General features: G+C 34.3%; 100 protein-coding genes, 1 rRNA gene, 1 pseudogene, 1 riboswitch and 3 other annotated features (1 of these 106 cut by a window edge). Of the genes and pseudogenes, 26 read left to right on the top strand and 76 right to left on the bottom strand.

Annotation, left to right across the window (positions count from 1 at the left end):
• The 3 genes from ahpC to tyrS form a co-directional block, all read right to left on the bottom strand.
• On the bottom strand, positions 1 to 454 hold the 5' portion of the coding sequence (ahpC, locus tag BN1058_RS11985; protein ID WP_090857912.1) for an alkyl hydroperoxide reductase subunit C. Its footprint begins 113 nt before the window's first position; only the first 454 of its 567 coding nucleotides appear in the window; its start codon is at positions 452 to 454; its stop codon lies off the left edge, out of view.
• Between the two features lie 299 nt (positions 455 to 753).
• Positions 754 to 1,710 carry a 6-phosphofructokinase gene (gene pfkA / locus BN1058_RS11990; RefSeq protein WP_090857914.1) on the bottom strand — a complete coding sequence of 319 codons (957 nt, stop codon included), beginning with the start codon at positions 1,708 to 1,710 and terminating at the stop codon, positions 754 to 756.
• Between the two features lie 115 nt (positions 1,711 to 1,825).
• On the bottom strand, positions 1,826 to 3,094 hold the full coding sequence (gene tyrS / locus BN1058_RS11995) for a tyrosine--tRNA ligase (protein WP_090857917.1): 1,269 nt from the start codon (positions 3,092 to 3,094) through the stop codon (positions 1,826 to 1,828).
• A gap of 56 nt (positions 3,095 to 3,150) precedes the next feature.
• Positions 3,151 to 3,360 (bottom strand) — a binding site (T-box leader).
• Positions 3,361 to 3,492: 132 nt separating this feature from the next.
• Here tyrS and BN1058_RS12000 point away from each other — a divergent pair.
• Entirely contained in the window at positions 3,493 to 6,333 is a 2,841-nt protein-coding gene (locus BN1058_RS12000; RefSeq protein WP_090857919.1) for a transglycosylase domain-containing protein, read from the top strand.
• 120 nt (positions 6,334 to 6,453) lie between these two features.
• On the opposite strand, the gene motS is transcribed toward BN1058_RS12000, so the two are convergent.
• From motS to BN1058_RS12020, 4 genes are all read right to left on the bottom strand, one after another.
• Positions 6,454 to 7,242 carry a flagellar motor protein MotS gene (gene motS / locus BN1058_RS12005; RefSeq protein WP_090857922.1) on the bottom strand — a complete coding sequence of 263 codons (789 nt, stop codon included), beginning with the start codon at positions 7,240 to 7,242 and terminating at the stop codon, positions 6,454 to 6,456.
• Positions 7,229 to 8,053, bottom strand: coding sequence for a flagellar motor protein MotP (gene motP, locus BN1058_RS12010; protein WP_090857925.1), 825 nt, complete (start codon positions 8,051 to 8,053; stop codon positions 7,229 to 7,231). Before motP ends, motS begins: the two co-directional genes overlap by 14 nt.
• Positions 8,054 to 8,134: 81 nt before the next feature.
• Positions 8,135 to 9,136, bottom strand: a complete 1,002-nt coding sequence (ccpA, locus tag BN1058_RS12015) for a catabolite control protein A (protein WP_090857928.1) — start codon at positions 9,134 to 9,136, stop codon at positions 8,135 to 8,137.
• A 327-nt stretch (positions 9,137 to 9,463) separates the two neighbouring features.
• Positions 9,464 to 10,525, bottom strand: a complete 1,062-nt coding sequence (locus BN1058_RS12020) for a bifunctional 3-deoxy-7-phosphoheptulonate synthase/chorismate mutase (protein WP_090857931.1) — start codon at positions 10,523 to 10,525, stop codon at positions 9,464 to 9,466.
• Positions 10,526 to 10,730: 205 nt separating this feature from the next.
• Between BN1058_RS12020 and pilM the strand changes: the two genes are divergently transcribed.
• A complete protein-coding gene (gene pilM, locus BN1058_RS12025) occupies positions 10,731 to 12,860 on the top strand; it encodes a pilus assembly protein PilM (protein WP_090857937.1) in 2,130 nt (709 codons plus the stop codon).
• Between the two features lie 106 nt (positions 12,861 to 12,966).
• Here the strand turns inward: pilM and BN1058_RS12030 are convergent, their stop codons facing one another.
• The 12 genes from BN1058_RS12030 to BN1058_RS12085 form a co-directional block, all read right to left on the bottom strand.
• Positions 12,967 to 13,413 carry a YtxH domain-containing protein gene (locus BN1058_RS12030; protein WP_090857941.1) on the bottom strand — a complete coding sequence of 149 codons (447 nt, stop codon included), beginning with the start codon at positions 13,411 to 13,413 and terminating at the stop codon, positions 12,967 to 12,969.
• 36 nt (positions 13,414 to 13,449) lie between these two features.
• Positions 13,450 to 13,869, bottom strand: a complete 420-nt coding sequence (locus tag BN1058_RS12035) for a DUF948 domain-containing protein (RefSeq protein ID WP_090857944.1) — start codon at positions 13,867 to 13,869, stop codon at positions 13,450 to 13,452.
• Between the two features lie 298 nt (positions 13,870 to 14,167).
• On the bottom strand, positions 14,168 to 15,469 hold the full coding sequence (gene murC, locus BN1058_RS12040; protein ID WP_090857947.1) for a UDP-N-acetylmuramate--L-alanine ligase: 1,302 nt from the start codon (positions 15,467 to 15,469) through the stop codon (positions 14,168 to 14,170).
• A 127-nt stretch (positions 15,470 to 15,596) separates the two neighbouring features.
• Positions 15,597 to 16,706, bottom strand: a complete 1,110-nt coding sequence (locus BN1058_RS12045; protein ID WP_090857950.1) for a nicotinate phosphoribosyltransferase — start codon at positions 16,704 to 16,706, stop codon at positions 15,597 to 15,599.
• A gap of 85 nt (positions 16,707 to 16,791) precedes the next feature.
• Positions 16,792 to 18,999 carry a DNA translocase FtsK gene (locus BN1058_RS12050; protein ID WP_090857953.1) on the bottom strand — a complete coding sequence of 736 codons (2,208 nt, stop codon included), beginning with the start codon at positions 18,997 to 18,999 and terminating at the stop codon, positions 16,792 to 16,794.
• 146 nt (positions 19,000 to 19,145) lie between these two features.
• Positions 19,146 to 19,751, bottom strand: a complete 606-nt coding sequence (gene ytpR, locus BN1058_RS12055; RefSeq protein WP_090857955.1) for a YtpR family tRNA-binding protein — start codon at positions 19,749 to 19,751, stop codon at positions 19,146 to 19,148.
• A 1-nt stretch (position 19,752) separates the two neighbouring features.
• Positions 19,753 to 20,580, bottom strand: a complete 828-nt coding sequence (locus tag BN1058_RS12060) for a DUF1444 domain-containing protein (RefSeq protein ID WP_090857958.1) — start codon at positions 20,578 to 20,580, stop codon at positions 19,753 to 19,755.
• An 84-nt stretch (positions 20,581 to 20,664) separates the two neighbouring features.
• Positions 20,665 to 20,976, bottom strand: coding sequence for a thioredoxin family protein (locus BN1058_RS12065; protein ID WP_090857961.1), 312 nt, complete (start codon positions 20,974 to 20,976; stop codon positions 20,665 to 20,667).
• Positions 20,977 to 20,994: 18 nt separating this feature from the next.
• Positions 20,995 to 22,035 carry a PTS sugar transporter subunit IIC gene (locus tag BN1058_RS12070; RefSeq protein ID WP_090857964.1) on the bottom strand — a complete coding sequence of 347 codons (1,041 nt, stop codon included), beginning with the start codon at positions 22,033 to 22,035 and terminating at the stop codon, positions 20,995 to 20,997.
• Between the two features lie 103 nt (positions 22,036 to 22,138).
• Positions 22,139 to 22,648, bottom strand: a complete 510-nt coding sequence (locus BN1058_RS12075; RefSeq protein ID WP_090857967.1) for a hypothetical protein — start codon at positions 22,646 to 22,648, stop codon at positions 22,139 to 22,141.
• 133 nt (positions 22,649 to 22,781) lie between these two features.
• Positions 22,782 to 23,285: a DUF84 family protein gene (locus BN1058_RS12080; RefSeq protein ID WP_090857970.1), complete on the bottom strand. Its 504-nt coding sequence runs from the start codon at positions 23,283 to 23,285 to the stop codon at positions 22,782 to 22,784.
• A 72-nt stretch (positions 23,286 to 23,357) separates the two neighbouring features.
• Positions 23,358 to 24,425: a M42 family metallopeptidase gene (locus BN1058_RS12085; RefSeq protein WP_090857972.1), complete on the bottom strand. Its 1,068-nt coding sequence runs from the start codon at positions 24,423 to 24,425 to the stop codon at positions 23,358 to 23,360.
• A gap of 225 nt (positions 24,426 to 24,650) precedes the next feature.
• On the opposite strand from BN1058_RS12085, the gene BN1058_RS12090 reads away from it, so the two are divergent.
• A complete protein-coding gene (locus tag BN1058_RS12090; RefSeq protein ID WP_090857976.1) occupies positions 24,651 to 24,962 on the top strand; it encodes a PepSY domain-containing protein in 312 nt (103 codons plus the stop codon).
• A gap of 74 nt (positions 24,963 to 25,036) precedes the next feature.
• Here BN1058_RS12090 and trmB read toward each other — a convergent pair whose 3' ends face one another.
• On the bottom strand, positions 25,037 to 25,675 hold the full coding sequence (trmB, locus tag BN1058_RS12095; RefSeq protein ID WP_090857978.1) for a tRNA (guanosine(46)-N7)-methyltransferase TrmB: 639 nt from the start codon (positions 25,673 to 25,675) through the stop codon (positions 25,037 to 25,039).
• Between the two features lie 95 nt (positions 25,676 to 25,770).
• Between trmB and BN1058_RS12100 the strand changes: the two genes are divergently transcribed.
• Positions 25,771 to 26,055 carry a YtzH-like family protein gene (locus BN1058_RS12100; protein ID WP_090857981.1) on the top strand — a complete coding sequence of 95 codons (285 nt, stop codon included), beginning with the start codon at positions 25,771 to 25,773 and terminating at the stop codon, positions 26,053 to 26,055.
• On the opposite strand, the gene BN1058_RS12105 is transcribed toward BN1058_RS12100, so the two are convergent.
• The 4 genes from BN1058_RS12105 to BN1058_RS12120 form a co-directional block, all read right to left on the bottom strand.
• Positions 26,039 to 26,851: a phosphotransferase family protein gene (locus BN1058_RS12105; RefSeq protein WP_369688259.1), complete on the bottom strand. Its 813-nt coding sequence runs from the start codon at positions 26,849 to 26,851 to the stop codon at positions 26,039 to 26,041. The two genes, BN1058_RS12100 and BN1058_RS12105, sit on opposite strands and share 17 nt — an antisense overlap.
• Positions 26,852 to 26,950: 99 nt before the next feature.
• Positions 26,951 to 27,868 carry a hypothetical protein gene (locus BN1058_RS12110; RefSeq protein WP_090857984.1) on the bottom strand — a complete coding sequence of 306 codons (918 nt, stop codon included), beginning with the start codon at positions 27,866 to 27,868 and terminating at the stop codon, positions 26,951 to 26,953.
• A gap of 48 nt (positions 27,869 to 27,916) precedes the next feature.
• On the bottom strand, positions 27,917 to 28,480 hold the full coding sequence (gene thpR / locus BN1058_RS12115; protein ID WP_090857987.1) for an RNA 2',3'-cyclic phosphodiesterase: 564 nt from the start codon (positions 28,478 to 28,480) through the stop codon (positions 27,917 to 27,919).
• 11 nt (positions 28,481 to 28,491) lie between these two features.
• The gene (locus tag BN1058_RS12120; protein WP_090857991.1) at positions 28,492 to 29,514 is read right to left on the bottom strand and encodes a potassium channel family protein; all 1,023 of its coding nucleotides are present in this window, start codon (positions 29,512 to 29,514) and stop codon (positions 28,492 to 28,494) included.
• Between the two features lie 144 nt (positions 29,515 to 29,658).
• Here BN1058_RS12120 and BN1058_RS12125 point away from each other — a divergent pair, with 144 nt between their 5' ends.
• A complete protein-coding gene (locus tag BN1058_RS12125; RefSeq protein ID WP_090857995.1) occupies positions 29,659 to 29,877 on the top strand; it encodes an HTH domain-containing protein in 219 nt (72 codons plus the stop codon).
• A gap of 46 nt (positions 29,878 to 29,923) precedes the next feature.
• Here BN1058_RS12125 and BN1058_RS12130 read toward each other — a convergent pair whose 3' ends face one another.
• Entirely contained in the window at positions 29,924 to 30,646 is a 723-nt protein-coding gene (locus BN1058_RS12130) for a pseudouridine synthase (RefSeq protein ID WP_090857998.1), read from the bottom strand.
• Between the two features lie 17 nt (positions 30,647 to 30,663).
• Positions 30,664 to 32,307 (bottom strand): putative polysaccharide biosynthesis protein, encoded by a 1,644-nt coding sequence (locus tag BN1058_RS12135; protein ID WP_090858001.1) that lies wholly within the window; start codon positions 32,305 to 32,307, stop codon positions 30,664 to 30,666.
• A 185-nt stretch (positions 32,308 to 32,492) separates the two neighbouring features.
• Here BN1058_RS12135 and BN1058_RS12140 point away from each other — a divergent pair, with 185 nt between their 5' ends.
• The 4 genes and pseudogenes from BN1058_RS12140 to BN1058_RS12150 all read left to right on the top strand — a co-directional run bounded on the left by BN1058_RS12140 (position 32,493) and on the right by BN1058_RS12150 (position 35,031).
• Positions 32,493 to 33,752, top strand: a complete 1,260-nt coding sequence (locus BN1058_RS12140; protein WP_090858004.1) for a BaiN/RdsA family NAD(P)/FAD-dependent oxidoreductase — start codon at positions 32,493 to 32,495, stop codon at positions 33,750 to 33,752.
• A 326-nt stretch (positions 33,753 to 34,078) separates the two neighbouring features.
• Positions 34,079 to 34,331: pseudogene (locus BN1058_RS14545) on the top strand (IS1595 family transposase); the annotation flags it as partial.
• A 176-nt stretch (positions 34,332 to 34,507) separates the two neighbouring features.
• Positions 34,508 to 34,750, top strand: a complete 243-nt coding sequence (locus tag BN1058_RS12145) for a hypothetical protein (protein WP_090858007.1) — start codon at positions 34,508 to 34,510, stop codon at positions 34,748 to 34,750.
• 92 nt (positions 34,751 to 34,842) lie between these two features.
• A complete protein-coding gene (locus BN1058_RS12150) occupies positions 34,843 to 35,031 on the top strand; it encodes a hypothetical protein (RefSeq protein ID WP_090858010.1) in 189 nt (62 codons plus the stop codon).
• Positions 35,032 to 35,350: 319 nt separating this feature from the next.
• Here BN1058_RS12150 and rrf read toward each other — a convergent pair.
• The 3 genes from rrf to BN1058_RS12170 all read right to left on the bottom strand — a co-directional run bounded on the left by rrf (position 35,351) and on the right by BN1058_RS12170 (position 40,179).
• Positions 35,351 to 35,466 (bottom strand): 5S ribosomal RNA (gene rrf, locus BN1058_RS12155).
• Between the two features lie 285 nt (positions 35,467 to 35,751).
• Positions 35,752 to 35,950, bottom strand: a sequence feature (23S ribosomal RNA rRNA prediction is too short).
• A gap of 1,101 nt (positions 35,951 to 37,051) precedes the next feature.
• Positions 37,052 to 39,472 (bottom strand): leucine--tRNA ligase, encoded by a 2,421-nt coding sequence (gene leuS / locus BN1058_RS12165; RefSeq protein ID WP_090858016.1) that lies wholly within the window; start codon positions 39,470 to 39,472, stop codon positions 37,052 to 37,054.
• A gap of 77 nt (positions 39,473 to 39,549) precedes the next feature.
• Positions 39,550 to 39,774 (bottom strand) — a binding site (T-box leader).
• A 129-nt stretch (positions 39,775 to 39,903) separates the two neighbouring features.
• Positions 39,904 to 40,179, bottom strand: a complete 276-nt coding sequence (locus BN1058_RS12170; RefSeq protein ID WP_090858018.1) for a DUF2524 family protein — start codon at positions 40,177 to 40,179, stop codon at positions 39,904 to 39,906.
• Between the two features lie 135 nt (positions 40,180 to 40,314).
• On the opposite strand from BN1058_RS12170, the gene BN1058_RS12175 reads away from it, so the two are divergent.
• Positions 40,315 to 41,277, top strand: coding sequence for a tRNA modification radical SAM protein MnmL/YtqA (locus BN1058_RS12175; protein WP_090858021.1), 963 nt, complete (start codon positions 40,315 to 40,317; stop codon positions 41,275 to 41,277).
• The gene (locus BN1058_RS12180; RefSeq protein WP_090858024.1) at positions 41,271 to 41,849 is read left to right on the top strand and encodes a tRNA 5-(aminomethyl)-2-thiouridylate-methyltransferase MnmM; all 579 of its coding nucleotides are present in this window, start codon (positions 41,271 to 41,273) and stop codon (positions 41,847 to 41,849) included. The genes BN1058_RS12175 and BN1058_RS12180 overlap by 7 nt, the downstream gene beginning before the upstream one ends.
• Here the strand turns inward: BN1058_RS12180 and BN1058_RS12185 are convergent.
• The 4 genes from BN1058_RS12185 to BN1058_RS12205 all read right to left on the bottom strand — a co-directional run bounded on the left by BN1058_RS12185 (position 41,846) and on the right by BN1058_RS12205 (position 46,978).
• The gene (locus BN1058_RS12185; RefSeq protein ID WP_090858295.1) at positions 41,846 to 42,889 is read right to left on the bottom strand and encodes a tetraprenyl-beta-curcumene synthase family protein; all 1,044 of its coding nucleotides are present in this window, start codon (positions 42,887 to 42,889) and stop codon (positions 41,846 to 41,848) included. The genes BN1058_RS12180 and BN1058_RS12185 overlap by 4 nt on opposite strands.
• Positions 42,890 to 43,115: 226 nt before the next feature.
• Positions 43,116 to 45,002, bottom strand: coding sequence for an asparagine synthase (glutamine-hydrolyzing) (gene asnB / locus BN1058_RS12195; protein ID WP_090858028.1), 1,887 nt, complete (start codon positions 45,000 to 45,002; stop codon positions 43,116 to 43,118).
• 174 nt (positions 45,003 to 45,176) lie between these two features.
• Positions 45,177 to 46,373: a methionine adenosyltransferase gene (gene metK, locus BN1058_RS12200; protein ID WP_090858031.1), complete on the bottom strand. Its 1,197-nt coding sequence runs from the start codon at positions 46,371 to 46,373 to the stop codon at positions 45,177 to 45,179.
• Positions 46,374 to 46,600: 227 nt separating this feature from the next.
• Entirely contained in the window at positions 46,601 to 46,978 is a 378-nt protein-coding gene (locus BN1058_RS12205; protein ID WP_090858034.1) for a thiol-disulfide oxidoreductase DCC family protein, read from the bottom strand.
• Between the two features lie 140 nt (positions 46,979 to 47,118).
• On the opposite strand from BN1058_RS12205, the gene BN1058_RS12210 reads away from it, so the two are divergent.
• From BN1058_RS12210 to BN1058_RS12220, 3 genes are read left to right on the top strand one after another with little or no spacing between them, the layout of a single operon-like run.
• Complete coding sequence (locus BN1058_RS12210; RefSeq protein ID WP_090858037.1) at positions 47,119 to 48,108, top strand: ABC transporter substrate-binding protein; 990 nt, start codon at positions 47,119 to 47,121, stop codon at positions 48,106 to 48,108.
• 14 nt (positions 48,109 to 48,122) lie between these two features.
• Positions 48,123 to 48,902: an ABC transporter ATP-binding protein gene (locus BN1058_RS12215; RefSeq protein ID WP_090858039.1), complete on the top strand. Its 780-nt coding sequence runs from the start codon at positions 48,123 to 48,125 to the stop codon at positions 48,900 to 48,902.
• Positions 48,880 to 49,689 (top strand): ABC transporter permease, encoded by an 810-nt coding sequence (locus tag BN1058_RS12220; protein ID WP_255307067.1) that lies wholly within the window; start codon positions 48,880 to 48,882, stop codon positions 49,687 to 49,689. The genes BN1058_RS12215 and BN1058_RS12220 overlap by 23 nt, the downstream gene beginning before the upstream one ends.
• Before the next feature lie 68 nt (positions 49,690 to 49,757).
• On the opposite strand, the gene ytkD is transcribed toward BN1058_RS12220, so the two are convergent.
• The 10 genes from ytkD to BN1058_RS12270 form a co-directional block, all read right to left on the bottom strand.
• Entirely contained in the window at positions 49,758 to 50,240 is a 483-nt protein-coding gene (gene ytkD / locus BN1058_RS12225) for an RNA deprotection pyrophosphohydrolase (RefSeq protein WP_090858042.1), read from the bottom strand.
• A 12-nt stretch (positions 50,241 to 50,252) separates the two neighbouring features.
• Positions 50,253 to 50,870, bottom strand: a complete 618-nt coding sequence (locus BN1058_RS12230) for a hypothetical protein (RefSeq protein WP_090858045.1) — start codon at positions 50,868 to 50,870, stop codon at positions 50,253 to 50,255.
• A gap of 306 nt (positions 50,871 to 51,176) precedes the next feature.
• Positions 51,177 to 52,004, bottom strand: coding sequence for an ABC transporter ATP-binding protein (locus BN1058_RS12235; protein ID WP_090858048.1), 828 nt, complete (start codon positions 52,002 to 52,004; stop codon positions 51,177 to 51,179).
• Positions 52,005 to 52,145: 141 nt separating this feature from the next.
• Positions 52,146 to 52,493 (bottom strand): YolD-like family protein, encoded by a 348-nt coding sequence (locus BN1058_RS12240; protein ID WP_090858050.1) that lies wholly within the window; start codon positions 52,491 to 52,493, stop codon positions 52,146 to 52,148.
• A gap of 11 nt (positions 52,494 to 52,504) precedes the next feature.
• Positions 52,505 to 53,734 carry a DNA polymerase IV gene (locus BN1058_RS12245; protein ID WP_090858053.1) on the bottom strand — a complete coding sequence of 410 codons (1,230 nt, stop codon included), beginning with the start codon at positions 53,732 to 53,734 and terminating at the stop codon, positions 52,505 to 52,507.
• A gap of 90 nt (positions 53,735 to 53,824) precedes the next feature.
• Positions 53,825 to 55,291, bottom strand: a complete 1,467-nt coding sequence (locus tag BN1058_RS12250) for an o-succinylbenzoate--CoA ligase (RefSeq protein ID WP_090858056.1) — start codon at positions 55,289 to 55,291, stop codon at positions 53,825 to 53,827.
• Between the two features lie 104 nt (positions 55,292 to 55,395).
• Positions 55,396 to 56,214, bottom strand: a complete 819-nt coding sequence (gene menB / locus BN1058_RS12255) for a 1,4-dihydroxy-2-naphthoyl-CoA synthase (protein WP_090858058.1) — start codon at positions 56,212 to 56,214, stop codon at positions 55,396 to 55,398.
• Positions 56,211 to 57,029 carry a 2-succinyl-6-hydroxy-2,4-cyclohexadiene-1-carboxylate synthase gene (gene menH, locus BN1058_RS12260; RefSeq protein WP_090858061.1) on the bottom strand — a complete coding sequence of 273 codons (819 nt, stop codon included), beginning with the start codon at positions 57,027 to 57,029 and terminating at the stop codon, positions 56,211 to 56,213. Before menH ends, menB begins: the two co-directional genes overlap by 4 nt.
• Positions 57,010 to 58,761: a 2-succinyl-5-enolpyruvyl-6-hydroxy-3-cyclohexene-1-carboxylic-acid synthase gene (gene menD, locus BN1058_RS12265; RefSeq protein ID WP_090858063.1), complete on the bottom strand. Its 1,752-nt coding sequence runs from the start codon at positions 58,759 to 58,761 to the stop codon at positions 57,010 to 57,012. The genes menH and menD overlap by 20 nt, the downstream gene beginning before the upstream one ends.
• Positions 58,758 to 60,152, bottom strand: a complete 1,395-nt coding sequence (locus BN1058_RS12270) for an isochorismate synthase (protein WP_176694515.1) — start codon at positions 60,150 to 60,152, stop codon at positions 58,758 to 58,760. The genes menD and BN1058_RS12270 overlap by 4 nt, the downstream gene beginning before the upstream one ends.
• Positions 60,153 to 60,569: 417 nt before the next feature.
• On the opposite strand from BN1058_RS12270, the gene BN1058_RS12275 reads away from it, so the two are divergent.
• Positions 60,570 to 61,517, top strand: a complete 948-nt coding sequence (locus BN1058_RS12275; RefSeq protein ID WP_090858068.1) for a 1,4-dihydroxy-2-naphthoate polyprenyltransferase — start codon at positions 60,570 to 60,572, stop codon at positions 61,515 to 61,517.
• A gap of 70 nt (positions 61,518 to 61,587) precedes the next feature.
• Entirely contained in the window at positions 61,588 to 61,974 is a 387-nt protein-coding gene (locus BN1058_RS12280; protein ID WP_090858071.1) for a PaaI family thioesterase, read from the top strand.
• 62 nt (positions 61,975 to 62,036) lie between these two features.
• Here BN1058_RS12280 and BN1058_RS12285 read toward each other — a convergent pair whose 3' ends face one another.
• Entirely contained in the window at positions 62,037 to 62,609 is a 573-nt protein-coding gene (locus BN1058_RS12285) for an ECF transporter S component (protein ID WP_090858074.1), read from the bottom strand.
• Positions 62,610 to 62,769: 160 nt separating this feature from the next.
• Positions 62,770 to 62,905, bottom strand: a riboswitch (FMN riboswitch).
• Positions 62,906 to 63,003: 98 nt separating this feature from the next.
• Positions 63,004 to 64,062 carry a M20/M25/M40 family metallo-hydrolase gene (locus BN1058_RS12290; RefSeq protein WP_090858077.1) on the bottom strand — a complete coding sequence of 353 codons (1,059 nt, stop codon included), beginning with the start codon at positions 64,060 to 64,062 and terminating at the stop codon, positions 63,004 to 63,006.
• A gap of 200 nt (positions 64,063 to 64,262) precedes the next feature.
• Between BN1058_RS12290 and BN1058_RS12295 the strand changes: the two genes are divergently transcribed.
• On the top strand, positions 64,263 to 65,264 hold the full coding sequence (locus tag BN1058_RS12295) for a potassium channel family protein (RefSeq protein WP_090858080.1): 1,002 nt from the start codon (positions 64,263 to 64,265) through the stop codon (positions 65,262 to 65,264).
• Positions 65,265 to 65,310: 46 nt separating this feature from the next.
• Here BN1058_RS12295 and BN1058_RS12300 read toward each other — a convergent pair whose 3' ends face one another.
• Complete coding sequence (locus BN1058_RS12300; protein ID WP_090858083.1) at positions 65,311 to 66,657, bottom strand: glucose-6-phosphate isomerase; 1,347 nt, start codon at positions 66,655 to 66,657, stop codon at positions 65,311 to 65,313.
• Between the two features lie 198 nt (positions 66,658 to 66,855).
• Here BN1058_RS12300 and BN1058_RS12305 point away from each other — a divergent pair, with 198 nt between their 5' ends.
• Positions 66,856 to 67,095 carry a DUF378 domain-containing protein gene (locus tag BN1058_RS12305; RefSeq protein ID WP_090858086.1) on the top strand — a complete coding sequence of 80 codons (240 nt, stop codon included), beginning with the start codon at positions 66,856 to 66,858 and terminating at the stop codon, positions 67,093 to 67,095.
• A 177-nt stretch (positions 67,096 to 67,272) separates the two neighbouring features.
• Here the strand turns inward: BN1058_RS12305 and yugI are convergent, their stop codons facing one another.
• Positions 67,273 to 67,662 carry a S1 domain-containing post-transcriptional regulator GSP13 gene (gene yugI, locus BN1058_RS12310; protein WP_090858089.1) on the bottom strand — a complete coding sequence of 130 codons (390 nt, stop codon included), beginning with the start codon at positions 67,660 to 67,662 and terminating at the stop codon, positions 67,273 to 67,275.
• Positions 67,663 to 68,028: 366 nt separating this feature from the next.
• Here yugI and BN1058_RS12315 point away from each other — a divergent pair, with 366 nt between their 5' ends.
• Positions 68,029 to 69,201, top strand: coding sequence for a MalY/PatB family protein (locus tag BN1058_RS12315; RefSeq protein WP_090858092.1), 1,173 nt, complete (start codon positions 68,029 to 68,031; stop codon positions 69,199 to 69,201).
• 104 nt (positions 69,202 to 69,305) lie between these two features.
• On the opposite strand, the gene BN1058_RS12320 is transcribed toward BN1058_RS12315, so the two are convergent.
• The 4 genes from BN1058_RS12320 to BN1058_RS12335 all read right to left on the bottom strand — a co-directional run bounded on the left by BN1058_RS12320 (position 69,306) and on the right by BN1058_RS12335 (position 72,100).
• The gene (locus BN1058_RS12320; RefSeq protein ID WP_090858094.1) at positions 69,306 to 69,878 is read right to left on the bottom strand and encodes a superoxide dismutase family protein; all 573 of its coding nucleotides are present in this window, start codon (positions 69,876 to 69,878) and stop codon (positions 69,306 to 69,308) included.
• A gap of 141 nt (positions 69,879 to 70,019) precedes the next feature.
• Complete coding sequence (locus BN1058_RS12325; protein WP_090858097.1) at positions 70,020 to 71,225, bottom strand: cation:proton antiporter; 1,206 nt, start codon at positions 71,223 to 71,225, stop codon at positions 70,020 to 70,022.
• Positions 71,226 to 71,228: 3 nt separating this feature from the next.
• Positions 71,229 to 71,720 (bottom strand): cation:proton antiporter regulatory subunit, encoded by a 492-nt coding sequence (locus tag BN1058_RS12330; RefSeq protein WP_090858100.1) that lies wholly within the window; start codon positions 71,718 to 71,720, stop codon positions 71,229 to 71,231.
• Between the two features lie 116 nt (positions 71,721 to 71,836).
• Positions 71,837 to 72,100, bottom strand: a complete 264-nt coding sequence (locus BN1058_RS12335; RefSeq protein ID WP_090858105.1) for a phosphocarrier protein HPr — start codon at positions 72,098 to 72,100, stop codon at positions 71,837 to 71,839.
• A 302-nt stretch (positions 72,101 to 72,402) separates the two neighbouring features.
• Here BN1058_RS12335 and deoD point away from each other — a divergent pair, with 302 nt between their 5' ends.
• The 3 genes from deoD (at position 72,403) to BN1058_RS12350 (ending at position 74,439) form a co-directional block, all read left to right on the top strand.
• A complete protein-coding gene (gene deoD / locus BN1058_RS12340) occupies positions 72,403 to 73,110 on the top strand; it encodes a purine-nucleoside phosphorylase (protein WP_090858108.1) in 708 nt (235 codons plus the stop codon).
• Between the two features lie 117 nt (positions 73,111 to 73,227).
• Positions 73,228 to 73,830, top strand: coding sequence for a biotin transporter BioY (locus BN1058_RS12345; RefSeq protein ID WP_090858111.1), 603 nt, complete (start codon positions 73,228 to 73,230; stop codon positions 73,828 to 73,830).
• 135 nt (positions 73,831 to 73,965) lie between these two features.
• Positions 73,966 to 74,439 carry a divergent PAP2 family protein gene (locus BN1058_RS12350; protein WP_090858114.1) on the top strand — a complete coding sequence of 158 codons (474 nt, stop codon included), beginning with the start codon at positions 73,966 to 73,968 and terminating at the stop codon, positions 74,437 to 74,439.
• Between the two features lie 63 nt (positions 74,440 to 74,502).
• Here BN1058_RS12350 and BN1058_RS12355 read toward each other — a convergent pair whose 3' ends face one another.
• Together BN1058_RS12355 and BN1058_RS12360 are read right to left on the bottom strand one after the other, a co-directional pair.
• On the bottom strand, positions 74,503 to 75,174 hold the full coding sequence (locus BN1058_RS12355) for a 3D domain-containing protein (RefSeq protein WP_090858117.1): 672 nt from the start codon (positions 75,172 to 75,174) through the stop codon (positions 74,503 to 74,505).
• 73 nt (positions 75,175 to 75,247) lie between these two features.
• The gene (locus BN1058_RS12360; RefSeq protein WP_090858119.1) at positions 75,248 to 76,453 is read right to left on the bottom strand and encodes an NAD(P)/FAD-dependent oxidoreductase; all 1,206 of its coding nucleotides are present in this window, start codon (positions 76,451 to 76,453) and stop codon (positions 75,248 to 75,250) included.
• Between the two features lie 211 nt (positions 76,454 to 76,664).
• On the opposite strand from BN1058_RS12360, the gene BN1058_RS12365 reads away from it, so the two are divergent.
• Complete coding sequence (locus tag BN1058_RS12365; RefSeq protein ID WP_090858122.1) at positions 76,665 to 77,654, top strand: NAD(P)/FAD-dependent oxidoreductase; 990 nt, start codon at positions 76,665 to 76,667, stop codon at positions 77,652 to 77,654.
• Positions 77,655 to 78,203: 549 nt separating this feature from the next.
• Here the strand turns inward: BN1058_RS12365 and BN1058_RS12370 are convergent.
• From BN1058_RS12370 to BN1058_RS12460, 19 genes are all read right to left on the bottom strand, one after another.
• Positions 78,204 to 78,740: a hypothetical protein gene (locus BN1058_RS12370; protein WP_090858125.1), complete on the bottom strand. Its 537-nt coding sequence runs from the start codon at positions 78,738 to 78,740 to the stop codon at positions 78,204 to 78,206.
• 275 nt (positions 78,741 to 79,015) lie between these two features.
• Positions 79,016 to 79,255 (bottom strand): hypothetical protein, encoded by a 240-nt coding sequence (locus BN1058_RS12375; protein ID WP_090858128.1) that lies wholly within the window; start codon positions 79,253 to 79,255, stop codon positions 79,016 to 79,018.
• A gap of 227 nt (positions 79,256 to 79,482) precedes the next feature.
• On the bottom strand, positions 79,483 to 81,279 hold the full coding sequence (ltrA, locus tag BN1058_RS12380) for a group II intron reverse transcriptase/maturase (protein WP_090858130.1): 1,797 nt from the start codon (positions 81,277 to 81,279) through the stop codon (positions 79,483 to 79,485).
• Positions 81,280 to 82,010: 731 nt separating this feature from the next.
• Entirely contained in the window at positions 82,011 to 82,169 is a 159-nt protein-coding gene (locus BN1058_RS14370; RefSeq protein WP_176694517.1) for a hypothetical protein, read from the bottom strand.
• Between the two features lie 102 nt (positions 82,170 to 82,271).
• On the bottom strand, positions 82,272 to 82,634 hold the full coding sequence (locus BN1058_RS12385; protein WP_090858133.1) for a hypothetical protein: 363 nt from the start codon (positions 82,632 to 82,634) through the stop codon (positions 82,272 to 82,274).
• Between the two features lie 827 nt (positions 82,635 to 83,461).
• Positions 83,462 to 84,031: a histidine phosphatase family protein gene (locus BN1058_RS12390; protein WP_090858136.1), complete on the bottom strand. Its 570-nt coding sequence runs from the start codon at positions 84,029 to 84,031 to the stop codon at positions 83,462 to 83,464.
• A 144-nt stretch (positions 84,032 to 84,175) separates the two neighbouring features.
• Positions 84,176 to 84,544 (bottom strand): hypothetical protein, encoded by a 369-nt coding sequence (locus BN1058_RS12395; protein ID WP_090858139.1) that lies wholly within the window; start codon positions 84,542 to 84,544, stop codon positions 84,176 to 84,178.
• 102 nt (positions 84,545 to 84,646) lie between these two features.
• Positions 84,647 to 85,198, bottom strand: a complete 552-nt coding sequence (locus tag BN1058_RS12400) for a hypothetical protein (protein ID WP_090858142.1) — start codon at positions 85,196 to 85,198, stop codon at positions 84,647 to 84,649.
• A gap of 310 nt (positions 85,199 to 85,508) precedes the next feature.
• The gene (locus tag BN1058_RS12405; protein ID WP_090858145.1) at positions 85,509 to 85,751 is read right to left on the bottom strand and encodes a hypothetical protein; all 243 of its coding nucleotides are present in this window, start codon (positions 85,749 to 85,751) and stop codon (positions 85,509 to 85,511) included.
• Between the two features lie 541 nt (positions 85,752 to 86,292).
• A complete protein-coding gene (locus tag BN1058_RS12410; RefSeq protein WP_090858148.1) occupies positions 86,293 to 87,141 on the bottom strand; it encodes a VanW family protein in 849 nt (282 codons plus the stop codon).
• A gap of 153 nt (positions 87,142 to 87,294) precedes the next feature.
• A protein-coding gene (locus BN1058_RS12415) for an IS3 family transposase (RefSeq protein ID WP_090858151.1) occupies positions 87,295 to 88,406 on the bottom strand; the annotation gives its coding sequence in 2 pieces (ribosomal slippage) (positions 87,295 to 88,157 and positions 88,157 to 88,406; 1,113 coding nt in all).
• Positions 88,407 to 88,713: 307 nt separating this feature from the next.
• The gene (locus tag BN1058_RS12420; RefSeq protein WP_090858154.1) at positions 88,714 to 89,247 is read right to left on the bottom strand and encodes a hypothetical protein; all 534 of its coding nucleotides are present in this window, start codon (positions 89,245 to 89,247) and stop codon (positions 88,714 to 88,716) included.
• Between the two features lie 773 nt (positions 89,248 to 90,020).
• Positions 90,021 to 90,623 (bottom strand): DedA family protein, encoded by a 603-nt coding sequence (locus BN1058_RS12430; RefSeq protein ID WP_090858160.1) that lies wholly within the window; start codon positions 90,621 to 90,623, stop codon positions 90,021 to 90,023.
• Between the two features lie 123 nt (positions 90,624 to 90,746).
• Complete coding sequence (locus BN1058_RS12435) at positions 90,747 to 91,022, bottom strand: hypothetical protein (RefSeq protein ID WP_090858163.1); 276 nt, start codon at positions 91,020 to 91,022, stop codon at positions 90,747 to 90,749.
• Positions 91,023 to 91,354: 332 nt separating this feature from the next.
• Positions 91,355 to 92,041 (bottom strand): hypothetical protein, encoded by a 687-nt coding sequence (locus BN1058_RS12440; RefSeq protein WP_090858168.1) that lies wholly within the window; start codon positions 92,039 to 92,041, stop codon positions 91,355 to 91,357.
• A 331-nt stretch (positions 92,042 to 92,372) separates the two neighbouring features.
• Positions 92,373 to 92,864, bottom strand: a complete 492-nt coding sequence (locus BN1058_RS12445; protein WP_090858171.1) for a hypothetical protein — start codon at positions 92,862 to 92,864, stop codon at positions 92,373 to 92,375.
• Between the two features lie 169 nt (positions 92,865 to 93,033).
• Positions 93,034 to 93,393, bottom strand: coding sequence for a HesB/IscA family protein (locus BN1058_RS12450; protein WP_090858174.1), 360 nt, complete (start codon positions 93,391 to 93,393; stop codon positions 93,034 to 93,036).
• A 328-nt stretch (positions 93,394 to 93,721) separates the two neighbouring features.
• The gene (gene dapF, locus BN1058_RS12455) at positions 93,722 to 94,585 is read right to left on the bottom strand and encodes a diaminopimelate epimerase (protein ID WP_090858176.1); all 864 of its coding nucleotides are present in this window, start codon (positions 94,583 to 94,585) and stop codon (positions 93,722 to 93,724) included.
• Between the two features lie 58 nt (positions 94,586 to 94,643).
• The gene (locus tag BN1058_RS12460) at positions 94,644 to 94,961 is read right to left on the bottom strand and encodes a YuzD family protein (protein WP_255307068.1); all 318 of its coding nucleotides are present in this window, start codon (positions 94,959 to 94,961) and stop codon (positions 94,644 to 94,646) included.
• Positions 94,962 to 95,128: 167 nt separating this feature from the next.
• Here BN1058_RS12460 and BN1058_RS12465 point away from each other — a divergent pair, with 167 nt between their 5' ends.
• Positions 95,129 to 95,353: a NifU family protein gene (locus BN1058_RS12465; protein WP_246050140.1), complete on the top strand. Its 225-nt coding sequence runs from the start codon at positions 95,129 to 95,131 to the stop codon at positions 95,351 to 95,353.
• A gap of 70 nt (positions 95,354 to 95,423) precedes the next feature.
• Here BN1058_RS12465 and thrB read toward each other — a convergent pair whose 3' ends face one another.
• The 4 genes from thrB to BN1058_RS12485 all read right to left on the bottom strand — a co-directional run bounded on the left by thrB (position 95,424) and on the right by BN1058_RS12485 (position 99,745).
• Positions 95,424 to 96,311: a homoserine kinase gene (thrB, locus tag BN1058_RS12470; protein WP_090858182.1), complete on the bottom strand. Its 888-nt coding sequence runs from the start codon at positions 96,309 to 96,311 to the stop codon at positions 95,424 to 95,426.
• Positions 96,308 to 97,369, bottom strand: a complete 1,062-nt coding sequence (gene thrC, locus BN1058_RS12475; protein WP_090858185.1) for a threonine synthase — start codon at positions 97,367 to 97,369, stop codon at positions 96,308 to 96,310. Before thrC ends, thrB begins: the two co-directional genes overlap by 4 nt.
• A 3-nt stretch (positions 97,370 to 97,372) precedes the next feature.
• Complete coding sequence (locus BN1058_RS12480) at positions 97,373 to 98,665, bottom strand: homoserine dehydrogenase (protein WP_090858189.1); 1,293 nt, start codon at positions 98,663 to 98,665, stop codon at positions 97,373 to 97,375.
• Positions 98,666 to 98,782: 117 nt separating this feature from the next.
• A complete protein-coding gene (locus BN1058_RS12485) occupies positions 98,783 to 99,745 on the bottom strand; it encodes a protein kinase family protein (RefSeq protein ID WP_090858192.1) in 963 nt (320 codons plus the stop codon).
• A gap of 132 nt (positions 99,746 to 99,877) precedes the next feature.
• On the opposite strand from BN1058_RS12485, the gene BN1058_RS12490 reads away from it, so the two are divergent.
• The gene (locus tag BN1058_RS12490) at positions 99,878 to 100,393 is read left to right on the top strand and encodes a phosphatidylglycerophosphatase A family protein (RefSeq protein WP_090858195.1); all 516 of its coding nucleotides are present in this window, start codon (positions 99,878 to 99,880) and stop codon (positions 100,391 to 100,393) included.
• Between the two features lie 210 nt (positions 100,394 to 100,603).
• The gene (locus tag BN1058_RS12495; protein WP_090858198.1) at positions 100,604 to 101,065 is read left to right on the top strand and encodes a hypothetical protein; all 462 of its coding nucleotides are present in this window, start codon (positions 100,604 to 100,606) and stop codon (positions 101,063 to 101,065) included.
• Positions 101,066 to 101,173 lie beyond the last annotated feature (108 nt).

The raw sequence follows: 101,173 nt of genomic DNA on the forward strand, positions 1-101,173 counted from the left end.
TGTTAATTAATGTACTTGCATCACGGCCAATTCCACCAGCGTTAATTTCAACAGCTTGGATTACACCATCTGGATCGATAATAAAAGTACCGCGATCTGCTAATCCAGCTTCTTCATCTAATACATCAAAATTACGAGTAATGGTTTGTGATGGATCACCAATCATTGTATATTTGATTTTCCCAACCGCTTCGGAGTGCTCATGCCATGCTTTATGTACAAAATGTGTATCTGTTGACACAGCATATACCTCAACACCTAAATCCTTCAAGGCAGGATATTGTGTTTGTAGATCTTCTAATTCTGTTGGACAAACAAATGAGAAGTCTGCTGGGTAAAAGCATACAATGCTCCATTTCCCTTTAAAATTATTTTCTGTTACCTCAAAGAAATCTTCACCAGCTTTAAAAGCTGAAGCTTTAAATGGTAATACTTCTGAACCGATTAATGACATACTGTTATTCCTCCTAAAAAATGATTATTTATTATTGTTTCCTAACTATTAAAGAGCACCCTAAACAATAATAATTCTAACTCTATATGAATTATTATAAAGGAATTGTTACGAAAGTCAATTATTTTGTTTATATTATAATTTAAAATGTTAAAAAACCTCATGAATAAATTTCGTTAAAATACAGTTTATTGGCGTATACATAGGAAACTTCACAATAGATAATAAAATACAAACTATTTTTCATCTTATTGTGTGATTCTCATTTGTTTTTTCAGTGTGAGAATAGTAATAGATCTTTATATTAAATCTTGAAAAACCTTATATAATTTTTTATTCACTATATTCTGAGCTTTGAATATTTCATCAAATGTATGATAAGTGATTTCGTTCTTTTCCATTCCGAGTGCTACTCCAGTCACACCGTCATTAATTAATTCAATGACCATATGACCCATACGACTAGTAAATAAACGATCAAATGCGGACGGTGTTCCTCCTCTTTGTATATGCCCTAACACAGTAGGCCTAGTATCAAGATTAGAATGTTCTTCGATGAAACTGGCTACCTCCTTAGCAGTTGCTACGCCTTCAGCCACCATAACAATACTGTGCGTTTTCCCTCTTTCAAACCCTTGAGATAATTGATTTGCTATTGCTTTGATATCATAGTCGAATTCAGGGATTAGAACCGCGTCAACACCACTAGCTATCCCTCCTTGTAATGCAATATCACCACAATTTCTTCCCATCACCTCAATAACACTAACACGCTCGTGACTGCTCATAGTATCACGTAAATTACTAATTGCATCTTGAACGACATTCAATGTAGTATCAAAACCAATCGTATAATCTGTTAAAGGAATATCATTATCAATGGTTCCTGGTAATCCATATGTTTTAATCCCTCGCTTTGCAAGAGATTGTGCTCCACGATAACTACCATCACCACCGATAACAATCAGATAATCTACTCCATGTTTCTTTAAATTATTTATTGCTTTATTTTGTCCTGCTTCCGTTTTAAATTCCTCTGATCGAGCGGATTGTAGGAAAGTACCTCCTCGATATAAAATGTCACTGACATCTTTACTACCTAATGTAATAAAATCATTTTCCATTAATCCCTTATATCCTCTTTTTATACCTATCATTTCATAGCCATGCGCTAAACCAGTACGTACAACAGCTCGTATCGCACTATTCATTCCTTGCGAATCGCCACCGGAGGTCAAAACTGCGATTTTTTCCATTAGAATCACCTTTCTAAGCACTATTATTGAATTTGTTCTAATAGTAAGCGTTTCTTATAATCTAAAAAATAAAAAAGGATACTCTCTACATGAGAATACCCTTTTTACTCAACTATTACACAAATTTAATTAAAAAATATTTCTTTTTTCCACGACGTATAATCGTAAACGTATCATCTATTCGATCTGACGCATCGATTGTGTAGGCTAATTCTTGTTGACGATCTCCATTAATATAAACAGCTCCATTTTTAATATCTTCTCTAGCTTGACGTTTAGATGGAGAAATTTCAGCTTCTACCAACAAGTCAACGATTGATTTTTCTTCTTTTAAAAATTCAACTGTCGGCACATCTTTAAAACCTTGCTCTATCTCACTTCCATTTAATGCTTTGATATCTCCACTAAATAATGCATCAGTGATTTTTTTCGCTTGTGCCAAAGCATCTTCATTGTGAACTAAGACTGTCATTTCTTCCGCTAGTCTTCTATGCGGTACTCGTTTTTCTGGAGCTATTTCTAACTCTTTTTCAAGTCCAGCTATTTCATCCATACTTAAAAATGTGAAATACTTTAAGAATTTAATTACGTCTCGATCATCTGTGTTAATCCAAAACTGATAAAATTCGTAAGGAGTCGTTTTCTCTGGATCTAGCCATACTGCTCCACCAGCTGTTTTACCGAATTTTGTGCCATCTGCTTTTGTAATTAATGGGACGGTTAATCCAAAAACTTTTGCATCTTCTCCTTCATCTTTTGTTCGACGAATTAACTCCATGCCAGCAGTAATATTCCCCCACTGATCACTACCACCAATTTGTAAAGAACAATTTTCTTTTTCATATAAATTTAAGAAATCATAGGACTGCAGAATCATGTAAGTAAATTCAGTAAATGAAATACCATTTTCTAAACGTGATTGAACCGAGTCTTTGGCAAGCATATAGTTAATACCAAAATGTTTACCTGTATCACGAAGAAATTCAATTAAAGTCATGTTACCTAACCATTCTGCATTATTTCTAGCAGCCCCACCATTTTCTTTACTTTCAAAATCCAAAATACGTGCCAGTTGTTCTGCAATTCGATCACTAAAGTATTGTACAGTCTGCTCATCATTGAACTGTCGTTCTGTTGATCGGCCACTTGGATCACCAATCATTCCAGTCCCACCACCAATCAAAGCAATTGGTCGATGGCCTGCACGTTGAAATCTTTTTAACATAAGTGCGGGTACTAAATGGCCGATATGTAAACTATCAGCTGTTGGATCAAAACCACAATACAATGTAACGGTTTGGTTTGATAAGTGATCTTCTAACCCTTGTTCATCCGTCATTTGTTGAATTAATCCACGTTCTTGTAAATCTTTTAAAATATCCATGTAATCACTCCTAAACTTATACTTTAGCTACAAAAAAACGAGTAAAATCCATCCCTGGAAGGGACGAATATTACTCGCGGTACCACCCTCGTTACAACACTACAGTGTTGTCACTTCTTTTTATAACGATGCAAAAAGCACCGTCTTCTATTATAGAAGAAGCTCCAGAGCGTAATTCGTAATTAAATTATGCACTAACTTACACCAACCGTTAGCTCTCTATAGCAGGGAATTTAATTACTACTTCATTCTTTCGTAGCAGTTATTATGATAGTTGTTGATACATTATTATCACACTTTAATTATAAATGCAAATCAAACTATTTTTTTTACTTTAATTCCTTATCATCCTTTATATCTATGCTATAATATAGATTGGAATTTTAGGAGGGTCGATCATGAATATAAAAGAATTTTTTCATAAATGGGTATACACGATAAAGCAATGGTGGAAAACTGGATTAATTCAACGAACATCAAGAATAACCTATGATGTCGTTTGGAATGTAATTCTATTTTTTATCATCATTGGTGTTATTGGATTGTTCTTTGGTGGGGGATTAGGAGCAGGCTATTTCGCATCACTTGTGAAGGATGAAGCCGTTCGTGCTGAAGAAGAAATGAAAGATGCAATTTACAATTATTCAGAAACATCGGAAATTTATTTTGATAATAATGTATATATGGGTGAAGTAAGTTCTGATCTATATCGTGAAGAAATAGCTCTTAAAGAGGTTTCCCCATGGGTTATAGATGCAATTGTGGCTACAGAGGATGCTAGCTTTTACGAGCATAAAGGCGTGGTTCCAAAGGCGGTACTGCGAGCCATGTTTCAAGAGGTCACAAATGCATCTGTCAAAACAGGTGGAAGTACATTAACACAACAAATTATCAAAAACCAGATTCTAACAAATGAAGTGTCCTTTGAGCGAAAGGCAAAAGAAATTTTACTTGCTTTACGCGCAGAACAATTTTTGAAAAAAGAGGATATCTTAGAGGTATACTTAAACGTTGTACCTTTTGGTCGTAACGCTAACGGACAGAATATTGCAGGAATCCATACTGCTGCGCAAGGAATTTTTGGAGTAGATGCAAAAGATTTAAATCTACCTCAATCTGCATTTATAGCAGGATTACCACAAAGCCCTTTTGCTTATACTCCTTTTAAAAATGGGGGACAAGTAAAAGAGGAAGAAGGATTAAAGCCTGGACTAAGCAGAATGCGTACTGTACTTTCTAGAATGTTAGAGGCTGGTTCAATTACACAAGAAGAATTTGACGAAGCAATTAATTATGATATTATCTCGAATTTAGCAAAATCAAGTTCATCCATTTTTGAAAAGTATCCTTACTTAACATTAGAGGTGAAAGACAGAGCAACAGAGTTACTTCGAGATAAGCTAGCCATTGACGATGGTTACAGTATGGAAGACATAGAAAAAAGTAATACTTTAAAAGAAGAATATACGATAAAAGCAGACCGATCGCTTAGCCAAGGTGGATACAAGATTCATACGACAATAAACAAAGAGATTTATGATGTCTTTCAAAAGATAACCAAAGATTATAATAACTATGGAGTTGAAAAGGTTGCTAGAAACCCCAATACTGGTGAGGTTATTAAAGTCGAAAATGATAATGGTGAAAAGGAAACATTAGTACAACCTGTTCAGACTGGTAGTGTATTAATTGATAATGCTACTGGTAAGATTATTAGTTTTGTCGGTGGACGAGACTTTGATATTGCACAGTTAAATCATGCAACAAATAACCCAAGATCTATTGGTAGTACTGCTAAACCATTGTTAGTATATGGCCCAGCAATGGAAGAGGGAAAAGTACAACCAGGGTCTATTATTGCAGATTTAGATATTGGTCCTTATCGTTATATACCTAGTAACTATGTACCTGGTCGATATTATGGCTTAGTAACAGCAAGAGAAGCATTATATAAATCACACAACGTCACTGCTGCAAAAATATATCAGGATATTTTAAACTTGGATCCTGTTGGTAAATATTTTGCTAAGATGGGATTTAGTAATATAACTGATGTTCGTCGCGAGGCTCCATCAATGGCTCTTGGTGTTCACGAGGCTACTGTGGAAGAAAATGTTAATGGTTTTGCAACCTTCGGCAATGGTGGTAATTTCGTTGATGCATATATGATTGAAAGTATCGAAAGTATTGATGGAGAAAAAGTCTATCAACATGAAAGTGAACCTGTTGAGGTATTTACACCTCAAACGAATTATTTAATGTTAGACATGATGCGTGATGTATTAAGACAAGGTACTGCTACTTATGCAAGAGCAAATCTAAGTAATCCTAGTGTAGATTGGGCAGGTAAAACAGGTACTGGTAATGACTACACAGATGCATGGTTTGTTGCCACTAATCCAAACGTTACAATGGGAACATGGATTGGTTATGATTACAGACAAAAACTTGATAAAGGTTATAGTGGACGAAATCAACTACTTTGGGCAAAGCTTGTAAATGCAGCAACTAAAATAGACCCAGATTTAATGGCACCAAGTAATCGATTTGAAAGGCCAAGCAATATCGTTTCGAGATCTTTTTGTAAAACATCTGGGCTATTGCCATCTGATATCTGTCGTGATCTTGGATTAGTTGGTTCAGATATCTATAATGCAAAATATATTCCAGAAAAAGAAGATAATAGTTTAGTTAAAGGACGTTACGCGATAGTTGATGGACAAGCAATTTTGGCAGGTGAAAATACACCTAGCGAATTTGTGCAAGAGGATGGCATTGCATTTAATCCTGAATGGTTAGAAGAAAATGATTATGATGAATTAGACAATATATCTAAACTATTTCCAGGTAATAGTTCAATGTGGTCCGATATTAATGTACCAGCACCACGTGATGAAATAAAGAATGATGGTAAAGCACCTAATGCTCCATCTTCATTAAAAAAAGCTGGTAAGCGTTTAGCTTGGAGTAAATCCTCTAGTAATGATACAGTTGGATATCGCATTTATCGAGCAGCTGACCCTGATAGTGCATTCCGTTTAATCGGTAGAACAACAGACACTGATTACAATATAGCGAATGTAAGTGGTGTTTATACGGTGAAAGCAGTCGATTACTTTGGACAGGAATCTACTATGTCTATAAACTTAGAAGTCGGTGATTTCTCTAGTGATGGTAATATGTCAGATAACAACAGTGATGATAATATGAAACCAACTGAAGAGGAAGACGAACAATAAAAAAATAAGATTAGAAAAGCGAGCGAAAAGATTGTATCTATCCTATTAAGACAGTGTTTAGAATTAATTAAGTTTAAGATCATTAAAAAGACATCTTTCTAAAAAGAAAGATGTCTTTTATTATTGTTGACTTAACTCTAATATAACTATTTCGACACGTCTATTTTTCCGCCAATTTGCTTCAGAATTATTTTTTACAATTGGCCTTGTATCACCATACCCTACGGCTATAAACCTACTCTGGTCTAAGTTACTATTATCAATGATATAACGAATCACACTACTCGCTCTTGCACCTGACAATTCCCAATTAGATGGATACCTGGCAGTGGATATTGGTCGATTGTCTGTATGACCCTCCACACGTATCTCATTTGGAATATTACCCAGTAATAAACTAACTTTTTCTAAGAATGGTTCGCCACTTGACTTAATTTCTGCTTCCGCTGTATCAAACAAAATACGTTCTTGTAATATTAGTACTACGCCTTGATCGGTTCGATTTGCGGTAATGGTATTTTCTAAATTATTCTCTCGTAGAAACGTTTTAATTTCGGCTAAAAGCTTGTCTAAAGACTCCTGATTATCTTCCATCACTTCACTATTCGTTTGTTCATTTTGTTCTTGGTCCTCTGCATCAGATAAGTTATTAAGCGTATCATCCGATCCTTCATTTTGCTCACGATGTTCGGAGTTTTCTGTAGGATGATCCATTTCAAGTGTTGAAGGGTAACTATCAAAAATCATTCGATTACGGAATGATTCCGCAACAGCTTGAAATTTAACCAAATCGATTTGAGACATAGAAAATAATAATACAAAGAAAACTAGAATTAAAGTAACCATATCAGCAAAAGTAACCATCCACTTTGGTGCGCCTTTAACGACTTTTTTTTTACGACGCTTCATTTGCTGGCTCTCCTACAAAGTCTTCATTCTCTTCCATTTGTTTTCTTTTCATATCCTCAGATAAAAAGGCGCTTAATTTTTCTTTAAGGATACGTGGGTTTTGTCCAGATTGTACACCGATAACCCCTTCAATAACAATTTGTTTCATGAAGATCTCTTCTTCGGTCTTTAATTCTAATTTCCCAGCCATAGGAATAAATACAAGATTGGCTAATAACGAACCATAAAAAGTCGTTAATAATGCAACAGCCATATTAGGACCAAGTGTAGCTGGGTCTGACAAATTATTTAACATTAACACAAGGCCGATCAATGTACCAACCATACCCCAAGCAGGAGCGTACTCACCTGCTTTTTCAATAATTGCACGACCTTTTTGATGACGATCGTCCATCGCAGTAATTTCAGCATTCATGATATCGTTGATAACTTCTGGTTCAATACCATCTACTGCTAATAAGACACCCTTCTTAATAAAAGGATCATCGACATTGTCCAATTCATTCTCTAATGCTAATAATCCCTCTCTTCTAGCTCTTTCAGATAATCGTTCAAATAAATGAATTAATTCAGCAATATTGTGCTGATTCTTATTGAACGCTTCCTTTACTACTCGGCCAGTCAACTTCATTTGATCGAGATTAAAATTAATTAATAGAGCAGCTGTTAATCCACCTAATACAATTACTACAGATGATATTTGCATAAAGGAGACAAATCCACTTGCTCCACCACTTGAAACAATTCCAAATGCAATCATAATAAAACCTAGCGTAATGCCAATTGGTGTTAAAATATCTGTTTTTTTCATATGCTCTCTCCCTAACTAGCTACAAACTTGTATGACTTACGCATACGAAGGATTTGCATGTTGATATATTTTATATCGGCATTAGTTAGATTTTGTTGAGTTTCTTTCAATAATTTGGTGTGGCAAAATTACATTTGCTTCTTCCACTTCTTCTTTATTCATATACTTAGTTAATAATCGCATGGCTACAGCTCCAATATCGTACATTGGTTGAACAATGGTTGACAAAGTAGGACGAACCATTGTTGCTAAACGTGTATTATCAAAGCCAAATACTTCAATATCTTCAGGTACTCTCAAGCCTTTGTCTTGAATACCATGAATAACACCTAAAGCCATTTCATCTGAAGCTACAAAAATAGATGAAGGCCTATTAGAAAGATTGATTAATTTTTCAGCAGCATCTTTTCCAGATTCATAAGAATAATCACCTTTAACGATATAAGAAGCATCTACTTCTTGATTCGTTTCTTTTAAGGCACGTTCATAACCTTTGTATTTCAATTCATTTGTAGCTGTTTCTTCAACAGGGCTAACATAAGCAGGGTGAGTGTTTCCATTGTCAATTAAATATTTTGTTGCTTCATATGCAGCTTGCTCATAATCAATGTTGACAGAAGGTACAATGTCCGTAGGATCCACTGTAGCTGCAAGTGCTATAGGAACTGGTGATGTTTTGAATTGTTGTATATGTTCTTCGGTAATTCTACCTCCCATAAACACAATACCATCCACTTGCTTTTCCAGCATCGTATTAATCAACTGTACTTCTTTGTCTACATTCTGGTCAGAGTTACTTAATATAATGTTATACTTATACATGTTAGCAATATCATCAATACCACGAGCTAGTTCAGAAAAGAAAATGCTAGAAATATCTGGTATAATCACACCAACTGTTGTCGTTTTCTTACTTGCTAACCCTCTTGCTACAGCATTTGGTCGATAGCCCAAACGCTCAATTGTATTCAGCACCTTTTTCCTTGTTGCAGGCTTTACATTTGGATTTCCATTTACTACACGAGATACTGTTGCCATTGATACATTTGCTTCTCGTGCCACATCATATATTGTTACGTTCACCTTTCATCTACCTCCAATATTTAATTTGCGACTTAATTTTCATAATCATACGATATTGGCTTTATTTCTGCAATAATCCAAGTATATATACAATTTTCACACTAGACATGTATGATTATAACAAATTTTATCCGATTTTGTTATCCTACTATTGTATGTTAAAACAAGATAATGATCAAACAAAACTATTAATGCTATTAAAGTTATCTATAATAGGATAATCACCTCGATATGGAAAGTTCATGTTTGCTCTTTTTACTATTTTAATTCATTCACACAAAAATAATCCTCTTGCCTTTAAAAAGCAAGAGGATTATTATATATCGTTTATTTTTTCACTTCACGCATGAATTGATTAAACATATCAAAATCCATTTGTTGTGCTGAATCAGAAAGTGCTACTGCAGGATCTGGATGTACTTCTGCCATTACACCATCCGCTCCAATAGCTAATGCTGCTTTAGCAGCTGGAATTAATAAGTCTCTTCTTCCAGTAGAATGTGTTACATCTACCATTACTGGCAAATGTGTTTCTTGTTTTAAAATTGGAACAGCCGTAATATCTAATGTATTACGTGTGGCTTTTTCATATGTTCGAATTCCGCGCTCACATAAAATGATCTCTCCATTACCTCTTGAATTAATGTATTCCGCTGCATTAATGAAATCAGAGACAGTTGCTGACATACCTCTCTTTAAAAGAATAGGCTTGTTTACTTCTCCGGCAGCTTTTAATAATTCAAAGTTTTGCATATTGCGTGCACCAATTTGAATAACATCGATATAATCCAACGCTTTATCAATGTCTGCTGGATTAACAATCTCACTTACCACGGCCAAATCATATTCATCTGCTACACGTTTTAGTATTTCTAATCCTTCAAAACCGAGTCCTTGGAAATCATAAGGAGAAGTTCTAGGTTTAAACGCACCACCACGTAGTAATTTTAAACCTTTTGCTTTCACTTGTTCCGCTACTTGAGCTACTTGTTCATAACTTTCAACAGCACATGGACCAAAAATGAAATGTTCATTACCATCTCCAAATTTCTCACCGTTTATTTCAATGACGGTATCTTCTGGCTTCTTCTTACGAGAGACCAATAAAGCTTTACTATGATCATCTTCTTGTAGTTCTAAGCCTGCTTTAAAAATCTCTTTAAACAGATGAATAATCGTTGCATTCTCAAAAGGTCCATCGTTGTTTTCTTTGATTAAATCCAGCATATCACGTTCTCGAACTGGATCATAACTACGATTTGCACCTTGTTTTTCTTTAGCTTGTGCCGTTTTCTGAACTAATTCCGCTCGCTTATTGATCAATTTTAAAATATCTAAATTAACTTGATCAAGCTCTTCTCTTAATAAATCTAATTGCTCATTACTCAAAGTTACTACCCCCTGTTATGATTTCACGTTATAATGGAATAAGATATTTTTATGATTAGGGATTATTATAGCTAATAATTTCATAGTTGTCACCATTATGTTTAAATATTTAGTATATTCTTTAATTTTTAACGATTTTAACTCATTATTTATACTTAATTATCCATTTAACTATTTTTTCAACATAAGTGAAAGGAAACGATCTATGAGTGAACAAATATTTGCACTAGATATTGGAACACGCTCTGTTATAGGACTTCTGTTACATCAAACAGATACAAGTTACACGATTACAGACTATGTTGTGAGAGAACATACCGAGCGGTCCATGCTTGATGGACAAATTCATGATGTTGTTTCTGTATCAAAGGTAATAAAAGAAGTCAAAGAACAATTAGAACAAAAGCATCAAATAGTACTAAGAGAAGTTTGTGTTGCAGCTGCTGGAAGAGCTTTAAAAACAAAGCGTACAACAATTAAAAAAAATATTTCCTTACAACCATTAATTTCTAAAGAAGATATTCTATTTATGGAGCTTAGCGCTGTTCAGCAAGCACAATATGATCTAGCGATAGAAGAAAGAGAACACTCTCTGACACATTATTATTGTGTCGGTTATTCTGTACTTCAATATAAATTAGATCAGGATATTATTGGATCTCTTATTGATCAACAGGGAGAACAAGCTGAAGTAGAAATTATAGCTACATTTTTACCGAAAGTTGTTGTCGAGTCTTTAATTGCTGCCTTACAACGTGCTGATTTGGAAATGGAAGCTTTAACACTTGAACCAATTGCTGCCATTAATGTGTTGATTCCAACCTCTATGCGAAGATTAAACGTAGCACTCGTAGACATTGGTGCTGGAACAAGTGATATTGCATTAACAGACACAGGTACAATCACCGCATATGGTATGGTACCAAAAGCAGGAGATGAAATTACAGAAGCAATAAGTGATTATTACTTACTAGACTTTAATGAAGCAGAACGTGTGAAAAGAGATATTACAGCACATAATGAAGCAGTACTAACTGATATATTAGGTTTTAAACAAACCATATCAATAGAAGAGCTCGCTACAGCTATTAAACCAGCAATTGACGAACTTGCAAGTGCCATTGCTGAAGAAGTAATTGCTTTGAATGCCAAATCACCCAAAGCGGTAATGTTAGTAGGAGGTGGAAGTTTAACACCACATTTAACAACTCATTTAGCTAACAGATTACAACTACCTGATAATCGCGTGGCTATTCGAGCAACAGATGCGATTTCTTCGTTGAATTTTGATGTAGAAATGCCAAAGGGACCAGCATTCATTACACCAATCGGTATTGCTATTGCCGCAAAACAAAACCCTATTCATTATATTAGTATAACAGTCAATCATCGTGTTGTTCGTTTATTCGATGTAAAACAATTAACTATTGGTGATTGCTTATTAGCAGCAGGGATACATATTGATAAGTTATACGGACTTCCGGGTATGGCATATATGATTCGGTTTAACAATCAAAGAATTACCTTGCCTGGTAGTTATGGAAGACCACCAAAAATCACACTGAATAATGAATTAGTAACTGTTAATGAATCGATTAAGCACGGTGACGTATTAAATGTAGAAAAAGGAGAAAATGGTAAAGAACCAGATGTTACGATTGAAGAAATTGTTGGTGAACTAGAACAATTTAGAATCTATTATAATAATCAACCTCATTTATTACAGGCAGAGTTAGTAGTAAATGATAAAAAGGCGAATAAAAATTATAAGATTCAAGACAATGATGATATTGAATTAAAAGAAATTAACACGGTTCATGACTTTTTACATTCAATTAATCAAATAGAAAATCTAATCAATAATAAGTCGTTTATTTTAGAGGTGGATGGAAAGAAGAAAAACTTCCCACCATTTATGAAACAAATACTCATCAATAAACATCCAGCAACCCCAGACACAATTTTGAAACCGGAAGATCGACTAGAGTTTGTGGAACGTAAAGAACCAACTGTGTATCATTTACTTGAGGAATTAAACGAATCTATTTATCAAACGCTCAAAATAACATTTAACGGAGAACAAGTCACCTTACAAAAGCAGGTAAAAAATGTGCTACGAAATGGAAAAAAAGTAGATATACATGCAATCCTAACAAGAGATGATAAAATTGAATTGAAATTAATTGAGCAACAACATTTTATTTTCCAAGACATTTTTAAATTTGTATCCATTGATCTTACTGAAATTAAACCTGGCGTAGAAATAAAAAGGAATGGACAACCTGCTACTTTTTTAGATCCTATTGAAGAAAATGACGAAATAACCATTAAATAATCACGCAACTCATTTTCATCGAGTGTGCGATATTTACCTTACTAATTTGTCCTATAAAAAAAACGAACTATAATAAAAATTATAGTTCGTTTTTTTTATTCTATTTTTACTGCTTTTTCACATCTTCTACTGCTTCCTCTGCTGCTTCAGCTACTTCTTCAGCTGCTTCCTCTGCAGTTTCTTTTACAACTGTTGCATCTTCTTTGGCAACATTTACTTTATCTTGAATCGTTTTAGATGTTTCTTTGAATTTATCACTTAACTCTTGAGATTTTTCTGATACATTTTTTTGCACTTGAGCAGATGTCTCTTTCGCATAATCTTTCCACTCATTTCCTTTTACATAAGCAATATCTTTCCATTCATTTGCACGATCTTTTAGCGTACTAGCACCTTCATTTAAATCGCCACGTAATTCCTTACCAGATTTAGGAGCTAACAATAATGCTAAAGAAGCACCTACGATCCCTCCGATTAATGAACCAATTAAAAAGTCCTTACTATTAATGTTTTCATCATTCTGTACATTACTTTGTTCTTCATTTTTACTCATTTTTATTCCTCCTTACTAATATAATTATGCTTTATGTTATTTTACATTACTCCTATTTTTTCGTTTTTGAAATACATTCATTGCTACTGTACCCCATTTAATTGCTTGAGCTGTTTCTTCTTTATTCTGCTCTGCTACAGCAGAAACACTATCAGAAACTTTACGAATGGATTGGTTAAAGCTTTTAATGGTTTCACCTATCCCTTTCACACCATCTACTACTGTATTTAAACGTGTTGATTTATCATTGATGTCCTCAGCAAGTTGATTCGTTTTGTTTAATAAAGCTGTTGTTTCTGTTGATATTCCTTCCATTTGCTTTTCTAAACCTTCTAAAGTATCTGCTACATTAGACATGGTGCGTTTTGTTTCTTTTAGCACATTAGCTAAATAAACAACTAATATAGCAAATGCAATAGCAAATATTAGTGCAGCTATATAGAGTAGATTAATCATATTTACTTACAACTCCCTTATATTTATGTAATTGATTTGCAACATAATCTGCTTATATAATGTTATTTACCCAATTAGGGTTATGTTAAACATATTCCTTTAATAAAATTCACTGTTTGACCGAAATTATTCCAAGTTGTAATTAATATATTAGATGTTTTACAACTAAAACACAAAAAATACGTTTAAACATGTTAAGAGATTGTGATTAGAGTAGGCGATTTAGTCATAAAAGGAAAGGAAGAGCAGGTAAATTTCCCTTCTCTTCCTATTATTCAAGAAATATTTTAAAAAACCTTTAGGACAACTTGGTTTTATTTTCATATGCCAATTGAAATTTTTGGATATCACCCGCACCCATGAAAACTAATACAGCATTAGAGTAAGACTGAAGTACTTCTATATCATCAATCGGTAAGAATTGGCTATTGTCTATCAGTGTTTCTAAATCATGAATCGTTAACTTCCCTGATCCTTCTCTTGCAGAACCAAAAATATCACATAAAAATACATGATCAGCCTCTCCTAAACTAGCAGCAAATTCATGCAAGAATGTTTTTGTTCTAGTATAGGTATGCGGCTGGAATATAGCTATTACTTCTTTATCTGAATATTTCTTTCGAACTGCATCAATAGTTGCTTCAATTTCTCTTGGATGATGTGCGTAATCATCAATAAGAATTTGTGTCCCAAATTCTTTTTCAGTAAATCTACGTTTCACCCCTGTAAATGAAGTGATTTTTTTTATTTCATCCGCTTGCATACTTTCATAATGGCAAATAGTAATCACAGCTAATGCATTTAAAATATTATGATTTCCATACATTGGAATGGTAAATGAATCATAATAATTATTTCTTACAAACACATCGAAAGTTGTTCCATTTGGTGTTTCCTTTACATTTTTCGCTTGAAAGTCATTACTTTCTGAAAAGCCATAATATAAAACAGGTACTTTTGCTTGAATTTGTTGTAAATATTCATCATCCCCACAAGCAATAATTCCTTTTCTCACACGATCTGCCATACTTTGAAAAGCTTGGAAAACATCGTCAACACTTGTAAAATAATCTGGATGATCAAAATCAATATTGGTCATGATTGCATAATCAGGTTCATATGCTAAAAAATGACGACGATATTCACAAGCCTCAAATACAAAATATTCGCTTTCTATATGTCCTTGTCCGGTACCATCACCAATAAGGTACGAAATAGGATAATTTTGATTTAGAACATGAGCTAATAAACCAGTAGTTGAAGTCTTACCATGTGCTCCTGTAACCGCTATGCTGGTATATTGTTTTAACCATTGGCCTAAAAAATCATGATAACGATAAAAGGCCAAACCAAGATCTTTACAAGCTTTAATTTCCTCGTGGTCATCGGAAAATGCATTACCTGCAATAATTGTTAATCCTTGTTTTATATTATCTTTTGAGAATGGTAATATTGGAATTTGCTTTTCTTCTAATGCACGTTGTGTAAAAAATTCTTTTTCTACATCGGAACCTTGTACAAGCTCTCCAGAATCATGCAGTATTTGTGCTAACGCACTCATTCCTGTCCCTTTTATACCGATAAAATGGTAAATTGTCATAACTAAGAACCTCCAAAGTAGAGCGTTAAATCTTTTTAAACTAATAGTAATTGTTTTGCCCAAATAATTATTTTAGCACAAACCAATCTGGAAAACACTTGTTTTTTCCTATTTATATTTTTTATGATTATTTTACATAATTTACTTTTTCTAATCTTGAATTTGGCCTATATTGACGCCCATCTTTAGATTGCGGTTTTCCATTAAGTAATACATTATCACCTGTAAAGCCGATATGAATGTGCAATAAATTTCTTCCAATTCCATATACATCAACAGGGACATTTTCTTTTTCAAATGCACGAATTCGTTCTTCATTAAAACCTCCACTAGCAATAATCTTCACGTGATGATATCCTTCAGCATCTAGCGCATTTCTCAAAGCAAAGATTAGTTGTGGATTAACACCTCGTGGATCAAATGTACCCATTAGATGTTGGTTTCGCAAGAAATATTTATCAACCATATGGTTAGACGTATCTAAACGGACCCCTTTTAATGTTTCTCCAAATTCACGAGCCACTTTTAATGCATCGGTAATTACATCATTATTATAATCAACTAGAACCATTAAGTCATCATCTGGATATAACTCATGATATGCCTTTGAGGCTTCGACGACATCACCTTCAAAGATTTGAATCATTGCATGTGGCATGGTCCCCATTCCTGTTTTTCCCCACCATTCATTCATAGCATGGGTGGCTTGTGCAGTGGAGCCACCGATAAATGCAGCGTACCCATCTCCTGCCTGTTGTGTGTAATGGTCATCTCGATCACCCATAAAAATAATCGGTTTCTGTTTACCAGATGACCTAGCCGCTTTTACCACATTATATACATTTGTTGCTACAGATGTTCGACGGGCTAATATACCATCGATAATTCCTTCTAAATAACCAAAAGATTGATATGGTCCAGTTACCGTAAGTACTGTCTCATAAGGGCTTATTTTATCACCATCTTTTAATGCGTGAATTTCAAGCTCCTCAGGATGATCAGCGAACGTATGTATAAGTGCAATAGCTTCATCAGATCCACACAAAACAGCATCACTTTTCTGAAAAAATTGCATGGTTACTATATTATCTGGTTTAAGCTTTTCAGCAATTTCTTTTGTTTTAAGGAAATAAACTGCTGAAAACCATCCTTCTTTGATTCGTTCATCAAATTTAAACGTTTGGTTTGTTAAACGCTCAATCTCGCCGTTTAGTTTTTTTGTGATTTCTTTATTCATCTCACTTACCCCTCGTTACGTTCTTATTATATACCTTTGTCTATCATATAAGATTCATGCCCTATCTACAAGTTTTAAATTTATATCACTTTGTTGGTTTATCTAATTCATTGGCTGATACAAGGATATCTCTTGGTTTACTTCCTTTTTGCGCTGAAATTATACCATTATCCTCTAATGTATCAATTAATCTTGCTGCTCTATTGTACCCAATTTTGAAACGGCGTTGCAGCAAAGATGCGCTAGCACCATTTTGTTCCATAACGAAAGAAAGAGCTTCAGTATAAAGTTCATCCTCTACCTCTTCCGTTTTAACTTGTTGTAATAGGTCTTCTTGTTCAAATAAATAATTCGCAGGTGCTAGTTTTTTTGCATAGGCAGTTACGCGCTCAATTTCCTCATCCGTAACAAAAGCACCTTGGATACGAACAGGATGTCTTGCCCCATTCTCTACAAATAACATATCACCTTTACCTAACAATCGTTCTGCTCCGTTTGTATCAATAATCGTACGTGAATCTACTTGAGACGAAACACTGAAAGCAATACGTGTAGGAATATTTGCTTTAATCAGACCTGTAATCACATCTACAGAAGGGCGTTGTGTTGCTAATAAAAGATGAATACCACAAGCCCTTGCTTTTTGAGCAATTCGACAAATAGCATCTTCTACATCTTGCGGAGAAACCATCATTAAATCAGCTAATTCATCAATAACAATAACAATATAAGCCATCTTATCATCGAATCGTTGTTTTTGTTCCATTTTTTGATTGTATCGATCAATATCTCTAGTTCCCTCTTGAACAAATTTTTCATAGCGCTCTTCCATTTGAGAGACTGCCCATTTCAAAGCATGTGTTGCTGCTTTTACATCAGTAATAACAGGAGCAACTAAATGTGGTATTTCATTGTATGGAGCTAATTCAACCATTTTCGGATCAATTAACATCAGCCTTACGTCTTCGTGACTTGCTTTATATATTAAGCTAATTAAAATAGTATTAATACATACGCTTTTTCCAGAGCCTGTTGCACCTGCAATTAAACCATGAGGCATTTTTTTTATATCTGTAACAATTGGACTACCAGCAATATCTAATCCTAGTGCAATATTCAATGGTGATTGATTTTCTTGAAATTGATTTGTTTGAAAAATCTCCTGCAAGCTAACTGCTTTTGCTTGTTCATTCGGAATTTCTATCCCAATTGCATGCTTTCCAGGTATAGGTGCTTCCATACGAATATCTTTTGCTGCCATATTCAATTTTATATCATCACTTAAATTTTTTATTTTACTTACTTTCACCCCTGCTTCTGGTTGTACTTCAAATCTTGTTACAGCGGGGCCTTGCATGGTTGCAACTACTTTTGCATTCACATGAAACTGCTTTAAGGTTTTCTCTAACAGGTTAGATTGTTCTTCTATCCACACATTGTTATTTGCTTGTTTACCAACCGGTTCATTTAATAAGTGAAATGGTGGTGTTTTATGCTGCGTCCGTTTGACACTTCCTTTGTTTGTTTCCTTCCTTTGGTAATATCTTTTTTTATCACTTGGGCGCATTCTTACATTAAATGGTTGTGCCTGTTTGCCTTTTTCGGTGCTTTTTCTTGGTCGTTGATCTTCAGCTTTTTTTGTGTTTTCTTCCGAATTTAATATTCCTTCAGTGGGAGTTATGGTTTTACTATCGTCAGCAAAATCATTTTGTCGTTTTGTCACTGCTGATTGTCCAATCAATTGATTCTCCTGCTCCAAGGCTTGATTTGACGAATTTTGTTCTGTTTTTTGGTTGTGTTTTTTTCTGTTTTCTCGACCAAATGTTAGTAAGTCATTATTATTATTAACTTCTTTTGTCTTTTTAAGAATCTCTGCAGTGTTTTTATGTATTTCTTCTTTTCTTAAATAAGCAGGTGTGTCCATTCCTTGTTCATTTTCTTCATTCGGGCGTTTTCTAAAACCATACACTGGAGATGGAACAGGAGTAGGAGTAAATGGTTTTCTTTTCTTTTGATTTTCTTCAATATCAACCGTGTGTTTCTTATTGTCATTGCTCTCAGTACCTAAGTCAATGTACCTTTCATTCTGTTGGTTCGAATGTTTCTTAGGTTTACCAGGTATAGCAGGAAAATTAAATTTTTTATTGCTTGGGTATTGATAAACTACTTTTGTCTCTACCTTCTGATCTATATAATTATTTTGTTCTATATCATTACCTACATGATAACTATTGATTTTTTCATCTGGTGAATTAAGCCATTTTTTTATTTTATCTTTCCATTGATCTAGCATACTTCTTCACTCTTCCATTTCATTTGTTTCCTTCTATTTTAACAGGTTTTCTTTTTTAAAAATACTCAAAGCTGAATGATTCCCGACATTCGCTAATATTAGAAAAAGAGTTGCCTTTCAAAAGACAACTCCATTAACTAACATACTTAATTTATCACAAAAGGATCTCCTGGTTTCACTTCATCAGTTAACACATATATCCCTTTTTCTTTTGGTGCGTTTGGTATTCCCAGTTCTTTTTGAGAGCAGATCATTCCATAAGAATCAACACCTCTTAAACTAGCTGCCTTTATTTCCATACCACTCGGCATTACTGCGCCTACTTTTGCTACAACAACATACTGTCCCTTATCAACATTCGGTGCACCACATACAATTTGAACTGTTTCTTCACCAATATCAACTTGACAAACACTTAGCTTATCAGCATTTTCATGGGTACCTTTATCTTGTACATAACCAACAACAAATTTAGGTGACAAATCAACATCTAATGTATCGTTTAAATTATTCTTTTGAAAAATTGTACGTAATTCTTCAAGTAATGCTTCTGTTAATTCTAATTTATTAGTCTCTATCGTTAGATATTTTGATGCTTGAAAAATATTGTATCCTAATACTTCTTTAGTATTTTTATCAACAATTTTAACAATATCTCCAAAGTGGTCTTGTTCTATTTGATAACGATCTCCTCGCTTTAACGAAATAAGTAGGCAATCGCCAATTCCTTTTTTATTATAGAAAATTTGCATCTTATTCATCCTTTTCTGTATCATTTTTCTGTGTTGGGCGATTTTTTGCTAAAATAAAGATTGGTTCTAGCTTCTTATCTTCATAAATAAAAGATAAAGAAGTAATTGGCACCCGACCTTCAGCAAAAAATTTCATTGTCATTTGTGCTAGAATATCATAACCTGTATCGTTTTGAATGTCTACAAGGATAAGTACGTCTTGATGAGGAACTGCAACAGCAAGTTCACCTTTGGCATTTAAACGCATTTCCTCTAAAAAAGATTCATTTAATATGCGACTAGCATCATAGCCATCATTTGTCGAAACAAAATAAAAGTCATTTCCTGCTACCTGTTCTTGTTTAGGTTTTGTAGTTAAAGATCGTAGATTAAAGCTTGCCACTTCTTTTAAACGATCCATTGTCCACCCTTCTTTTTCAAGCAAAGGTTGATCAATTAATTGATACGTTTTCCCTAGGTCAAGCGCATAATAAATACGCGTCTCCGCCGTGTGCTCGGTAAACATTAATGGTACGCCGGATTTTGTTTTTTTTGGAAAAGAGGTAGATCGTATAACTGGAAAAACAGATTTTTCTTTCCCTTCTAAAGTCGGTGTCTGATTCATAATAGCTAACGCCTCAGTGATATGATAAACTAAATCATCTATCGCCACATCACCTTTTTGTTCATACTTAGCAATGACATTTGGCAAAGTAATTGTAATTCCTTTATGTGTATCTCTCCATTCCACCCGGTATGTATCCTTGTCTCTGTTAAACGATGTCCGCCAAGTGTCATAATTTAATTTTTTATCTAATATTCTTTTTAATTGTAAACTTGTTAATTTCATTGTTTTTTCTCTCCTAAGAGAATGTTTTTTGTTACGTTAGTTATTCTAGCATGATTCACCTGTTGTTAAAAGTAATGTTATTTTTTATAACTTATTTAAAAAAGATTGTATCTCTTCTTTTGATTTTTTATCTTTACTAACAAAGCGTCCAATTTCTTTTCCATTCTCAAATGCTAAGAAACTTGGAATTCCAAATATATCATGAGACACACATATATCAATAAATTGATCACGGTCAATATATACAAAGTTAAAACTAGCAAACTCTGCTTCAATTTCTGGCATAAATGGTTCAATCAAACGACAGTCCGGGCACCAATCTGCTGAAAAGAGTAGTACTGTCTTGCCTTCTTCTAGTATCGATGTTAATTCTTGTTCTGTTTGTAATGTTTTCATAAATCATATTCCTCCTATTTAATCATAAAGAATTCGCATATCTCCAGGTTTTATCCAACCTTTTTTTCGCATATATTCAGAAACTAATAGACTTATAATGGCAGGACCAACAAGATGAATCCCTAAAACCATCCAAAAAACGTCTACACTAAAGCCCATCGTATTGAATGCCATAATCTGACCAACAAAACCTGCAGTACCCATCCCTGCTCCTGATGCATTATTTGTCATATCAAACCAAACAGAAGCAAACGGTGCCATAATTGCACCAGCTATAGTTGGTGGAACAATGATGACTGGTTTTCTTAATATGTTAGCAACTTGAAGCATGGACGTCCCAATTCCTTGTGCTAATAGTCCGCCTACACCATTATCACGAAAACTTGATACAGCAAAGCCTACCATTTGTGCTGCACATCCTACTACCGCTGCTCCAGCAGCCAAACCGTCTAAAGATAGCATTAACGAAATAGCTACACTAGAAATTGGTGCTGTTAATGCCCAACCCATTAATACCGCTACAATAATCCCCATTATAAACGGTTGTTGTGATGTTGACCAATTAATCACATTACCAATTCCCGTCATAAAGGAATCAATAGGAGGACCTACAAATTTCCCAACCATATACCCAATCGTAATGGTTAGTAAGGGAGTTAGTAAAATATCGACCTTCGTTTCCTTATAGATTGTTTTACCTATCTCGGTCGCAAACAACGCACTGATGTAGCTACCAACAGGACCAGCTAATTCATATCCAAACGCGCCACTAAATAATGCAGAAAACATTACTAACGGAGCAGCTTTTAATCCATAAGCAATTGCAACACCAATTGCACCACCAACAATCTTATTGTCCATTGCAAATGAACCAATTTCCATTAATGATGACGTTAATGTGGTAGTCCCTAAAACTACTTCTAGTTGTGATCCTAACGTATTAATAATTAGTCCAATGATAAGAGAAGAAAATAACCCTAAAGCCATATAGCTCAATGCAGTAATAAAATATGCATGAACAGATAAATAAACACCTTTTCTCTTTAAAAAGTTTATCATGTTTGGAATTCCCCCTTTTCTTTGCTATCTTACACAAACCTAGTTGTAAACTCAAGATCAAATACAAAAGCCTGAAGTATTACCTTCAGGCTTTTGTATTAAACTATTCCGAATAAGCAATTGAGTTTGCCATTTGCATCATTTCTTGTGTATCTTCTTCTATGTCCGCTAGTGTAGTCTGTGTAGTGACCTTTACACCGCCTATACCTATTTGTAATTCATAGTCTTTTTCAAGTTCGGCAACTTTCACATAACCAAAACGTTGATCATTCTTAAAGGACTGTAACAATTGATATTTTCCATTTGCTTCAGCTGCTTGATAATTTAGCTTACTCGTTGTATCTTCTAACGCATTATAAAACAAAATATATGTTTGACCATCCTTCTCAAGAATGAGATTACTTTGTGAAACTTCTGCTATCTCATACCCATTAGGAACGTACAGAGAAAAATGCTCATATGTTTGATTTGTTTCCATTGATTTGGATTTAAACTGTTTTTTCGCTATATTTTCCACTGATGTAAGCGCCTCTTCTTCTGAAGGAGAGCACCCCACTAAAATCGATAATGCAATGACAAACACCAGAGTTAAAACTTTTATTATTCTTGTCATTTTTATATCCTCCTGATTCATACTTAAGGCCACTTTCTATCATACTATGAATTCAGAATTTGACAAGAAATGATTTATTTTTTCACAAAAAATTCAATATTTCCTTTCAATAAGAAAAAACTTAACAAATAAACTATTTATTTGAAAATTCATATTGCCCTTTTAGCAAATACATAATATGTGTGAACATGTCTGCACGTGAAATGAGATCATTTGTAAAAATACCAATTGCACCTTCTTTTTTTCTTACATCCTGTTTGTGAGCATACTGTTCCATCACATCTCCTAGCTCATACCCTTTTTTTAATTCCACTCCTATCTCTTCAGGTAGAGGGATTCGAGCACCACTAGCAACATACATTTCACCTGTTTGATCAACTAATGCCCCCCAATTGATAAGAAACAATTGACTATTATATGTAGCAACACCACCTTCTAAACCAATTCCAATACTTGCATCTCCAGAAGAAATAGCGTGTTTTGCTCGATTTTTCGCACCCAAAAGTGTTTCTTCTTCAGAGAATGGCTGAGAAGACACATCAGATGATACATTCATACCAATTACTTTTGCATCCTGAAAAACAGTTTTAACTGCTTGTACTTTAGCTGGATTCTGTGAACCAATAATAATATCCATTTAATTAACCCACCTTATTTAAACTTTAAAAAGAATATTAGTTCTTTTATGAAAGAACTAATATTCCACTCTTTAACCATTATTTTTAATTTGCTCAACTGTACTTTCATCCGTTTGCTTCACTAATTCAACAATTAATGCTTTTGCTGCTGCATAGTCATCTACATGAATCATTGATGCATGTGTATGAATGTAACGAGAAGCAATTCCCACAACTGCAGACGGCACACCTTGATTCGACAAGTGTACTCTACCTGCATCCGTTCCACCTTGTGAAATAAAATATTGATAAGGTATATCATTGGATTCTGCTGTATCAAGTACAAAATCACGCATACCACGATGCGTAATCATTGAGCGATCATAAATACGTAACAATGCACCTTTTCCTAATTGTCCAAAGGCTTTTTCTTCACCAGACATATCATTTGCCGGCGAAGCATCTAGTGCATAGAAAATATCTGGTTGAATCATGTTAGCTGCTACTTGTGCACCACGTAGTCCAACCTCTTCTTGAACGGTTGCACCTGAGAATAATTGGTTCGGTAATGTCTCGTTTTGTAGTTCTTTTAACAGTTCGATCGCCAATCCACAGCCATATCGGTTATCCCATGCTTTAGCTAAAATTTTCTTTTCATTTGCCATTGGTGTAAACGGTGTAATGGGTACAATTTGTTGACCTGGTTTTATTCCAATTCTTATCGCATCTTCTTCATTATCAGCACCAATATCTATTAGCATATTTTTTAGTTCCATTGGTTTTTTTCGTTGTTCTTCTGTTAAATTATGAGGAGGGATAGAACCAATGACACCTACGACAGGACCATTGTCAGTCATTATTTGCACACGTTGTGCTAGAAGTACTTGAGACCACCAGCCACCTAGGGTTTGAAAACGCAGCATACCATTTTTGGTGATTTGCGTAACCATGAAGCCAACCTCATCCATATGACCGGCTACCATTACCTTAGGACCATTACCATGCTTCACCCCAAAAATACCGCCTAAATTATCTTGTATTAATTCGTCAGTATATTTAGAAATTTCCTCTTTCATAAATTTTCTAACAAGATGCTCATTTCCTGGTGCACCCTGCAATTCAGTTAATGTTTTAAATAAACGAAGTGTTTCTTTCTCCATATGTAAGACCTCCCAAAGTTTTAAGCACATATTATTATTGTAACTAACAATTGTATTTGATTCCACTTTTTCTATTCTATAAAAATGAAAAACATAATTATATGGTAAAGAAACATACTACATAGACTGGTGCGTATCAGTGATTCGGTATAAACTACAGTTGTATGTTATACTCACTTTAGATATTGTATTCATTAACATAAAAAACACATATGAGGTGACAAAATGGATTGGAAGAAATTTTTATGTGCTGCTGGGGCAGGCGCACTCCTTGGATATGCGATAAGAGATCGATTATCTCACCAACTTATTAAACCAGAAAACGCGTTAAAATTAGCAAAAGAAGCGTTTAAACAGCTTGGACCAGTTAGTGGGTCATGGATTTACATGAAACCTGAAGAAATAACCAAAAATAGTTTGAACTACACCGTTTATCGCGGTGGAATAACGCGTACAATTGACCATACCAATATCCAATTTGAATTTTATGTAGACGCTAATACAGGCTCCATTATTGAGGTAACTGAAACTGCATAATAAAAAGACAGTGCTCATTTTAAAATATCCTAATGATGTGGATACATTTTAATTTTGCACTGTCTTTTTATAAATTAAACAAATACTGCCCTGCAACGATAAATTGGTTGTCCTTTTGCAGAAAATTTTTCTTCATATTCTGTTTTAATATTTGTTGGATCGTTAAATTCATGTAAGTCTAATACAACTTCTTCAAGCTTCATTCCAAATTGGGAGAAACTCACTAATGAATACTCAAATAATTTTTTATTATCTGTTTTTAATATCACTTCACCATTAGGTTTTAAAATTTGTTTATACAATTCAAGGAATGTTTGGTATGTTAAACGTCGCTTAGCATGCTTGTTTTTTGGCCATGGATCAGAAAAATTTAAATATATTTTATCCACTTCATTCTCATCAAATACTTCTAATAACTTCTCGGCATTCTCATTAATTAAACGTACATTATTAGGTTTTTCTTCCAAGCCTTTTTGAACAGCACTTACGAGAATACTTTTCACCACTTCCATACCAATAAAGCTTATATTTGGGAACTGCTTGGCCATTCCAACAATAAATTGCCCTTTTCCAGTTCCTATTTCCAAATGTATTGGTGAATTAGATTGGAAAACAGATTGCCATTGACCTTTATGGGAAGCTGGATCTAATTTTACCAAATGATCATTTTCTTTCAAAAATTCATCTGCCCACGGTTTATGTCTAGCACGCATAGTGTATCTCCTTTATAATCCAAAATTCTTAGTGAAATTTGACAAGTATAATTTGTTTGTTACGACAAAAAATATAGTCAAGGTGGTGATGACCAATGACTTTAAATGCTTATAATCAATTAAATCTTCTCTCTGATCTATTAAGTGAGCAAGCAGAAGATTGCTGTGGTAGTATTTCTGAATACCAACAGATCAAACGCTTAGTTCAATCTTTGATGGTAAATAAATCTGTTGATGATCAATATTTGATGCAAGTATTACCTGAGATTTACAACTATGGTCGTCAAGGTGAAATTGCTCAAAATTTAGAGCAACACATCTCAACTAACCAAGAGAATATCAATACTTGGCTACAACATATCCCTACTTCATATAGTTAATAGCACGATTTAGAAGTCGTTCGAGCTCATCTAATTGCTTGGCGGCTTCTAATACCTTATTGTTCTTCTGATTATCTATATAAGCTTTGAGAAGTTCAATCATCATATACCAATGCATGCGGATAAACAAGTTATTATCATTTGTTATACCATAATTGTCAAGCCATTGATCCCAATCTGATTCTGGAATATACCAATGTAATAACATCCCTAAATCCAAAGCAGGATCTCCAATTTGTGCATTATCCCAATCAATTAAATATAGTTGTCCAACATCTGATACTAACCAATTATTATGATTTAAATCACAATGACAAACCATTTTCTTCACATTGAACAAATGCTCTATATTATCATCTAAGTAGGCTAATGTTTGATGAATAATCATCGGCATCACTTTCTGTGTAACCTTTGACATTTCTCTAGAAAGAGTGTTGTACATCATCGCAGGATCAATTGGCTTTTTCCCCATTCTTGTCAACATATCTAATAATTCTGTTGAATGATGGATGGTGCTTAACAAGTTTGCTACTGTTGGATGCTGCATTTCTTCTGGATTTAATTCTTTTCCTTCTAGCCATTCTTGCGCAGTAATTACATCCCCATTTTCCAAACGTTTTGTCCAAACAAGTTTTGGAACAATGCCTTGTGCAGACAAAACCGCTAAAAACGGTGAAGAATTACGTTTCAGAAAAAGACGCTTATTCTCATTTTGTGCATAATATGCCTCCCCGGTAGATCCACCAGCTGAAGCAATAATCCATTCTTCCCCAAGAATATCTTGCACGTCTTTCACCTTCCATTCTCTTCAATCATTCTTTTTATCACGTTCAAAAAAAAGACGCTGATTTTAGATTAACTCATATTAGGGGAAAAGATCAAGAAAAAAATATAATTATAATGAAGAAAAATCATCCATTTCTTGTCGCTCCCATTCTGGGCGTTTCATCGCAACAGTATCACAATGCCTTAATATTGCTTCAGCAATTTTCAACTGGTTATATTTTAAAGGTGAAATTAAACTTCTTTGATCATTTAGCCATTTTTGGTGCTGTTCTATACCAATAAATTTTGTCAGATATGGTTCATGCTCAAATTCAATTATATTTGTCCTTGATAACACTATTTTCCGAAATGGAACAGTACCAGTAAATGTAGCTAAAATACTCTTGATTACTGTTTCTGTTCTTTTCAGTGAAAGAATAGGACTCAAAATTTTTGATTGAACATTATTTTCTTCTGTGAACCATGTACGATCATCACCAACAATGATTTTTGTTGATGATGGCCGTTCAATTAAAGAAATGATATCTATGCCAATTGGAGTAATTAATATAATTTCACCATCGATTGATACATTCTTTAATTGAAACACTGGATTATATAGTAATAGAAAAGTATCTGGGAAACGTTGTAAAAAGTATCGTAATGTTAAATTATCATAATACGCACGATCCAAAAATGACATTTCATTCATAGTGGTGGATGCCCATTTTAATTGGAATGGAAGTAATGTATCTAAGAAGTAATATTTTAAATCTTCTTTTGTTTTAGGTAAATCAAAGGAAACATTTTCACTTTCTAAAACTTCTTCTTTTCGTTGAAAAAATTTTTTCCATTTAGATAAAGGTGTATGTGTTTCTTCTTTTTCATAAGTTATTTCATCACTTAAACTTTGTTCTTTTTGTAATTCCCAAGTTTCAATAAGTTTTTTCCAATTCTCTTGCTTTAAACGTATAAATTGTCCAGGATAGTGAAATGGATCTTTTTCATATCTAGAAATATAATTTTCCAATTTTATCAACTGCGCCATATATACACCTCCTCTATCATACTTTCAAAAATATTAATTTTTTCATTTTTATAACTTAACTTCATGTACGGTTTTGTACATTGGTTTTCCTTTTGGTACGACACGATATAAAACAAACCGATCAACGGTGAATGACTTTTCCTCATTCAGTTGCTTTTGTATTTGATCCCATCTTTCATGAATTAAATTACCAGTAGCCCATTTTTTAACCAATGTGATATGAGGTTGATAAGTTCTCTTCTCTTCAGAAAAACCTATTGTTTTTGAGATCGACTCAATTTTATTGTATAAATACAATAAAGGTTCATTTTTCTCTACATCTAACCAACAAACTCTTGGCCTTGTCTGCAAACCAAAATAACCAAATTTACCAATAGACAAGTTGAATGAACCGCTATTAGATAATTGTTCTAATTCATTTATTAATATTTTTTGCTTTTCTAAAGAAACAGCCCCTAAAAATTTTAAAGTAATATGAAAATCAGCATAGTCAACATAATGTTTATATGTAAGGTGGCTAAGCTGTAAAAACTGTTCTTGTTGCGTTTTCATCCATTCTTTTAAATCATCTGGTATAGGTATAGCCAAAAAGTAATGTGAATCGTTCGCCATAGCAAGCACTCCTAATTATATATGGTATCCTTAATTGTCTTTATTGTATTCTTATCACATATTACATATAACTGTGCATGCGCAGGTAATGGTTTATCTAATTTACGATTAATGCCTAAATCATCACCATCAGCTACCAATGTCGCACCATGATCTAATAATTCTTCAAAAGCATCTCGATATGTTTTCCATTTACTTGTTGCAGGAATAAAGAATAGATCATCTCCATGTGTTCTTCTTAGAAGTTGATTGTAAACACTTGAAATCCCTTTACGAAAAGCTGAACGTACAAATAAAGAAGATACTGTTTCGGTCGAAATAATAAATTCATCTACATTCATGTAAGCAAAGTTTTTAAGGTGTTCCTCGTCCATCACTTCAACAATGGTATGAACTTCTGGAGCAATGGATTCGATAGCTGAAGCAATTAATAACGTCTTACCATCGGTCAATTGATCATCCTCTATCATATCATCAGCGAATACTAACACCGATTGTGCTTTGTGTATATTTGCTTTCTCTAATGTAGCTGTTTCGGATGCATTCCCACGTATATAATGGATGTTTTCAGCCAAAATTGGGGCTTTTTCCAGATCATCAATAATAACAATTTCTATGTCATTTGTAGTTTCTAACATCTCTTTAATTGCAAACGCTGCTTTTTTAGACCATCCAATAATAATGTAATGAGCTTGCTCTTTATACATGATATCACCCGTTTCTTTTTTTCTTCGAAATATTGCTAATCCGTCAACAACCTTACCAATTACAACTCCAATAATTCCAATTCCAAATATGTATAAAAATATTGCAATTAATCTTCCACTCAGTGTGACAGGAGAATAGTCACCATAACCCACGGTTGTTACCGTAGTCATTACCCACCAAAATCCATCAAAAAAAGTAGGAAAGGTTTCATTTTCTACAAAGGAAATAAGATAGGATGTAATAACAACTAATAAGATACTTGATAAAAATAAAATACTATTTTGGATTTTAATCATTTTTTTTATTATTTTACGTATAACATACATATAGGGTAACCTCCCTTACAAAATATTAAGAAATTGTTAAAACTGTATTAAGACTGGTCTTATGCAGTAAAAAGGTGTAAAATGTAGATAACTTCAAGATTCAGCATCACCACAAGTTTGATGACATCATTAAGGAGTGGTTTTTTGAATCAATCAACAACCCGTATGCTTACTCGTGTAAAGGCAGTATACTTGTTTATTAGAAAGAACGGACCGGTAACTACAATTGAGATTGCCGAGGAATTTGGTATTACCGATCGAACGGTCCAAAGAGATCTTAATGTTCTAGAGTATAATGGCCTAGTTGAGAGTCCAAGTCGGGGAAGCTGGAAAGTTACGAAAAAGAAAGTAAAGATTTCCTGAAATTTATTACCATATACAATTGCTGACTAGAATCAGACATGTCAGCTTATTTTTTTGCTTCTATATTTTTAAGATACATGATTTCTTCCTCATCCAATTCACGATATTCGCCTTTTTCTAATTGATCATCTAAATGCCAATCCCCTATTGCTATTCTTTTTAGATAGACAACATATTTGTTGACTGCAGCAAACATTCGTTTAATTTGATGATATTTTCCCTCTGTAATCGTAACATAAATTTCCGATTCTATATCACTAACTACAACTTCTAATCGTGCTGGCTTTGTTACATAACCATCATCTAAGCGAATTCCTTGTGTAAAGGTACGCACATCTTCTTCTGTTACTTTTCCTTCTATTTTTGCATAGTACGTCTTTCCAACATTTTTTTTAGGTGACAATAATTGATGCGCTAACTTCCCATCATTTGTTATAAGCAATAATCCTTCCGTATCTTTATCTAATCGCCCGACTGGAAATGGCTCGCGTAATTGATCTAATGGTTCCAATAAATCAATTACAGTCTCTTCTCGACTATCTTCTGTAGCAGTAATAAGCCCTGCCGGTTTATGTAACATAAAATAAACAAAAGGTTTATAAAAGACTTGTTCTCCAAAAACAGTAATATGATCAGTAACTGGATCTATATGTGTCTTTCCATCTTTAATGACACAATTGTTATTCTGAACAGCTCCTTGTTTCAGAAGCTGCTTTACTTCTTTCCTACTTCCATATCCCTCATTTGATAATAATTTATCAATACGCATGTTCTTCAAACCCCTTTTTATACTGATTTCCTCCGAAATAATTTATCTACTATACGAATTCTACCACCTAAAATACGCTCTAATAAAGTTGATGCATAACTTAAGGTTAAATATATCCCTGCTCCTATAGTTACTGTGATAGCAAGTATTACAACATTTTCAATTCTACCATCATTATAAGTTATCCAAAAATTAAGTATCCATTTCATTAAAGCAACAGCTAATCCAGTAATGGTCGTAAAGATTACAATTAACATTGTCCTTTTCATTAATTGTCTTAAAGAGAATCCAATGGATTGCTTGATTCGTATCACATTTAATATCACTGTTAGAACCGAGGCAAATAATGTAGCAATAACAGCACCTTGTGGTCCAAATAAATGCATTAACGGTATATTCAATAACCCTTTTAATACTAAGCCTGCAGTCAAACTAACCACTGCATATCGCTGTTGATTAATAGCTTGTAAAATGGAGGATGTTACAGTGAACAAACCAAAGAACAATGCAACAGGAGCATACCAGCGTAATAATGATCCGTTTAAATCAATGTACTTTCCCACACCATAAAAAGCGCCCCAAGCTTCATAAGAAAGAATAGACATGCCTACAACCGCTGGTACAATTAATAACATGATTATTTGTAATGACTGATTAATTTGTGCAAATAATTGTGTCTTATTTCGGTCTACAAATGTTTTTGTTAGTGTTGGTAACGTTGCTAAAGATAAGCCAGTAGCTAAAGTGATTGGAATCATCACTAATTTGTGACCATATAAAATAATATTAGAAAGCGCATTATCTATAAATGCACTACTTTCATAGCCAATAGAAAGTAATGTTCGTTCAAATGTAATGGAGTCAATTTGTTGATATAAAGGAATTGCTAATCCTACCATTACAAAGGGCCCTGCATAGCGAAATAATTCTTTAAATAATGTGCTTGTTTTGAAATCGTATGTTTTTACTTGTTGATTCATTGCGCGATCTAAATGTGGTTTTCTTTTTCTCCAATATAAAAATAGTATAATCGCTGAAGCAATCGCACCTATAAAAGCAGAAAATGTAGCAAAACCGACTGCCAACGTAATATACGTATCATCGATAAAATGAATAATAACAAACACAGACCCAAGCAAAAATACAATTCTTACGATCTGTTCAACTACTTGTGAAATTGCAGTTGGTCCCATTGATTCATGTCCCTGAAAGAACCCTCTAGTAATACTCATAGCTGGAATAACTAATAATGCAAAGCTAATCATTTTAAAAACCATAGCAACATCAGCTTCAGTAATTCCTTGTGCATTAGATGGGATATACAATTTTGCTAATAGATCTGATCCAAAAAACATGGTTAAGAAAGCTAATAAACCAGTAAATAGCATAAAGCGAAGTGCAACCTTGTACATCTTCCTACTTGTGCGATAATCCCCTAATGAATTATATTTTGCCACAAACTTCGACACAGCAAGCGGAATGCCTACAGTAGATAAACTAATAAATATACTGTATGGTCCATAAGCTAGGCCATAAAGCTTTCCACCAGCAGCTCCCACTAAACTTTCAAATGGAATAGTATAGATCATTCCGATAAATTTAGAAAAAAACGTTGCACCTGTTAATAACAATGTACCACGTAAAATTGTGTTTTTTGACATATTTTCACCTTAATCCTTAAATTAATCCAATGGTATTATTCTATCATAGATAACAAAATCAGCTACTATTTCAAATAAAATTTTATTATTACATTTTAGTTAATTTCACAAATGAATCATTTTCATATATGATGAAATATGATTAATCCCTTAATAATCATTGTAGTACAGGAAGGATGAATGTTTTGACTTATCAAGTAATCGTTATAGGTGGTGGACCATCAGGTCTAATGGCTGCAATAGCCGCTGCTGAACAAGGTGCATCAACTTTATTAATTGAAAAAGGCAATAAATTAGGCAAAAAACTTGCTATTTCTGGTGGGGGTAGATGTAATGTTACCAATCGGCTTCCACAAGATGAATTAATAAAACACATTCCAGGTAATGGTCGATTTTTATATAGTGCTTTTTCTGTCTTTAACAATTATGATATCATTGATTTTTTTGAGAACTTAGGTGTTGCGTTAAAAGAAGAAGATCACGGTAGAATGTTTCCAGTCAGTAATAAGGCAAAGGATGTAGTTAATGCTTTATTAGACCGACTTCACACGCTTGATGTGACAATTCGAAAAAACACAACTGTAGAAGCGATAAATTATCAAGAAAACAATCATACCATTATTCTAAACGATGGAGAAAAAGTTACCACTAAATCTGTAATTATAGCTGTTGGTGGTAAAGCTGTCCCATATACTGGATCTACTGGCGATGGTTATAAATGGGCTAAAATGGCTGGTCACACCATTACTGATCTATACCCTACAGAAGTTCCGTTGCTTTCTAATGAAGACTTTATCAAACATAAACAATTACAAGGTCTAGCCCTACGAGATATAGAATTATCCGTTTTAAATAAAAAAGGCAAGAAAATTATTACACACAGAATGGACATGTTATTTACTCACTTTGGTGTGTCAGGTCCTGCTGTGCTACGATGCTCTCAATATGTTGTAAAAGAATTAAAAAAAGGAGAAACACCTGTAACCATGCAAATTGATTGTTTCCCTGATAAAACAGAGGAGCATTTACTAACTGAAATAAATACCTCTCTAACTTCCAATCCTAAAAAAACATTTCGCAATATTTTTAAGGGTATGATTCCTGAGAGGTACTTAGATTTTTTATTACAAAAGAATAATATTTCTGATACAATAAAATGTGCTAATATTTCCCGGGAAATGTGCATTCACTTTATTCATGATCTTAAAGGGTTCTCTTTTACGGTAAATGGTTCTCAACCGATAGAAAAAGCCTTTGTAACGGGTGGTGGAGTTTCTATTAAAGAAATTGTTCCAAATACAATGCAATCTAAAAAAATGGACCGACTATATTTTTGTGGCGAAATTTTAGATATTCATGGGTATACTGGTGGCTATAACATTACTTCTGCTTTAGTGACAGGACGTGTCGCCGGAATGAATGCTGCTTGGGAAGCACTTGGTTAAATTAGAATTCATTTATTACTAACACTTTATATTTAGTGGTAATAATGCTTGATAGAATAACGTAATTAGTACATCTTTGAGTTATTTACTGAATTAGGCTTGTATTTAATCTTTATTGTTCATACATTCAATATTTATAGCAACCAGGGTTCCAGTTAACTGGAACCCTGGTTGCTATTATCCCAGAATTAAGAATAGAATTCTAATAATCGTTTAGCCCTTTGCTAAAATGGAGCACACCATTACATTAGTAAAGAACCGATGTAAATATACTGCTTTTGATATGCATATTTTTACATTAGGCTCTTGTTGTCAATAATTCGCCATTTGCTGACCTCACAAATACTGTAGTATATCGAACACGTCATCTAAATCAATGGATTAAATTTGTTGACTGTATGATAGAAGGGTATTCTCTTGGTAAATCTACTAAATTAGTTGATAATGTTAATTGCGCTAGATTGTTCTGCTGCAACAAAAACTGTTATCATCATTAAAACAGATACAAATATCTAATTTTGAAGGTATCGTAGAAATGGACGAGTCCTATATCCTATACTTAAAAAAGGACAAAGAAAGACTGTTACTATAAATGATTTGATGTTTAAAGGGGATTTAATACAAAATATGAAATATATGATACACTTAGGTCATTTAGATTCGCGATATAAACATTATTTCTTGTTCGACTAACGGACAGGAATGTAGAATAAGGCAATAGCAATTCATATTATAAAGTAGACAGGGGGATAAAAATGAATAATCGTGTTGCAGGATTGTTATTGATTGGCTTATCATTATTAACCGCAGTTATTGCTTATTCGTTAGGTGAACTAATTGATACAATCAAGGCTTCCTCCGCACATATTGCAGGAGTAATATCAGGAAGTGGTAGCAGTAGTTTAGCATGGGGCGGAAACCCTCCTGTGTCTATTGTGCCAATAATTCTAATTATCATATCGTTATTTATAGGTGTATATCTTCTCAAACAGGATTGAAAGCCAGTTCTTAAACGGGTGCGATTGCTGAAAAAGTAGCAGTCACTATAATACTATTTCGCAGTGTAGTTAAATAAAAGGGAGACGATAAAATGGGACCTAAAGAGATATTACTTTCTTTAGCAAAGGTTTTTTTATATTTTGCATTGGCCTTTATTTTACTTAGTAGTTTATATGATTACCAACCACTAACTCCTTCAGCAAAAATTATTATATCAACTTTGGTAATAATAGAAGCGATAAGTCTTATTAGAAAAATCGATAATAGAAACAAAAAGTAATTGATTACTTTCTTGAAGTAACAGGGGGTGATTGTTCAGTAAGTAACAGTCTCTACTATTGATGCTACTTTACTGAACACTTGGGGGGATATTTAAATTAGAAATATCTTTTAAGATTGATTTCCTTCCCTATTTATTCATAGGTGAATAAATTATTAATGCTTATTAACTATTGGGTGCATTAGTTTAACAAGCTAATATTACAAAAAGGAACTTCCTGATTTGTGAAAGTTCCTTTTTGTAACTAATATCAACACTAAACTTTAACAGATCCTTACATTAAAAAAACCTTTGAAATAAATTCAAAGGTTTTTTATTTGCCTAGCGACGTCCTACTCTCACAGGGGCAAGGCCCCAACTACCATCGGCGCTGAAGAGCTTAACTACTGTGTTCGGCATGGGAACAGGTGTGACCTCTTCGCTATTGTCACTGGGCCTTCATGATGAAGGTCAGTTCGACGTTGTCACAGGACGTGACGTCCTTAGTCAAACATCCATTGGATTGAAAGATGCACCTTCAAAACTAGATAAGACAGACAAGTATTCATATCATATATAATCTAGCTCCATCAACCAACAACTGGGTGTCTTCGCCAATTGCCCTACGATAAGTCATCATCAATTTCTTGTCAGAAATTGTGATTCCTTTATCTCAGTTAATTGTCTCCAGCCACTGCGTTGTTAAACGGTTGATTCCGCTTTTTTAATATAGTTAAGTCCTCGATCGATTAGTATTCGTCAGCTGCACGTGTCACCACGCTTCCACCTCGAACCTATCTACCTCATCGTCTCTGAGGGATCTTACTCTAAAAGATGGGAAGTCTCATCTTGAGGGGGGCTTCATGCCCACGTGTTACTCACCCGTCCGCCGCTCATTCCACAAGCGCTCACCCCGAAGGGTGATTGCTTGCTTCCTGCGCTCGACTTGCATGTATTAGGCACGCCGCCAGCGTTCGTCCTGAGCCAAGATCAAACTCTCCATAAAATTGCTTGCACATGGATGTGCTGATGCCGATGTTGCAACACGGATGTCGCGAACCTAGTCGGCAATCATTGAGTTTGCTTACTCATTACTTGACTAGCATGTTACTTCTTAACATATTGGTTGTTTTGTTCAGTTTTCAAAGATCAAAAATGTTTGCCACGTTGTCTCTGTGACAGTAATTATATACTAACACAAGCTGAGAATGTTGTCAATATTTTTTATAAATTGTCTGATCAACAAATCAAAGCAGCAAGATAAATAATACAGGACACATTAAATAAAGTCAATAGATTTCCCGCAGAAAGATTCACAACGTACAAACACTTCTAAATGAAGAACATTGACATATTGTCCATAGCGAAAGGGATTTTAATTCCACATGCAGAAACAAAACATATGATACACTAAAATTATCTATCTTTAACACTATTTCTTTTTTAATAAGAAATGATGTAAGAGGTACTCAAATAAATAAAAAGAGAGTTGGATTATTATTATTAATAAAAAACAAATTACCCTTGTTACTATATTCGTTTTAATATTAATTAGCAGTATTCGTTTTTTTATTGCATACGAAGAAGAAAGTGCAATAAAGGATGATACTATATCATACCTAAAAGAAATGGGATATGATACGGATGTTGATATAGAAAACATGTCTGTTGTGGACATAGGTGAAAATAAAGGCTTAACAGCTGTTGTAGTGACTTTCAAGGATGAACCCAAACTTGATTACTTTTACACTTATGAAGACGGTACTAAAAAAATTATACACATAGATGTTGTAAATAAAGAATCGATTCAAACCAAGTATTAACCATAAAGAGAACTAGCAATTACTTTTTTACCAATGCCACTTAATGAACAACTTTCATACTTCAAAGTGGAAATGGTAATTGTTTTAAGTAAACTGTCTATAACTACGTACGTTGGTTTAATAGAAAAAAGACAAACAGCACTTCCTTTTATCGGAAGCACTGTTTGTTTCTCACGACACCATTATTTTTAACAAAGCTTTAGGAAATAAGCATCTAATTAATTAGCAACAATATTAACAAGTTTACCAGGCACTGCAATAACTTTTCTAACAGTCTTTCCTTCTAACCTTTCCTTAATTGCTTCATTATCTAATGCTTTTTCTTCTAATTCTTCTTTAGTCGCATCTTTATTTACCATCATTTTTGCTCTAACCTTACCCATTACTTGGATGACTATTTCCACTTCACTTTCTACAAGTTTTGCTTCATCAAATGCTGGCCAGGATTGATAAGCAACCGTATCATCATGTCCTAGTTTATTCCATAGTTCTTCTGTTAAATGAGGTGCAACTGGAGATAACAGTTTAACAAATCCTTCTGCATAATCCTTGGAAATTTGATCTGCTTTATATGCTTCATTCACAAAAACCATCATTTGAGATATACCTGTATTAAAACGAAGATCTTCAAAGTTATCTGTTACTTTTTTCACTGTTTCATGGTATACCTTTTCTAGCGTATCCTCGGTAACACTATCTACTATTTTAGATGATACTTCGTTTGTTTCCTCTGTAATAAATAAACGCCATACACGATCTAAAAATCGACGTGCACCGTCTAATCCAGTTGTTGACCAGGCAATTGATGCATCCAATGGTCCCATAAACATTTCATATAAACGTAATGTGTCTGCACCATGTGTTTCAATAATTTCATCTGGATTAACAACATTACCTTTTGACTTACTCATTTTTTCATTGTTTTCCCCAAGAATCATCCCTTGATTATACAACTTCATAAATGGTTCTTTTGTTGGTACGACACCAATATCATACAAAAACTTATGCCAGAAACGTGCATAAAGCAAGTGTAATACAGCGTGTTCTGCTCCACCGATATAAATATCTACAGGTAACCATTTCTTTAGTTCGTCATAATCAGCTAATTTCTCTGTGTTTGTCGGATCAACAAATCGCAAGAAATACCAACAACTACCTGCCCATTGTGGCATCGTATTTGTTTCTCTACGACCTTTCATTCCAGTCTTTGGATCTACCACATTCACCCAATCGCTAATATTCGCTAGTGGAGATTCTCCAGTACCTGATGGTTTAATTTCTGTTGTTTTTGGAAGTACCAATGGTAATTCGTCTTCCTTCACACCTGTAGTCGTTCCATCTTCCCAGTGAATGATTGGGATTGGCTCGCCCCAATAACGTTGACGACTAAACAACCAATCTCTCAGTCGGTAAGTGACTTTCTTTTCACCTTTGTTATGTGTCTCTAGCCATTCTATCGCCTTACTGATTCCGTCTTCTTTATTCAGACCATTTAAAAAATCTGAATTAATATGCTTCCCATCACCTACATACGCTTCTTTAGAGACGTCACCACCCTCAAGTACCGGAACAATATCTAGGTCAAATTGCTTTGCGAATTCGTAGTCACGTTCATCATGTGCTGGAACAGCCATTATAGCCCCTGATCCGTAACTCATTAAAACATAGTCAGCAATCCATATAGGTAATTTTTTACCATTGATTGGATTCACTGCATACGCACCAGTAAATACACCTGTCTTATCTTTTGCCAGATCTGTGCGTTCTAGGTCGCTTTTTAACTTTACTTCATCTAAATAACGTTGGACATTTTCCTGCTGCTCGGAGGTAACAACTTTATCTACCAATGGATGTTCAGGAGCTAGCACTGCATAAGTTGCACCAAACAGTGTGTCTGGACGCGTTGTAAATACAGTAAAGTTTTCATCCAGCCCATCAATACCGAAAACAACTTCTGCCCCTTCTGAACGACCAATCCAATTTCGTTGCATATCTTTAATACTTTCTGGCCAATCTAATTCTTCAAGATCTTCTAACAATCGATCAGCATAAGCCGTGATTTTAAGCATCCATTGTTTCATCGGTTTACGTTCAACTGGATGACCACCTCGTTCACTTTTACCATCAATTACTTCTTCATTAGCTAGAACAGTACCTAGCGCAGGACACCAATTGACAGCAACCTCATCTACGTAAGCTAGACCTTTTTCATATAATTTCAAGAAAATCCATTGTGTCCATTTATAATAGTTAGGATCGGTTGTATTAATTTCACGGTCCCAATCATAAGAAAAACCTAACTCTTGAATTTGTCTCCGAAATGTATCTATATTTTTTTTGGTGAATTCTGCTGGATCATTTCCGGTGTCTAATGCATATTGCTCAGCAGGTAAACCAAACGCATCCCATCCCATTGGGTGTAAAACTTCATATCCTTGCATACGTTTCATTCTAGAAATGATATCTGTCGCCGTATAACCTTCGGGATGACCTACGTGTAAACCTGCACCCGACGGATACGGGAACATGTCTAACACATAAAACTTTTCCTTAATTGTTTTTGTGTTTGTTTTAAAAGTTTTATTCTCTAACCAGTATTTCCGCCATTTCTCTTCAATTTTCTTATGATTAAATGACATCTGTTATATCCTCCTTCAAAATAATTACCAAAAAGAACGTTTGTTCTGTATGTATAAAAAAAGACACTCATCCCTAAAAATGGGACGAGAGTCTTCCCGCGGTACCACCCAAGATTAATGTCTACTCAAACAGACACTCACTTTTCTTTCTTTAACGCAGAAAAATACGGTAATAGCTACTATTCGTTCACCATTACAACATAAAAGGCGAGTTCATAAAGAACAAGAGCAACTTCCACCAACCGTTACCTCTCTAAATTATCTTGTATCACTTTACTACTATTCCTTATCATTGTTATTCCTTCTTATTGTACACGTATTTTAAAAAAAACACCACCATTTGTCAAGTTAACACAAACTGATTTCAACATAATGTTCGATTAATCATTTTCTGTTTCTCAAGAAAAAATCTCCCATAATAGGGAGATTAATTAATCATGTAATTGATTTTCATCTAATATCATGTCATTTAAATATCGACTAACTTGTAAGTGTAGACGATGAAGTTGTTCTTTTTGCTGATGATTCGCACTGTGCATTAATTTCTCAATTTCAGCTTCCAAATTACTTAATTCCGTTTGAGCTTGATTGTATGATGTGTTTATTTCATAACCATTTCGATTAGCTTGATCTAATTCATGTTTTGCCTGTGTAATGATTTCTTCTGTTTTATTTATCATTGCTTCCATTGATTCTCTTGTTGCCATATTATCACCTCATTTTTTAGCTTGTACAAAACGGAATAAATCATACGCCCCAGTGATTTTCATCATTGATTCGTGCTACAATAAATCATATGCTAAACAAGCATTTATTTTATTATTTAAAAAGGAGTTTTTTTGTTGCAAAATCCATTTCCATATTCGTTTGATCAAAAACGGTATCACTCATGGAATTATCATTTAAAAAATACGTTTGGTGAAAAAATATTTAAAGTGGCACTTGATGGAGGGTTTGATTGTCCTAATCGAGACGGCACAGTTGCACATGGTGGTTGTACATTTTGTTCTGCTGCAGGAAGCGGAGACTTTGCTGGTGATCGAGTCGATGACTTAGAAACGCAATTTAATAAAGTGAAAGAGAGCATGCACCATAAATGGAAAAATGCTAAATACATGGGTTATTTTCAAGCATACACGAATACACATGCACCAGTCAGTGAACTGCGTGAAAAATTTGAGACCATTTTAAAGCAAGATGGTGTCATTGGTCTATCTATCGCAACACGACCAGATTGCTTACCTGATGATGTTGTCGACTATTTAGCAGAACTAAATGAACGTACTTACTTGTGGGTTGAATTGGGATTGCAGACCATGCACCAACAAACATCTGACCTAATTAATCGTGCACACGATATGGCATGTTATCTACAAGGAGTAGAAAAATTACGCAAACATAACATTCGTATTTGCACACACATTATCAATGGTCTGCCTGGAGAAGATTATCAAATGATGCTTGATACTGCCAAAGCTGTTAGTGAAATGGATGTTCAAGGGATAAAAATTCATCTGATGCATTTGCTAAAGGGAACGCCAATGGTAAAGCAATATGAAAAAGGAATGTTAAGATTCATGTCTAAAGAGGATTACATTAAGCTTGTTGTTGACCAGTTAGAAATACTGCCACAAGAAATGATTATTCATCGTATTACAGGGGATGGACCACCAGAATTATTAATTGGACCAATGTGGAGTATGAATAAATGGGAAGTGTTGAATGCTATTGACGCAGAACTTTTACGTCGTGATAGCTGGCAAGGAAAGTACTACAATACTACACCAAAGGTACTCACATGTTAAAACCTATCTTATCGTTTGCGCATGAGTTAATCGAAGCTGCAATTGAACCAGGAGACTTGGTTGTTGATGCAACATGTGGCAATGGAAATGACACAGTCATCCTCAGTAAAAGAACAGGTAATGGCGGGAAAGTATTAGCTTTTGACATTCAAGAACAAGCAATAGAAACAACAAAGAAACGTTTGGTTCAACATCAAATTACAAATGTAGAGCTTATTTTAGATGGACATGAACACGTGGAGCAATATATCCCGCAACAAATGAAACACAAATTAGCTGGTGCAATATTTAATCTTGGTTATCTTCCTAGAAGTGATAAACAAGTAATTACCAAGCCAGCCACTACAATAAAAGCAATCGATAAAATAGCTACTACTTTAAAGCCAGGTGGCATCATAGTATGTGTGGTTTATCATGGCCATCCTGGTGGCGAAGAAGAGAAACAAGCGTTGTTAAATCATTTCACTACTTTTGATCAAGATCATTTTCGTGTACTCCAGCACGGATTTATTAATCAAATGAACAATCCCCCCTTTATATTAGCAATAGAAAAGAAAAGCCAAAGAAATTAATTTTCTTTGGCTTTTCCTTTAAAATGATTGTATATTTTAATGTTCAGATGAAAGAAAGTAGAGTGAATACCACTCGCCTGCAACAACATTTTAGTCACTTCTTTACCATTGCTTAGCTTTTTCACTTTTGGATCTGCTAAATATAGTCCAACTAGCCCCTTATGTACCATTTCATGAAAATGTCTATGTGGTAGTGGTTGTATACTTTTATTTGTCTGCTTTATAAAAAACAATAGTCGTTCTTTCAGATGCTGTTCATCACGATAGTAATGGCAGAAATTCAAATCATCTTCCTCTAAATCTTCTTGTTGATCGATATAATAATCTAATAAAATATGTAGGCCTTGCATAAATGGAAAGTAACTATCGAATATTTTTTTAGCTAAATAATCATCCGCTTTTCCAGCCATTGCATAAGAGACTATACAAAAGATTCCTAAGGTCGATCCACTAGATGCGGAAAATTCATACCAGCTTAATGATGGCCATTTATCCTTAAATTTTTTATACCAATTTTCCAATCGTGGAATACGCTCTTCTTTCTTTACGTGTTTGTACACTTGTAAATCACTATATAATTGTTCTAACTGCAAGCAGTACTGTTGAATGATTGAGTAAGATGGCAAAGTAAGTAATGCTTGTTGACAGGTTTGAACAAGTTCAGATAAATACCCCCCATCATCTTGATCGGAACGATAGGCATAGTAATTTTTTAATGGCGCATCTGGTGAAAGTGCATCTTCCATTGATTGATGCAGCATACGAAAATCTTTGGGATCTAACGAAGTACTTCGATCACATAAATTATCTAAATAATCGCTTATTGTTTGATAAGCAACAATAAATTCAATGGAATCTAACCATCTATCTTCCGCTAACACACTATAAACACTACCACCTTGGCAATGAAACTTTTTTGATTGTATACTCGCTAGAGCTTGTTCCCTTAATTCTTGATTTGGAATTAATTCGGCTTTGTTTTTCCAATAATGCAATTGTTTTGAGACTTCTGGAAATATTTTTTTAAAAACAGATCGCATAAGTAATGGTGCAAACCTCGTAACTTGATAACGCACAGTTAATACCTCATTTCTTTTAAAACCTCGAAAATTTCATCTCCATACAGTATACCATCTATTTTCATCTTTTGTTTTACATAAAAATGACTTTTTTGCTTGATACACAATATATCACATTTACAATAGCTAATTGTCCTATGAAGGAAAAATGCATCCATTTGCTTAAATAAGCCTGGATGCATCAGGATTACATTGTATCTACCATACGCTTACTTCTTTCAATTTCACCCTCGAATTCTTCTTCAACATATAATTTATGCCATAACATGAACATTAAAACAGTCCAGATCTTTCTACTGTAATCTCCTTTTCCTTTACAGTGATCCTCAAGCAATTTTAAAATATACGTTTTCTTCAGCAAATGGTCTGTTTTGCTTTCTTTAATTAGTTTAATTGCCCAATCATATAATTCATTCTTTAACCAATGCCTAATCGGAACAGGAAAACCTAATTTTTTTCGATCTAGTACATGATCAGGTACAATTCCTCTAGCAGCTTCCCTTAAAATAAATTTTGTTGTGCCATTGGCAATTTTTTGATCAACAGGGATCTGACTGGCTACACGAAACACTTCTTTATCTAAAAATGGTACACGTAACTCTAAAGCATGTGCCATTGTCATTCGATCAGCCTTTAATAAGATATCTCCTCGAAGCCACGTGTGAATGTCGACATATTGCATTTTATGCACTGCATGCTCTTTGGATACTGCACCATAGAGTGGAGTGGTAATCTGCTGGTATACATTGTTGGGATGATAGTGTTGTAAAATATTCTTCTTCTCACTATTTTCAAACATTTTCGCATTTCCAATGTATCTTTCTGATAAAGGTGTTGTCCCACGCTCCAGAAAGCTTTTACCCTTCATTCCTTCTGGTAACACTTTTGCTAGTCGTTTAAGCAATTGGTTTAACATATTTGGTAGTTTGTTAAAAATTCTCAAATCATGTGGTTCACGATAAATATTATAACCACCAAATAATTCATCTGCACCTTCACCTGATAGCACTACTTTCACTTGTTTACTAGCTTCTCTTGCTACAAAGTACAATGGCACGCAAGCTGGATCTGCAAGCGGATCATCCATATGCCAAATGATTTTTGGTAACTCTTTTACAAATTCTTCTGGGGTAATCGTATAAGAAACATTTTCCACATTCAATTTCTGTGCTGTTTCTTTTGCAACATCTACTTCAGAATAACCTTCTTGTTCGAACCCTACTGAGAATGTTTTTATATCAGGGTTAAACTGTTTTGCAATAGAAACAATAAGAGAGGAGTCAATTCCCCCAGACAAAAACGAACCTACAGGTACATCACTGCGCATATGAACGTTGACCGAATCAAATAGTACCTTTTGAATACGATCTACCCATACATGCTTTTCTTTTTTGATAGGATAAAAACCAGCCTGCCAATAAGCATAAAATGTAATAGACGCGTCCTTTTGTTTAATAAAATAATGACCTGGCTCTACTTTATAAATATCTCCAGACATGGATAATGGTTCTGGAACATATTGAAAGCTAAGATAATGCTGTAATGCCTCTAAATTTACTTCTTCATTATCTAGGTAAGTTAAACTCTTCTTCTCTGAAGCAAACTGTATCTCTTGATCGGCTTTTTTATAATAAAGTGGTTTTATTCCAAAAGGGTCACGTGCACCATAAAACGTCTCTTCTTGTTTATCCCATATCAAAATCGAGAACATTCCACGCAATTGTTTAAAAGCTTCTTCACGATAATGATGAAACATTGAAATAACAACTTCTGTATCAGAATCGGTTTCAAATTTATAGCCCTTTTCGATTAATAAATTCTTTAGTTCAATGTAGTTATAAATCTCTCCATTAAATACCATCCAATACCGTTCATCTTGATATGAAAATGGTTGATGACCATGCTCTAAATCAATAATACTCAATCGTCGAAAGGCAAAAGATACATATGCATCCTCATAATATCCTTCATCATCAGGACCACGATGCGTAATAAGTGCATTTTGAGAATATAATTCATTTGTTTCATCGTTTCGTTTGGGTTGATTTCTTATAATACCAATAAAACCACACATATGCTTCAATTCTCCTCATTTAATTACAAACTTGTATTTACATTAAAATTAGACGTTTCTTATGTCACTATTGTTTCATTTATTGTTATTTTACTTGAAATGCATTTTATTCTCAAAAAATAAGAGTCTAAAAAGCACTAGGTTCTATACCTAGCACTTTCATATTTTTTTATTTTATTGTACAAACGCTTGTAATGCTTCTACCTTATCCAAGCTTTCCCAAGGAAATACAACATCTGTTCTTCCAAAATGACCATAAGCAGCAGTTTGACGATAAATTGGCTTACGTAAATCAAGCATTTTTATAATTCCTGCTGGACGCAAATCAAAAATCGCTCTTACTGCTTCTACCAATTTTTCTTCATCCACTTTACCACTACCAAATGTATTAATGGAAATAGATACAGGTTCTGCTACACCAATTGCATAAGCAAGCTGCACCTCACATGCTGTTGCTAGTTCAGCTGCCACAATATTTTTGGCAACATATCTGGCTGCATAAGCTGCAGAACGGTCTACTTTTGTAGCATCCTTACCGCTAAATGCACCACCACCATGACGAGCATATCCACCATACGTATCAACAATAATTTTTCTTCCCGTTAAACCAGCATCCCCTTGAGGTCCACCAATAACAAATCGACCTGTTGGATTAATAAAATATTTTGTGTGATCATCTAATAGATCTTCTGAAACAATCGGTTTAATTACATGTTCTTTTAAATCCTTTTGAATCTTATCTAATGGAATATCTGGATGATGTTGGGTAGAGATAACAATTGTATCTATTCGAATTGGGTTATCCTGTTCATCGTATTCTACTGTGACCTGTGTTTTGCCATCTGGTCTTAAATAATCTAATGTTTTATCTTTTCTCACATCAGCAAGTTGTTTGGCTAATTTATGCGCCAAAGCAATTGGTAAAGGCATTAATTCTTTTGTTTCATTGTTTGCGTAACCAAACATCAACCCTTGGTCTCCTGCACCGATCGCTTCGATTTCATCATCGGTCATATTACCTTCACGCGCTTCTAATGCTTGGTCAACACCACCAGCGATATCAGGTGATTGCTCATCAATTGCTGTCAGCACTGCACAAGTCTCGGCATCAAATCCAAATTTTGCTCTTGTATATCCAATTTCTTTAATGGTTTTTCTAACAATTTGTGGGATATCTACATACGTAGATGTAGTAATTTCTCCAGCAACTAACACTAATCCTGTCGTCACAGTAGTCTCACACGCTACACGTGCATTTGGATCATTTTTTAAAATTTCATCAAGAATCGCATCAGAGATTTGATCACTAATTTTATCAGGATGCCCCTCTGTTACTGATTCTGAGGTGAATAATCGACGATTTGCAGCCATTCTGCTAAATCTCCCTTCTTACACTTCTACCGACTATAAAATTTTGTCGAATAAATTTATTTTACGCGTTCCTTATTTATTCTGCAATAATAATGTCTAGTAACTTTATGCTTTTCCTAATAGTAACTAGTTTACATCATTTATTTATCTTTAGGAATACACTCGAATGTTATCGTAACGGAACCCTTTATTATTGTCAATATAAATGAGCCTTATTGCTAATGAATCTAATGAATTCGACAGGTTCCATTTGTACATTTATTTTTAAATAATCGGTAACGATTTCTTGCTACAAAACGATAAATTGGATTCCCGATCCGATCTGCATATGGTAAATAAGCTAGTAAACCTAACCAGCTAGTAAGTACACAACGAAGTAAAATATACCTAACAGCATAAAAACCTTTTACTATCTTTCCATCCGGTCGTTTTAAATGAATCTCTCCTTCTAATGCTTGCTTATCTTTTTCTGAAAGCTTTATTCTTTGCTGATACTCCTGTAACGATTCCCATTTAAACACACGAAACCAATCGAACCACTTCATTATTTTTTTACTTTGATTACAAAGATAACAATATTGGTCATATAAAATAAGGGTCTTCATTTTAAAAACACCTCCTAATACAAGTATTCCACTTCTCTTTTCCCATTAATCCTTTATCCTTTTAGAAAGAAACTAGGCAAGCACACATTTTAATTTTTTCGCATAGAGTAAAGCAAATCATTGAATGAAGGAGCCCTATTATGAAAAAACATTATTTTTTACCTATATCATTTTTGTTGTTACTCTTCATTACTGGTTGCACAAATACAAATGATTTAACTGAAGTAAAAGTTGCTGAAGTTACTAGAAGTATCTTTTATGCACCACAATACGTTGCATTAGAAGAAGGCTATTTTGAAGAAGAAGGATTAGAAGTTGAGCTACAAACAATTGCTGGCGGAGATAAGGTAATGACTTCTCTTTTATCTGAAGGATCAGACATTGGTTTAGTTGGATCAGAAACATCTATTTATGTAAAAGCACAAGGAGCAGAAGACCCTATTATTAACTTTGCACAATTGACCCAAACCGATGGAACCTTCCTTATCGCTAGAGAACCCGTTGAAAATTTTTCATATGACGATTTAAAAGAAAGTGAGTTTTTAGGTCAACGCAAGGGTGGGATGCCACAAATGGTTGGAGAATATGTACTTAAAGAACACGGCATTGATCCACACAAAGATTTGAATTTGATTCAAAATATTGACTTTGCAAACATTGCTAGTTCTTTTTTATCTGGTACCGGTGATTATGTACAATTATTTGAACCAACGGCTAGCCAATTCGTAAAAGATGGAAATGGTACCATTGTAGCTTCTTTTGGTGAAGATTCTGGTCATGTTCCTTATACGGTATTTATGGCAAAACAAAGCTATTTAGAAAAAAATCGTGATACAGCTAAGAAATTCACACGTGCGGTATACAAAGCACAACAATTTATACAGGAAAATGACCCAAAAACAATTGCTCGGATTGTTCAACCTTATTTTGAAGAAACAGATCTACATTTATTAACTTCTTCTGTCGAGCGATATAAATCACAAGGATCTTATGCAGAGAATCCATTACTTGATGAAGAAGAATGGAATAATCTAAAGGCTATCATGGATGAAGCAGGTGAACTGCCAGCAGATGTAAAACACAATGCTATTGTCAATACAGAGATCGCTGAAGAGGTTATGAATGAATAAGGAGGTTATGTTCCTTGAGTTTTTTACAATTGAAACAAATCACGCATTATTATTTCAACCCATCCAATTATACGAAGGCTTTAAATAATATTTCGATTTCTGTAGATGAAGGAACCTTTATTTCAATCTTAGGACCAAGCGGTTGCGGAAAAACAACCTTACTATCCATTATGGCTGGTATTATTGAACCGACATTTGGAAATGTTTCGATAAATAACACCCCCTTAAAAAAAACACAAAGAGAAATTGGCTATATGCTCCAACAAGATTATTTATTTCCTTGGAAAAACATTATAGACAATGTTTTAATTGGCCCAAAAATAATCGGAAGTCACCAAGAGGAAATGACTGAAAAAGCAAAGCAATTATTAATAGATATGGGCTTAGAGACAGTATTAAAATCTTATCCAAATAATCTCTCGGGGGGAATGCGTCAGCGCGTTGCACTTGCCCGCACGTTGATTACTAATCCTTCTTTACTTTTGTTAGATGAACCTTTTTCTGCATTAGATTTTCAAACGAAATTAAAGCTAGAAGATTTTGTTTCTGCATTATTAAAGCAATATCATAAAACATCCATATTAGTCACACATGATATAGGAGAAGCAATTGCGATGAGTGATCAAATTTATTTAATGAAAGCCGCTCCTGGAGAAATTCACCAGAGGTTTGAAGTTCCAATTGAAGTTCGCGATCTTTCTCCTTTTGAGGCACGTAAACATATTAAATACCAACATTTATTCGATCGCATTTGGGAGGAGTTGAATAGCCTTGAAACGAAATCAACTATCTGATAGAAATCTGTTTGATAACTATATAAAAAAGGTAAAAGCAGATCGACGTCATACAAGATATATGCAACTACTTCTCTTCCTTTCATTTTTTTCTCTTTGGGAGCTTTCTAGTCAATTAAATTGGATTGACCCGTTAATTTTTAGTTCACCATCAAAAATATTTTTATTATTATATGAAAATACAATTAATGGAAATCTATGGTATCATATGCGTGTTACCGTATTAGAGACAATTGCTGGGTTCTTTATTGGAACAATCGGTGGGATTATTATTGCGTTTTTACTATGGAATTCACGTAAGCTTTATGATGTGCTTGATCCCTATTTAGTTGTTTTAAATGCTTTGCCAAAAGTCGCTTTAGGACCAATTATTATTGTTGCTCTGGGACCTGGTTATTTTTCTATTATCATGATGGGTGCGATTATTTCCATTATTGTTACCAGTTTGGTTGTTTATAGTGCTTTTAGAGAAGTGGATGCAAATTATACAAAAGTTTTGCAGAGTTTTGGTGCAACGAAATGGCAATGTTTCAAAGAAGCCGTGTTCCCTGCCTCACTCCCTTCTATTATTTCTACGTTTAAAGTAAATGTTGGATTATCTTGGGTAGGGGTTATTGTAGGAGAATTCTTAGTAGCAGCCAAGGGATTAGGTTATTTAATTGTTTATGGCTTTCAAGTATTTAACTTTACCCTTGTATTATATAGCTTATTAGTCATTGCTTTTATTGCAGCGATCATGTACCAAGCAGTCAATAAGTTTGAAGCATGGCTCGTAAAGAAAATATAACGTTTTATCCACCTATTTTATTATTAACAATAGGAATAAATAAAAAGTAGAAGCTTGCTAGCAAGCTTCTACTTTTTATTTAATTCTAATACTTTATTTATTTGTTTTAAACTATATGGCAATACTTGATCCTTCATAATAAAACTAAATGTGCGGTTAGTTGCAATTTTTTCTGGTAATTCTTTTAATAGCACAGGACCTTCCGTTTCATAATAAGTAGGTTGAGTGGTTAGCATACTTACTTCAGCAAAATAAATATTTTTTGCTACATGCTCTGTCTTACCTTTTACATAATATTGTCCTACATAAGTTAATGTTTTTATCACCCCACCCGTTTCCTCTTTTACTTCGCGAATAGCCGCTTCTTCTGGCGTCTCACCAATTTCTACTTTTCCACCTGGAAACTCTAACCCTCGATTCTTATGCTTTGTTAAAAGCCATTTATCTTTCCACCTACAAATAACCCAAACATGTTTTGGATTCTTTTCAAATGGATGATCTTCAAATGATAGTTTTACTTCGTTTGCATAATAATCTTTAAAAACTTCCATGTTCTTCCCTCTTTATATTGCTTGATTTGCCTCTATTGTAACATTATTTTGGTTATTGTGATTAATTTTGGTTATTTTCCATTTTTCTTGTTTATAAGTCATTTCTATGTTTATCACATAATCTCCATACAGATCACTTTGATTATGCTGTGTAATAAGGCAAATATTATCCTTTATCCATTTTTTTTGATAGGGTTCATTTTCCACAAACCATGGTGGTGTTTCCGTAGGCACAATATATAATCCATCTTCTTTTTCTCTATAATAATAATCTACATATGTTTTAACAACATCTCTCGTTGCCAAATAATCAAACGCACGAATTAATTCTTCCTTTGTTTGCATTTTTTTCACTTTGTATTGTGTATCGACATCTTGAACAAGTGTTTCCATAAATCGATTTGTTGTTTCTATTATTTGTTGATGGGTAAGTGTGGCTTGGTCATTTTGAGCTGCACGTACAATAGGCTGATTTTTTGATTTATTTGTTGCCATTACTTCTTTTTCTTGCACTACATTTATCTCATGAGTACGAGTTAATTGATTTTCATCTGTTTCTTGATAAGAAAATATAATCAATGGAATAATTGCTAACAAACCAATAAGTATTTTTATCTTTTGTTTTTTCATCTCTTCCCACCCCTTGTATTATTTCTATACCTTTTATTCCACACTTTTAAACATGCAACACGGAACGTTTTACCTCTTTACCCCGTATACAATATAGAACGTTTAAACGAACAAAAAAGTTTCTTTATTTCTTAATTTTTTTAAAAGGAGTGAGGAACAGGAAGATCATTTTACATTTGAATTACTTTCACGAAGTATAATGAACTAGAGGATATTAAATACCAGAAGATATTGTTACCAATGCAGAAACGTTCTGATTTTTATAAAAAAAAGCCCGCACACTTATAAAATGTGGGACCCTTTGGTTTATTGTGCTATACGTGATTCAGCTACTGCTTCTTTAATTAAACAACGACCTCGACCATGTGGAATGCACATTGGTGTACCAAACATCGGATCATAAGTTACATCACATTTCATTTGAAATACATCCTGTACCATATTACAGTTAATAATTTCTTCTGGTCTCCCTTGTGTATGCACCTTTTTATCTTTAATTGCAACAATATGATGTGCATAGCGACAAGCAAGATTAAGATCATGCAATACCATTACAATGGTATTATGATATTTCTCATTTAATTCAAATAATAAATCTAAAATTTCTATTTGGTGTGTCATATCCAAGTAAGTCGTTGGTTCGTCTAACAAAATCGTGTCTGTTTTCTGTGCTAAAACCATTGCAATCCATGCACGCTGCCTTTGCCCTCCTGACAATGAGTCGACAGGGCGATCCTTTAGATCTAACATATTAGTAGATGTTAGCGCATCCTGAACTGCTTCTTCATCTTCATTAGACCATCTATTAAACATACCTTTATATGGGTGACGGCCTTGCTTCACTAAATCTAATACGGTTAATCCTTCTGGGCTTGTCGGACTTTGTGGAAGAATAGATAATTGTTGTGCGACTTCTTTTGTTGGCATTTTTGCAATATTATCACCATTAAGCACGACACTACCTTCTTTTGGTTTTAAAAGTCTTGCCATGGATCGAAGTAATGTAGATTTCCCACAACCATTTGCACCAATAAAAACAGTAATTTCACCTTTTGGAATTTCTATATTTAAATCATCTATAATAACTGCATCTCCATACCCTAATGTCAATGACTGCGTAGCAATTGATTCCATCTGCAATCTCTCCCTCACGAGCGTTGCTTACTATAACTTCCGAATACTTCTAGTTTATTGGGTATAGTGAGATTCGTCAATGGTTAATGAGAATGTTTATCACTCATTTTATGTGGTGATTAGGGGAAATCCGTCTATTTATTAAGTTAAAAACGTAATGCGTAAGACATCGTTAAAAGAAATCCAATCCACCATTTCATTATTTACTATTTTAATTGCCTGCTGTTGTTGATCTATTTTCTTTATTTCACCAGTTAAATATATGGATTGTTGTGGATGATAGGTTTCTATCTGTACTTCGGATTGCTTATAAAAGGCGAGTGAAACCTCTTCTGAAAGTTGAGCAAGTTGCTGCTCATCAAATATTGGCCTTTCATATTTCTTTTGTTCCTTTTGATGTTTTCGTAAAATTGCTTTATGTTCAGGGAGGATCATTCGGCTAGACTCCCACATAATATTATACCCTGGTGTTAATTTATTAGGTTTCACATAATCCCCTCCTATTTATAATGTCCTCCAATTTTATTTGCTCGTTCATGGACTTGGCCTGCCTCTAACAAAGAAGATGCTCGAACAATTGCAGTTGGGCCATACTTTTCATACATACAATCTATTGCTTTACTCAATTTTTCTTTTTCTTCCATTCGATCAAATAAAGAGAGTTGGTAACTATCTGCTTTTTCTAGCTGTCCTAACGTAATTCCCACTGATCGAATTGGTGAACCATCCCAAAATTTTTGAAACAAAGAAAAGGCAATTTGATAGATGTCTGCTCCAAAATGTGTCGCAGTTGCTAGCTTTTGTTGACGATGAAAACCAGTCGGCAGATTAAAATTAGTTCCTCTTGCAGTAATAGCTATACTTCTCCCTAAATAATTTTGCTTTCTAGCGCGTCGAGCAACTTCTTCACTTAGTTCCAATAGGACAACTTGTATATCTTCCAAACGATAATAATCATGTGGCAGCGTCATCTGATGCCCAATTGCTTTTTGTTGTTGGTGTGTCTGAGTAGTAACAGGGCTGTCATCCATTCCATTAGCTGTTCGCCACAGCACCTCCCCGTTAATCCCCCATCTTTTTTTCAACCAACGAAGTGGATAATTTGCCACATTTCCGATTGTATGCAGTCCCATTTTCTTTAAGTGCCTTTCCATCTTTGTTCCAACCCCAAATAAATTTTCAATTGGAAGACGCCATAGATGACTTTCTAATTTTGTATAATCTAGTTGAAAAATTCCTTTAGTATTTTTTTTAGCATAAACATCACACGCCATTTTAGCTAGTACTTTATTAGGGCCAATTCCTACCCTAGCCTGGATACCAATATCTTCAGATATAACATGTTGAATTTTTTCAGCAATTTGAATTGGTGTACCAAACAGATGTTGACTTGCTGTAATATCTATAAACTGCTCGTCAATTGAATATACTTCAATTAAATCTGAAAATTGCTCTAAGATTTTTGTTATTTGGTACGAAACTTCCATATATAATTGCATACGGGGACGAACAACCACGGCTTCAGGACATTTGATTTGAGCTTCCCATAATGTTTCTGCCGTTTTCACACCATATTGTTTGGCTATTGGACAAGCAGCTAAAATAATTCCGCTTCGATGCCTTGGATCACCGGATACAATGACAGGCTTAGAAGCTAAAACTGAATTAGTCGCTTTTTCAACAGAAGCATAAAATGACTGCATATCTACCAGAAAGATAACTTTGTCCAAACAATCCCCTCCTTTTAAAACATGTATAGCAAAAAAGAACAAGCGTTCGTTTATAGTATATACGAACGCTTGTTCTTTTAACAATGGTAATTACTGTATTTTATTCAGTTTTGTTGCTAATTGGTGCCTTAATAGTTTGTTTGAAGCATTTCTTGGCAACGCATCTACAATATAGAACGCTTTTGGGACTTTATATTTTGCTAATGCCTTATTACACACCTCTTTTGCTATATTCAAATCAAAAGCTTGATTAACCACAACAAAAGCAACTGGTACCTTTCCCCATTGCGGATCTTCTTTACCTACTACACCAGCTTCCACAACTCCTTCAATACTTAACAAAACATTTTCTATTTCAGCTGGATATATATTTTCCCCACCTGAAATAATTAAATCATTTCGTCGATCAACAACATATAAAAAACCTTCCTCATCTAAGTAACCTAGATCTCCAGTCGGAAGCCAATCATCTTGTTTAACTAACTCATCTTTATAATAACCTTGTGTAACCATCGGACCTTTGACAAAGATTTCACCAATCACTTGTGGGCTTGCTTTTTCTTTGTTATGGCTTATTTTAACTTCAGCAGAAAAAAGTGCTTTCCCCGCAGAACCTATTTTTCTCAACGCATCATTAGGACTTAGAGTAGCAACTTGTGATGCTGTTTCAGTCATCCCATATGTTTGAAAAACAGGAATGTGATAGGACTTTGCTTTATTCAAAAGCTGTTCTGAAGCCGGACCTCCACCTAAGAGCATACAGCGAAACGATGTTGGATAACGATCAGCTTCTAATTGTTCCATTAAACGATCAAGCATAACAGATACAACTGAGACAATCGTTACACCTTTGTTCATTATTGCATGGTTGATTATTTTTGGCTCAAAACGATCTAATAAATAAATTGGCATACCATAAATAATATTTTTCATCAATAATGAAAAACCTCCAACATGAAACAGAGGTAAAGTAGCAAGCCACTTATCTTGTTTATCTAAACCTAAATTAAGCATAGAAGAAATAGCACTCCACCAATGATTTCCATACGTATGTAAAACACCTTTTGGATTCCCAGTTGTACCAGACGTATAGATAATAGTATATACATCATCTAAGTCTAGTTCTTGATGAAGAGAATAGTTGGCATCAGGTAATTGATGTATCGCTGCAAACGAAAGAGATGTTATATTTTTTTCTACAGACAAATCATTAGCTAACGTTTCTTTTTCTTTATCAACTAATAGGAAGGATACGTCTGCATCCATTATTTGAAATTGAATTTCTTGTTGCGTCAATCGTGTATTAAGTAAAACTGCCACCGCATGAATATAACTTAATGCATGAACAGCTACGATAAAATCTAAGCGGCTATCTGTATAGATAGCAACATGTGTCCCTTCCTTAACGCCAAGGGAATGAAGTTTTCGTGCAAACAACCTAGCTCTATCTCTCACTTCGCGAAAGGATAATTTTCCAAATGAAGGTGATTCAATAGCAGTTTCATCACCATTTAATTCAGCTTGCTTATCAAGCCAGTTTGGCATTTTTTCACCCATGATAATAGACACCTCCTCATTCTATAAGCGTGCATTCAAACGGACTGTTATACTTTTCTGCTTATTAGAAAAAAGACGAACATCAATGCTCGTCTTTTTAGTATTTAAGGGAATCTTGGAAATTGTTTGAAGTCAGGCTTTCTTTTTTCTTTAAAGGCATCTCTACCTTCTTTTGCCTCATCCGTTGTATAGTACAATAAGGTTGCATCTCCACCCATTTGTTGCAAACCAGCTAATCCATCTGTATCTGCATTAAAAGATGCTTTTAGGAAACGAAGTGCAGTAGGTGATTTTTCCAACATTTCTTCACACCATTGTACAGTTTCTGCTTCTAGCTGATCCAATGGAACAACCGTATTCACTAACCCCATATCCATTGCTTCTTGCGCATTATACTGGCGGCAAAGATACCAAATCTCACGTGCTTTCTTGTGACCAACAATACGAGCCAAATAGCCAGCACCATAACCAGCATCAAAACTTCCAACTTTTGGACCTGTTTGGCCAAAAATAGCATTATCTGCTGCAATCGTTAGATCACAAACAACATGTAGTACATGTCCACCACCGATTGCATATCCCGATACCATCGCAACAACAGGTTTTGGAATGACTCGAATTAAACGTTGCAAATCAAGTACGTTCAACCGAGGGACTTGATCATCTCCTACATAACCTCCATGCCCACGTACTTTTTGATCTCCACCTGAGCAGAACGCATCATCTCCTGCTCCCGCTAAAACAATAACACCAATTGTTGAATCGTCACGAGCATAACTAAACGCATCAATTAATTCTTGAACGGTATGTGGACGAAAGGCATTTCTCACTTCCGGACGGTTAATTGTTATTTTGGCAATTCCATTATAAGTTTCATAAAGAATATCACTATATTCTTTTTCACTTGTCCATTCTATTGTCATTCTTGTTCCTCCATTCGTATAATAAAATCATTAACTATTGTATCAAATTTTTCCCTTTGTTCCACATGAACTGCATGTCCCGCATTAGAGACCATTGCTAACTCGGCATGCTGACACTGTTGTTTCATTTCATTTGCAAGGATAACAAATTTTTCATCTAATTCTCCAACAATTAAAAGTATTGGTTTAGCTACAGTTGCTAATTTATCCCACCAAGAAGGCTGTACCCCAGTACCCATACCTCGTAATGAGGCAGCTAAACCAGATGCTGATTGAGAAAGACGTTCATTCCTTATTCGATCTCGCACGGTTGTTGTCAATTTCTTTTGAGAAGAGAACAACGGTAGATCCTCCCAATAATCAACAAATGATACTACACCTTCTGTTTCTACTCGTTCAGCTAATGCCTCATCTTTTGTTTGCCGAGCCAATTGTTCATCAGGCGAATCTAATCCAGGAGAAGCACTTTCTAAAGTAAGCGTACGTACGCGACTTGGATGAAGAATAGTAAAGGAGAGCGCGGCACGTCCTCCCATCGAATAACCAACAAGATGTACTTGATCAATCTGTAACTGATCAAGTACACATCCAAGGTCATCACAAAACATTTCCATCCTCATTGGCTGATGCATTTTCGATTTACCATGACCAGGTAAATCGAGAGAAACACACCAATGGCTCCTAGCTAACATGGCAATTATCTGCTCCCATGTTTTGTTTGTACCAGTAAAACCATGTAAGAAAACAATTGGAATGCCTCTTTGTTCTCCAAACGTTTCTACCCAATACTTACAATTAGTTGTTTTTAGATACACTTATCTCATCCTCTATACGCGATGTAATTTTCCTCCATTTACTTTCATGCGAGATTGCGTTTTCTTCACGAACTGTCTTTAATTCAATCACTGAAAGACCTGCGCGCTGATAACTCTTTTTCAAGGCTTCTGTATATTGATCCCAATTGGTTGGATTTGAATAGTGTCCTTCATATAACTTTACAATATATGCTAAATCAATGTCTAACGGGGTACCAAATAATGCTTCAAAGTGTGGTGCCTGTTGTTTTGCTTGTGGTAAAAAGGAAAAAATCCCCCCACCATTATTATTTATTAAAACAATTGTTATATCTAAATGATAGTGTTTTGCCATTAGCAAACCATTTTGATCATGGAAAAACGATAAGTCACCAATAAATAATGTAACTCTTTTACTTGCTGTAGCAGCACCTAATGCACTAGAAACTACCCCATCAATACCATTCGCTCCTCGATTACCTAACATACGGATCACCTTATCAGTTGAAAACCAAAAAGTATCTACATCTCGAATAGCCATACTATTTCCGATAAACAATGTACTTTCATTTGGGATTTGTTCAGCTAATTCTACAACCGCATATCCTTCTGTTAGCACTTGTGTCTCTGGCTCTTTTAGAACTTCGATCGCATACTGATTCCATTGTTTCCAACGAGGTAGCCAGTTCTCATCAAAGGATGGTAAAGGGAAATCAAGCAAACCAGCGCACAACAATCCAGGATCCGTATAGAGCATCGTTGTAACATGTCCTACAGGCTCACGAAATCCATCGTCTTCTTCTATTATATAATGATCAATGTCCCCATGCTCCCTTAACCATAGCATATACGACTTAGAAACAGGCATCGCACCAAACCGTATGATAAAATCAGGGCGAACATTTTTACGTATTTTTGGATCTTTTAAGATAGCATCATAACTTTCCACCACACTATGACTTGCTTTTCCTTGACGCAATTGGGAAAGCGGATCAGCGAAAATAGGGAGTTTCCATGCTTCAGCAAGGGCAAGAATTTCAGATTGTGCTTGTTGACTTTCCATCGGGCCACATACAATAATTCCACTCTTATGTGCTTGTAATTGATGATACAGCTGTTCTAATTGGTTAGTTGAAAGTTGCTTACTTCCTTGCTCTACATCTAGTTGTTTACGATTTTCTTTCTCTTCCCATAAGCCAGAAAGAGAAAAGTCAGGAACAAGTGGTTCACGAAAAGGGAAGTTTAGATGTACCACACCCTTATTCATTGCATTTGTCACATGTAATGCTCTAGCAGCTATGGAACGAATATAAGAAAAACTTTGTTGTGTCGCTTCAGGTAATAATACTTCTTGAAACCATTTAACATATTCTCCATACAAACGGAGTTGATTAATAGATTGTGGTGCGCCAACATCTCGTAATTCATGTGGACGATCAGCTGTAAGTACTAGTAAAGGAACTCGGCTGTAATAAGCCTCAATAACTGCAGGATAATAATTTGCAGCCGCTGTTCCTGACGTACAAACAAGCGCGACAGGACAATCGATTTGTTTAGCCATGCCAAGTGCAAAAAAACTTGCAGAGCGCTCGTCCATATTTACCCAAGTCTGAATCTTAGGGTGTTGTGCAAAGGTCATAGCTAATGGCGTAGAGCGTGATCCTGGTGAAATAATCACATGATTCAGTCCATTTTGAGCTAATTCATCAACAAACTGTGCAACATATCTTGATAATTTTTCCGTGTCATTCATTCATTATCGACCCCTAACGCATCCAACATGGGAGCAAACTTTATCAATGTCTCCTCATACTCATCAACTGGGGAAGACTCTTTTACTACGCCACAACCTGCAAACAAAGTTGCTCTTTTATTTCTAATTAATCCAGATCTTATCGCAACTGCAAACTCACCGTTCTGATACGTGTCGAACCAGCCAATCGGTGCCCCATACCAACCACGTTCGATGGGTTCAAAAGCTTGAATAAATGCCATAGACGCCTCTCGAGGTAATCCACCTAATGCCGGCGTAGGATGTAGACATTTTACAATATCTAAAATAGTATAGTTACTTTTTAACTTAGCAGTTACCGGTGTATATAAATGCTGTAAACTTTCCAACGGATAGATAATAGGTTTATCTGGTATAGCAACAGCTGTACAAGCATTAGATACAGCTTCTTTTATCATTTGCACAACATAATCATGCTCTTCCCTGTTTTTATGATCATCCAATAAATTAGTAGCAATACGCTGATCTTCTGCTAGGGTTTTTCCTCTAGGAGCGGTTCCTGCTAAACATGCTGAAAATAGCTGTTCTTGTTCAACACGCACAAGACGTTCTGGTGTCGCACCAATAAAACAAGATTCCTCTTGTTCATAGGCAAAAACGAAACTAGATGACTGTGTCTCCACTAATTGTTGTAATGCTAATGTAATAATAGGCTTGGATTGGAAATAAATATCCATCTCCCTTGCCAATACAATTTTTGCCGCTTTTCCTTGTTTAATTTTGTTTGTTGCTTTTTGTACAAGTTCCATCCAGTGCGAAGGATCCTTTTCTTCTTTTCTATCCATTAATGCTTGCGTTTGATCTAAGAGTAGAGCAGATAATAATTCATCTGTATCTTTTTCTACTTGCTCATATAATTCATCCATTTGATCATTCGGATGAAGTATTAAATTAATGGTTAAATAATACGCATCTTTATTACGTACCACTAAATAGGTTGGAATTCTAAATTGACTTCCATTAAAGTCCTTCCAAACTTCCTTTAATTGCTCCTGTGAATCAAAAGGAAATCCGCCAAACGCAACAGGACCTGTGCCCGGCTGTATATACTCATTATAAATAATTGCTTTATTTATTATTTCTTTCCATTGTTTTTCAACTTGATCATACACATCATCTGTAGCTTGAAAAGAAAGGCTTTCCCCAACGCCAACTAAATAAAAATCCTCAGCAACACTAGACCAAAAGAATCGATTGTTTCCTACATCTTTGGCGCGTTCAAAAACAACCAAAGGATTTACAGGATCTATTCTTTCTGTAACACTGATAAGTCGTGTCGTTGTATCTTCTCTTACTGTTTGATATGCTTCATTCAGTAGTATTTTAAATGTTTTTTCTTTTAATTCGATCATCATCAACCCTCCGAAAATGATAGGGGTTATTTAACTATATATTATCTTTCTATTCACTAATTGTATTAACTTAAAACCTTCCCCAATTATATATTCTATTCTCTTTTTCAAGGTTTCTCAACAATCATGTTTATAAACATGTAAGACGAACTTATTAACGTACAATATTTCACAGAAATACAGTGATTGGTTGCACATGATAGTATATTTCAATAGAACGACAGGTAATATATTACAAACTTAAAATGTGTCAATTTGTTGACATGCTTACCTTCGTTCACTAAACTTATAATGATGTGAGCAAGTAATGTAACTTTATAAAGTATCGTTCATTTCATGTTACAATAAAAGAGCAGAACTTACATTATTTTTTATATAAATAAAGGGTTTATACGATAGTTAGGAGAGAGTATGACAATGCAGCCATTAGAAGATAAAACAATACAATCCACATTAAATGAAAAACCTGGTTTTCATATTTGGTGGCGCCTTTTAAGACCACATACATTAACAGCTTCTTTTGTGCCGGTCTTTATTGGTACTATGCTTGCCATATTAGATGGTTCTATTCATTTTTTATTATTTATCGTTATGCTTGTCGCTGCCATGCTTATTCAAGCAGCAACAAATATGTTCAATGAATACTATGATTATGTCAGAGGCTTAGATAATGAAAATTCTGTTGGAATAGGCGGAACGATTGTACGCGATGGCATTCCTGCTAAAAAAGTTTTGCGTTTAGCTAATATCTTTTTCTTATTAGCTATGTTATTAGGGGTATATATTTGTTTACAATCAAATTGGTGGGTAATGGCTGTTGGGCTTGTTTGCATGCTATTTGGATACTTATACACCGGAGGGCCATACCCCATTGCTTCTACCCCTTTGGGCGAATTAGTATCTGGTTTTTTTATGGGAACCATGTTAATTGGAATAAGTTATTATGTACAAACGATGATGATCGCTAGTGATATGATACTCATATCTATTCCGGTAGCCATTTTTATTGGAATGATTTTGTTAGCTAATAACATTCGTGACTTAGACAATGATAAAGAAAACGGAAGAAAAACAATTGCGGTTTTACTAGGTCAAAATAAAGCAATAACATTATTAGCGACTTGCTTTATTGTTAGTTATGGACTAACTGTTATATTTATTATTTCTGGCATTTTACCTATCTGGTCAATCATTGCACTATTAAGTGGGAAGAAAGCCAAGCAAGCAGTTGATGCATTCCGTGGCAAGAAAACAAATATTGAAAAAATCCCAGCCATGGTCGCTACTGCACAAACAAATACGATATATGGTGCATTACTTGGTCTTTCACTACTCATACAAATTTTCATTCCTTTCTCACTGTAAATATATTCAATTATTATTTCAGCAAGGACAGCTATTGTTGTTCTTGCTGTTATTATTAGGAGGTCAATACATGAATTTCAACGATACACTCATGGGACATTTAGGTATGGAGTTAGTAACAAATCAGCCTAATTTAATTGAAATGAAAATGCCTGTGAATGATAAAACAAAACAACCAATGGGATTTCTACACGGTGGAGCAAATGTTGCTTTAGCTGAATCTGCTGCAAGTATCGGTGCATTAGCGAATATTGATGTGACAAAACAACTTGTATTTGGATTAGAAATAAATGCAAATCATATAAAAAGTAAGCGCGATGGGTGGGTGCTGGCTCAGGCCACGCCAAAACATATTGGAAAAACAACAATGGTTTGGCAAGTAGATATTGTTGATGAAGCGAAACAGCTTATTTCCACTGCTCGATGCACACTCAAAGTAACGGAAAAGAAGATATAAAATAAAAGGTTTGCCCGATCACAATGAACAAGCAAACCTTTTTTATATTCTATAACATTTAATTAACGAAATGAAATGCTTTTTTGATCAATCCATGGTTTTAATTTAACAAATAGTGGGACAAATAAAGCAGTCAAAATAACGCCTTTAATAAGATTAAATGGTAATACTCCACCTAAAACAGTAGCAAATTTCACTCCACTACTCATCGTTTCCCATCCCATAAACCAACTATATGCAGGTAAAATCACAAGATAATTTAATACACTCATTCCAAGCGCCATCACAACGGTACCAGTAACAAGACCAGAAATAATACTTTTCTTACCTTTCAATTTATGGTAAAGAAATGCTACTGGATAAATAAACATTGTTCCAGCAATAAAGTTAGCTACAACGCCAATAGGATCACCTGCACCTGTATAAAGCAAGTAAAGTAAGTTTTTAATTGCCTCTACTAAGATCCCTGCCACCGGTGTGAATAACAAACCAGCGATTAGAGCTGGAACTTCACTAAAGTCAATTTTTAAATATGGTGGTAAGAATGGTATTGGGAAGTTGACAAAAAGCAAAACCATAGAAATTGTGCCTAATAATGCGATAATAATTAATTTTAATAAACGTGATGATTGCATAGCAATCTTCCTCCTTCATCTTTATCGATTCCACTCTTACTTTTGATGAAGGGAGAGCAACTATCTTTCCTAACAAAATAAAAACTCTAAAACCACTCGTGGGGGCTTTAGAGTTTACATGTATTAGGAAATAAAGGCATAATAAATATACCTTTTTGCTCCGTATCTTCTCCCATCCAGACTTTAACTGTCGGCTCTGGACTCTCACCAGATCCACCGCAACATGCGGGTCACGGACTTCAAGCAAATTGCTTGTTACCGTCGGTCGGGAATTACACCCTGCCCCGAAGATAGAATCGATATTTAATTTAAAACTATTATACAATGAAACATAATCTTTGTGAAGTACCTTACATGTGTAATTTATCACAAATTTGTGACGTTCTATATTTGACTAATCTTCAAGTGGATTCAAACTCTCGTCACCAGTCATGGAAGCAATCATTTCTACTAATAATTCAATTTCTTCATCTATGTCTTTTATACTTGCTGTCTCAACTGGAGAGTGCATATAACGTAATGGCAATGAAACTAGACTGACAGGAACGCCTTTTCCTGTTAAGCGCATCTTATCCGCATCTGTTCCAGTCATTCTTGGTGTTAATTCATATTGTACTTTCATATTTAAACGTTTGGCTGTATCTTCTAATAGTTTATTTATTTTTCGATTAATTGGTGCCCCTTTTGCTAAAACTGGACCGCCATCTAGTTTTACATCTCCATGTTTTTTCTTATTGACACTCGGATAATCCGTTGCAAACGTTACATCACATGCAAGGGCCATCGTTGGTTCAATACCAGCAGCAGCAAAATAGGCACCACCCATGTTTGTTTCTTCATTTACTGTGCTTGCTGCATACACCCCTACATTTATTTCCTTCTCGGAAAGTCTCCGAAGTACTTCAGCGACAATAAACGCACCGGTCCGATTATCCAATCCGCGTCCAGACACATAACGGTCCATTAAAATTTCTGGTTCTCGCTTATAAACTGCTAAATCACCAATTTGCACAAATTTCTCTATTTCTTCTTTTGAATTCGCACCACAATCAATAAACAGATCTTCTAACTCAAAATCACCTTTGATTCCACCATGATGCTGTGCATTCACACCGATAACTCCAGTAATTGTCTTGCCATAACCAAGAATGGTAACTTTCATTCCAATAGCTGCTTTTGGATTTATTCCACCCATTTTTTCAACGAATAGATAACCTTGTTCATCTATTCGATTTATAATGAGTGCAATTTCATCACAATGACCTGCTAATAAAATTTTAAAAGGTGCTTCTTTATTTAAAACACCGATAGCGTTTCCTGCATTGTCAGTAATAATCTCATCAGCAAAAGATTGTACATCTTTTATCCACTTTTTTTGAATTTCCATCTCATAACTTGATGGTGAAGGGGTTTGCAATAGTTCTAATAAAAATGCTTGTCGCTTTGTTTCCATTATGTATGACCTCCTAAATAGTCTATTAACATCATATCAAATTTTCCGGCAATACTACATGTAAGAAGTACCATATAAAGTTTTTTCTAGTAGCTTATACCTCACAGTTCTTGACATGAGTCAACATAAAACCCTAAAAACATAAACATTTTGTGTGAACGAATGATCTTCCTAATTAATTAAACAAGGAGAGAGAATACATGTACTTATATAAGTTTATGACATTTTATTTTCGGTTACCAGTTTTCATTCGCCTACTCTTAACGGTAAGTATCTTAATGTTTCTATTTGGATTTATCATTCATTTAATAGAACCTGCTCATTTCCCAAGTGTATTTGAAGGTATCTGGTGGGCATTTGTCACTGGATCGACAGTTGGTTATGGTGATTTTGTCCCTTTAAGTCCTCTTGGAAAAGTAATTGGCATTTTATTAATTTTAGCAGGTGGAGGACTGGTTACTTTTTATATGGCAACTGTTTCGTCCGCTACGATTAAACGAGAAGAAGAAATGGCTAAAGGAAATACAGCTTTTAAAGGTAAAAATCACATTATTTTTATTGGGTGGAACGAGCGAACACGTCAGCTATTAGACATGATGCAAACCTATCACAAGAAAGAGCCGTTTGTATTAATTGATCATTCTTTAAAACAATTCTCTCATAAAGAACATGCTTGTCATTTTGTTCGAGGAGATCCAACTTCTGATGAGACCTTACAAAAAGCTAATATTAAAAACGCAGCTTATGCAATTATTACTGCTGACCCTGCAAAAAAAGAGCAACAGGCAGACCAAACAAGTATTTTAACAACAGTTGCAATAAAAGGAAATAACCCTGATATTCATGTCGTAACAGAAATTTTAACAAAAGAACAGGTTTCGAATGCGAAAAGGGCAGGAGCTACGACAGTCATTCGATCCAATGATTTCATGGGAACACTTTTTTTCCAAGAAATTTTTCGTGTTTCCACCGAAGAGCCATTTGAATTCTTATTACAAATCCTTGCAACACAACAGTTCTCTTCCATTAAGATACCTACAAATCTGGTTGGACAAACATTTTTAGAAGCGTCTACTTCTTATGTTTCAGCAGAGCGTTTGTTAATAGGCATTATCAGACAAGATGACATAATGATTAATCCATCCTTTCATACTCACTTAGAAAAAGACGATCAGTTACTTTTGTTGAATCCAATGTCGTAATCAGGAAGAAAGAAGGTACTCTAATAAAAGAGTACCTTCTTTGTATTTATAATCTTTTTTCTAGTTCTTCTTTTTCTTTTTCAAAACCTGGTTTGCCCAGTAATGCAAACATATTTTTCTTATATGCTTCTACCCCTGGTTGATCAAATGGATTAACTCCTAGTAAGTATCCACTTATTGCACATGCTTTTTCAAAGAAATACACGACATAACCGAATGTATACGCATCTAACTTAGGCAGATGTAAAATCAGATTAGGAACTTGACCATCTGTGTGAGCAAGCATTGTTCCTTGATATGCTTTTTCATTAACAAAATCAACTGTTTCACCAGCAAGGTAATTTAATCCATCAAGATCTTGCGCATCTTCTTCAATCGTAAGATCATATTTTGGTGTTTCCACATGAAGAACTGTTTCAAAAATATCTCTTCGTCCTTCTTGTACATATTGACCTAATGAATGTAAATCAGTAGAAAAGTTAGCAGAAGAAGGATATATGCCTTTGTAATCTTTTCCTTCACTTTCACCAAACAACTGTTTCCACCATTCAGCAAAATATTGCAGTGCTGGTTCATAATTAATCAACATTTCAATTGTTTTCCCTTTGTTATACAAAACATTTCGCACTGCTGCATATTGGTATGCAGGGTTTTGATCGATATCTGATTCACTTAATTCCTCTTGTGCTTTTTGTGCACCTTCCATCATAGCATCAATATCTATACCACTTGCAGCGATTGGAAGCAAACCAACAGCAGTTAAAACAGAATAACGTCCACCAACATCATCAGGAATAACAAACGATTCATATCCTTCTTCTGTTGCTAATGTTTTTAACGCACCCTTCGCTTTATCTGTTGTTGCATAAATACGTCCTTTTGCTTCTTCCACTCCATATTTTTCTTCTAAGAACTTACGATAAATACGGAAAGCTAATGCAGGTTCTGTTGTTGTCCCACTTTTTGAGATAACATTAATCGACACATCTTTATCTTCCAATAAATCGAATAACTCTTTCATATAAGTGGAACTAATGCTATTTCCTACAAAAATAATTTGTGGTGTATCACGTTTTTCTTTAGATAATGCATTATAAAAAGAATGGTTAAGCATTTCTAAAGCAGCTCTTGCACCTAAATAAGAACCTCCAATACCAATGACTAATAAAACATCTGAATCAGATTTTATTTTTTCAGCAGCTTTTTTAATTCGAGCAAATTCTTCTTTGTCATAATTGGTCGGTAAATCAACCCAACCTAAGAAATCATTACCCGCTCCTGTTTTATTATGTATCATATCATGTGCTAATTTAACAGGTTCTTTTAAATAAGTTAATTCATGCTCCCCAAAGAATGTTAGAGCCTTATCATATTCAAAACGTACATGTGTCATTTAATACCCTCCATTTTAAAGTAAGAGATTCCTATTATAAATGTACCTAAACATGTGATGTAAATCAAGTCACAAAAATAAAAAACCATAACTAAAATACCGAAATTATATCCTATAAATTAAAAAGTTCAAACAGAAATACATATTTCTTCAAATTATAGTTAAGCTATAACTAAAGTGAAAAAGGAGGTTAAGAAATTGAACGCTATACAACGAATTACTCTATTGCTAGTTATTGTTGGGGCAATCAACTGGGGGCTTATTGGTTTATTTCAATTTGATTTAGTAGCAGCTATATTTGGTGGTGGAGAACAAAGTGGTGCTTTCGCTAGAATTATTTTTACTTTAGTGGGCATTAGTGGTTTGGTTTGCATCTCTTTATTGTTCAAACCCGCCGAAGAAATGGCTTCCAATAGAACACCACAACCCGAAAAATAATAGACAACGTTATCCATCACAAGGTTTTTTGCATAGATAAATTGTCTGGGTTATAAACATTCACTTTAATTTTTGACTATATTGATCATTTATAAAAAAATTTACATTTCAATCTTTTTTAAAAAAAGCAAGCCTTCTAGCTAATAAATCAGCTAAAAGGCTTTTTCTTCTTATTTCTTATTTATGAAAAGACTTAGAACGTTCTTCTGATTGCTCAATCCATTCGTTTAATTTGTCTTTTAACGTGTTAAAACCAGTCTCTTCTTTCTGTGTTTTAACTTGTTGTTTTGGTTTTGATTGAGGTTTAGCTTCTTGTTTAGGTGCTTCTTCTGTAGCTCGAATAGATAAAGCATATTTATTATTTGTTTCATCTACAGATAAGATTTTTACTTTTACGTCATCACCAACTGATAAAAATTCATTAATATCTTTGACAAAGCCGTGTGTAACCTCTGAAATATGGACTAAACCCTGCACTTCGTTATCTAATGCTACAAATGCACCATATGATTGTACTCCAGTTACTTTTCCTTCTACAATTTGCCCTACAGTAAACTTTTCTGACATACTAACAACTCCTACTATTTTATTCATGATCGAATGAGATATTTACACAAAAATTATATCTACTTAATACACAATTATTAATTTTAACATACTTTTTAAAACTAACACAATTTTTTTAAAAAAGATGTTTAAAGAATAAAAAATCGGTAATACTATTACTGTAATAAGTAAGACTTTCTCGTATTCCCCCTGTAAAAGCAAAGCATTTATGCTTTGCTTATTTTTTTGTCTTTTTTTACGTGTAGACCTTTAGGTTTAACTACACCTAAAATATATAGAAGGATATACATCGAAGTTTATGTAAAAACATGTTATAATGCTGAATATTATAAAAAGTCAAACAAATGATTAGGAGGAAACAAATCAATGTCATCACTTTTTGAAGATTTTCCTAATAGAAAAAATACGCGTTCTGCGAAATGGGATATGGTGAGAACACTATACGGAGCAGATGATGTCCAACCAATGTGGGTTGCAGATATGGATTTAACCATTGCAGAAGGGATTAAACAAGCGTTAAAGAACCGAGTAGACCATGGAATTTTCGGCTATACCATAACAGACGACGAAATAAATGAACATGTCAAACAGTGGATACTTACGCAACATCAATGGGAAACAGATACGAATTGGGTTGTATATAGTCCTGGTGTCATTCCAACTTTACATATGGCTGTTTTAACTCAGACAAACCCCGGTGATAAAATTGTGATACAAACACCTGTTTATCCTCCATTTTTTGATATTGTTAAAACGCATGATCGAGAACTAGTAACGAATCCATTAATTTATGATGGTCAATACTATACGATTGATTTCGAGGATTTAGAGCATTCATTCAAACAAGGAGTAAGTGCATTCATTCTTTGTAATCCACATAATCCAGTGGGAAGAGTTTGGACGAAGGAAGAACTCGAACAGCTTGCAAAGTTATGCTTGCAATATGATGTGACCATTTTGTCAGATGAAATACATGCTGACCTAATTTACCCGGGTCATAAGCATATTCCAATTAGCTCGCTATCGGAAGAGGTCAATCAACAAACGATTACTTGTTTATCACCTACAAAAACATTTAATATAGCTGGTTTACAAGTATCATACGTCATTATTCCAAATGAAAAACGACGCAAGGCTATGAACAAAGCATTCAGAAAATATGGAATGAATCATATAAACACACTTGGTATTAGTGCAATAGAGGCTGCCTATACAGAAGGAAAAGAATGGCTAGATCAACTCATACAGCTATTAGAGCGAAATAGAGATCTTGTAGTAGATACGCTTGCAGACCGTGATGAAATTACTGCCATTCAACCTGAAGGAACTTATTTAATCTGGTTAGATTGCACAAATATGAAACTAGGACAAGCAGAATTGAAAAAATTCATGCAGGAAAAAGCCAAGGTAGGACTAAATGATGGCATTTCTTTTGGTGAAGAAGGAAATGGGTTCATGCGCATGAATATTGCTAGTCCGACCGCTTATGTCCAAGAAGGACTAGACAAAATTATTGCTGCATTAGATGATTTGAACTAAGTAAGACAGTTATAATCAGGTGAAAGATCAGTGCCTTCCACCTGATTATGATTTTATACATACATTCGAATTTAAAATCCACATTTAAAGTTACTAAAGATACTTTACTCTTCTTCTTTCTTATCCGTTTCTGTTGGATCTGTAGGTTGCATATCTTCCTTTGCTTCATCCAATGTGATTTTGCCACAAACGACTCGCTCTCCAGCATTCCCTGATGGCTGGCTAACACCATCATCTTGTTTTTCATGAACAATAATAGAAGTACCATCTTCTTGAAGCAAAGAATATTGCCCCTCAGATAAAGTAGCTTCAGCAAGCTCAAATTCAGCCTCAGTAGTCCCGTCCGCTCCTACCTCTAAATTGGGCATATCGCCAAGGTGTGCACCATCCGGATACATTAAGCCATGTTTGTTTCCTCCTGGATTGTAATGACTTCCAGCAGACTTAAAATCTGGCGCTTCACATTTTGCATATTCATGGATGTGTATACCATGTAAACCTGGCGTTAATCCTTCTACGGAAACTTTTACCGCTACACCATTCGCTTCTTCTGTAAATGTAGCAGTTCCAACCGGATCATTGGATTGATTATATAACGATACTTTTAATGGAGAATAATCATTTTGTTGACAAGAAACTAAGAACAGCAAACTAATCATTAGTACGATAAATCTCATATGCCTACCCCTTTATTTGTATATATTTTATCTAAAGGATAGCCAAAAAGTTTTCGTATTAATCATTTTTGCGTAAAGTCAAATGGAAAAAAAGGAAGGATTAATTTCATATCTTATGATATATGTTTTGTATTTATTAATTTAATTAACGTTATGCTTATCATTTGAACCGGTAGGAACACGGAGGTTTTTCTTTTTTACTGGTGGCTTTCCATAGACTTTATTTGTTATTTTCGGAGCATATTCAAACAATACCATACCTAGAAAAGCGGCTGCTACAATGTAAATCCCACTCAAAATTTGTGTCACACCTGTCGCTACATTCGCTATCACAACTGAAAATTCTCCTCTAGCACATAAAGATAAGCCAGCACGAAGAGATACCCTTTTGGATAACCCGTACCATCTTCCACCAATTACTCCAACAAGTATCTTCGCAACCATTGACCACACGAGTAACGATAGTAAAAGTAGTGGCATTGGAAAGCCTTCTCCTAATTCAATTGACGTTCCAAATGATAAGAAAAAAGTTGGTAGTAAAAGATTACGAACAGGTACAACCGCATGCTCTACACGTTCAATTTTACCCATTTCCGCAAGCATCATCCCAGCTAAAAATGCACCTAAAACTTCAGATAAACCTAGTAAAAGTGCTAAACCGCCAAAAGTAATCGCAATTCCTACTAATAGCGTAATTTTAAAATCTTCATCATCAATTTTCGCTAATAATTTTTCGAATTTCTTAAATACTGTCTTTCCAAGTAATATCGCTAATCCGATTAAGCCTACTACTTTCAACAAAATCCACAATAAATCAGCTGGTGCAAATGAGCCACCGCCTGCTTGTAATCCAATTAATACCGCAATAATAATCGGAGCGACCAAATCCTCAAAAATTAAAATAGCTAGCATAAACTCAGTTTCAGCGTTAGCCATTCTACTTTTATCATCTAATAATTTAGCTGTAATAGATGAGCTTGTTGCATATGCTACTCCACCAACAAGAAAGGATTCAAAAAATCCCATACCAAAACTAAGTGCAATTAACGTTGCGACACCCATTGATAAACCAACATCTAGTAAACCAGTTGGCCATATTTTTTTTGCAATATTACCCAATCGACTTAAGCTAAACTCCAGACCTAAGAGGAAGAATAACAGAACAATGCCAATTTCACTTGCAAAGTGTAATAGTTCATTATGCGTTAAGAAATCCGCTAACAAAACACCAAATAAAATATACAAGATAACACTTGGGAAATTTATTTTAATACTAACAAAACCTAAATAAAAAATACCGAGCAAAATGATTCCAGCTACTAATAAAGAAGGTAAATCATTCAGCAATGTTTACTCATCCTCTCCTTTACACACCGCTTCTAGCATAGCAATTTGATCTTTCTTTCCAATTGCCATTAATACATCACCAGGTTCTAAGATTCGATCTGCTTCAGGGATAGCAACCATTTCATCCCCTTGTACAATACCAATAATCGTTGTACCGGTTTTATTTCTAACTTCAGAATCTTCAATTGTTTGATAAGCAATGGATGATTTTTCTGTTAAAGTAATGTAATCAATTACAATTTGCTTTTTAAACATTTTTAATTGATTTGTATTGACAGGTTGATAGGTTGCCCCTAGTAATTGGGCTCCTAATTCTCGTGTTTCATCTGCAGTTAAATCCATTGCAAAATCAGCTTCATCACTATCTACATCATTAAAAAAATAAAGTTCTCTTTTACCTGTATGATGGACAATGACAACTAACATACTATCTTCAGCAGTTTGTAGTGCTATTTTCTGTCCTATTCCTGGTAATTGGGAAACGGAAACATTCATATTAAACACCTCTACTTAATTCATTTACATTATTTTTTATATAGCATAACATAATTCCAATATATGTATTGTCTGCAAAGTAAAATAAAAAAGCTAGAAATATCTAGCTTCTTTAATTATTCACCTAAGTGCTCTTTAATTGTTTCAGCAATACCTTCAATTGCTTGCTCTTCATCTGTACCATCAACAGTAACCGTAACTTCAGCACCTTTAGGCACACCTAATGACATAACACCCATAATAGATTTCAGATTAACTGCTTTACCATTATAGTGTAATTCTACATGTGATTCAAATTGACCTGCTTTATTTACTAATAGTGTAGCCGGTCTTGCATGAATACCTGTATCATCTGTAATTGTAAATTTTTGTTCTTTCAATTCTTTTTCCTCCATTCATTCAATACCTATTGCATTTCACATCAAACTATCTCTATTATCATTAGTTGTGAAATGTCTAACTAAACATATTATATACGAAAGTACAAGAAGAATAAAGTAAAACAAGTAAACTTTTGAAACGATTTCACCTTGATAAAATAATAACATTTGTATTCAAAAACTGAATATGGTACGTTATGATTAAGTTGTTCTACCTCTTTAAGTATGGATGTATTTTATAGACATAAAAATACAATACTTATACAAAGAGTAACATCTAAAAAATAGTAGGAGGATACAAAATGAGTGTACATATTGGAGCAAAAAAAGGTGAAATTGCTGATAAAATCTTATTACCGGGTGACCCCTTGCGTGCAAAATACATTGCAGAAACATTCTTAGAAGATGTAACTTGTTATAACGAAGTGCGAGGCATGTATGGCTATACAGGTACATATAAAGGAGAAAAAATATCTGTACAAGGTACTGGTATGGGTATTCCTTCTATTTCTATCTATGTCAATGAATTAATTCAAAGTTATGATGTACAAAAACTAATCCGCGTCGGAACATGTGGTGCAATTCAAAAAGACGTAAATGTTCGTGATGTAATTCTTGCATCTACTTCTACAACTGACTCACAAATGAATCGCGTTACTTTTGGCAACATTGATTACGCACCTACAGCAAATTTTGAACTACTAAAAAATGCTTATGATATAGGTAGTGAAAAAGGGTTAGATCTTCGTGTTGGTAATGTATTTACAAGTGATGCGTTCTATCGTGATAATGGAGCAGAATTACATGAACTATTAGCTAAATACAATGTATTAGCTATCGAAATGGAAACAACTGCTTTATACACCTTAGCGGCTAAATATGATCGTCAAGCATTATCTGTATTAACTGTATCTGATCATATTCTTACTGGAGAAGAAACAACTGCGGAAGAAAGACAAACAACATTTAATGATATGATTGTTGTTGCACTTGACGCTGCAATTAAATAAAAATTTCGTAATAAGTCCTTTTAAAGGGCTTATTTTTCATGCATAATGTTAACTTTATTATTTTATATGTTGACATTAAAACTGGATTCTTTTATTATTCCTTCAGGGGGGATAAATATGAAAAAAATATCTGCAAGAGAACTAACTTATGGAGCTATTTTTATCTGTTTAATGATGATCGGAGCTAATATTGCTGTTTGGTTTCCATTTTTGGCAATACCCATAGGCGGTGTTTCTGTACCATTATCGTTACAAACTTTTTTTGCTATTTGCGCAGGACTCTTTTTAGGCAAGAGATTAGCCTTTCTTTCTTTAACTGCTTACACATTGATTGGTTTTGCAGGTGTGCCAGTCTTTGCCAATATGCGTGCTGGTCTTTTTACTTTATTTGATTATACTGGCGGATTTATATTAAGTTTTATTTTCGTTGCTTTTATTACTGGTTGGTTAGTAGAAAAACAAAACACATTAAAATTAACAAACGCCTTTTTTATTTCCGTTGTAGGCGTAGCTGTTAACTATCTTATTGGTGTGAATTACATGCACTTAGCTATGAACAGTTGGTTAGAATTATCTATTCCCTATGTCGCGGCATGGGCAAGCATGACGCCATTTCTAATAAAAGATATCATCCTAGCAGTTGTCGCAGCTACGTTACTTGTTAAAATAGCTAATCGATTACCCAATTCAATCATTAAAAATGACATAATAAGTAATTAACTATGTAACATTTTAAGGATTCATTACAAAATTAAGCGAAGCTTTTTCTTTTCTTATTGTAGCTATGTTATAATGACTAATAAGTTTTAAAGTCATTGATCATTGTTTCAATGAAGTAGAAAGGATGAACGTCGCTTGAGCTTGTTTGAAAATTTTCCACTATGGGCAGCACTTATTTCAATTGTATTCGCACAAATAATAAAAATACCTATTCATCTTATTGCAATGAAAGAGTTTAAACCAGGTCTTGCATTTAGCACAGGTGGAATGCCGAGTAGCCACTCTGCCGCTGTAACTGCTGTAACTACGGGTATTGGTATAGAACACGGAGTAGGTTCTGGGCTGTTCGCTGTCTCTTGTGTGTTCAGTATTATTATCATGTTTGATGCTACTGGTATAAGGAGACAAGCAGGTGAACAAGCGATTATCTTGAATATGCTTGTTAAGGATTTTACTTATTTTATTGAAGAAGCAAAAGTTTGGTCTAAAAAAGAAGAATACCAAAAGAAAGAAGAACTAAAAGAATTACTTGGGCACCAACCCATTGAAGTTTTTTTCGGAGGATTGACCGGAATTTTTCTTGCGTTAACAATATATCCTCTATTTTAAAGAGGTTTACCTAACATTAATTATTATTTTTTGCTTATAAAAAAGAAAGCTAACATCATGATGTTAGCTTTCTTTTATTTGATCTCTAAATACTTGCAAAGCTTCTGTTTCATTTAATTGTGACAATGCTTTTTCTGTTAATTTCCCGTTTCCTTGCTTAATGACATAGACTAATGTCTCTTTTTTACCCCATTTTTCATAAACATCTCGAACGGTAGGATAATATAAATCAATTTTGTTCCCTTTAATTGCTCCACCCTTATCCGCAACTACACCATAACCATAGTCTGGTATAAATAAAATAGTTCCAATAGGAAAAACGGACAAATCCGCTGCAACCGTTGAATATAAATCCCTTGTTACCTGCACACCAGAATACGTTATTCCATATTGTGGGTGATCCGGCGTTTTCCCAGTTGATTCTACCCCAGCCGTATATCCTGTTGCCATTACTGTATGTGATGGATATGATTCTAAATCAATCACGTCTTCCAAACGTTCCGGAGCTTCAATTTCTTCACTAGAGATATAACGTTGCTCCATCTCTTTTGTCTTTACTTGCTTTTCAGATAACTGCTTCCCAGGCTGTTTCTCTACTTTATGTTCGTTCACTTGTTCTGCATGATTAAATCCAGCTACTATCTCTTGGGCTGACATATTGGTTACTACTACAATCGTTGTATAAAAAGCTGTTAAAAAAAGAATACTCATACAAATGCGTTTTAAATATAACATTTTTACTTACACCTCTTTCTGGGTGTAAGCTTTTCCATTCTAACAAAAAATTATACCTACTTATGCTTAATTGCTATTTCCTTCGCCTCCAAAGCAATGGTAAGCCACCAATTTGATGAAGTACTCGATTTTCATTAATTCGTTTTAAAAGAGCCGCCTCTTTTCCAAAAACCTTTCTATTATTAAATAAGACACCTATAGCATCTTTTTTTCCTAAGGAAGCAATTAATCCATGTTGTTTATACATAAAAGAGAACAATGTACTTGAATTCTGTTTAATTAAATTTTCAATGTTCTTAGCGCAAACTTTACCTTGTTGTATCGCTAATTGCGCTGTAGAAGGAATAATTTGATTATTATCCCCTGAACGAATGATCGTGCAATCACCAATCACAAACACGTTATCACTGTTAGGCGCGCGTAAATCATCCGTTACTTCTACACTTCCATTCACATGATCGATATCTGATTGTTCAATTAGATGATTTGCTCGTACACCTGCCGACCAAATAAAAATAGATGCCGGAATCTCCTCTGTTAATCCATTCTTTTCCACAACAATATAATCGGCATAAACACTCTTTACCGCTGCACCTAAATAAAACGATACACCTTTATTTTCTAACACTTGCATCGCATATTCCCCTAATTCTAAATCAAAACCAGGCATAACGGATTGTTCTTTTTCAATAGCAAGCACTTTTACATCTTGTTCATTTAATTGGTATTTCTCAAGTATTGTTGGTAATTGATCAGTCAATTCACCTAAGTATTCCACTCCAGTAAAACCACCACCACCAATCACAATAGTAAAAGGCTGATTTTCTTGCAGCTTTCTATAAGAAGCAAGTTTTTTCTCCAATTGTTGACGTAAAATGCCGGCTTTATCTACACTATTTATGGTATGTGCATAATCATTTATACCAGGTATATTATATGTTTTCGTTTCAAATCCTAGAGCTACAACAAGATAATCATATGTGATATCACCATGCTTTTTCAAATGAACACGTTGTTCTTTTGTTTTTAGTTTAGTTACGGTATCTACAATAAATTCGATTTTATTTGTATCAATAATTGTTTCTATTGGAATTTTTGTTTGATGATCTGACAAAGTTCCAGCTGCGCTTTCATGTAGCCAAGTTGTTTGATAATGATATGCATGTTTATTTATTAATGTAATTGTTGCTTCTGATTTATGCAGTTTTTTCTGCAACATAATTGCTGTTGTAATACCTGCATAGCCTGCACCTAGGATTAATATTGATGGTTTCCCCACACGATCACTTCCGTCCTTTTCATTGTCACGTTCATTTGTTCACAAAAATAGTCACAAAATTGTACGATTTATCTCTAAATTAATCTTAGGGGGTTTTTTACTTTTTTTCAAGCAATCTTTTTTAACCATCTAACAGTACTACTTTTACTGAAAAGTATGTTAAAATGTTGGTTATCAACTGAAGCACACGTCGAATTAGGAGGAAATAAGAATGAGTGATCAGAACGTTTACGATATAACGATCATTGGCGCTGGACCAACCGGGCTATTCACTGCATTTTATGGTGGTCTAAGACAAGCTAGTGTTAAAATAATTGAAAGTTTACCACATATTGGCGGACAACTAAGCGCCTTATATCCTGAAAAATATATTTATGATGTCGCAGGATTTCCAAAAGTAAGAGCACAAGATCTCGTAAATAATTTAAAAGAACAATTGGATATGTTCGATCCTGCTATTGCTTTAAATCAAGAAATACAAGAAGTGGAACGCCTAGAAGACGGCACATTCCAATTAACAACAAATACGGACGTGCATTATACCAAAACGGTTATCATCACAGCTGGTAACGGAGCATTTCAGCCACGTAAATTATCGCTTAAAGAAGCGGAAGCATATGAAAGTCGCAACTTACATTATTTTGTTGATAATATGATGCAATTCAAAGATAAGCGTGTCGTATTATTTGGTGGTGGCGACTCTGCTGTTGATTGGGCATTAATGCTAGAGCCAATCGCAAAAGAAGTAACCCTTGTTCACCGTCGCGATAAGTTCCGTGCCCATGAACATAGTGTAGAAAAACTAATGAACTCAAACGTTCGAATATTAACGCCTTATGTACCAGAATCTTTTGTTGGTGCTGATGAAATTGAACAAGTTAAAGTAAGCGAAGTAAAAGGAGAGAATGTGGTTACCATTGATGTAGATGACGTCATTGTAAACTACGGCTTCATTTCCTCTTTAGGTCCCATTAAAGGCTGGGGCATGGAGATCGAAAAAAATAGTATCGTTGTCAATACGAAAATGGAAACATCGATCGAAGGAATATATGCAGCAGGAGATATTAGTACCTATCCTGGAAAAGTAAATTTAATCGCCACTGGATTTGGTGAAGGGCCTACCGCAATTAATAATGCGAAGGCATATATCGAACCAGATGCGCGCGTGCAACCGAAGCATTCGACCAGTATGTTTGAGTAAATTCATTTATGTTTTCAATGTGAATATATAGATAAAGAGAAGTCACGAAATAACTAGGTGACTTCTCTTTTTGCTTTCAATGATGAATCACAACCACAGGATACTATGTAACGTAGACCTAACAAACCAAGTAAAACATATCTTTTTTACTCAATGAAATTTCTCCCTAAAAAAATATATTTATTGTTCAATAATCCTGTCAGTTAATACAAGAAGCGACTGTCCTTTTTGAACACTTGCCATCGGTTAATGGAATAATCAATCTTTTCTTTAGAATAAAGAGAAGTAACTATTTTTATCATTTAATACTTCCTATGATGCTAAGTAAGGGCGTATATAGCCAATGTAGAGTAATGTAATTTGTGATAATAAAAGAACCTTAATTTTTTCCATCTGTTTCCTACCTTTTCTTGCTTCGTCAGTTTAATCTGTTAAACTAACGCTATCCGTTACTATAAGTACAAATCTTCACAAGCTCGGTTTATTTTTTAAAGGAATGCTGCTCGTTTACAAAAACTAAAGCTGCATTTCCGATCATTTCCATAATGGCTAATTGTCTTTAATTAACTTCCCATCCATATTGTAATATTTATATTTAAACGTAATTTCTTTCTCTTTAGGTAGCTCTGTCCAAATTGCAGAATTTTTATTTAATTTAAACTCTTTAACGAATATGTGTTCATTAGCACCTAACTCCATTTTCGAAATTTTGTTATCTTTAGTTGTAATTGTGAGGAAAATTAAATTAGTATATCCATCATCCATATCTTTACTTAATGGGATTAAAAAGTGAGAAAGGGCGCCTCCTCTTTTTTCAGCAGACTTCCAACCATAATTACCTGATTTATCTTTTTCAAAGTGAGAATAGGCTGGATTGTTATTGCTTAAAAATGCAACTAATCTTTCATCACCTACATCCTTTATATCTATAATCTCTATTGAAGAATTCTCAAATAAATCTAACGATTTGATTGTTTTGATAATCGATTCCTCGTCGTTACCATTTCGGTAAAATGAACTATTCAGGTAATTAAATATGAAGACTAACATCACTACGATTACTAAAACTAAATATAATTTTTTCATAATCTCTCTTCCCCTTGTATCAATATCTCTTATTCAACTCTTCTGCTTCTTTAACGTAACAGGAACTTCGCAATCGACAACCCCTTGTTTACTAAAATCATATTTAAATAAAGGTTTCTATCTTTGTTTTTATTCAAAACTTCTCCCCCTTATCTTATAAAAATGCCTTAATATAAAAATCCAGTAAACTTCTTGGACTATTTTCTTTATTTTGTTAAAAACCGATACTACTGCTGTTCCACTAAAGCATCCCGTTAGCTTAATAATAATGTAGCTTATTTATTTTCTGTTTCCGCCCCAACTAAGTAAACCACACCAATAATTAAAGAAATAATGCTTAATATTAACGGAAGCGTTCCAGTAGAATTGAGCCAATCATCTTGAAAAGTTCCAGGACCATATGAGCCAGAAACCCCTATCCCACTAATACTATAAAGGGCGCCAGTTACGTATCTTACAGAAAACAAAAAAGCTGCAATTGCACAAAAACCAAACCCGATACCTCTTCTGTTCATAAGTATCACCTCACTAATTAGTTCTTTCTCATCTTAAAGAATCCTGCCCGTTAGCACAACAAAAGCAGTAACAGCTTGTTATGCTAAAGTCAGCAATAGGTAAGCATTTGACGTTATCTCCAGCTTTTCCCCTGCTCCACACGGAGCGTGCTAGTTTCCCAGCACTCCGCGTTCCATCTAAAGATATGTACTAAATTATAAGTTCCTAGTTACTCATAGATTTGAGATTATATACTTGGTTCTAAACCGCATTGTTTACGGTATTGATTTATCTTCTGAACCATAGGTTCAGTGATTCCAAGGTTATTTATGAGTTTGTGAATCGTCGTTGTGTCTGTTTGATGGATCAACTTGTGTATCTCCTTATGAAGAATGCGTAAATTGTTAAATTTATCGCTTCCCCCGAGATGTGACGGAATGTAATGGTGGCAATGAACTTCGCTAGCAGAAAGAAACATGCCAGTAATTTCGCATTTGCCCATTTTCATACTATACCGACTTATTCGATTATCCATATACTCGACACTTCGTGTCGGAAGTTTTGATTTCATTAATTGTGAAATCTCCTGTTGAATATCTGAACGAATCTTCTTCTGTATCTTTTCTCTTCCCGTACTAGTAAACGGTGTGAGAGATTGGCTGAAATTCATAGCATTTCTCGTTTTTACATTAGCGAGAGGAAATAGATACACATTTGATATTTTAAATGTTTTGAAACCCAAACTGTAAAACTTTTTATAAGTTGGTGGTGGGTTTGTAGGATGTTCGTATTTCCCAACAGGTTTAAGACGATTATATATAAATGCTTGCAACTCATAGGCAAGACGTGAAAACTCGATATTAACATGTGTTGCTCGATTAAAATAATTATGAATACCTAAGACAAAACTATTAAAAAGAATTGCGTTTTGAGCGGTAGGAGAAGCTTTAATTCTTTGAATGTGTTTTTTAGCCTCAGCCTTGATTTTTCGCTTCTTGTTTGCTTTTATTCCTGTATGCGCTACTCTCTTTTTTCCTTTTCGATTCGCACGAATCGTGAATCCTAAAAATTCAGATTCTCGTTTTCGCAGATTTATAACTTGTGATTTTTCTGGAGAAATATCTAATCTCAGACGTTGTTTTATATACATTCTTACAGCATGGAACCATCTTTGAGCAGTTTTCCAATCACGGCAAAGGATTTTAAAGTCGTCCGCATAGCGGACGAGATATCCTTCTTTTAATTCGGTTCGCTTCTTTGCTAAAAGCTCACCTTCTCGTGTTTTGTATGGTTTGTGAAGGGGGAAGAATTCCCATTGTTCAGCTACCCAATAATCTAGATCGTTTAGTACAATATTAGAAAGTAATGTCGATAACAGGCCACCCTGCGGTACACCCTTGGTAGGAATACCTTCACCATCAATTTCAGCTTTTAACATTTTGGAGATACAAGCTAGAACCTTACGGTCTTTTATACCAATGTTCCAAAGCTGTTTTATTAATAGGGTGTGATTTATGTTATCAAAAAATCCACGAATATCAATATCAACTACATAGTGTAGCGACGATTTATTTATAAGAAATTGTACCCTTGCCATTGCATGGTGCGTAGACCTAAGTGGTCTAAATCCGTAACTATGCTTATAAAATCTCGCATCCGCAATAGGTTCAAGAACTTGCCTAAAACATTGTTGAATGATTCTATCTATTATGCAAGGTATTCCTAGTGGTCTCGATTTACCATTTTCTTTTTCAATAAGCTTCCTTCTTACCTTCTTAGGATGATAATGCTTCAACTTGCTTCTAACTTCTTCGACAAGTTCATCATCAGATAGCTTTTGAATATCCTTTATGGTTTTTCCATCAGTACCCGAAGTGTTAGAACCTTTATTAGACTTTACTGTCCGATAGGACAGTAATATATTTTCTCTAGATGTTATAATATCGTACAGTTGTGAAAAAGACTTTTGTTCGGATGATTCATTATATAATTTCGTAAATGTTTCGGTCATGCCGTAGTAATCCCAATACCTTAAAGCTTGCACTGTGGCATCACTCCTTTTGGAGTTGATGTTCCCACGTTCCTACCCGATCGGTGCAATACACTTTTGGAAAATAATTGTTTTATATTGTTAGACTTGGGGCTATTCTTCCACTCTCATTACAAGAGGTTCATCAGTCATGCCCCTACCCTCACAAGGATAAATGCATTTCGTTTTACCTTATAGCAACCGTTTAGGATGACAGTCCCTGTTGCAACGTTCCTTGTTTTCCAAGTCCCTTATAACCTAGCTATCTATTCTAAACGTAGGTGTAACCTTTAAGCCTGTGAGCTGGATACCGCCAATTGTTCGGTATAGCGTGTTTCATAGGGTGCATTTTTACTCTACACCACTCACACCATCGTTGGATGGTCCATAAGTTTCCTTATGTTCTAAACTTTAGACCCTTACCTTCGGTTATTCGTCAGTTCTTTTGCAGTAGAACAATTCTCACCATATCTAGTTTTTCAGCCGTGCGGCATATCCGTTGGCATACCTTTTCCGAAGGAATGGCTTCAGCCTTCGTTTTGCCGAATCTACCTGTACTTCAAACCCCTTGACCTGTCAGCCAAGACGCATGCAGGAGTATTGACGGAATGGTTTCAAGAAACATGGATCTATCATTCCCATTCTCGGTTATAAAGTTAAGATAAAATATGTTTATCTTCTGCCTTTCACACTTAAAGCGCTTATAGCAGAACTTGTCGAGCGGCACCCCGTTTGTTTAATAACTGTTAGTGAAATAAAAATCCTAGAAGACGTATTAACGCAAATAAAAATATTGCAAATGGAATAAGTGATAAAATTTTCAACCATTTATTCTTTATAACTAAACCAAGGATTAACATTATTAGTCCTACTACAAAAGTAGCGATAATCATTGTAACCGACATATATTCCCCTCCTTTTTATTCAATTAACCTGCTCTTTAGTTCAATAAGCAATCATCAACAGCTTCTTGTTCCACTAAAGCTCCCGTTAGTGGAAAGTTAATTTTATACAATACGTCTACCTTTAAAACGAATTAAAAGAAAACTGACAAGATAAAAAACACTAATAACACCATAAATTGAGAAAATATCTGGCATGGCAATCATAAATAAACTCATAGGTAATGACCATAAAAAAGCAACAAACATCCACTTCTGATTTCTTTTTAAAGATGAAAAGATTGCTAAACACGCTGGAATAAACAATAAGAAAAATGGATAAGGCAATGGACCTGCTATTGTAGGATTGTTATAAGGATTGATATAGGTGAAATTAACCCATAAAATCATTGCTGATATTCCACCAACTATACCCACAACAGATATTCTGTTTAAGATAATAACACCCCCAACCTCATTTTGTTTCATTACTATATTCTATTTTTCGTTGTTAAACTCTTCTGCTCCTTTAGTGCAATATGATGTTAGTCCCCCCCATTCACCATACTATTAATAATAATGTAGTTTATTTATTTTCTGTTTCCGACCTAACTAAGTAAACAACACCAATAATTAAAGAAATAATGCTTAATATTAACGGAAGCGTTCCAGTAGAATTGAGCCAAAGATCTTGAAAAGTTCCAGGGCCATATGAGCCAAATCCCCCCATTCCACTAATACTATAAAGGGCGCCAGTTACGTATCTTACAGAAAACAAAAAAGCTGCAATTGCACAAAAACCAAACCGATACCTCTTCTGTTCATCAGTATCACCTCACTAATTATTTCGTTCTCATCTTAAACAATCCTACTTCCTTAACACAATAAGGGCTACATCCTTGTTCCAATTTTCTTTATCACCTATTTCATCTCTTCTATAAACACCCGTTTTCTTAGACGGGTCCCCTATATAATAGGTAGTACTTAACCCTTTTTTAGCGGATAAATTCCCTCCTTTTGTTTAAGGTATAAGATACATAAAATATGATATTGTAAAAAACGACAAAGATAAGACTATACAATTCATTACCTGCCCCAATTTACTTTGTTTCATTCTATCAGTAGCAATAATAAAACCCATCAGTAAATAAAGTAATCCAAATATAAATATGCCAATCCACATAATGTTTCCTCCTGAAATTCACGTTTTTAATTCACAAAATGTTTAACTCTACTGCCCGTTAGTACAACAATGGCTGTAACAGCTTGTTAAGCCAAAGTCTCCGATAGCTTAAGTGTAATTATTCACAAGTTACTTATAAACATATTAACTCACTGTCTATTTCTGTAATTGAAGTATTATCTGTTTTAAATCTTGTCATATCTTCAAATGGAGTATTTGTGATGTAACATTGTAAAGTCATAATAACTGCACTATGTTTGACAATTGCAACATCTTCGGTATTATTATTTACTATTACTTGTAATGTAATTAAAACACGGTTCAACATATCTTGATAAGATTCTCCCTGTGGAGGTTTAGTGTACCTACGATTATTAAACCATTCATCAAATGCTAAAGGGTATTTTTCTTGTGCTTTTTCCCAGGTAAGCCCTTCCCATTCACCCAAATTCACTTCTTCTAACCCGTTTACTACAATATATTCAGTGTTAATAGATTCACTTAATATTTCTGCTGTTTTAATTGCTCTTTTTTGCTGGCTTGAATATATTTTTGAGATTTTGTAATTAGACTCTACTATTTTTTCACTTAATTGTTCAGCTTGTATAATACCCTTAGAATTAAGCGCAACGTCTTTACTTCCCTGTATTTTACCTTCTAAATTCCATGCTGTTTGTCCATGTCTAATAAAGTATAGCTTCATTAATGCTACTCCTTTATATTATAAAATACACTACCTATTTTGTTATGTAACATTTAGCTGGTTTCGCACCATATCCAAAGTAAATGCTTGTGTAACTATCGCTCTCCGTTAATGCAATAAGGAACATGCTTCAATATTAGTTATTTAGTTTATATCATTTAAGTTTTCTTGAAATGTTTTATCATATGCTCCTACTGTTTTTATTGAAATTATTGGACTATTGACTTCATATCCTTGACCATCTTTAGTATCAAACGAAATTCTATAAACATCGTCTTTAAGTATTAGGTTCCATACATTCCTATTTTCAACTTCAAGCATAATACTCTCTTTGGTTTGGTCAATTATTGTCAATACCTCTATATAATATTTAACACGATCTTCTTCTCTCTTTTCATCTTTTTGAATTACCTTCCCAGTAATTATCATAGTTTTGTCGAAATCAACATCGTCTTCTGATGAACAAGCTGATAGTAACATTAAACAAATCATCAATAATACATATTTCCGCATAAAATCCCCCTAATAAATCAGTTCCCCTGTTCCTTAACCTGCCTTAATAGAGAAACAGCGTATCTGCTTATTGTAGATACACCCCCGTTTGTTGACGAAGATTTAAATCGAATCAGCAATTTTCACCAGCTCTGTTTTTAATTCCTCAACATCTTCACTAAAATACATTAGTGACAAATTATATTCCCTCTTGTCCTTAAACCAATGTAATTCTGCACCATTCATTTCTTCGTTTATCTTAAACAAACCTGTGATACCATTTTTAATTTCGATTTCCTTGTATTCATTTAAATCAGAATACTTACTGTAATATCTATCAAAATTTGCGACAGTGTAATTTACATTTGGTATTGCTGGTTGAACAATAGAACCTTCTTGCCACTTATCATCTTCCTCTACTGAAGGATATCTGATGGATGCTACAACTCTTTCCTTACTGTTTTTCCATCCAGTTATAAACACCTTTGTTTCTTCGTTCCTAAAAGGAAAATATGATGGATATTCCATCTCAAAAGGTATCGCTTCTTCAGCAATTTCCTTTTCCACTGGTACATATGTGGTATTGATATCCTCTTGTTCTACTTCAAGATTTCCAGTATCCAATGTTCCATTAGACGTACAAGCACTCATTACAAGTAATATAAATGAAGCCAATAAAAACCTTCTGTACAAACTTACACCCCTTTCATCTGTTACACTATCCTGCCTCGTTAGTTCAATAAGCTAGAAATTGCGAGCTGTGACAACAGCAATTCCTTTTTTAACTAAAGCACGTATTAATAATAACTAGATTGTTAATGCTTTAAATCGTTAGAGCAGAGCAGTGAAAGTCATTTTGAAGCATCTTTATACATATCTTCATAGTCATTATTTAGATGAGCATCAACACTCTCATTTATTTCTTCTATTGTTAGGTTTGAATTTCCCTGTTTTGTTTGTTCTCTTTCAAAAAAGTAAATGCCTATTAATTTCTTTTAAATACAAAACTTGAAACACCAGTCACCAAGCCAAATATTACTAAACTAAATCCGATTAAACCTGCTGAATTATTCGGATCAAAATAATAAAGGAAGAAGCCTGCTAACACCAGAAGTATTGAAAAGAGGATAATTTCCGTTCCTGTTTTGGTTTGTATTATTGGACTTAGAAAAATTGAAGACATAAAAACTGATACAACTGACCCTATTATTACAAATAGAATTGTCATATGTGTTCTCTCCTTCTGTTTTTATAATTGCTTTTTTCTGAATCCCGATCTTTTAAAACATACAAGGTTCTTGTACTCATTACTTAAAATCGATAGCTTTTTTTGATTATAATTTTTAGGTGTTATTACGAACTTTGAGATAAAAAACATAAAAAGGAATAAAAGACAGCTAATAATTGTGCTGTCACTTGTGACTATTTGTGAAGGAATAAATTTAAAATAAACCAATGCATTAAAAATATAAGATACTAAAAAGCCTGCGATTGAAAAACAAGTCAGGTAATTACCAAGCATTCTTCTTCGGTTTTTAGGAATTTTTGCATTCTTATCAATAATTAACGACTGTTGGATTTGTAGAACTAAACCATATTAGATCCCAACGGTAAAAAAAACAATAAAAAATTTTCTATTAACTCCATTATTAGTTGGCACATCCTTTTATAAAATTTCACCATAAACAGCCATTTTTCCTTAATAAAACTTTGCTAGGGTTTCTCACCCGTTACTTAAATATCAATTTCCCTTTGTTTCATAATGCTTGTCAGAGAATATGCTCTTCACCTTCATAAGCAAGTAGAGGGTTATACATCATTAGAGCATGATTTTCAGTAATATACTCATCATCTATTTGCTCTCCTTGACCGTTACAAACTTTTCTATAAATAGTGTTATGTCTTACATAGCCGCCCCAATGTTCATGCGTAATTCTATGGTCTTTTTCATATACTTCATATGTCATAGTTTCAGGGTTAATTGCACGCCACTCTCCTACCAAATGTGTTTCAGTCAAATATAAGCAGAGCTGATAAGTATTGTTTGTTCTATTTAATATTTGCAAATCTAAATAATTATAAGCACATGTGGCTCCACTACCAAAGGGTTGAGTTCGTTTAGAATCAGGAAATACATCGTAACTGTGGCGATGTCGTTCTATTACTGTTAGTGGTGTGTGGAGAGTAATCCAATAAATTAAATTTGATAGCTGACACAATCCACCACCTGTGCCTGATTTAAAAGTACCATAGTGGAGCAGCATTCCCTTTTTGTAGCCTTTTCTCTTAGAAGTTTGACCAATAAGTTTCCAATAGGAAAAAGTTTCCCCTGGATGAATGATGATTCCATTCACTTTGTTTATTGCGATTCTTAAATTAACAATCTTATTCTCTTGATACCACATTTCAACATCTTTTAGCTGCCTTCGTAAGATTGATTTATGTTTTTTTATTTGAAAGGGGTACATTTTTTTGTCAATGGTTGAGGCATATTTCTTGTTATCTATGTACCATTCAATTCTCCTCTTAGTTCGATAGTATTTTGTTCCAAGATATATTCTTAATTTACTTCTTCTTAGAGGTTTTATCTTTTCTGAATCTTCCCAGTTCCAATGCATAATAACCCTCCTTTTATTCCACAACACTGCCCATTAGTCTGATAAACAGTATGAATTGAATCCTGCTAACACCCTAATTTTACAATTGCTTTTTTATCCACTTGTTCAGTTATTGCACATGTTAGGTATGTCAACACTAAATTGGACACATTTTTAAAGGTTAACCGACTTGTATTCAGTAGGTGTTAAGTAATCTAGGGATCCATGAATTCGAATATGATTAAACCAATGAACATAATCAAACAGTTCAAGGTCAAGTTCGTGTTGGTCAGTAAAATAAGCCCCTTTGACAAACTCTGTTTTGATAGTCTTGAATGTAGCTTCTGCAACGGCATTGTCATACGGCGTTCCTTTCTCGCTCAAAGAACGCTCAATACCAAACGTTTCTAACGCTTGGTCAATCAGCTGGTTTTTAAATTCGCTACCTCTATCCGTGTGGAACAATTCAAGGTGATGAAGATTGTACAGAACGGATGCAAAGGCGCGTTGAACTAAAGCAGCACTTTTATGAGGTCCTGCACTGTGACCAATAATTTCACGATTATATAAATCTACTAAAACGCAAATATAATGCCATTTCTGCCCAACCTTCACGTAGGTTAAATCGCTTACAATTACTTTTAATTCTTCATCTTGGTCAAATGCTCGATTGAGCGTGTTTCCAACTACTGATTCATTGCACGATGATTTGGACGGTTTAAATTGAGCGACTGTATATTTTGAGACAAGTCCTTGTTCTTTCATGATTCGTCCAATTCGACGTCGTGACACAACCCAGCCAAGTTTTTTTAACTCAACCTTAATCTTTCGTTGACCATAGTTATGACGACTTTTCTTAAAAATAGCAACAATCAGATCTGTTAATTCTTGATTCTGATCATCACGAATTTTTGCTTCGTAATAATACGTACTTCGGGCAATTTGCAGGACGTCGCACATTGCTGATACCGAGTATTTGTGACGGTTATTTCGGATCACATCTACTTTCGTCCCATGATCAGCGCGGTCTGCTTTAAAATATCATTTTCCATGGCCAACTTTTGATTTTCTTTACGAAGTTTGATTAATTCTTCTTGTTCCGGTGTGCGATTATCTTTTTCCTGAAACGATCCATTATCATGATACTGACGAACCCACTTATCAAAGGATGAAGGGGTTAATTCATAGTCTTTAATTATTTCGGCACGGGGTTTACCAGATGCATGCAATTGTACCATCTGTTCTTTGAATTCTTTAGAAAAGCTTCGTCTCAATCTTCTGGTCATTTTTAAAAACTCCTTGGCTTTTATTTGAACCAAGTCTAACTGACCTTAACTAACTTGTCCAATTAAGTGTAACCGATTCAGTTAGTAGAATAAAAGATTGTAATTATTTTTCTAAGAAAGATTGTTGTAATACTTTCATAGATTAATTTCATTAGTTTACCTTTTTCAAGACTATCAAGCATATATCCCTGCATAACCCACACTACTTCCCGATACTTAAATAATTAACAGGAAACATTAAATTCCTCCACTTCTTTTTCTACTAAAGCATGCATTAATTTAAGCGCAACATTCTACAAAAAAAGATTCAATTATTTATATTTTTTTCGTGCTCAACTTCCTCAATTTTTTCTCGAGTCCCATCTTCTCTAATATAAAAAACTTCATTATCTTGTATTGGACTAATTGCATACCAAAACCTTTTATCATTTTCAACTTCCATAATTATTCCTGGTTCTTTGCCTACAAACACTTCAGTTATTGAATTATCACTAATTGGACCAGAATAAATATAAGGTGGTTGATGCATAGCAGACCATTTGACAGGGGTATCCCATTCGCTTCCTCTTGTATGTTTCCATTCCCATTGATTATCTTGTTTTTTGAAATAGGCTATAAATATTTGTTCTCCCCGCTCATTTTGCTCTTTAAATACAGCGATAGCATCATCTTCACTAACTACATTTAACTTGGTATCAATAAGAGAATACGAATAATTCTTTTCTCCTACGTGTATTTCTTTTATTTTTTGATGAAAAAACTCTTCAAATGTTTGTTCTTTTGCACATCCAGATAATAAAAGTATAAAAAGGAAAAATCCAATGGCTATTTGTCTTTTCATTTTTCTTCTCCCCCCTACAAATACATTACTACTCAGTTAGCGATTAGCAATAAACGCTGTGACACTAAAACTTCCGTTGGTTTAATATTTTTTAAAAACCAAAAAGATAAACAACAAAAATTGAGATGAATAATGTATCGATTACTGCCAGGTACAATCCAACATTGGATTTTTTCACTTTTGTAAGACTGAAATTATATAAGCTATGGTATAGACTTATTAGAAATAAAATAAATGAAACAATAATTACAATTATGTTCTCTGTAATTAACACCGCAAATAAATAAATCAACCACCTTCGAAAGAAATTAAAAATCAATACAATAAAAAGCAATGAAATAGATTTTGGATCCACTTCCAACTCATCATCAGAGGATATATTACTAAGTCCTTTTTTTATATTTTTGAAATCCTTTAAGTAGTCGATGTTAATTATCAATACAATTATGCAGTATATGATAATATAAATATCTTCATTACCTCTTAAAATCTCCCACAACTATAAACACCTCACTTCTCATTGTCTTATTGCTTTCCTTTAATTATTTCTATAATAATTGCCTATTTTTGCTCCGAAAGCTCCAACACAAAAAATAAGTGTTATTTTAAAAAAGAAATTAGTCGGTTTGATTATAGCAAAGATTATTACTGCTACTATTCCTACAAGAACACTAATTAATAAACCTTTCATTTAAAATTTCAAATGAAACTGCTCCTTTACTTTTGTACAGCATAGAATTTTTTTATTTACTAACCTAGCAATCTATTAAGAATTACTTTTTTCTTTTCATAAATAAATACAATAGAACAATTACAAGTACAAACAATATACCGTAAATAACCCTTGAGTAGATTTCCATATATTCTACAATTACTTCCCAAGACCCGCCTACTGAAGCACCTAGGTACACAAGAACAATATTCCAAATCAACGTCCCTATTGTTGTAAATAAAAGAAACAAACTAACATTCATATTTGACATACCAGCAGGAATGGAAATTAAACTACGAATTAAAGGCACGAAACGACAAAAAAAGACGGTCCAAGGACCATATTTATCAAACCAAGCATCAGCCTTATGAATATCGTTTTTCGTTATACGAAGAATATGTCCCCATCTACCTACAATCTTCTCTAACCTTTCTACATCAAGTTGCAAGCCAATAATATACAGAACAATAGCTCCAATAACTGAACCTGCTGTTGCTGAAATAATCACGCCAATAATACTAAGTTTAGATGTGGTCGTCATAAAACCTCCAAACGTTAGTATCACTTCAGACGGTATAGGAGGGAAAATATTTTCAAAAGCAATTAAAAACATAATACCCATATAACCAAACTCATTCATTATATCCGTTAACCAATTTTGCATATTCTTCCCCTTTATTCTAAAATAGAAAAATCCTCGTTAATACAAGATAGAACTATCTTTGATTTTCATATTTTTCTTCTCCCATTGTTTCAATATAATCTCAATTTCATATATGAAATATTTTTATTCCTCTAACCATTTTTTTACTTTTTTATTCATTTCTTTTTGCAAATCTTCTATATTACCATTATCTTGTTGTACTAACTCTAAGTATTTTTCAGGGAACATATTTTTTAGAGATGATTGATATCCATTTCCGTCTTGTGGTTCAATATATTCGATAACAGCATAACGCTCTTCTTCTTTCTTCAACTTAATGACAGCAGGCAAAGAATGACCTGATTGTTCTTCTGTACCAGTCGTTTTATTAAAACCACAATAATAAGACCACATATACACACTAAGCACCCCATCGGATTCGCTTGTACCATATATTTTGTGAACCTCAAATTGCTTTTCTGTCGAGCCGTATAAAGACGAGTAATGCTCTATAATGTAATTTGAAATTATCTCATGCTTTTTTTTAGTAATGTGTCTATCTCCATCTTTCAACTCTATTGCATTACCGTTACAAGCTGATAAAAATACCGAAATAAATAATAAAATAGTAAACTTTAATATATTTCCTAGGATATTCTTTTCACTCCTATTATATAAATTTTTAACATCACATTGTGCATTACTGCTTCTTTAACAGAACAACAATGCAATTCTTCAAATGCAGTATCATGTTAGTTTAAAAGCAAATAATTCTTATCTAGGTATTTATCTGTTCTTTTCTCCATCTCTACTGCAACGTTCACCCAATAATCAGAAGTGATTCCTTTGTCAACATACTCATCAAAAAATATATCAGAATTCATTATACCCTCATCTGAAACACACTTAACATTATTGGAGATAACTTGACTCCATGTATTATTCAATCCTTTAATTATACGTATTTTTTTTAACTCTTTGTCTTTGATTGGATAAGGTTTTGATTTTGAAAGGTGAATTGGGAATTGTGTTGTTTTATTTGATACATCTATCCCTTGTCTTTCGGCAATATCCCATATAAGCCTTTTGAAGTAATACGCAATATCGCTCGCTTTATTTGCTGGAATATTATCTAATTCTTGACCAGACCGTTTAAATTGTAAGACTAAATTTTTATGTTCTTGTGCAATGTTTACAATTGAATGATTATTGTGAAAAAGAGTTTCCACTTGTTCTAGAGATAGTGACCTTGAGCTTGAAATTTCATCATAGATGGTTTCGTTGACTCGAACAGCACCTGTAAGTCGCCCAATATCATTCGCCACCTGCCTAGATAAAAAGTTTTCATACCTTTCATTTTCTAAATATTGTCTCACTCCAAAAATACTAATAATAATTATTATAATTGCTACCAAAGCATAAATAATTCTCGGTTTCATTATTACCTCCTCTTTTAAATAGAAAGTGCATTTATCTCTCTTAATGCTCTGTCATATCATTTCAAGAACAATCATTCACATTTTCTACATTAATTCTAACATAAATATACAATTACTTTTTTGGTGATTTAGTACAATGAAAAGTTAATATATATTAGACGTTTACTTAATACAAATAGTTCCAAATGTTTTCTTATACATTACTGTGCATTGGTCTAAAAACATTCATAAAAGCCAAGTTATTAAAAAGGACTGCTAACGTTTCATGTTATTTCTTAATAAAAAATGGAACTTCCTGATTTATAGAAGTTCCATTTTTATGATATAACAGTTACGGACTAACCACCGAACCATCGGGTTTTCCAATAACAAATTTCTGCAAAGTATATGTAAATATTACATCACCATTTAGTTCAGTAACAGATACTTTAATATTACCCTCGGTAATCAAATTATCTAATTTATCTTGGTTAACTTCTTCTTTTAATGGTAAATTAGTGCCAACGCAAAACGATTTTTCTTTTCTTGGAGAATTTGAATCACCATCATTATTAAATAAATTCCGACTATCAAGAGATACATTAGACGTTTTATCTACAATGGTTTTCAAATCATCTGTTAGTTCAAATGTTATCAGATATGGGTCAACAGATTGAGTTTTCTGTTGGTTTTCTAAGCATACCCTTGGTGCTAATAAGTTTTCACTCTCAACATAAGCTACACTGCTTTCATCTTCATGAATAGTTAACCGTTCCTTATCAACTGTTTCATTGCTACACCCAAATAATAAAACTAAAGATAAAATACTTAAAACTCTTCTCAACATATCCCTTCTTTCTGAAATTTAATTTATTTTAACAAAGTTAGAAAAAAACTACCTTCTCAATAGTGTAAATACAAGATTTAACTATCAAAAAGGTAGTCCTTCATAAGCCATTTATAAATATTAAAAAGAGAAACGATTATACAGTCGCTATATCAAGGGGGGGTGTTTAGCAATCCCCAGGTGTTCCTTCTCGTTCTTTTGCTTTAAACGATGAGCCACAACCACACGATACAATGGCGTTTGGATTATCAATCGTAAATCCGCCACCCATCATGTTTTGTTTGAAATCAATCGTTGTGCCTTCGATAATTGGAATGTCCTGTTTAAAGATAGTAACGGGAATGCCGTTAATTTCTTCTTTTGCATCTAGCTCTTCATTGACATCATAATCAAAACCTAGTGAATAAGACAAGCCACTACAACCGCCACCCTTTACACCAAAGCGCAAACGAACAGTTTCTCGATTTTCTTCTTTCATCATTTCTTCTATTTGAGCACGAGCATTATCAGTAATTGTTAAAACCATTTGGATACCTCCTTCGAATACCATTTCCATTTTTCAGTATACAAGGATTTGTTTTACGCTTCAACTTTACGGATTCTCATGCGCTGATCGCTGTCGTTGTTGCTGTTTTGAACGCAAAAAAATAGCCCCCTATTCTGCGTAAATGGGTAAGGGCTATTTTCTGGTCAATCACTAGATAACGCCAATCCCCTATTCAAAGAATGGGTATCTAGGGACCGTAGTTAGCGCTACGGTCTTTTTTACTATACGTTTTCTTATTACTTATTATACCACATTTTCACAAAAAAAAACTGGTTATTTGGCGCATACAATTGTCATGCACGTTTGTCTATAAGCAAGTAGAGTAAAATGTACCTTCAATTGTCTTTTCTGCTGGTCCTCTCATCCAAACCTTATTATCTGCTGACCAACAGATAAACAAATCACCACCACTTAAATGGACAGTGACCTCTTGTCCTTTTGCTGCGAAGTTGTTTTTAATTGCTGCAACGGTTGCGGCACAAGCGCCTGTTCCACATGCCTGGGTCACGCCCGATCCTCTTTCCCACACACGGAAATGCATTTCGGTTGGGCTGATTATTTCAACAAATTCAACATTTACACCTTCTGGAAAACGATGATCTCCTGTAATAACCGGTCCTAATTCATATAATGGTGCTTTTTCAATAGCATCAACAAAAAATACTGCATGTGGGTTCCCCATCGAAACTGCTGTTAATTGCATCGGATGATGACTTACATCGAAAGCCTCAGCAACCACTTCATGATCATCCGTCCCATCCATTGGTATTGCTTGGCGATTAAATTTTGGTGCCCCCATATCAACCGTTACTTCGTTGACAGACTCTTTCGTACCATGCACTTCAGCTGTCACATTGCCTGCCTTGGTTTCAATTGTAAACCTTTTGGATTGTACTAAATCATTTTCATAAGCATATTTGGCAACACAACGGATCCCATTCCCACATGTTTTTCCTTCTGATCCATCTTTATTAAAAACACGCATGCCTACAGATGCAACCTCACTTGGTTGAATTAAAATTAATCCATCTGAACCAATTCCTGTATTAGGATTTGCCACCTCTACTGCTAATGGGGATAACTTTTCTTCCTCGATCGTTAATTCAAACAAATTAAGATAAATATAACTATTGCCTAAACCGTGCATTTTAGTAAAAGGTATGTTCATAATAGCCTCCGAATTAAGTATTTTTATTGAATTTAGTATTACATACTAACAGAGCGTATTACTATGTTATTTGATCAAATCGTTCTTGAATAGCTTGGTATACTTTTTGGATTCGAATAACTCCTTCATCTACTAACGTTCCATTCACTACGACTGCTGGATAAAATAATTCATCACGCTTGATTTGTTCGATCCAATGCTCATGTTCCTCCCCATTATTTTCACTAAAAATATCAATATACGTAAATACAATGTGATTCGTATCATAAAACTTCCTACCTATAGCAGCTTGCAACCACTCAAACGTTTCCTTCGAACTAGGTGCTTGCACACAACTTGCACATAATTGCTCCGCACCATAAACGGTTAACTGGATCAATCCTATCCACCCCCTACTTAGATCAACCAGCTGTTAATCTAATTAATTCTATTTTACAAAATTTTTTGATAAAGTTAAAATAATTCTTGAAAATGACGTGATCTTACGCATAGATTTTTTTTTAAAAAATGATATACTAATAAGAGAAGATAGAAAGGGGAAGATGGATGATGCAAGAGCAAGTGCAAGAGGTATTAAATAAATTACGTCCATTCTTACTACGTGACGGTGGCGATGTTGAACTAGTCGATGTTGATGATGGCATTGTACGTCTTCGTTTAATGGGAGCGTGTGGAAACTGCCCAAGTTCAACTATTACACTTAAAGCAGGAATTGAACGTGCACTCATGGCTGAAGTTCCAGGCGTTACTGAAATTGAACAAGTATTCTAAATGATATAAATGTATATCTAAAAGCGACACTTTCGTTTAAGTGTCGCTTTTTTATGTTAAATCAATTCTTTTATATTTCGTTTACTGTTACGCCGTTATTTTCCACCTGCAATGGGAGCCATTGAAAAGATGGATAAGCATTTTTCCATTGTTTTAGCTTTTGATTCATGACCGCTTCGTTTGTTAATGCAATCATGGTTGGACCAGCTCCGCTTAAAAATGTTCCATAAACATCTTCATTTAATAGCTCCATTAACGCATCATAATGTGGAATTAACGCTTTTCTGTATGGCTGATGAAAATGATCTTTTTCCATCATAGTACCTAACAACTCCCAATCCCCTTGACAAATCGCAGCTACACTAACATTCGCCACACTGCTAGCTTGGACACTTTCTTTATAAGAAAATGTAGCTGGCAAAACAGAACGTGCCTGTGTTGTTTTTAATTCAAAAGAAGGAATAATCGCTAAAAAAATCAGATCGTGAATCGGAACATGGATCCAATTTAATTGATTATCATAATGTCCAATAACACATCCACCTAATAATGAAGGAGCGACATTATCAGGATGCCCTTCAATTGCTGTTGCAATCTCTAACTTCTGATCCAAAGACAGAGATAGATCCAGCAATACATTTGCTAACTCAATGCCTGCAACAATGGCGGTAGCACTACTTCCTAATCCTCTTGCTAAAGGAATATTGCTTGTCATTTTCACCCGACACGCAGGAACTTCATTGAAATCAAATTTATTAGCCACTTGAAGAGCAATTTCATACATTAAATTGTTTTTATCCAAGGGAAGACCATCCATGCCTTCAGATAAAGGAACGAATTCCCATTCCTCTGATAACTCAACTTCTAAAGTTAAATATAAATTTAACGCTACACCAATTGAATCAAAGCCAGCCCCCAAATTTGCAGTGGTTGCTGGCACATGGATCACCCAACTCATACAGATACACTACCTAATATTTCTTTCATTACGGTATCTTCTTCATTCGGCAGCACCCGTGGTTTAATTTCACTATAATCAATTGCGGTATTTGGATCTTTCAATCCATTTCCTGTAAGCACACAAACTACTTTTGATCCTTTTTTCACTTTTCCTTGTTCTAGTGCTTTAAATAGCCCTGCTACAGATGCATTAGATGCTGGCTCAGCAAATATCCCTTCATTTGCGGCCATCCATTGATAGGCTTCAATCATCTTTTCATCTGTTATTTCATCAATCGTTCCTCCAGATTCATCACGTGCAGCAACTGCTTGTTTCCAGCTAGCTGGATTACCAATACGAATTGCCGTACCAACTGTTTCAGGATTTTCAAACACACGATTATGTACAATCGCGGCTGCACCACTCGCTTCATACCCCATCATTTTCGGTAAGCCGGTATGTTTTTGTTCATGGTACTCTTTAAATCCTTTCCAATAAGCAGTGATATTCCCTGCATTTCCAACTGGAATAAATAAATAATCTGGTGCACTACCTAATACATCACATACTTCAAAGGCAGCTGTTTTCTGTCCTTCAATTCGATGTGGATTGACAGAGTTAACTAAAGTAATTCCATCTTGTTCCCCTAGTTTACGGACAATACGTAACGCATCATCAAAATTACCTTGAATCGAATAAATTTCAGCACCATACATAACCGCTTGTGCAAGTTTCCCCTGTGCAATTTTACCTTCTGGAATAACAATGATACAACGTAAGCCTGCACGAGCAGCAAAGGCTGCTGCTGATGCAGATGTATTCCCTGTTGATGCACAGATAACTGCTTCTGCGCCATCTTCAATTGCTTTTGCCATTGCCATTACCATGCCACGGTCTTTAAATGAGCCAGTAGGATTAATTCCTTCTACTTTAGCATATGCTTCTACATCATATTTTTTCGATAGATTTTCCAACTTGATTAATGGTGTATTACCCTCATGTAATGTAATGAATGGTGTCTCTTCTCCTACAGGTAAATAGGTTTGATAATGTTTTAATAATCCTTCCCAAGCCATTTCTTATTCCTCCCCGTCTACTCGATAATGGCTAATTAAACGTTTAACAACATCTAATCCTTCCAATTTTGCCATACTCTTTAATAATTGCTCTCTACTAATCTTGTGCGTAACCATTACTATTTCAGCAGTTTTTTCTTGATCACCCGGTAATTGTAGAATTTTTGCGAAACTAACCTCATGATCAGAGAAGACATTCGTGATCTCTTGAAAAGCACCAGCCTGGTCGTCAACATCTAAGCGGATAAAATGACGTGAAAATTTTTCTTTATCTTCTTTTAATTGACGTTCAAACTGTGGATCTACATGTTCATTACCACTACTTCCCAATCTGATGTTCTTAACAACTTCCATTAAATCTGAAACAACAGCAGTTGCTGTCGGTAAGCTTCCAGCACCTGGTCCATAGAACATGGTTTCTCCAACAGCTTCCCCATATACATATACCGCATTATATTCATTCTTTACTAGTGCTAATGGGTGATCTTTAGGTAATAAAGTCGGCTCTACTGTTACTTCTGCCTTCCCCTTATGCATCGAAGCAATACCAATTAATTTAATGGTATAACCAAGACTTTCAGCAAAATTGATATCTTCTTGTGTAATATTTCGTATTCCTGAAACATCAACATCCTCTAGATGTAGTTCCATTTTAAAGGCCAAATTAGCAAGCAATGTCATCTTTCTTGCCGCATCTAATCCATCCACATCCGCAGAAGGATCTGCTTCAGCAAAACCTAGGTCTTGTGCTTCTTTTAATACCTCTTCATAAGCAAGCCCTTCATCAGCCATTTTTGTCATCATATAGTTTGTTGTGCCATTGACAATACCCATTATTTTTTGAATATGATCAGATGCCAATCCATCTGATAAAGAACGCAAAATAGGAATTCCACCTGCTACACTAGCATCATAAAGAATATCACAATGATTTTTCTTTGCTAATCGTAACAATTTTTGACCATGTACAGCCATAAGATCTTTATTTGCTGTTACAATGTGTTTTTTATTCTCTAATGCTCGCTCTAATAACTTATTTGTGTCTTCAATGCCACCCATCACTTCAATAATAACATCAATATCTTTATGATCCACTAGTTCCGCTGGGTCACTAGTTAACCAATCTCGGTTAATTACAACATCTCGCTTTTTCTCAATATTGTTTACCAGTACTTTAGCAATCTCTATTTCACAGCCTAGTTTATGTTTAATATGTTCTTTATGATCTTGTAGAATCTTGACTACACCAGTTCCTACTGTCCCGAGACCACATAAACCAACATGAATTTTTTCCACAAAGAACGCCTCCCCCTGTTTTCTTTAAAATACATTTGTTTATCTACAGTGGACATTATACCTTTCCCCTTCTACTTATTCAAGGAGCAATTACCTAAAATTTCTGAAAAAATGAAATTACCAATCCAATTGATATATTTGATTCCTAAATGGATCTATTTTATTATCTTGAAAAAATGATTTCAAATGTCCTTCATACTTTATTTGATCATCTAACAATTGCCGGTAGGATAGATACGTTTCTTCACTATTCGTTTCTCCAACGGTTTGATCAATAAAGTCAAATAGATGGATAGGGAGGATAAGACGCGCATATAGTAATCGCCAGCTGAATATTGATAAAGGGGATACATCCTCATATTTCTTTAAAAAATGAACTGCTTCTTTATTGCCGTCAGTTTTTAAAAAATATGGTCGTATACTTTCTGCTATATCTCTGACTGGATGATCATATATGAATTCATTAGAAAATATAAAAGGTTGATCCAATTGATTTGTATAACGTTGAAAGGTAATACACCCTTGGTCAGATCCTGCAAATCTTGTTTCATTATTTGACTCTTGTAAATATTGAATGGCATTTTCGGTTAAACCTATTATATATGGAAAGGTATCAATAAGTAATCGCTGATAACGTGTGACAGGCCGAACTTCTAATTGGTTTCGATAATACGCTTCATATAGTGCAATTTTTTTCTCCCATAGTGTTTGCCACTCACCATAAGCTGAAATATATCTTGGCATATAAGCATAAGATTTACCTATAGAATGGAATGTAGCCAATCTAGTGGGAACATCTTTTGATTCATAAGGATATTTCATGGCTTGTAATACGATATAGTTTTGACCATTTTCCTCCGTAATAAATTGCCCATTTATATTTTTTATTGGTTTTGCAATACGTAGATATTCCTGCTCTATTAAATGGTTAGCAAACCAACCTTGTTCGATATGAACCTGCTCTAATTCATTTGTTGGAATAATAAAATAGTAAGAACCATCAACATAATAGGCCTCACGATCACCTACTTTTACTAAATCGCCATTAAAATATTCCACATATTGATATATAATATCCATTACACGCACTCCTTTCTGATGGTATACTTTACGTATTTACTCCCCAGAAAAGAACAATTTCTATTCGTTTGAATTACCTATAAGTGGGTATAGTAAGAATAAAAGCTTGTAAATGAAGGGTCGGATAAAATAATGGGAAAACAAAGACCAAGAACAGAATTAGAACAAAAGGCAAGAGATTGGTTATATGAACGCGGTGTCTCAATTCAAGATATTGGAGAGCTTGTTTACTACTTACAAAATAAATATCATGACCACTTAACAATGGAAAATTGCATTTACAATGTGGAGAAGGTTTTAGGTAAACGTGAAGTACAAAATGCGATATTGACTGGTATTCAATTAGATATTCTTGCAGAAAAAAAACAACTCGCTTCTCCATTACAAGAAACCATTGAAGTAGATGAAAGTTTATATGGTGTGGATGAAATTATTGCTTTTTCTATTGTAAATGTGTACGGTTCAATAGGTTTTACAAACTATGGATATATTGATAAACAAAAGCCAGGTATTTTAAAAAAGTTGAATGATAAATCATCTGGGAAATGTCATACCTTTTTAGATGACATAATAGGGGCGATTGCTGCAGCTGCTTCTAGTCGTCTCGCACACAGTGTGGCAAAAGATGAAGATTTAGATGAAGAATAAACTATACTATAGTCGGTTGGATAATGTTGTGTAATCGTAATGAATAGCATTAAATTTAATCAAATGATGATATTTAGAAAACACTTATTCATGTTATTATAAATAAAGTAAAAGACTAAGTTGGCAGTTGATTAGGTGCGACACTAAATTGTTGAAATGGCTTTTTTATATTTAACAGCTTGTATTTTCATCATATGGAGAGTGAATACTTTGTTTAAAAAAATTCTATTCATTGGCGGTATCGTGGGTCTGCTGGTAGCATGTCAAAGCGATGGGAATTTCGCAATAGAAGACCCCTACTATCAAGAGTTGTTTGAAAAAGTAGATAAAAAAGTTCCTATTATAGTATGGAATAATCAGGAAGAAGTAGGTTATTCTGAAGAACAAGAGTTAAAAATAAAAGAGCTATCCAATAAAATACTTAAGACGATGGAGGTAGTAGAATCTGAGAAAGCTATAGAAGAAATAAATGTAAAGCAAAAAAATAAATTTATTAGTGTGACTTATATGGGATACTTTAAATTTTTTATATTTCCAAGTGAAAAAAATCCCAACAAAAAAATTTATTTAGAATCTCCAGATGGATACGAAGTAATGGAGACGAAGAAAGGACCGGTCAAGGATTTAATAAGTTGGATGGAAAATAAAGATTCTAATCGAGTAGGAGGATAATCATTAGTTGATTATCCGACCTCTCACACCACCGTGCGTACGGTTCCGTACACGGCGGTTCAATAGTTTGAGTGTGTTTTCTCGAGGAGTTGGTTAAGGTCTTTCAAG

Source organism: Paraliobacillus sp. PM-2, assembly GCF_001368815.1.
Taxonomy (GTDB): Bacteria; Bacillota; Bacilli; order Bacillales; family Amphibacillaceae; genus Paraliobacillus.

What these genes read in the sequence shown, in the direction of transcription:
- pfkA (WP_090857914.1), bottom strand. Translation starts at nt 1,710, where the DNA reads ATGGAAAAAATCGCAGTTTTGACCTCCGGTGGCGATTCGCAAGGAATG.
- tyrS (WP_090857917.1), bottom strand. Translation starts at nt 3,094, where the DNA reads ATGGATATTTTAAAAGATTTACAAGAACGTGGATTAATTCAACAAATG.
- BN1058_RS12000 (WP_090857919.1), top strand. Translation starts at nt 3,493, where the DNA reads ATGAATATAAAAGAATTTTTTCATAAATGGGTATACACGATAAAGCAA.
- motS (WP_090857922.1), bottom strand. Translation starts at nt 7,242, where the DNA reads ATGAAGCGTCGTAAAAAAAAAGTCGTTAAAGGCGCACCAAAGTGGATG.
- motP (WP_090857925.1), bottom strand. Translation starts at nt 8,053, where the DNA reads ATGAAAAAAACAGATATTTTAACACCAATTGGCATTACGCTAGGTTTT.
- pilM (WP_090857937.1), top strand. Translation starts at nt 10,731, where the DNA reads ATGAGTGAACAAATATTTGCACTAGATATTGGAACACGCTCTGTTATA.
- BN1058_RS12030 (WP_090857941.1), bottom strand. Translation starts at nt 13,413, where the DNA reads ATGAGTAAAAATGAAGAACAAAGTAATGTACAGAATGATGAAAACATT.
- BN1058_RS12035 (WP_090857944.1), bottom strand. Translation starts at nt 13,869, where the DNA reads ATGATTAATCTACTCTATATAGCTGCACTAATATTTGCTATTGCATTT.
- murC (WP_090857947.1), bottom strand. Translation starts at nt 15,469, where the DNA reads ATGACAATTTACCATTTTATCGGTATAAAAGGGACAGGAATGAGTGCG.
- BN1058_RS12045 (WP_090857950.1), bottom strand. Translation starts at nt 16,706, where the DNA reads ATGAATAAAGAAATCACAAAAAAACTAAACGGCGAGATTGAGCGTTTA.
- BN1058_RS12050 (WP_090857953.1), bottom strand. Translation starts at nt 18,999, where the DNA reads ATGCTAGATCAATGGAAAGATAAAATAAAAAAATGGCTTAATTCACCA.
- ytpR (WP_090857955.1), bottom strand. Translation starts at nt 19,751, where the DNA reads ATGCAAATTTTCTATAATAAAAAAGGAATTGGCGATTGCCTACTTATT.
- BN1058_RS12060 (WP_090857958.1), bottom strand. Translation starts at nt 20,580, where the DNA reads ATGAAATTAACAAGTTTACAATTAAAAAGAATATTAGATAAAAAATTA.
- BN1058_RS12065 (WP_090857961.1), bottom strand. Translation starts at nt 20,976, where the DNA reads ATGAAAACATTACAAACAGAACAAGAATTAACATCGATACTAGAAGAA.
- BN1058_RS12070 (WP_090857964.1), bottom strand. Translation starts at nt 22,035, where the DNA reads ATGATAAACTTTTTAAAGAGAAAAGGTGTTTATTTATCTGTTCATGCA.
- BN1058_RS12075 (WP_090857967.1), bottom strand. Translation starts at nt 22,648, where the DNA reads ATGACAAGAATAATAAAAGTTTTAACTCTGGTGTTTGTCATTGCATTA.
- BN1058_RS12080 (WP_090857970.1), bottom strand. Translation starts at nt 23,285, where the DNA reads ATGGATATTATTATTGGTTCACAGAATCCAGCTAAAGTACAAGCAGTT.
- BN1058_RS12085 (WP_090857972.1), bottom strand. Translation starts at nt 24,425, where the DNA reads ATGGAGAAAGAAACACTTCGTTTATTTAAAACATTAACTGAATTGCAG.
- BN1058_RS12090 (WP_090857976.1), top strand. Translation starts at nt 24,651, where the DNA reads ATGGATTGGAAGAAATTTTTATGTGCTGCTGGGGCAGGCGCACTCCTT.
- trmB (WP_090857978.1), bottom strand. Translation starts at nt 25,675, where the DNA reads ATGCGTGCTAGACATAAACCGTGGGCAGATGAATTTTTGAAAGAAAAT.
- BN1058_RS12100 (WP_090857981.1), top strand. Translation starts at nt 25,771, where the DNA reads ATGACTTTAAATGCTTATAATCAATTAAATCTTCTCTCTGATCTATTA.
- BN1058_RS12110 (WP_090857984.1), bottom strand. Translation starts at nt 27,868, where the DNA reads ATGGCGCAGTTGATAAAATTGGAAAATTATATTTCTAGATATGAAAAA.
- thpR (WP_090857987.1), bottom strand. Translation starts at nt 28,480, where the DNA reads ATGGCGAACGATTCACATTACTTTTTGGCTATACCTATACCAGATGAT.
- BN1058_RS12120 (WP_090857991.1), bottom strand. Translation starts at nt 29,514, where the DNA reads ATGTATGTTATACGTAAAATAATAAAAAAAATGATTAAAATCCAAAAT.
- BN1058_RS12130 (WP_090857998.1), bottom strand. Translation starts at nt 30,646, where the DNA reads ATGCGTATTGATAAATTATTATCAAATGAGGGATATGGAAGTAGGAAA.
- BN1058_RS12135 (WP_090858001.1), bottom strand. Translation starts at nt 32,307, where the DNA reads ATGTCAAAAAACACAATTTTACGTGGTACATTGTTATTAACAGGTGCA.
- BN1058_RS12145 (WP_090858007.1), top strand. Translation starts at nt 34,508, where the DNA reads ATGAATAATCGTGTTGCAGGATTGTTATTGATTGGCTTATCATTATTA.
- BN1058_RS12150 (WP_090858010.1), top strand. Translation starts at nt 34,843, where the DNA reads ATGGGACCTAAAGAGATATTACTTTCTTTAGCAAAGGTTTTTTTATAT.
- leuS (WP_090858016.1), bottom strand. Translation starts at nt 39,472, where the DNA reads ATGTCATTTAATCATAAGAAAATTGAAGAGAAATGGCGGAAATACTGG.
- BN1058_RS12170 (WP_090858018.1), bottom strand. Translation starts at nt 40,179, where the DNA reads ATGGCAACAAGAGAATCAATGGAAGCAATGATAAATAAAACAGAAGAA.
- BN1058_RS12180 (WP_090858024.1), top strand. Translation starts at nt 41,271, where the DNA reads ATGTTAAAACCTATCTTATCGTTTGCGCATGAGTTAATCGAAGCTGCA.
- BN1058_RS12185 (WP_090858295.1), bottom strand. Translation starts at nt 42,889, where the DNA reads ATGCGATCTGTTTTTAAAAAAATATTTCCAGAAGTCTCAAAACAATTG.
- asnB (WP_090858028.1), bottom strand. Translation starts at nt 45,002, where the DNA reads ATGTGTGGTTTTATTGGTATTATAAGAAATCAACCCAAACGAAACGAT.
- metK (WP_090858031.1), bottom strand. Translation starts at nt 46,373, where the DNA reads ATGGCTGCAAATCGTCGATTATTCACCTCAGAATCAGTAACAGAGGGG.
- BN1058_RS12205 (WP_090858034.1), bottom strand. Translation starts at nt 46,978, where the DNA reads ATGAAGACCCTTATTTTATATGACCAATATTGTTATCTTTGTAATCAA.
- BN1058_RS12210 (WP_090858037.1), top strand. Translation starts at nt 47,119, where the DNA reads ATGAAAAAACATTATTTTTTACCTATATCATTTTTGTTGTTACTCTTC.
- ytkD (WP_090858042.1), bottom strand. Translation starts at nt 50,240, where the DNA reads ATGGAAGTTTTTAAAGATTATTATGCAAACGAAGTAAAACTATCATTT.
- BN1058_RS12230 (WP_090858045.1), bottom strand. Translation starts at nt 50,870, where the DNA reads ATGAAAAAACAAAAGATAAAAATACTTATTGGTTTGTTAGCAATTATT.
- BN1058_RS12235 (WP_090858048.1), bottom strand. Translation starts at nt 52,004, where the DNA reads ATGGAATCAATTGCTACGCAGTCATTGACATTAGGGTATGGAGATGCA.
- BN1058_RS12250 (WP_090858056.1), bottom strand. Translation starts at nt 55,291, where the DNA reads ATGGGTGAAAAAATGCCAAACTGGCTTGATAAGCAAGCTGAATTAAAT.
- menB (WP_090858058.1), bottom strand. Translation starts at nt 56,214, where the DNA reads ATGACAATAGAATGGACAAGTGAAAAAGAATATAGTGATATTCTTTAT.
- menD (WP_090858063.1), bottom strand. Translation starts at nt 58,761, where the DNA reads ATGAATGACACGGAAAAATTATCAAGATATGTTGCACAGTTTGTTGAT.
- BN1058_RS12270 (WP_176694515.1), bottom strand. Translation starts at nt 60,152, where the DNA reads ATGATCGAATTAAAAGAAAAAACATTTAAAATACTACTGAATGAAGCA.
- BN1058_RS12275 (WP_090858068.1), top strand. Translation starts at nt 60,570, where the DNA reads ATGCAGCCATTAGAAGATAAAACAATACAATCCACATTAAATGAAAAA.
- BN1058_RS12280 (WP_090858071.1), top strand. Translation starts at nt 61,588, where the DNA reads ATGAATTTCAACGATACACTCATGGGACATTTAGGTATGGAGTTAGTA.
- BN1058_RS12285 (WP_090858074.1), bottom strand. Translation starts at nt 62,609, where the DNA reads ATGCAATCATCACGTTTATTAAAATTAATTATTATCGCATTATTAGGC.
- BN1058_RS12290 (WP_090858077.1), bottom strand. Translation starts at nt 64,062, where the DNA reads ATGGAAACAAAGCGACAAGCATTTTTATTAGAACTATTGCAAACCCCT.
- BN1058_RS12295 (WP_090858080.1), top strand. Translation starts at nt 64,263, where the DNA reads ATGTACTTATATAAGTTTATGACATTTTATTTTCGGTTACCAGTTTTC.
- BN1058_RS12300 (WP_090858083.1), bottom strand. Translation starts at nt 66,657, where the DNA reads ATGACACATGTACGTTTTGAATATGATAAGGCTCTAACATTCTTTGGG.
- yugI (WP_090858089.1), bottom strand. Translation starts at nt 67,662, where the DNA reads ATGTCAGAAAAGTTTACTGTAGGGCAAATTGTAGAAGGAAAAGTAACT.
- BN1058_RS12315 (WP_090858092.1), top strand. Translation starts at nt 68,029, where the DNA reads ATGTCATCACTTTTTGAAGATTTTCCTAATAGAAAAAATACGCGTTCT.
- BN1058_RS12320 (WP_090858094.1), bottom strand. Translation starts at nt 69,878, where the DNA reads ATGAGATTTATCGTACTAATGATTAGTTTGCTGTTCTTAGTTTCTTGT.
- BN1058_RS12330 (WP_090858100.1), bottom strand. Translation starts at nt 71,720, where the DNA reads ATGAATGTTTCCGTTTCCCAATTACCAGGAATAGGACAGAAAATAGCA.
- deoD (WP_090858108.1), top strand. Translation starts at nt 72,403, where the DNA reads ATGAGTGTACATATTGGAGCAAAAAAAGGTGAAATTGCTGATAAAATC.
- BN1058_RS12345 (WP_090858111.1), top strand. Translation starts at nt 73,228, where the DNA reads ATGAAAAAAATATCTGCAAGAGAACTAACTTATGGAGCTATTTTTATC.
- BN1058_RS12355 (WP_090858117.1), bottom strand. Translation starts at nt 75,174, where the DNA reads ATGTTATATTTAAAACGCATTTGTATGAGTATTCTTTTTTTAACAGCT.
- BN1058_RS12365 (WP_090858122.1), top strand. Translation starts at nt 76,665, where the DNA reads ATGAGTGATCAGAACGTTTACGATATAACGATCATTGGCGCTGGACCA.
- BN1058_RS12370 (WP_090858125.1), bottom strand. Translation starts at nt 78,740, where the DNA reads ATGAAAAAATTATATTTAGTTTTAGTAATCGTAGTGATGTTAGTCTTC.
- BN1058_RS12375 (WP_090858128.1), bottom strand. Translation starts at nt 79,255, where the DNA reads ATGAACAGAAGAGGTATCGGGTTTGGTTTTTGTGCAATTGCAGCTTTT.
- BN1058_RS14370 (WP_176694517.1), bottom strand. Translation starts at nt 82,169, where the DNA reads ATGTCGGTTACAATGATTATCGCTACTTTTGTAGTAGGACTAATAATG.
- BN1058_RS12385 (WP_090858133.1), bottom strand. Translation starts at nt 82,634, where the DNA reads ATGAAACAAAATGAGGTTGGGGGTGTTATTATCTTAAACAGAATATCT.
- BN1058_RS12390 (WP_090858136.1), bottom strand. Translation starts at nt 84,031, where the DNA reads ATGAAGCTATACTTTATTAGACATGGACAAACAGCATGGAATTTAGAA.
- BN1058_RS12395 (WP_090858139.1), bottom strand. Translation starts at nt 84,544, where the DNA reads ATGCGGAAATATGTATTATTGATGATTTGTTTAATGTTACTATCAGCT.
- BN1058_RS12405 (WP_090858145.1), bottom strand. Translation starts at nt 85,751, where the DNA reads ATGACAATTCTATTTGTAATAATAGGGTCAGTTGTATCAGTTTTTATG.
- BN1058_RS12410 (WP_090858148.1), bottom strand. Translation starts at nt 87,141, where the DNA reads ATGCATTGGAACTGGGAAGATTCAGAAAAGATAAAACCTCTAAGAAGA.
- BN1058_RS12420 (WP_090858154.1), bottom strand. Translation starts at nt 89,247, where the DNA reads ATGAAAAGACAAATAGCCATTGGATTTTTCCTTTTTATACTTTTATTA.
- BN1058_RS12430 (WP_090858160.1), bottom strand. Translation starts at nt 90,623, where the DNA reads ATGCAAAATTGGTTAACGGATATAATGAATGAGTTTGGTTATATGGGT.
- BN1058_RS12440 (WP_090858168.1), bottom strand. Translation starts at nt 92,041, where the DNA reads ATGAAACCGAGAATTATTTATGCTTTGGTAGCAATTATAATAATTATT.
- BN1058_RS12450 (WP_090858174.1), bottom strand. Translation starts at nt 93,393, where the DNA reads ATGGTTTTAACAATTACTGATAATGCTCGTGCTCAAATAGAAGAAATG.
- BN1058_RS12465 (WP_246050140.1), top strand. Translation starts at nt 95,129, where the DNA reads ATGATGCAAGAGCAAGTGCAAGAGGTATTAAATAAATTACGTCCATTC.
- thrB (WP_090858182.1), bottom strand. Translation starts at nt 96,311, where the DNA reads ATGAGTTGGGTGATCCATGTGCCAGCAACCACTGCAAATTTGGGGGCT.
- thrC (WP_090858185.1), bottom strand. Translation starts at nt 97,369, where the DNA reads ATGGCTTGGGAAGGATTATTAAAACATTATCAAACCTATTTACCTGTA.
- BN1058_RS12485 (WP_090858192.1), bottom strand. Translation starts at nt 99,745, where the DNA reads ATGGATATTATATATCAATATGTGGAATATTTTAATGGCGATTTAGTA.
- BN1058_RS12490 (WP_090858195.1), top strand. Translation starts at nt 99,878, where the DNA reads ATGGGAAAACAAAGACCAAGAACAGAATTAGAACAAAAGGCAAGAGAT.